Raw genomic sequence first — 115,343 nt, 5'->3', positions numbered from 1 at the left:
TTCATTTTTGATTTGCGTGTCGAATATGTGTCGAAGTTTGAAGGCTATTCTTAAAGCATTTTTTTTAATTCCTCCTAGTTCTATTAAAGATTTTAGATTGACTATACGGGTATTTATTTAATCCTAATATTTACTTTCTTTTATACTTTCCATTTTAGAGAGCAAATAAGCTGAGCTAAACTTAAAGAAGTTTATATCTAATTGGCGAAAGTAGAACTCTTAAAAGGATAATCGTGGACTCTATAGGACTATGGATAGGAAAAATATTTTGGAAACTATATTTATTTATCTATATTAAATTTCTTAGGCAATATCACAAGGATCTAGAGAAGCTACGTGAAAGCCTTTCAATACTAATTCGTACTAAATATAGGTTAGAAGCAAATAATATTGATGCTAACGAGAATCTTTTTATTTATAGCATATCAAATTATTTTTTAGAAATTAGGCCTTTGCCAAAAACTCTAAGTAAATATGACATTGAAAGAATGGAAAAAATTCAAGCAGATTTATTAGAAGAAGAAAACTATAAATATATACAAAAATTACGCTATCAAATTGGTTACCTATTTGCAAAGTTACAGATGAATACTTTTGCTTTCTTTAATAATAAAGAAAGGATTCACCTCGAGAAATTAACTTCTATTATTAACTATAAAAAATTAAAGTCATTGGGTGAAGATTTAGTTAATTTGGAGATAAAGGATTATTCAAGAATCAGTAAAATAATTAAGGATATAAATAGTCAATATAAAACTAAATTTTTATGTATAACTTTAAATAGGGAGAACAAATATATTTATCATTTATTTAAATATTCAAATAAATGGCTAATTGTTTTTTTACTATTTTCTATTATTGCTTCTGGGTTTTTTGAATGGGGTTATTTTTCTTATTTTAAGATTCCGATAGCTAATGTTCCCTATGCAATTAATGATGTTATTGGAATAATATTATCTTGGTCAAGCATAATGATTTTAGCTGCTTTTCTTAGTATAGCTTATTTTCTGCTTTTTTATAGGGTTTTTAAAGGTAAAAAACCCGAAGAGTTGATGCAATTGCATGGCTCTATTATAAAATGGTTTTTCTTTCCTCCTGTAATGTATTTCTACTTTATTATAACAATGTTCTGTTTCTCTTTTTGGTATTTAACCTCAGCAAATATCGCACTGTCTGATTATGAGATATTAGTAGCTTTTTCAGTTTCATGGTTGATATTTACTCAATGGGTTTTTTATTATTATACTATTCGGATTAAGGTACCTATATTTATTAATTTTTTAATCACATATATCCCTATATTTTGCTTATATTTTTTTCTACTTGGAAACTGTAGTGCAAAATTAGCTTCTATACAGCAAAATAAAAATATATATATCCAAGCTGATAAGGAAAATAGTATAGTCCATGGAAAAGTTATTAAAGTTATATCAAAAGGTTATTACGTTCTTGATGAATATAATAAAATAATATTTTACCTTTTTGATTATATAAAAAAAATAAATTAGCAAAAGTTGATTGGGCTTTTACCCAACGTTCACCTCAAAATCCTTATTAGTGTGCATGCAGCAATACTTGGCCTGTTTTAAATAAATTTCTTATCTTACGGTTTGGGTAAGTGAAAGTTTGGATATTTTGAGAAGTCAAAAGATGTGTCTAATTCATCTATGCGGGTTTTTATATAAGGAGTGAAGTAAATTGTATTAAAGCTATGATAAATTTGATTATTTGAATTTATGTATTCGACTATTTTATTCATTTGATCTAATCTAAATTTATTTAAATAAGGTTTTATTGCAATATTAAAACGTGAATCGGCACTTGAATAACTATTCGATTTTCCGTAATAAAGAATTAAAAAATCATAAAATTTATTTGACCATTCTTGACTATCTTCAATAAACTCGAGTATCTCTAATTCTTCTTTTTTAAAATCGGCTAGAAGAAAATTTTTAGTATATTCTATAATTAAATTGTTAAGAAATTTATCTGTGCTTTCATTTAGGAACCAGCCTAATCTAATTCCATAACCCTTAGAAGATAATATCTTTTTAAGAATTATTCTTAAGTCATTTGTTAACTGAGAATAAATAAATCCATAGGTTGCCATATATTTTGTAAATAATTCCAAAATCTCATCTTGCATCGAAATTCGACTAAAATAATCGGCATTTTTTAATATATAATCCTTAAGTAAATTTTTATTTCTTTGAGTCATAATTGATAACGCAGAGAAGTTAATTTTTCTGTTTAAATGGCAATTTTCATTTTCTATAAAAAAAGTAACTTTCCATAAACTCTTATATAAATCCAATTCCATATTTTGATTTAAATGAGAGAAAAATTTTGATTCCATGTAATTTTTTAGTACTTGATTATCATTAAGATGACTGGAATTCATAGATAGGTCAGTAACAAAATCATCAAAAATTTTCTTTGTATAAATAGGAGGCTTTATCAAAAGGCCAATTAAGACATTTTCTAGCTGAGAGCGAGTTTCTGACTTAGTTGGTTTAAACAGGTTTTTTTCTAATAAAGAGTGCTCAATCATAACAGGATGAGCTGCAAGATGTCTTAATTTTTGAAGATGTAGCAAGCGCTCAAGATCAACTACCTCAATGAAGTAAGTAGCTTTACAAACCTCGCGGACTAAATTTGCTTCCCATGCTATGCTCCTCTCATCTTCTGAAGATTTTATATATTTCTCTAAAATAGCTTGAGCTTTCGTATCATTATAAATGTGCGTTAATTTTTCAAGTTTAAAAAAAATGTCAGAAATTACTATATTCCATAGAGATACTATGGCTGATCTATAGTGCCCATTTTGGTAAGCTAAATATGACTCGTGAAAATACTCCTTAGTTCTATCATCATATATTTGCTCAATTAAACCTTCTATATCCATATTTCTTTAGTTTAGGTAGGCCTATGTTAAAAATAGCCCAACTTTTATATAATTTCTGATTTAACTATTACTAGAGCTAGAATTTTAACTATATTGTATTCCTTAACAGGTATAGGTTGGCCTCCTCCTGCATATAAATATCTATTAATCTTCAGAAATTTGATTGTGTTACGCGGCATTAAACTAAGATTGGTTTGTTCATAATTATATTAAGTTCATCAAAAATGAACAATATAAAAAAATGAACAACATTCCACTAAAAAATAATATTAGTACGGTGCACCTAAAAGGGTAATGGGTTTCTAAGTCTCATTAAAATCACTGGGACATTTGGGACAAGCGGGACACCCGCATAAACACAGGTTACAACTGTCCCATTTTAAAAAATATCAGTTGGGACAAATGGGACAATTCGTGGCGAAAAAATTTTTTCACTAGCAAACAATATCAACTAGGTGTATTTAAGATCACCACCTTTAAAGTGCTTGACACTCATTCTAATCTGGATCAATAATTTCTACGGACTTTGAGAAAGCCTTAATTACCGTTAATAATTAAGCTTTTAGGATAATATCAAAGAATCCCCAGTCTCTTTTACCGCATTTATGTAATAAAGAGTCAACTGGTTTTCAAACAGCATGGACGCTGGTGGACGGCATTAAGCTGATTGATCATCATTTGACGAGGTTATCCATGTCTAATACTAAACTTTCTCGTTTACAACTCTTAAACGAATTTGAATCTGCACCGAACTCTTCCTTATTTAATCAAAAAACGTTAGCTGCTGTTTTAAGTTGCTCTACTCAACTTTTAGAGCGTAATCGTTGGGCAGGCACTGGCATTCCCTATCTTAAAATCGGCCGCAAGGTTTTATATCGCAAAAGTGATGTTTTAGCTTTTCTAGAGCAGCAACGAGTCTATTGTTCGACTAGTGATGAAGGGCGAAGCCTAGCGCTGGTTAACGAATAAATTCCATAAAAATAGATTTTTGTTCAAGAAGGGGATGATGTCTACGGAAATTGTGCCTTTCATGAACGCTGTTGGAGAAAGAGTCATGAGTCAAAATCAAATTATTAATATCAAAAATAAAGCGGGTAGTTCCTCTGTCATTTGTGAGTACGCTGGTGGCCACTTTAAGTTAACGGAAAAGGGTATCTCTTTCCTTGGCAATGATAAAGATGGTAACCCAATGGCACCACGCTGGATCTGTTCACCGCTCTATGTCATCGCTAAAACTCGAGATGCTAAAAGTGGTGAGTGGGGACGTTTACTGGAATGGCAGGATGATGATGGCATTATCCATCAATGGGCAATGCCATTATCGCTATTACAAGGGGATTCCTCTGAAGTAAGGCGGGAGTTGGCTAACCTTGGCTTATCTATCTCACCGAATAAAATTGCTCGGGATTTGCTAGCTACCTATCTACAAGTGTTTCCAGTGGAGGCGAGGGCACGTTGCGTTGATAAATTAGGTTGGCATGGCGAAACCTTTATCACGGCATCGCAAGCAATAGGCAATTCGTCAGAAAGAATTGTCTTTCAAAATACTAATGCCATTGAATCGGCGATGTCTGTATCAGGTAGCGTTGAGGATTGGCGAAACACTATTGGTGCGCTTTCTGCTGGAAACTCACGCCTGGTTTTTGCTATTTCAACGGCCTTTGCACCAACATTAGCAACGATCGCGGGTGAAGATTCGGGTGGATTTCATTTCCGAGGTGCTTCTTCGTGTGGCAAAAGCACCGCTTTAAAAGTATCAGCTTCTGTTTGGGGCAATCCGCAAGCGTATTGCCGTTTATGGCGCAGCACTGCGAATGGTCTTGAAGGATTAGCTGCACTTCACAATGATGGGTTGTTAATTTTAGACGAATTAAGCCAAATGGATCCCAAAGAAGCAGGAGAAGCGGCTTATTTACTTGCCAATGGTCAAGGAAAAACAAGAGCTACTCGGCAGGGAATAGCAAAGCCCGCTTCTCGTTGGTCACTGTTTTTTCTATCAGCTGGTGAAGAATCCCTCATATCTTTAATGGCAAGAATAGGGCAGCGAACCAATGTTGGCCAGGAAATTCGCTTGGCAGATATTGAAGCAGATGCTGGGTTTAATATGGGCATCTTTGAAAATATTCATAATCAGTTAAGCCCCGCTACAATGGCACTATCCTTAAAGGAATATTCTGGCAAGTATTACGGCGCAGTTGGCCTGGAGTGGTTAAAAAAAGTAGTTACTAATCGCCAAGCTATTGCAAGCAAGATAAATGGTTTAATACAGGAATTTATAAACAAGCTTGCTATAGCAAATGCGACTGGTCAGATTATACGAGTAGCACGACGTTTTGCTTTAGTGGCCATTGCCGGTGAGTTAGCTAGTCATTATGGATTAACCGGTTGGGAAAAAGGCGAATCACTTTCTGCAGCTCAAAAGTGTTTTAACGTTTGGTTAGACGCGTTCGGCAGCGAAGGTAATCGGGAAGACAGAGCAATAATCGCGCAAGTGCGAGCTTTTTTTGAATCACATGGCGCAAGTCGCTTTGATAATGTAAGAACACCAAATAACGAACGTGTTCTAAATCGTGCTGGATTTTATTCAACTGACGATGAAGGCTATCGTGTTTATATGGTCTTAACGGAAGTCTTTAAAAAAGAGTTGTGCCTTGGCTTTGACCCCAGAATGGTTGTTCGCGTACTGATGAATGAAGGCTGGTTAAAACCTGCAGCCGATGGACTGCCTACTCATAAACCAAGAATTAGAGGGGTAGGTACGCCCAGAGTTTATAAATTCACTGATAAAATCTGGGGCGGTGAGTAAATTATTAAATAAAAAAATTGTCCCATAAATTTTAATTCTTGGGACAATTTGGGACAGCGTAAGCCTAGTCTTAATGCGCTGTCCCAAGTGTCCCAGTTGCCCCAGCCGATTTTACATCCTTAAGATATAACCATAACGTGTTACGCGATTTTATTCCCATCTCATCTTGTATCAACAAGCAAGTTCTATAGTTACCATGCTCAGCCAGCAAGCTTGCATACATTTGCTGCGCATACAAATAGCGCCAGCTTTTAGCGCTAGATAGGCGATGTTTGGCTAAAGCGCTGCGCCATCTTAAGCGGATTTCTTCATAGGGCATTATTTTTATGAGGCTATCATGCCTGCCAGTTAACTGATTAAAAAAATCTACAAGCAAGCGTTGAGTTGTTGTTCGATAAGGGATATGTCGGTCGCTCGAGTTAAACGCAATATCTCGAGTAATCCAAAAATGATTATCTTGAACCTGGATGTGCGGTTTTATTGTAATGGCTTCTCGAAAGGTTAAACCAAACTCAGTTTGCAATGCCATAATAATTCGAGCGTATGGATCGGTAATTGATTGCCATATATCTGCTTTAATATTTAACTTACGTTTTTTGCGTTTAATAGGACGTATTAAATTAAGCGCTTTGTTATCAATATTACCAACAGGACACTCACACATGGCCAAGAAGCGACGAATGATTGTCATATAGCGCATGATTGTCACTGGATTAATCTTGCGTTTTTTCCAATAAGAAACTAGTTCGGTAATATGTTGCGTGCTTAGTGCTTGCCAGGTGGGTGGTACTTGCCGAATAGCAAATAAATCATCAATCATTTTATGAATGATATAAGCACGATGCTTGCGATAAAGATATTTACCTCGCCTGTCTAATTTTATTTGCTGATTAGCGAATTGTCTCAATGATTGTGTGCGCATAGTTCACCTGCAAAGGTATTTTAAATAAGTGTTTGCCCTGAATGCTGTTTAGTGTTGGTCGAGCAGCTCACTCGCTGGTGAAACTCGGCAAAGCCGTAAAGCTCGAAGTAGGGGGCAAAGCAATCGTTATAAGGCAAACGATGTGGCCATAACTAAGTTTTTTTGGTGGTCTTTCTCCTAGCAATGTATGTAAAAAGATTAGATAAAACAAAAGCGCTTTATCCGCCATCCATTTCATAGTGAACAATGATTTAGCTCTATCGAACAATAGAGTTCCTTGAAGGTTTCCCGACTAAACGTCCAACCATGAGGTTAGGGAATAAGCATGGTTTTAGTATAAGACGCTTAAGCGTTTCGCCGGATTTCCACCGGCTCATCAGTCATACTTCATTTAGAAAAGTAGCAAAGTGCAGATCTTGAAACAAGGGGTTTGCCAGGGATTTCTTGTCCTATCTTATTTGTCGCGTTAGGACAGAGGGCTTTCTGAGCTAGATAATGACTGGCTTATATTGGTTGAAAAATGCTGCGTCACTGCATATATGTGCAGTGACGCAAGCTAGTCATAAAAATCTAGTTTCTAGGATAGAGCAATTCCCAATCAGGCTCGTAATGAAGGCAATGATAGCATCCATCTTCCATATTTTCAGGGCCTAGGCTTTGACAAAATGAGCATTCGTTTATATCGTCTTCAGTAAAGGCTTTACGGCATTCAAAACAGAAAAATTGGTTATCATATTCAATTAATTTGTTAGATCCACAATAACAGTGGACATCTGAGTGCTCTTCCAACTTATAGACTTTAATTTTTAATATTAATTTGATCCATGAATATTTTTCATTGCACTTTTTGCAAGCACAATGAAGCTCGGAAAATTGATTAACACTTTGACATTTTTCACAAGTGTAAAATAAGTTTATAGACTCATAGCCACATAATTTGCATGAACTTTCATAAATTAATTTATCTTGATACCTTGGCCTTGTTGAGCTGCAGAAACTACAGTTGGAGCATCTGAATAAGCGAGTATTAAATTTATCTTTTTTTAGTAAATTTACCAATTCATTCTTAATATACTCCTTGTAAACAAGTTCCTGATAGGGCTGATACTTTTTTTCTATTTGTTCATATACAGTTTTTATTTTAGAAGTGAAGTTATAGAAATTAAGGTGCCATTTTTTATTTAAATAAAGATTTAGAATATACCAGCCATGCATTTGATCAGAGATGAGTTTTGCATTATCTCTTTCTGATAAATTGTTACTAAAATGAACCCATTTATTTCTTTGATTCTTGATATCATTTAATATCTGTTTATGATCCTTATCTATAGGCGCTGATATTACTTTCTCTAAAACATCGCACATCTCGTCAAAATTTTTGGAGCAAAAATCTCCGATAAGGTATTTTTCTAAATTAGGCTGTCCTTTTATAATTAATGACCAATGCTCCATAATGATACGAGCTTTTAAGAATAACTCTACTCCCGACCAAAAGTGTATATAAGCGTATTTCGGATCCCCATTAATATCTTCAAAGGCTCTTTGTAAAAAATCTAAGGCATTTTCAACAAGATATTTTAATTGCCCTTCATTTTTCATGATGTATTCCATTTAATGAAAAACATATTCAGGATTTAGATGTTCTGAAGTTACTAAGGAAAATTGCTCAATTGATCTTACGACTTATATGACCTAGTAGCACCACTACCAGTTGCTGTAAAGCATCACATAATATGCATCTTCAAATGAGCTTCAACTTAGGCTCGCGCCGAACATTCTCCGAACGCTCTCTCACTATATTTTCCATACACCCTCAACAAGAGCAAAGTAGTTGCTTTTGGCATCTACCAATAAGATAGAGGGAGCGCAAAAATGTTTGCAAGGTTATTCCTCCCTTTTATTTTAAGAGTGTAATCTAATTATAGAAAACTTGATAAAAAAAGCTTAATGGAAGTATTTGGAAATTCCGGATTGTTTAATTTTTTTAACTTATCATATCAAAAATAATTGAATTTGTAGTTATATTTAACTACAATTATGTTGGATAATACTACATATGGTGTTAAAGTCATGACAACGAAAACGGTGCAAGCAAGAGTTGATAGTGATCTCAAAGATGCAGGTGAAGGGATTTTAAAGATGCTTGGTATCACTCCTTCACAGGCAATCAATGCCTTTTACGCACAGATTGTTTTATGTAGAGGTTTACCTTTTGAACTTAAACTGCCAAATAAACTATCTCGTGAAGCAATTGAAGAGTTAGAAAGTGGCGGCGGCAAGACTTTCTCATCCTTTAAGTCAATGATTGACGATTTGGATGAGGATACGCATGCTTGAAATAGTTCGTTCATCACAGTTTAAAAGAGATCTTAAAAAAATTATCAAGCAGCGCAAAGAACTGGGCTTATTACAAGAAATTGTAGAGCTATTACAAAAGTTAGAGCCGTTACCGCCTAAAATTGTGATCATTCTCTTTCAGGTAATTGGAAAGGGTATAGAGAATGCCATATCTCGCCAGATTGGTTACTTATATACAAAATTGATGACCAGCTAAAATTGTTAAGGTTAGCTCGTATAGGTTCACATTCAGAATTATTTCAGTAATTACTTTAAGTTCCCTAATATTTTTTTACCTAGTATCAGTTGTCAAGGATTCCTTGATAACTGAGCATTTGGTTTATATTGCTAGTAAGTTCTAAAACGAAATTGACCGCAACTAAATGTCTTAAGCTGAATTCTAACTATTTTTCTTCTTGTTAATTAGTTAACTATATTGCCAATCTTTGTTATCCCGCAGAAAATCATTTTTCTAAGGGCGCAATATACATACGTTGTATGTGGCGAAAAAACGAACTAAATTTCCCCTTCTTTGCTATTAGGTAATTGACTTAAGGCAGCACGTTCACGTTCTAGTTCAAACCGTAATTCTTCCTCTGTTGGTAAGTAAGGTAGGTACTTAGAAGCAAAGAGTTGTTTGCTGTCAGTTAACACAGAATATTTAGCGACCGCTTCACTTTTTTGGCTGCAGAGAATTAGACCGATGGTAGGATTGTCGTCAGAGCCTTTACGGTGTTGGTCGTAAATTCTGACATAGGTATCCATTTGGCCAACATCTTGATGAGTGAGTTTACCTAATTTTAAATCAATTAATAAAAAGCATTTAAGTTTAAAATTATAAAAAACTAAATCGATGTAGAAATCTTGATCCTCAGTGCTTAATCGTTGTTGACGGGCAACAAAGGCAAAACCTTTTCCTAGTTCTAATAAGAATTGCTGTAAGTTATTAATTAGAGCTTGCTCTATGGTGTTTTCTAAAAGTGGAGCATGAGGTAAGTTGAGAAAATCTAGAATATAGGGATCACGTAAATAGTGTTTTGGATTTGTTTGTAGCTCTTGGATATGTCCTTCAGCTTCAACAATTACCGGTTGTTTATCCTTACTAGACAGCAATCTCTCAAAGTATAATGTACTGATTTGCCTTTCTAATGCACGTGCACTCCAATTTTGTTCTATACACTCTTGTAAATACCAATCTCTAGCTTTTAGGTTTTCTACCCTTAACAACACTCTATAATGCGTCCAGGTCAATTCGGAACGCACTGCGTTCCATTTTGGGTAAGCTAAATAAAATGCACGCATATTTCTTAAATTACGTTCATCAAAGCCTTTGCCAAACTCACCTTTGAGTTGTTTAGAAAGTGATTTTAGTTGCTGTTGTCCGTACTCAGCGCGTTTTTGCCCTTGTTGCTCATGTTCAATAATTAAGCGTCCTACGTTCCAATAGGCTTGAACCATTGTATGGTTAACCGTAGTTTGTAACTGAGATCTTGCTTCATTTAATGTAGTTCGAATTGCAGCAAGTAGTTCTGAATGTTGGTTAGTTAAATCAGTCATTTAATTTTTTCTCTTTAGGTTGCAGGGCAATAATATCAGCCGATTTAACGACTCCCATACACTTTAAAATATAATCGGTAATTAATTGCATTGGTTTTCTCAACCGCTCTACATCGGCAATAATATAACCCGCAGTAACATCACTCGTCATTTTATGATTCAGTAAACGCTTAAGTGCATAGGCTGGAATATCTAAGCTTTCTGCAATAGTAATAAACGTTCTTCTTAAATCGTGTACTGTAAATTGAATGCCTGTTAGTTCGGTGACTTTAGTCATTTGTCTGCGAGGTTCAATAATATGGCCAGCAGCGCCTGCTCCTGGGAATACGTAATTGTTAATGCGACTGTCGTATCGCGCTTGCATTAAATTATATAGAAAATCAGAAAGGGGAAGGGTGTGGTTGTCGCGGTTCTTTGTGTCGTGAATGATTAATGTCTTTGCCTTTAAATCAATTTGATCCCATGTCAACGTGGCTGCTTCTTGACGGCGTAAGCCAGTAAATAGAATTAATAACAGATAATCACGAAGTGTCTTATTTTGGAGTTGCTCTAGGGCATTATACCAAGGGGCTAACTCGTGTGACTTGATAAGGGTTTGGCGTCGTTCTATGCGATACCAAGCGCGAGTTTGTGATAAACGTCTCACTGGGTTTTCGGGAATAAGTGATTTACCTTCAGCGTCTTCATATTGTCCACTTGCAAAATTAAATAAGGCACGTAAAACGCGCATGGCCAAATTAGCGTAGGCTTCACCGTGAGCATCGCCTAATTTTTGGTGGTGTTTAGCAATTTTGTCTTTGGTAATCGAAATCAGGGGTTTATTCATCCAGCTTGAGAAGCCTTTGGTTAGGATTTGTTTGTAATTGATAAGGGTGCTTTGCTTTAAGGACTTTCGGGCTTGGAGGTAATCATTAAATACTTCCTGTAGAGTGATTTCTCGCATCTTAGAGGTTTTCTTTTGCGCAACAGGGTCAAAGCCCATGGCAATTTGGCCAAGGAGCTTTTGAGCTTCTTTACGGGCCATCTCAACGGTTAATTCTGGATAACGTCCTAAGGTGATACGACTCAGTTTATTCTTAATAATCTTTTCGACAAAAAATGCTTTCGTGCCGCCTGAAGTCACTCGCACGCCAAACCCTTTCATATTGTCGTCGTAATAACGTTTTTGTGCGGACTTTCCATTTTGGGTGCTTAAGGGGATGGGCAATTTATCTACAACTGATTTAGTGATCTTCATTTAAATTTTCCTAAGCGTGTCGAATACGTGTCGAAGGCGTGTCGAATATATGTCGAAGAATTGTTTAAAATTTGTTAAAAGAACTTATAACTTATTATAAGGATTGCTCGTTGTAAATAAAAGGTTTTTAAAATAATTTAAAAGAATGTCGAAGTACATAAAATACTCAATTTTGTAACTCGTAATCAATAGGTCAGCGGTTCGATTCCGCTCAACGGCATAGTAAAATCAATAAGTTACGAATTTCAATTTTCATTTTTGTTTTGCGTTTCGAATTTTCAACACAAGATTTTAAATCAAAGTAGATAAAAAAATATATTAAAGTATTTTTAGGTTATTAGGTGTTTCCCATTTCACGGAAACATGAGTGCCTAACAACAAAGTACCTAACCGATTTCGATAATTTTCTAAGTTTCTAAAGCCCTAAGCACACCATTGAATGGGTTTCATACTACGGTGAGTACCTTTAGTAATGACGTAGAAATTTATTAAACGCCTTATATGCGCTAAATTTTGCCAAGCAAACTATAATTATTCTAAGTTAATATGAAGTTTTCCGAGGTTATTGTTATGGTTAGGATTATAGAAAAGAGTAGTGAGTTACAGCATAGGGCACTTAATTCTAAAGAAGCAATTGCAAATTTAGCCTATAAACTGACTGAGGGAACATCCAATGCTTTAATTGCAATTATTGAATTTAAAGAACTTATAGATGGATTATCTGATAATGAATTAAAAAATAAAATTTTAGGGTTAAGCATTAATGTACGAAATGATCAAGTGTCAATAGGTGATATTTTATCAAAAATAGATAAAGGCATGTGCGTGAAAAGGGCAGCACAACAAATAACAAAAATTCTTAATGATCATATAGCTAATGAGATTTTGGAAATTAATTTAGATTCTGCTAGAGATCAAAATAAGTATAATCAGTGTTTGATCTTATATACAATAGTGCGGGATATAGATGAAGGCTTAAAAGCTATAAAAAAATATTTACAGCCTTTATCAAAAGAAGAACTTTTAAAAGTAGTGACTGAGAAAAATCAAGATAAAAATTCCTTGTTACATATTGCTGCAAGAGATCCCAATGATAATAGACGTTTATTAGAGATTCTAAATCTAATTGACCCAAAACATAGATTAGCGGTGATTAAGGAGGTAAATTGTAATGGTGATCCTTTAATTCACCTCTTGGCTGATAAGAGTGATAATTTTGCTTCCCTTAAAGAAGCTTTATCACTTATTCCTCCGGAAGATAGATTACAAGCAATTAATGCAAAGGATCGTCTTAATGGCAACACAATACTTCATAATATGGCCATGCTACGTGAGTCTCCTGAAGGCATAGTATTTACTCTGGAAAGTCTACCAAAAGAAATGAGGTTAAAAGCCCTTCAAACAAAAAATGAGGATGGTCACTCACTATTAGATATTCTTGTTAAAAATTCAAATGAGAGGTCTCTTCAGGCCATTTTAAATATTGTACCAGAAGCTAAAACAGAAATAGATGCATTGACACAGGGTAATAAAGCTAATGCTTCGGAATGTTCAGCATCTTTTATTAATGTTATGGCTAAGAATAATGCAGCCAGCGGAAATCATTCAAATAGTACTCTAGATAAAACGATAAAAGGCGAGGATAAAGAAGAGAAAAAGCGTTGGATTATGCCACAAAGAAAAAAATGGTAGCAAGCGTAGCCTACGCTTGCTTCCTAATTTAGACTTATTATCTTTGACTGATTTAATAAAATATCTGTTTCAACTTTTTCAAGCAAGCCTTCTTTTTTAAAGAAAACTGCTTTGCCTATCATTTTAGACTGGCCATTTTCTTTACTCTTTCCAAAAGCCTCAATTCGGCTGGGTGTCATATACTTATGCATATAATATTTAGAAAGTGTAGCTCCTTCCTCTTGCTTGGCAATTTCTCCCATCGCATTGACAGTTGTATAGTAATGACTATCTATTAAACCTTGGCCATTTATTGTGTGAAACAGAGAAGGTAAATTTCTTTCATACCTTGAAACTTCGCAAGCTGTATTAAAATAATAAATACTTAATTTAACATTTTTCGGAATAAGCATTGGATATTTATTATAGAATTGGCTTAGCGGCTGTAAGACTTGTTGATGCAAGTCGTCATAAACGTTGTATTGAATAGGGCTTTTCGGATGTAAAAGCGCAATACGATGCATTTGAGCATATACAATATTTACTTTATCCTCTGAAAAAATGAAACTACTCTGACTACAATTAATAAGAGCTGTTAAATCTTCATCACTAACACGTTCAATTAGTGGATTAACACCTTTTGCTAATAAATTGTTAATAGCACTATTAATAGTAAATCCTGGCTTACGATTAGCATTAATATCTGCCAATAACAAGGGATCAAACCAGGCACCCATTGTTTTTGCTAGGGCACGAGCAATGGGAAAAGCTAAGTTATTTTGGTTATAAAGAGCATTTATACTGTCAAGACGGATACTTTGCCTGTTTGAGCTACTAGTTACATAGTGAACTCTAGACTCGTCTAGATTTTTTAAATGCTCAATTGTTGAAGCGTGAGCCGTTGCGACATCAGCTGGCAGAATATTCGGAAGCCCAAAACAGCCATCATGATCGATAGCACTAACCCGAATACTCTCAGCCTTACTTTGATTACTATATGATCTAGCTAGAGAAAAAGTTAAATTTTTATTTAATTGCTGGCTAATTGCCCTTGTAGCTTTAAAAAACATCGAACGCCCATTCATTTAAATAAATATATTCTAACAAATAAACTATTAGTTCTACAAATGATCACCTACATTTTAATAACGAACAATAATCTTATCTGGAAAACTGGACGATTTTTGTACTTTTAATTGATAATTTGAGCGGCTAAGGACTATCTAAAAGAGCTTTTAACTGCTGATTACCTTTAGCCAGCGTAGTCTTGCTATATTTGCTCTAATTGCTTGTCAGTTTGGATCCTGAAAAAGCCTATCGGCACCAATTAGAGGAATAATACGATATAAAACTTCCTCCATTACTCTAGGCTCGGCATCTACGATAAGTTTTGCTTTTCTATCTTTCCATGAAAGCGTTTGAATGAGATTCGCAGCAACAACAGAGGGCTCCTTAAGATTATTAACTGGCACTTCAGTACTGCCACCTCGAATGCTGGTGCTTATGGGACAGCAAATAATTAGTCCAGTTGCTTGATTGTATTCTTTTGACGATAACACCAAAGTAGGGCGATACTTGCCTATTTCTTTTCCTTTAGTTGGCTCAAAGTCGAGCCAGATAATGTGATTTCTTTCTGGGATGTATGTTTTTGTCATTATTGCTCAACTTCTTTAGGGTTAAGTGTAGCAAGCAAATCGGCATGGGCAGTTTCTGCAGATAATCCCTTGATAAGATCAGCTTCTTTAAAGGGAAAGTGTTTTCTTTTTGTTGATTTAACTACCGTAAAGCCTTCTTCAGTAATTTCAACATCAACCTCAGTTCCCTCTTTAAAGTGAGGTATTTCACGCATTGGGCCACTGATACGTAAGGCTAAACCATTACCCCATTTTTGAATTTTTGTATGTATTTTCATTTTTACGCCTAATGTATCAACAATGTAGATATTAACAAGTATACACAACATATCACTAATTCTGCAACCGCAGCTAAATAAAGTCTATTTAAAGAAAGTTCTAACCGTTGATTGTCCTTAATTAATTTAAATAACTTAACGTTAATCGTAAAAATTACTGGGACATTTGGGACATTTGGGACAAGCGGGACATCCACATAAACACAGGTTAAAAGCTGTCCCATTTTAAAAAATATCAACTGGGACAAATGGGGAGGGGAAAAAAGGAAAATAAATGTCCATCTAGGTTAAAATTAGATAAGTGAGCCCTTCTACTAGAAAACATCATAGTTTATCGTTTTCTGGTTTTGAACAATTATGAGTTTGTGCATAAAGGCATTGATTTGCCATAATTTATTTTGAGTCTATCCTTAAATAAGGTAGCTAACAATCAAGTTAACCATATTTAGGGAAAGGAGATGAAAAATGGATCATTTACATCAAGATCAAAAGCGAGGGCAAATTAAACCCAATCCAATGGGAGATTGGCATGATACACCTGAGCATGAGCAAGTAGAACATTACTCAGCAGAAAATTTACATCACAAACAATTCAGCCAAAAGCCTTGGTATAAACGGGCTAAACAGCGATTTATTGAGTTATTTCACGACAGCCGTGATAAAGTAAGTGATACTCAGCATACTATTAAAGACTATTCTAATACAGCCGTAGAAAAATTTGTTGCAAGGCCTATGCCTTATTTATTAGCAACTAGTGCTATAGGATTTTTGCTATCTTCTATGTTGCACCAAAAAAAGGATAAAAAGGCTCATTTACATCAAGAATCGATGAAAGATCGTTTAATGAAAAATTTACCCCACAAGTATTTCGGTCAAAAACCTTTACTTAGCCGCATTAAAGACCAAGTTAATGAATCATTTTATGGTAGCCGTGATAAAATCAGTGAGGCTCAAGATACTATTAAAGACTATTCTGACACCGCCCTACAGAAAGTTAGTGAAAAGCCGCTTCCTTTCTTATTAATGGCTAGCGGTTTAGGATTTTTGCTATCTTCTGTGTTTCGACAAAAAGAAATAAAAGTAGTCCATGTATATCAAGAACAAGACCACAACCGCATGAAACAAAATACGATGGAAGACAAGCATAATGTTCCTCATCAAGAGCATGCAGGTCGCTATTCAATAGAAAATTTACCTAATAATTTGCAATTTGGCAGAAGACCTGTGCCTTATTTATTAATAGCTGGTACTGTAGGGTTCTTGCTATCCTCTATGTTTTATCGTAAGTAAAAATCAATTAAACTAAAAAAGATTAATTAAGAAAAATTAGTAAAACAAGATGAAGTGAAATTTACTTCATCTTGTTTATATTTATTTTAAATTGGAGGGTGTATGAAAGAAAAATAACCACCCCAACACCCAGATCAACAACCAGGCATTGAAAGCACTAAACTCATTTTTCAAGTACATTATTAAAAGTGATTCTAATTTTGTTGAAGATTTAGAAGAATTATGTAATAAAATTACACAAGAAATTGTATTAATCTCGAATGAAATTGAAGTTAAACTACAAAGAATATTATTTGAAAGTTACTATTTGATGATAGAGATGGAATCGAAACATTACAAGGACTTTCAGTTTTATTAAGGTTCTGACGTTTACCTTTCCAAGCAGTAAGTAATATTTACCTCTTTTTATAAAAATTAGGTATTAATTTGCTTTTCGAACTATTCGGAAATACCGGATAGTATATGGTATTCGTTTTCTAAAGGGACAAAACATTTATAATCATAGGTGTACTTAACTACAATTAAATTAATTAAAATAAATTTGCACGTTAACTATGACTACGAAAATTGTTCAAGTAAGAGTTGATAGCAACCTTAGAGAGGAAGCAGAAAATATTTTAAAGATGTTAGGTATAAATCCTTCTCAAGCAATTAATGCATTTTATGCTCAAATTGTATTGTATGGAGGTATGCCTTTTGAATTAAAGTTACCTAATAAAATATCTCGCGAAGCAATTGAAGAATTAGAACATGGTAGTGGAAAAGTGGAAAAAGGTTTCTGTCCTTTAAGTCAATGATTGACGATGCAGATGATGTATATGCTTAAATTTAATTAGCAGCTAAAATTATTAAATTAACAATTTTAGGTTAACTAAAATGCCAGAACAAGTAGTTATAAAATTAGAGCTTCTTTAATAAGAAGCTCATGTAAAAATTAGTTCAATTATAATTTTAATTATTAAAGAGTATATAAACTCCGCTCCCTTGATTGCTCCAGCTGTGCATTTTCAATTAATTCACTTAATTTTCGGTGAACATCTTTAGCTGGCTGTAAGTCACTTAACAAGAATTTTTCTTGCGTTAAAGGATTAGTTCGATAACCCTTTTTATCTACTTTTAAATTAAGCAAGGTATCTAAATCAAATAAGTCACCTTCTAACCTAACGGGTTTATTAACAAGTTTCTGAGTATATGAATCTTTAAATTGCTCTAATTGTTTTTCATCAACATTAAGTTCTGCTAATAAAGATGTATTTGACTCTCGTTTTTTAATTAGTTCAAGAAAAGCTTTTAATGAAGAGCTAAATTCATTATTGACTAAAACAGTTGGTAAGAATTCGAGTTCTAAATTTACGCCACGCTGAATCCGAGATACGTATTCATATTGAGAATTGGCCATAGTGATGAATGCATCATTACCTAATTTCTTTAAATAAGAAAGGGGGTCGCTCTTACCTTGTTTATATGAGGCCAGCATGATTTCTTTAGCCGCATAAGTATTGTTAAGATATAAATGACGAGTAGTAGGATCCAAATCGAAAAATGTTTGTAATGGGTTTGAATAATTTATTTTCTGGAAGAAATGAATAAGTTCAAATGAATTATAGTGATTATCTATTATTAGTTGACGGTTTTGTGGGTCTATAGAAAAGAAAGTTATAAATGGATCTCTATGACCTAGCTTTAATAAAGACTTCATTACTTCAAAGCAATTATAATAGTTATTTATAAGCAAATTATTCTGCTCAGGGGTAAGAGCTATAAATTTATTAAATGCATTTTGATACCCTAATTTCGCAAAGCCTTTTATAACTTCTAGAGAGTTATAATAATTATTAAGAATATTAGTTAATTTAGGTGTCTCCATTGAAAGCAGTAATGCCAGGGCATCTTGATAACCGATTTTTATCAATCCTTTTAAGCATTCACCTGCATTGTAAGCATTTTCTAATAAAATATTTAAATAAGTGGGTTCTATATTTTTTAAAGTAGTAAGCGGCGATTTATATCCTAATAGATTAAAAATTTTTACTAATTCTTTAATGTTACTTGCTTTTTTTACAAGCGTTACCAATTGGTCTTCTTCCCAATTTTGCAAGTCTTGTAAAGCATCTGCATGGCCATATTGCTTGCAAGAGGTTATTAATTTAGCAAAATCAGAAGCATTATTTATGATAGCTAATTTTACTTTTTCAGAATTAAATCTATCTAAAGAAATATTACTTTTTAATAAAATTGCGCGAGCATATGTGCGGTATAATTCAGAGTCTTTGGCTTTATCAGAACAAATGCTCCAAAAAGTCTCACGCGTTGATTGTGACATATTAACTACTGCATTAGGGTCATCTAAAGAATAGCGATGCCCATCGATTTCTAATAGGTTAGTAGAGCGAGTTTCGTTAAATGTTATAGATGAGCCATTAGAAAAGACCACACTTGTTTGTCTAGAACTATTAAAAAATCTTGTATCGCTTAGTAGTTTTAATATGTCAGCCGTATTAGTAGCCATAATCAACTTCTCCAATTTGTTAAATTCTAATTATTCGAGCTGCGGATTTTATCTTAGTTATGTCTGGTGAGAATAGAATAATAGATGATTTTAATTTATTTATTGATGGTGTCATAAAAAACGAAAGCCTCCTAAGAGGTTCTGCGCTTAGGAAAAAAGCCCAAAGGGAGATAGTAGGCTACGCTTGCTTTTTTATTTTATTGATATTTCTAGCTACTTTAGTCATTAAGTCCTTTTTCTATCATACTTATCCTCGATAAAGCATCTTCATAACTGAGTTGTTGCTTAGCAATATCTATATCTAACGTGGCTCTTTGGGCTGCATTTTTACCATAGAACTCTAAAAGTATATCCCTTGCTTTTGCCCCAATTAGAAAATAGGGGCAATTATTGCTAAGGGTAATATTATTTATCAGTTTAAATAATTCAATATCATTCTTTGAAACATTATTCCATTTGCTTTTTGATGAATTTATCATAAATAATTTCTGCTGTTTCCTGGTTTCTCTCGTCAGATGAGCTTAATAAATCGGCATAGACTAAAATAAACGGCACAATATTTTGTTCGTAAGTTTTGGTATCGAAATTCCAAAATTTTTTAAGTAGTTCAATGTTGCCATTAATGTTTCGTTTTAGCCGACATTTATATTGTAATAAGGGCAGCTCATCATCTGCATAGAGGGTAATAGTCTCTGGTTTTAAATAATTAGTTAATTTAGCCGCTGCTATTTCACCGCCCCAAAGAAAATTAAAATCCATAGGGTTTACTTCTTTTAACAAAGCCAGGTTATCCGTCGAGAATTTTTGCATTATTAATTTAGGGCGTAATCTTTCTGTATATCCGATACACCATTTATTTAACAAAACTTCTTTATTAATTAGCCGCTTTTCATCATGATTTTTTGTGATTAGATAACCATTCTTTTCTAACATTAAAAAAGTCTTACCTATACTTCCAAGCGCAACGTCGCTCATTTTTGCTATTTCGCGGTAGGTACGATCTGATGCACTTTTAATTGTTAATAAGGTAAAAATAATTTTTATACTGGCAACACTAAGAGAGAAATGTTGTGTATCCGCTATAGTTGATTTTTGAGGTGTTTCACCTTTAATAGAGATAAAGATAGGTGCTGTGTTGATAAACATATTGCCTGATAAATCAATATATTCAATATTTGCCTCTTGTAGTTTCTCAGCAAGTACTTTGTTAACGTGGTTAGTAATTAATATGCTTTTTTTATTTAAGTGCTGCAGATAGTGGGTGATTACACCAATATTAGATTTATCGATGTTGCCAATTATCTCAGGCTTAAAGGTAAGATTATTTTGTTGAATACGGATATTGAGCTGATTTGATCTTTTATCATACTTGCATTCAACGCCTAACTTGTTCTTAATTGTAGACAACAATTTTTCCGTATCCATAACTATCGCCCCTGCTTGCTTGTTCATAATTATAGTACGTTCAATAAAAATGAACAACTAGGAAAAATGAACAAAATTGGCTTGTAAGCAATGAAAAATTAATTTATAGGCTCTGATTTAAATTTATTTTCATAATTAATTTTTATTTAAATTCTTTTAAAGCAAATTCAGTTGTCAAGGGTTCCTTGATAACTGAATTAATTTACAGAGTTCCAAAATGGAGCGTACTGAAATCTAAAAAGGTTATCTACGATAATTCAATGATTAATAATATGCTATTAATGTATTCCTAAGTTGATCTTCTATATTCCTATCGTACTTATCGAATACGCAAGTTAAGATTCCAATTTTCTTACATCCCGCAGAAAAATCATTTTCTAAGGGCGCAATATACAGACTTTGTTTGTGGCGAAAAAATATACTTACTTCCTAACTAAAATTTGGCAAGATGGCCTTAAATGAAATTTATATTTTAAGTTATAATGAGGATATGAAACCATTAATAGAAACGAATCCTTATTTAAAAAATAAAGAGTATCGAGGACTTACTAATGCTCGGTCTGTAAGGACTTCTAGCGGAGTTGAGGGAATTATAGTAAAACCCCTCTCAACTTGGAAGGCAGCGCACGCAGTCACTGTTAAGGTGTTTAGCTTATGTTCTCTATGTTTGTCCTGTTATTATCAACTAACAAGGCAGACTCCTTGGGTTTGATGGTTTTGCCTTTTTTCAGTACCAGTAATTTATTTATTTCAACGCCTATAAATAATATCTGTGAAGAAAAATAAAACCAGATTAAAATGATAATCAAAGAGCTGGCGGCGCCAAATACTGAGGCCCGGCCGCTGTTGTTAATATAGTAACTAACAATAAATTTTCCTAAGGTAAATAAAATAGCTGTAATAAAAGCCCCTATCCCTACGTCCTTCCAGTCAAGAATAACATCCGGTAATACCTTAAACAGCATGGCAAAAAGTAAGGTCATGATGAGAAAAGAAATGATATAGTCTAAGATCATGAAAATGTATACACTGCCACCGAACATCTGGATGAGAAAGCTACTCATCGCAGCAAGGGCGACACTTAACACCATTGAGACTAATAGAAGAAGGGCAATCCCCAAAACCATGCTAAAAGACAGGAAACGGTCTTTAATTATATTAAGCCATCCTCTACCAGGTTTAGGCATTACTCCCCAAATTTTATTTAATCCATTTTGAAGTTCAGCAAAAACCCTGGTGGTACCAAAAATCAAGAAAAAAATCCCAATGATCTGAGGTATCTTGCTTTTATCGGCCTGTTGGCTATTTTCTATCATGGTTTGAATTTGCAAAGCGGCTTTTGTCCCTGCCAAGCCAGAAATATGATCTAAAATACGGCCCTGTGCTGCAGCTTCTCCCAGGAAGAAACTGATGAGAACAATGCAGATAAGCAGGATTGGCGCAAGTGAAAAAATAGTATAGAAGGCCAATGCCGCAGATAAACTGGAAACCCTGTCTATACGCCAAAATTTAACTAACTCTTTAATTGATTGCCAAACGTTTCCAATGTCCATATTATAATTCCATAGTGAATGACAAAAACGTTAGACCACTTTATCAGATTTGCGAATTATTTATAGTCATGCAAGGCGACTAGCTGCAGCAGGCCCTTCGGGAAATATTAGTAACGCTTTTTATATTACTGTTATCCCGAGCATTCTACCTTGCCTCTACTATTTTAATTGAAACTAAACTGCACTTTGATTATGACTACAGAAATTGTCCAAGTAAGGTTGATAGCAATCTTAAAGAAGAGGCAGAGAATATTTGAAAGATGTTAGATATAACGCCTTCTCAAGCAATCAATGCATTCTATGCTCAAGTTGTTTTATGTAGAGGTATGCCTTTTGAATTAAAGTTACCTAATAAAATATCTCGCGAAGCAATTGAAGAGTTAGAAAATGGTGGTGGAAGAAGGTTTCTATCATTTAAGTCAATGAGTGACGATTCAGATGATGGACATGCTTAAACCCAATCAACTTCTTTCAGCAGGCGAGGAATCACTTACCGGTCTAATGGCGAAAGCAGGGCAGAGAACAGATGCAGGACAAGAGATTCGGCTAGCTGATATTGAAGCAGATGCAGGTGTAGGTTTACGTTGTCAAGGAAAGTTGTTCATCTGAGGTTGAGGCATCGCTAGTTGCTTGGCTACTAAAAAATGTGTATCTATTATCAGCATTGCTTTGTAACGAAGCCATTTTATTTAAAATAAGTTGTTCTATTTCTTTATGACCCATAATATGGGCAACCTCATGAGGCAAAATAGGCAAACTATCGTTTGAATCAAGTACTTGCCCTTTGTTGGTTATAAATTCTTTAGCTCTGGTTAATATATCTGGGCCTAACTTTTCAGCAGTCGTTATTAATTCTTTACTGCTTGATTGCCATGCTTTAAAACAACAAGCATCGGATGCCAGCAGATAGGAAACAATGTCTGTATGACCATTTTTGGCTGCAGTATAAAGCGGGGTCACACCTTTTTGAGTAGGCTGGTTTACATTCGCGCCCAAACTTACCAATGTCTTAACTGCTTCTAAGTGACCATTTAGTGCTGCAATATAAAGCGGGGACGTACCAAATTGATTAAGTATATCTACTGTTGCACCTAGACTTACTAATGTCTTAATTGCTTCCGCGTGACCAGCTGTTGCTGCACAGTGAAGTGGAGTTACACCAAATTGACTAGATATGTCTACTGTCGCACCCAGACTTACTAATGTCTTAATTGCTTCTACGTGACCCTTGTATGCCGCACAGTGAAGTGGAGTATTATTGTTAGCACAGGCCTTATTCACATTTGCTTCGCCCAACTTTACTAATACTTCAATTGCTTCCACCTGACCATATAGTGCTGCAAGGTAAAGGGGAGTCGCACCATTTTTGTTAGGCTCGTCTACTTTTACTTTCGCACCTAAACTTAGTAATGCCTTAATTGCTGCTCCGTAACCCATTTGTGCTGCAATATGAAGGGGAGTATAGTTATCATAAGCAACTTTATTTACGTCTGCTTTGCCAAATTTTACTAGTGCAATAATTGCTCCCACGTGACCCTTTTGTGCTGCAAGATAAAGTGGAGTTGTACCATTTTTATTAGGCTCGTCTACTTTTACTTTCGTACCTAAGCTTAATAATTCCTTAATTACAGCTAGGTGACCATTTTGTGCTGCAGCATGAAGGGGAGTCTGATTCATCGCACCACAGGCCTTATTCACATCCGCACCTAATTCTACCAATGCCCTAACTGCTTCTACGTGACCATTTTGCGCTGCAATATAAAGCGGGGTCGCCCCATTCTGATTAGGTATGTCTACTGTTGCACCCAGACTTACTAATGTCTTAATTGCTTCCACGTGGCCATTGTGTACTGCAGCATGAAGGGAAGTAGATCCATCCTCAGCCGCCTTATTTACATCTGCTTTGCCTAATTTTACCAATTTCGTAATTACTGCTCCGTGACCATTTAATGCCGCAGCATAAAGCGGAGTCGCACTACTTTTATTAGGTTTGTCTACGTTCACCCCAGCAATTATAATCGCCTCAACTGCTGCTTCGTGACCATTTTGTGCCGCAACGTAAAGTGAGGTAGCACCAGTTTCAGTGCACTCATCTACCTTTGCTCCTGCACTTATCAGTGCCTTAATTGCTGCCACGTTACCATAATATGCCGCAAGATAAAGCGGTCTTGTACCATTTTTATTAGGTTTATCTACTTCCGCGCCTAATTTTTTTAGTTGAGTAATGATTTGTGCTTTGTTTGCTAAAGCTGCTATATGCATTGGTGTATGATCGTCCTTATTGAATGCATTAAGAAGTCCCAAATACTGCAAACTCACAACAGCTTGACTATTACCTTTTTCTAACTGCTCATCAAGTTGGCTTCGCCTATTGCGCATAAAGGTCTGCATAAACTGCTGGGCAGGGGTGTTTGGTTTGAGCCTTTTTAGCAATAGTTGTGCTAAAGAAGAAGCGGCATTATTGGGTTTATAGGAAAGTAACCCCATCAGATCATCTTGTTGGTTTTGTTGCTCTTTTATTGGCGCCCTCCACTGACAAATCCGCTCCAAACGCCATTTTAACTCATCCATAAGTTTGTCTTTCACTTTAGCGTGTTTAGGATTTGGTTTTTCAAGGTATTCAAGGAGACTGCAATCAGGCCACGATTCATTGATCGTCTTTAAATATGTGTGAAAGAGATAATGTCTGACGTTGTTGTCTGTCAGAAGTTTGTCTATGGCCCCTGGTTTATTAAGCAAGACTTCCTCGATAGGATGCAAGGGTTGTTTTCCTTTTTTCTTTTTGCCAATTGGCGTGGTTTGAGTTGGGATCTGCGCGGCTTGAATTGAGGCTTGGCTGTTTACAGTGACTTTCTGTTCGGTTACTTTATTTTCAGGCTCTTTAAACCGTGCTTCAATGGCTTTGGCCTGCTCTTCTTGGCCGCGCTCTTTAAGGTATTGTGCATGCGCTAACCACTCCTCTTTAGAGGAATGAGTGGACAGGCTTTGGGTATGAGTTTTTGAATGATTGTTTTTTTCAACAAAGTCTTTAAGGGGGTCGCGGATGAAGTGGATGCCTCTAACCGGTGGCTGATAAATGGATAAAGACACTTCAGCACGCGTGGTTGCCACAAAAAACTCATTGAATAAGGTGCTGTGCCGAATGCTGCCGTCACTGGTTTTCGCCACTGTAGTTGGCTGGTTTTGTAACATAAAATTCTCACCAATGATGGGATTGGCGGCTTTAAAGCCGTCTTGCTCTAAAAACCGATACAACAACACGTGTTTGGCTTGCAATCCTTTCACACTGGTTGGGGTATAGACACGCTCACGGCCAAATAAGTCTATCGCTTCTGTTAGGAATTCTTCACTAGTAATGACGATGAAGTGCACATTGTCTCTATCATTCATTAGGGGCGTAAGCTCGTCTTTTTTATCTAACCAATGCACAGTGCCATGTTGAGTGAGTGCCTGATTTGCACCCACGTAAGCCAATTCATTTTTATCCAAAAACGACGCCCCGCCGATGGCTTGGTATTTAAACTGCAGCACCGCATTAGAAACTTCAATCACTTCTTTCGGACAGCGGTAAGAGGCTTGCAACACGGCGTGGGTGGTGACATCTTTTTGATACTTTTCCCAAAAAATAGAGCGAATAAATGGCAGCGTGGTTTCGCTACCGAACAAACGTTGATGGTCACCCACACAAAAAATAAGATTATCTGCTTGAACATCGTTCTGAGACAAAGGTTTTCGGTGCACCAAGGATTTAATTTGCTGACGCGATAAATCTTGGGTTTCATCTGCCCCAATAAAGTCATAGTGCTCGGTTAGTTCAATAGGATGAAACGCCAAATCGACCTCTTGGTTGTCAGCTAATTTTTTTAGATAACTTTGATACACATGCCACAGCCAAGCACGCGTCTTCTCATCTGAAAACAAGGAAAATTTACTGCTCACTAGACTATTATAGGTTTCAAAGGAGTCATAAGCAGACATGGTGTAGAATTCTTGATAAATAAGCGGTGCTTCACTTACCTCAACCGGCAACGCCGATTTCTCACGGGCATTTAATTTAAGTTGCGTGGCAGCGTAATGGTTGTACCACTGGATAAAGTCGCCTTCACCTTTAAAATTGGCTGCCCCATGGTTAAGGGTATAGATTTCTTCTGGGGTTTTAAACTCAACGCAGTTTGGATTAATCGTTGTGCCCTTAAACTCGACTTCACATATAGAAGCCCATTCCTGACGCAGCTGGTGCACTAAATGAGTTGACTTGGCAATCACTAAAATACGCGGTGGCTCGCCACGCTCTTCACACCAATGCATGATGTTTTGCTTGATAATCGCTAACAAGACACTCGTTTTTCCAGAGCCCGGTGCGCCACTGATGATTAAGGGCAGGGACGTTTTGCCTTTGATTCTAACTTCTTCTTGCCCCTCATCTAATAAGATAAACTGCTTGTTACAAAATTCTACCCGGCTTGACAGTACAAAGTCTGTCTCCTCAACCTCTTCCTTCTCTGAGTTAGTATTATTGTTGTTATCGGTAATATCCTGATTGAGGGCTGCAGTAAGTGCACGTCGCTCCTCATCGTCTAAGGGAGTAAGGTGGGGATATTCATGATTGGGTAAGATGTCGGTCACGACCCAGACTTGACCTTCTTTACTTTCGATAGGGCAAAGGGCAATGCGACTTTTCTTATTATGCCTAATGGTATAGATTTTCTGCTCACCTAATGGGCCTCGTAATTTCTCGAAATTTAGGCCGTGTCTATTTGAATTTTCCATGAAAATGGCTAAAGTTTGTTTATAGGATGCAAATTCGTCTTCCCCGAACTTCTTTTCCAAACTAGCTCGTATTAATATCTTCTTGGTCATGAATAGATTAATTTGTTCAATATAGTATTAAATTGTATCATAATTGATCAATAAAAATCAATATTTCAGCGCTAATATAAGCAGGTCAACTAGGTGTTAAGTTAAGCTTCATTTATGAGGAATATCGCAGAAACAGTAGACTATATTATTGAAGCATAATATATAACCATTTTTCATGGATTAAGGTTTTGGCTAATTTGGAATCAGATAAAGTTACAAATTTTGAAAACAAACGCTTACTCCCTTTCTTCTCCGAGCCATTTCAGGATATCGGCCAATAAAATTAATATTGAAGTTGTGGCAAAGAAAATACTATAAGTAAAAGGAACGGTCTGATAGAAACGTAAAATCTGTAACCATTCTGGCTTATTTGTTGGAATCCACAAAATAGGAATCATAAATCCTAGTAGAGTAATGTAAGTTGTAGAAATGAAGCGGAGAAAAAGTCGTGGCATTTCTCGATCGCCAACACTATAAACCACTGCTGAGAGAATAAGTATTCCTGAGATAATATTGATAATAATGCTTGAACGATGATCAAGAAAACGAAATAAATCTTCTTCTAAATGGACTGGAAGAACAGAATCATTAAATACTTGCAATATAATATTGCCTACAAGTATTATTATACACAGTATAAACGGTATAATGATTTTTCTGTTTTCCAGAAACAATGAATAACCGTCAAGAAAAAACCAGATAATTGGCCAGAGAATAATTCCTGCTAAATAAATTAAAATACCGATCATTATTAAATCACCTAAATGAGAAGTAGTTGATTTTGTTACAATAGTATCTACGCTTGTAACCAATTCTTAATTTTTTCATGTTCTGTCAATTCCAGTAGTGCTGGGGCATGGCCTGCATTTTCTATTTCTATCAAGTCTGTATGTGGATGAATTTCTTGCATTTTGGTGATATGTTCAGATAACAAAATATCAGAATGGCGCCCATGGATGATGAGTACAGGACATGAGACTTGGCGCCATATATGCCATAAATCAATATCGAAAAAAATCCCTTCTAAGGTCTTGTGGGGATGCAGCACTAGTTCCCACAAAAATTGTGTAGGTGTCTTATTGTGTGAAATATTGGGATCACATTTAGCAATGTATTTGCCGTCAGAGCGACGTGTAATACTGTGCTCTGTAAAGTCAATCCATTGAGACTCGCTCAAATCACCAAAGCCTGCATAGATTTTTTGGTAATATTGTTTTGCTTCCTCTTTGCTGGAAAATGTAGTATGTGTATCAGCATATTTGGATAAGCGTCGTAGGCCATGAAGTGGAACTTGTGGGCCAACATCGTTTAGCACCAAACGGCGAATGGGTGAGTTGGGCAAAGCTGCCATCATCATGCCAATTAACCCGCCCATTGAAGTACCAATCCAGTCAATTTCTGTAGCTGATGATCTAGCGATAAGAGCGGTCATATCGGCGATGTATTGTTCAAAATTGTAGTGCTGAGGGTTTTTGAACCAATCGCTATCGCCACGACCGGCAATATCAGGGCAAAATATGTGGCGTCCCTGTAGACTTAGAAAATTGGCCAGTGCGTCAAAGTCGTGTCGATTACGAAGAAGTCCGTGGACACAAATTAAAGTAGGTTTAGCTGGGATAGGTTGCCCCCATTCCGTGTATACAACCCGATGGAAACCGTCGGCTGATGTCCCCAAAAAATAGTTGGTTTTCATATATGGATTACCTCCTTGTAACCCATTTAGGATACGCTATTAGTAGTATAATTGATAGGGCAGTTTTATTGTTCAGGCCAGATAGAATCAGGTAATTGTTCATCTAACGCTTTCCCGGCAGCACAATCTTTTGAAAAATATCTATCACGACGCTTTAAGTAAACGCGGGTGTAATAATCTAGCGCGTTCTCTTTAGCAATCTGAGCAGGAACACCAAGTAACTTTGCTGTAAGAAAATTCCTCTGTATTGCTTGGCATTCAGTTTTCGCTTCATCATACTCTCCTCGTACATGCATACTTTCATGCGTTAATATGTTTAAGCTAATAAGCTCTTCCAACGTTGCTTGCTTAGGATGACTAATATAGTCCTTTAATAATTTGCATCTAGGGTACTGTATGACAATATATCCTTTTTTAATATCTGCATGGCCTGCCACACCTATCTCTTCATCAAATATTGTATCAAACAGCGTGTTACAATGAACAATAGCTGATGGATTTTGTGATAACTGTCGCGCTACATTAGTTAGGTGACGTTGAAAGTGCCAATGAGATAAAGGGGGCCACGAGCATAACAAAGCAAGAACAAATAATAGCGCAAGATATCCCTTAGAAACGGGCATTGACACATCTGTTTCGAATCCTAGAAATTTGCCTATAGGACTTTTTAATTCCCGATAAATTAACCACCAAAAAAATAAGGCAAGTAATGTCCATATCATAGCTAGCGCTTAAGAAAATTTAAATTTAAAAAATACTTTTATCTGACATTAACAATACAATCAACATCTAACGTCGCTCACAATAGCAGGCATAGATCAGGCCTTGGCCGACAAACAAGTCTTAATAAAACATCAACACTCAATTATAAATAAACCTTACAGAAAAATTTAGTCCAATCAAATGCAATATCGAAGAGCCTTCGTGAGTGCATCTTATTTTTTTACGGCAAACGTATGGGATAAATCTAATACTTTATTTCGAGCGATGAAGCCCTTTTGGTGAATAGGTATCAAAAACAATAAATTTTTTTCCATCTTTTTCAACTGTTTTCCCAAATAGACGCTGTTTGCCGCTTACTTTTGCCTCCCATGTATCAGATCCTAAATATTTAATTCCAGATTGGCCAAAATTCACGACAAATTTCACCATCCAATGCTGCTTTTTTTAACTTTTTATATAAAACAAAATTTGTTTTTAAGTTTATTAAAATCTGAAATATCTTTTTTAACAACAGGAAAAAAACTTGAATTATCTTTAGCAATAAAATTCCCTCTAATCTGCGCACCAACTTTGCCATCTGGAAAAGTTGGAACATCTTTAACTTCAATACTTTCTTCTTCTTTTGACTCCTTAGTAACTCTTTCTTCCTTTATTTCTTCTTGATCAGTCTTTTGCAATAATTGCAATTTAACTTAAATCGTGACTAGTTTGGACTATCAAATTTCTAAGAATCACAAAATTTAAGTTTGCAATAGTTTGATGAGGAGCAGTTTTGGTGGCAGTTGGTTTGCAATAGAGATTAATTTTTCACCTATTTTAGGTACTAGCCCATAATTGCTTGTAATCAATTGAGAGACTAATAAACTCATCATCGACCCTACTATTAAACTTTAGATGCGTTTACTGTGAACAATCTGCTAAATTTGAATAACTTTAATACTTTCTTAACAATTTTTGTTTAAAATGTACAAATATCACCTTATAGGTTTACAGTATGCCGCATGTTGTAATTATTGGAGCAGGTCCTGCCGGGTTGTATTTCGCAAGTAATCTTGAGCAAAAAGGGATAAAAGATATAGCTATTTATGACTTAAGGGCTGGCGATTATGTAAGACCCGGTGCCCTTAATATTGGTATATTTCAACAAGCTGAATCGGGAATACAAGCTCCTCTCCATTTTAATAAAGCGACTAGTCACATTAGAGATATTGAAAAATGTCTGTACAGACATGTTGTATCTAAAAATATTACCGTAGAGAAAAAACAATTTATGCGTTTTTCGGAAGAGCCAAAAGGAATTTATGTTGCTTATAAAAATGAGCAGCAGAAACTCGTTGAAGAGTTTGTTTCTTGTGATTATGTTTTTGACTGCACAGGATCTAAGCGAGCATTAGCGCATGAAGTTAATAAGAAGTGTGAAATAAAAGGCATGCCTAGGCCATTTGAAATTTCTGTTGTTTCGAAAGAGGTAATCGTAAAAAAATATCTTATAGCTTATCTAAAAATAGATAATAATATTGCTGCACAAGCAAGAAGTGTGACACCTGATCAAAAAAACAATTTAACAGGAAAGACACATTTAGAATATATACAAGCTATAGAAAAATTACGTCTATTTGGCTGGACAGAATTCACTCTCCCAGATTGCCATCATACTCATTTCAAAGAAAATAAAAATTGTTTTTATATTGATTGTCCTAGTGATTTGTTACCCGAACACCAGAGTGCCTGGATGGAAACAGTTTTAAGTATCTTAACTAACAAAACAGCTATTCAATATGAGCCTATGGAATCAAAGAAAGGACGCTCTAAACCCAATTTTACTACCTTTGTTGTTAATCCAAAAAAACTAAATTGTTTTACTTATCAGGAGGAAGGCTTACCACATATTAGCATCTTAGGAGATGGTCAGATTGAGCCTAATTTCGTTTTAGGTCATGGGATTAAAGGGACGTTCGAGCGTATTGACTTGTTAATGAACTACATAACAATCGCTGATGATGGAAAAATAGCTAATTACGATGCTAGCACTTACAACCTTGATGTCAATAATGCTCTTAAAGCACATGGACAAGAAATTTTTAATTATTATCTAATACGAAAGCTACATTTTCGCAAAGGTGTCTATGAAGCAAAAATTCGTTATGAGGCGGCTATTACAGAAACTACAAATCCAGCAGAAAGGGACCTTTTCCGTGAGAGATTAAGAGAAATTAATGCGCGTATTGCTTTTTATGAGGCTTTAAAACCATTAGAGGGAGGTAATGCGCCGAGCAATCTTGATGCTGCTTTGAAGGAGTTTACTGATGCTAAAAATACAATAGTTCAATCCTTAAAAATGTTAACGGAATTTGAGCTAGCAGAAGCAACTGAGAAGTTACAGCGTTTCATCATTTTTTTTAGAACAATTGGCAATCGAATCAGTCAAAAAGCCTATTATTCTCTTGCAATTAAAATTTATGAAGAAGCATTAAGTATTTATTCGGTTATGAATATGAGGGCTGATGTAGAGAAGTTAAACCTGTATTCAGAGCTTATTCTTTGTTATCGCAAATTAGGGCAATTAGAAGAAGTTTTTGCTAAATTTAAAGAAGCCTCTTCTTGCTTAGATCTAGCCAATAATGATGCTAAGAAAAAGATATTATTTCATTTTGTTAAGGCAGTAGAAGAAAACGTAAGTAAACTTAATTCAGACAGCCAACGATTAGACATCTTATCTCGCTTTGCTAGCTTAACTAAGACACATCTTACGTTTATTGCAGAGCATCTTAAAGATAGTTTAAAGGTCGAATTAAAACGGTTAGATGATTGTATGGCTAGTTTTAAACATCATGAAATGGAACTAGGCGTTGTGATTAACATTTAAGAACTGTATAGAATAAATAAACTTGTAGCAAGTGTAGCAACTGTCTTAAATTTTTAATTTAAAACAGTTGGTTCTGTTCACAAGCCAAATTTGTTTTTTTTTGATCATGGCATTCATAGACGATCCTAGGGTAAGATGACTAGGTTCCATTAGCATCTTTATGATAAGTCAACATTGAAGTTAGGTACATTTATGTAACAGGGCTTTTTATTTTATATGTACTTCCAGCTTCCCATCTAACCCTATCCATGCACGTTTCATTAGTTCGGTGTTAAACGCAATGCCAATTTCCCCATGAGTATTAACTGAAATTACACCTACCTCGGCATCTTTAAAGAATTTTAGTCTTTGATGAATTACTTCATCGCAGGCTTCTTGTAAACTTTTATTTTGTAATTCGGTAATGAATGATACCGCACTAGCTACTGTTGCCCGGATTAAATGTTCACCAGTTCCCGTACCAGAAACGGCGCAAGTCTTATTATTAGCATAACAACCTGAGCCTATAACGCAACTGTCTCCAATTCGACCGGGCAAGCTATTAGGCGTCCCGCCAGTTGAAGTAGCTGAGGCTATGTTTCCTTTTTTATCTAATGCCACAGCACCGACTGTTCCATGTAATTTCTTTTGTAACAGCTTTTGAATGTGTTTTAAGTCACGACTTTCCTGAAAAGCTGCAAATTGGTAGTCTGTGATGAAATAAGAATCAGTTTCTAGAGTAATATTCTCATCTTTAGCTAAATCAAGTGCGCCATAGCCTGAGAGAAAAACATGATCAGTTCTATCGATAATAATACGGGCTAGGCTAATAGGATTTTTTACATTACATACCATAGAGACAGCGCCAGCCCTTAGGGTTTTACCGCACATAATTGCCGCATCCATTTCGGCTTCCCCTCGGGCATTTAGGGCAGAGCCTCGGCCAGCATTAAAAAGAGGATTATCCTCAAGTGAGACTACAGCTGCCTCAACCGCATCCATCGCACTACCACCTTTTTTGAGTACTTGATACCCTTGTTCAATTGCACGGATTAAGCCCTCTTTATATTCTTCGGCGTGCTCTTCGACAAAAGGATCTTTATCTTCTGCGCCTCCATGTATAGCAATAGCTATCTTATTCATACTATTCCTTGGTTTGTATTCAAGAACTACAAATTTAACTATACTTATACAAATCCTTAAGAAAAAAGGCCAAGGCTCTAATCAAAATATAGCAAACTTTATAGGGAGATAAACAATGGTCACGATGGTTGGAACACAAACAGAATTTAGAGATGCACTTTATGAGCTTTGTGAATTAGATTATGACGCGATAGAAGCCTATGAGGCTGCAATCAATCTCCTTGAAAAGGAAGGGCATATTAAGAAAATGGAAGAATTCAAAGAAGATCATCAACGCCATGTTGAAGAAATTTCTAATTTATTGCGTAAGCATCAAGCCAAAGTGCCAGATGGCCCAAGTCCTAAGAGTTTTCTAACCCAAGGCAAGGTGGTGTTAGTCAATCTTATGGGTGATAGAGCGATTCTTCAAGCAATGTTAACAAATGAGCAAGATACCAATACTGCTTATGAACGCTTAAATAAGTATAAAGATAAATGGAAAGATGCCGTTACTATTTTAAAGCGCGGCCTTAGCGATGAAAAAAAACATAAACGATGGATTCAATTAACTTTAAATGGGTATAAAGAGCATGATATGTAGTAAGCTAAGCCTCAATCTCTAAATTTGTAGATAATTTGCTACAGGACTGATAGTTAAACAAAGTGATTATTTACAGGATCTCATTATGAATACAAACAAGAACCCCTCTGTAAAGATTAACCCTAACGTTAAGACAGCGATTATTTATTCTCTAGATGATTTATTTGCTTATACTGTTGAAATTAAAGAAGCAGATAGAAGCTACTATATTGCTGACGGCCAAGACCCAATATCATTTGGTAATATGAAAGATGCAAGAGAGGCTGCTATAAAAGAAGGCGCAATAGAAGCCTATTTAGCGTTAAGTAAAACGTATGATAAAACTGGTATAAATAATCTAGATCAAACTCACCAAGAGAGGTTTGATTATAGCCCTATAAAGTTAGATAACGTAGATGAGTAGCTATTAGCTTCGATTCCGCTCAACGGCATATTAAAATCAATCACTAACAAATTTAATGTTTTGCATGTCGAAGTTTAAAATACTAAAATTGGACTAGTTGTTCCTTCCTTATTTTATTTAACAAGCGAGCCTTGGCGCATCCTTCTTTAATTAATGAAGGAAATCCTCTATTTCATTTGCGCCAGATGTTAAAAAAGATTTATTTTAAATAGGTGAATACAGATTATATTTTTAAGTATATTTTTATAATAAAGACTTAAGTGATGATAAATTATCTTTATTTACGGGCTTAAGGAAAGCAAAGGGAATTATATGATCCAGGATGTGATAATTATTGGAGGCGGGCTTTCTGGGCTTAGTGCTGCAATAGAATGCCTAGAGAAAGAGAAAACTGTTCTTATTTTGGAAGCACGTGAGGTGCTCGGTGGAAGAACGTCCTCATGGCAGGAAAATGGTATGACTGTAGAGTCAGGCTTACATCGAGTTATTGGTACCTATACTCATTTCCCACAACTATTAAAAAAAGCAGGTTTAAAATATAATAAAATTGTAATCTGGGAAGATGAAATAGAATTTCGAATTCCGGAAGGTCTTTCTGCCGTGTATGGCTTTGCTCCAATTTTTCGTTTTAAGCAAACACTTAAGTCTGCTTTAGGAAACAATCACTATTTAAATTGGAAAGATAAGATTAAATTTTCAATTTTTATGCTTGTAGGTTTTATAAGGTATTGGTTTAAGCTTGGTCATTTAGATGCTATAACCATTCTAGATTATGCAAAAAAACATCGCCTTTCTGATAAATGTATACAGCGCTTATTAGTACCGCTAACCGAAGGAATATTCTTCCTACCGCCTCAGGATTATTCTGCGTACGCTTTTTTTGGTCTATTTTCGCCGGTTGCTCTACGTTGGCCTTGGATTCGAGCTGGCGCATTTACCGGTGGAATGAGTGACATTCTGATAGAGCCTTTAGCAAAGAAAATAGAAGAAAAAGGCGGTATCATAAAAAGAGGCACGCCAGTAGAAAAAATTCTAGTTGAAAATGGGAAGATTGTAGGAGTAGTACAAGGTCAAGAAGAAATTAGGGCAAAAAATGTTATTCTAGCCACTTCTTTATTACCCGCTAAAGAAATTATTAGTCAATCACTTCTCAATTATCCTTTTTTTAGAAAGGTTCTTGAGCTACCAACGCTGCCTACAGTTACGATTCAATTAGAGCTGGAGAAGCCAGCAATGAGCGTTGATCATGCCACGTTTGCACCGGGCACGTTGCTCTCTTCTTTCTCGGAGCAATCAAGAACAACATTCTCTTCCACAACAGGCAGATTATCTATTATCCTTGCGCAAACGGAAGAATCAATAAAAAAAACACCTGATGAATTATTAGCTGCGGTGCTTGAGGACATGAAAAAAATTAATCTTAACGTAAGCCACGTTAAAAATTTTCATGTCACCTATCAACAGGCTGATTTTTATCGTATGGCTCCTCACGTCGAGCAGCTTAAGCCATCTCAAAAAACCCCTATTGAAGGTTTTGCCTTGGCAGGTGATTATACTAAACAGAAGTACTTTACAACCATGGAGGGAGCTGTTTATTCTGGTAAATTAGCAGTCAAAGCCTTAAAATTATAAAGTAACGTTAAGATATAGAGATTTTTTTCACAGCTAGCTAATTAAAATTAATAGTGATACAGATAGGTAGCGTCATGACTGTAGGTATTATTGCAAGCCCATAAGTTAACCAAATCCAATTAAAATTCATGGTTAATACTATTAGTAAGACAGCAAGGGTACTAAAGAAAAATAAACCACTTAACAATACTTTAGTTGGGTAATGACTTGCCAATTTCTCGAGTATTACTAAATTGGCAAGAAAGCACATAAGTGATACAAAAGATAAAAGTAATGAAAAAGTATGTAAAGAAATAGTCCAAGTATTCTCAATATACAGAGGAACGACTCGACGATATAGTTCTTGCACTGAAAAGAAAATTAAAAAGTTAATTAAACAGATTCTTCTTAATTTAGGCTTTGAAAAATTGATTTAATTGAGATTATTGACTTGGCAAAATTAATTTTTAACGTTGCTTGATGTAGCGCAGTATTAAGGCCAAGTTGGTAAAAAGTAAGTATGGCTATTTTTAAAAAGAAGAAATGTAATAACTAAACTAGACACAATTTATTATTATTGATACTATCATATCAGCTAGGAAGAAAGTCTATTTTTTTATTCTCTCCAATTCGTTGTTTTATTTATTACTCGACGTCCTGAAGGTTCAAAGTTTAAGTCTACTTTTTCGCTATGCAAAGCCTGCAAAGGCACATTTTAAATAAATTCAGGATATTATTATGTCTAATACAAAAATTGGCACTGTAAAATGGTTTGATGAATCAAAAGGTTTTGGCTTTATTGAACAAGCATCTGGACCAGATGTATTTGCTCACTTTAAATCAATCGTTAGTTCAGGTTTTAAAACCCTGGCAGAAGGTCAAAAAGTAGAGTTCGTTTTATCGCAGGGTCCTAAGGGACTACAAGCAGAAAATATAGTAGCCCTTTAAAGATGGGTTAGAAGCTAAATCCGTATTACGTTTCAGTAATACGGATTCTTATGGCCAATTACATTTGATATGAACTCACCCAGTCATCAATTTGTGTATCAATCTGCTTAATACATTTTAGAGATTTAGAATGCTTAAGTTTAGAGAAAAACTTAATATTATTATGACTTGATGCTGAAGATATCTTATCTTCCAGAAAAGGTAACTGATTTCTAAGTTCTTTTAAAATCTCTTTTAGATAGCCGAAAGATAATTTTCCTGTTGCAAAACGCTTATCAAAGTCTTCTATGATATTTTTTACAATTTCGTATTGATCAGCCAGAGTGAATAATGATTCCCTTATAGTCTGGTATTCTTTTTGAACATCTATTGCAGTATAGGCTTCGATTATTTTTTGATAATAGTCTTCTTCTTTCTCTGGCTGCAATGTAATCTGACATATATCTGCTAACTTTTGTATTTCTGTTTGCGTAGTTACAAAAAAATATTTACTATCTTTATTTAAATTTGCTTTGCCAATTTTTTCTAAAATAGCAGGTATAACCTGATTTAAATCTTGATCTTCAGTTAAAAAACATCGTTGCCCGACAATGATTTTTTGTGCTTTTAATTCTCTTTGTAATTGAATATAGCCTTTTTGTTCCCTTTTATCTGTGTCGATAAACCATACTTCGTCAAATAGCTTCAATGTGGAAATAAAGGCCTGGGCATATCTTTTTTGATTTTCTGTTGCAGTAGGCAAAGAAATAGTTGTTCCTAATTTTTTATCAAAAACTTTTTCTGCTGAAATTGTATTAGTTGGATGCAAATAGGAATTAATAAGATCAAAAGTAGGTGTTAAAAAGCTTAAAAAATTTAAATTATCTGGTTGAAGAGTTTTAATTGCTTCATTTTTTATAAGATGGTTATAAGGTTTTTCTTCAACAGGTTGCTCTTTATGTCTATCCTCTTTAGTTCCATGTAAACAATGTAAAAATTCATCGACAGAGAATAAAGCAATTTTTCTAAATGGCCTTGGCAATAAATTGGAGCAGGAAGATTGTAATTTTTCAAAGTATTGAATTGTTTGTTCAATTAAAGGCCGATTTGCTGGCTCATCATTAGCCATACGAGAATAACAATATTTATAAAGTTTATAGTAAAGCTGATTGTCTTTAATGTGAGACAAGTGATAATTATTTAAATCTAATAAATGAAGAAAGGTTTTACCAAGAGCGTAAATATCAGTTGCTTCATTATAGTGTGTTTTAAAAAGTAATTCGGGCGCTACATATCCCATAGTATAGATTTCTTTCTCGAGCTTTTTGGTGACAAAAAGGCTTTTCTTTCTTGAACCACCTAAGTCAATAATAGTTGCTTTATTTTTTTCAAAAGAATAGAAAATATTCTTTGGTTTTAGATCCTTATGTATTATGTTTTTATTTTTGAGTTTCTTATATTCTTTGGATACTTGTAGGATGATTTCAATCCATTTACTAATAGGTAAATTATAATTGCCTCGTGCTAATTCATCTAGAGGAATGCCATCAGCTAGTTTCATTAAGAGATTAGCCTGGCGAGGGGACCACCACGTTGCAGCGCCATTTCTATTTTGTCTTTGTTGATATTTAACAAAGGAATTTTCTTTATGCATAGGCAGTGTTCGTTCAAGATATCCTAAAGCTAAATCAACTTTCTGCAATAATACGTATTCATTGTGTTTTTTATCAACTACAGTTAGCTTTAAAATTGCCCATTCACCGGACTTAAGATTTTGTACTAGCTTTACATAACCAAATCCCCCTGAACCGACATGCTTATTTTGTTTGGCACCATAATAAATAGCATAATAATTTTTATTAAAAACAATGATATCGTAAGGTGTATTTAATTCAGCTTTTTTAAATCGCTGGGCAAAAGGTTTCTTTTTAAAAATCTTATGAGACTTGTTTTTAATAATTTCAATATCTTTAATAGCTTGAGCAATTTGTTGATTAGTTAATAGTTTATTATCAGGGGAGAGGTCTTCTAAATTTACTTTAAGTGGAATATAAGGAAGGGTAATTTCATCAATCCTTGATGATGGCATTATAGCACTCCTGTAGGGGTTAATTTTAATTAGCTTTCATTAACTATAGGCCAGTTTTAAGGTCATGAATAATAAGGACTATTCATTTAACTATTAAAATACAGTACAGAGCAAGTATAGCCCTGTCGCGCCGCGAAGCACTATTAGCTATATTGGCTGTATTAAATCTATATTGGTTAAATAATGAGTTAAAAGTATTGAATAAATCAATCTGATCCTATAAGTTTCTATTAATCTCAATTAAAAACTAAGAGGTTATTATTATGTCAACTTATTTTGATCCTATTATGCAACAAGAGACAATACTTGATGAAAACACCATTGTTTACTTAGTAAAAATTGGTGATAATAAATTCTGCATTAAAGCAATTTCATCAGGATTAGAACTTCTTCCCAGTGACCCAACCACGCATGCCACGGAATATTGGCCTGTTCCTATAGAGTCTTTAATTAATCAAGCAAATAGTCAGTTGCTTTTTGAAAAAGATAAATTAACTGATAAACCACTAACTAAAGAACAAGTAATAGAACTTTTTAAATTTAATCCAAATGAAACACAGCCAAAAAAATTTAGTACTTCTATCAAAGAAGAGTTAATTAATAATTGGGCAAGAGACGTAACCCAGGACGAACTTATGAATGCGGCACGCAACTCTAATCTCTTATTTTTTCGCCCCATTGTTCTTCAGCGACATGCTGAGAATAGCCCTACTCAACAAGTGGATGCTGATTCGATACCATCTTCTCTTCTTATGCTTTTAGTACCTCGTATCGTTAATAACCAGCAAGATCAAATAGCATTGCTACTATTTAATATATTTTTAGTCCAGGCGAATCAAACCCAAGAGCCTGAACCAGAAAATGAAGAGAGGCATACAAATAATATGTAATATTAACAAAAAATTTAAATACTATCTTTAATAATAAAGTCGAGCTTTTTGCTCGACATCTCTAGCTACTATTAAGTTCTCATGTACTTATTAACATCAGTTAAGTCTATAAGATATCTAAAGACTGCTGAATTGCTGTAGGTATAATATTTACTTCTTGCCAAAAGATAGGGAATAGTAGGCGGCTTTTTTTACCTTTGTATTTTATAAAAAAGGATTTTACTGAGAAAATATAGTTTAGCGGTATTAGGTACTGTTAAGCGGATTTTAGGAGCAAGGTCTTCTTCTGTCATAAAAATTGAATAATTGGTGTGAAATTTATAATTAGTTTGTTAATTAATCTCTGTTAAATTAACTACTCTTGCTAAAACGAGTAGACTGAATCTTTATTTTTTTGCGATCTGGGCCAGGTTCTTCTTGCGCTGTAGGGGATATTTTATTTTTAATAGGCAAAATGGGTGTTTCTTGTTGGTAAAAGGAGTAACGTTTTTTTAATGGCTTAGACATTACGGCGGGGCTGTCTTGTGGTGTAAGTTGTTTAATTAGCTCGGCTACTTCATTATGTCCCATAATTTCTGCAATATTCTCAGGTTTTACTTTAATGGGTTGTGCCATTTTCCAATTTTGAACAAAATTATAGGCTCTTTGCCGTATATCATTATTATAAGAGTCAACAAATTCTATTAATTGTTCTTTACTAAAATTACAGGCATAAGTGCAGTCAGCTTGATAGCTTAATAAGGCTTTAACAACGTCAAAATGGCCCTGCTGAGCAGCAATAAACAGGGGCGTTTTACCACTATGATCTGGTTGATTTACTTGAGCGCCTAAGTTAGCTAACGTGGTGACTGTATTAAGATGGCCATCATAAACAGCAGTAGCGAGTGGTGTCATACCCATTTCATCCGCTTGATTTAAATCAGCGCCGTGTTTGGCTAAATCATTAATCAGTTCAAAATGATTATACTGAGCTGCAGTATAAACTAGATTAATAGGGTCTGCTTTGCGTTTAGCAATATCTTTGTTGATGGGATGCTCTTGCTTAAATTGCAGCAATCTTTTTTCTAAATAATTACTTCTTATATCCAAATTGGTAAGTACTATTTTTGCATTAAAGGTAATATAATCATCATTATTGGTCCCTGAAAAGCCCCTTATAATGTTTGCTGCTATTGTTTTAGTATCAAACGTATAATTAGAATCAGGATCCTGATTAATATCTCGATAAGCCCAACCTTGGTCTGGTTTATAAACTAATGCAACAACATGCTTTCGATTGCTTAATAAAAGCCCAATAGGTTGGTCTGATATCTTTTCTGAAGATTGCTCTAGCAAGTCAGCTAGCTGCTCTAGATAATTTTCAACTTCTAACTGATTAAAAATTAAAGGCTCTGAATATAATGTTCTTAATCCCCCGCGCTCTTTTATATCATTAGATGAAGTAAGGGTGGAAATAAGGTCAAGCTGAGTCTGACTTAAGTAGCGCTCTTGATTAAATAAAAATGCCCAATTTTCTGGCTCATAAAATAAGATTAAGCTGTCATAAAAATAACGTATATCAAGTAAATCTTCATCCTCTTTGGTGTGTTCTTGCTTATCTTTTTCCTGCGCTTTTAAAATAGCTTCATATAAAGTTAGAGTTGGTGTCGTTATAATGCGCTGAATTCGCTCTTCAAAGCGTTGTTGCTCTGCTTTACCTAAAAGACTGGCTTCCAGCCAGCGGACTGCAAAACCGTAGCATAATCCTCCAAAGCCATCGTGATAGCCTAAAGCCTGATATAGATTAAAAATGGCTTGATGAGAATACATAATACTATTTTATTAAATAATATCCTATTTGTTAATTATATGTTTCTTTAGATTAATTTATAATTAAGAAGGGCAGTTTTTTGGCGGAATATGATGTTTGAGCAATATTGTTATACGCTATTGACTTAATTAAATTAAGCACTGCCAGTTAAGAGTTAAGAGCCTGTTTTATTCCATAAACAATTAAACATTATTAGATGTAATTCTTATAAATAACTCGAATTGATTAAGGAGGTTATCTTTATTGAGATACTAAAAATCATATAATGATATCGGCAAGAATAAATTTATAGTTTAAAAGGCTTGACCATGACGTTACGTTATACCCTAACCTTGGCAACAAGGAGGCAAAGACTATGAGAAAATGGTATGCAAAAGAGCTAGCGAGCCTTGCGCAAGTGTCAGTACGTACGCTGCATCATTATGACAAGATTGGCTTACTTAAACCTAGTTTGCGCCAAAATAATAATTATCGTTTGTACTCCGAAGCAGATTTATTAAAACTTCAACAGATTATTGCGCTTAAGTTTTTTGGTTTTGAGTTATCTCAAATCAAACAATTGCTTACCAGAAATGATAACGTGTTGCAGAATCTTGCCATGCAATCAAGGTTTTTGCGGGAAAAAGCTGAGTCATTATTGGAGGCAAGTTCTATATTAGATCGCATATCTCATGATTGTAGTAATAATAAATCCGTTCCATGGAAAAAAGTTATTGAACTAATTGAGGTATATAAAATGACACAACAACTTGAAGATGCCTGGGTTAAAGAAATATTTACGCCTGCTGAATTGAAAGAATATGCAAAATTCGAAACTAATATGACATCTAATACTACACCCGAACAAAAAGAAATGTTTGAAAAGAATTGGTTTAATCTCGTTAAAGAATTTAAAGATAACTTACATAAAGATCCAAATTCCAAGATTGGTATTGATTTAGGAAAAAAATTAATGGATTGGGTGAATAATTTATATGGCAAAAAATATGCTCATCTTCGAACTAAAAAATTTGAAAAGGGTTTTGCTCAAGGGAAAGGCTTAGAACAACATGGATTAACCCTAGATATTGTGGATTGGATGGATAAAGCTATAGATGCCTATTGGAAAGAGCGTATTTATAATGTTCTTGATAAAGTTGGAAAAATTCCTTCATCTCAAGTATTACAAACATGGAATGACTTAATGGATGAGATATATGGAGAAGCCAGAACAGTAGCTATTCCAGATATTGTTTTGCAAGATGAGAGAATCAGTCAAGCAGCAAAAGAATGGCTAAAAGCTAACTTTAATCTATAAAACATTTAAACCACGGCCTTTTGTTTTAAAGTGTCGTGGTTATTCACTAAAGGTGGGCTTTTAAAAGCAAATAGATTGTTTTTTCAATAAACTAAAATTCTTACACTAATCTAATAAATATGGTATATGGATTTAATTCTTCCTGGATTTAACAGGTATTTTCTTATTTAAATCAATTAAAACAAAGGCTTAAAAATGAATCATAGATAGAAAGTATATTCAGTATAGCCTTTATACTACTTAGGCTAATAATTAGGGGTTCATTATTGAAATTTAGAGATTGAGATACTTTAATATCTCTTCTTTATTGTTGTCTATACTATGAATTTCTTTAAGTTTGCCCATAGCTTTAAAGCAAATATGATCGACTAAAATCTAACGGAAATTTGATGAACGAGCGTTAATCAAGTTAATTCCTTATTTTACTTAGTTTTTAAGGGTAATCTATACTAGGTTTAGTGGTAGATAATAAATTCCCTTATACGCTTAATAGAATTTAGTCTTTAATGGAGATCATAATTATGACAAGGAGGCCATTATGCGAGTTTCATCTATTGAATCCTCAGTAAATACGACTTATAAGTGGTTAGACGAATTTAAAGAATTTGGCCATTTCCGTGATGAATCACAATGTTACTCAATATTACGTATTGTATTACATAGTTTACGTGATAGATTACCACCTGATCTTGCTGCTCACTTAGCTGCTCAGTTTCCAATGATTTTAAAGGGTGTATATTATGATGGTTGGGATCCATCTAAACCCATTTCTCGAGCTGAAACTCTGGAAGAATTTATTGAGCCAATATCCAGAGAAATGGGTAACCTAAATGTTGATATTAGACAAGCTGTCCAAGATTGCATGAAGTTCATTTATAGCAAACTTGATGGCAATATTGCTGAGAAGGTTATGAATGCATTACCTATTAAGCTTCGTAAATCTTTTTTAAATTAAAAATCTCTTGCTTAATACCATAGTATTGGCCGGAAAATACTATGGTAACAGCAATGATTTCTATATTTAAATAATTTACTTGCTAGTATTCCTACGTGCATATAGCTTGCAAAGGAGAGGGATTTAGGGAGAAATAGGGGAGAAGAGTTAGAGCTTGAGCACTTTGAAATTTTTTATAATTAGCCTACCAAAGTCATTATATTGATTATTTATTTTTCATTTTATTCTTAATAAAGTCTTAATGTTAATTATATATAATTAATGTATTAAAATTAACAATCTAATTTAAATTTAGTTTAGAAAGGTTATATGAAAATTCTATTTGAAGTTCTTCGTGGCGAGAAAGATAAAGAACTTCGTGAATTTGAAGTCGAAGAGGGACTATTTGAGCAGATTAAGAAGATCACTACTGCTAATGGAAGTCCTGCAGATGCGGAAATTCATCGCAAGGATAGGTGGCATATTGTTCTAAACGGCCAACATTATGAATTAAACCCTAAAAATTTTAAAGGCTTCGACCCTTACGAAGAGATTACTAAGTTATTGAAACGGCAAAGTAAAAAGACTCTTCAAAAGGATGAAAAGGCTAAAGAAAATGATCGAGCAGGCCAATCTGAATATCCAATTGTATTTTCAGAAGCAGAAGTCGAGCACATTCCAATAATTCAAATTTCGTTAGACGCTAAAAAAGCATCAGAAACTCCTGGCACTGCTGCATATATTATTAAAAATTTTCTAGAAAAACCCTATCCTCAATTTGCAGCGTTGTCCAAATTAGCGAGAAATTATATACATTTAAAAGGTGTTGACGCTTTAAGAGGTTTTCCAGCCAAACTAAAAGTATTTAATCTAGCAGTATTTACTAAGGCTGTTACAGCTCTAGTTCCAAAACTTGATTTTTCATTCTGTCAAGGATCAGCCGATGAACAGCATGAAAAGCTTTTAAAAAAAATTAAAGAGATAGAAAAACAGCAGAAGTATGTAGCAGAGATACTTAGTTTTATCGGCACTGCTAAATACATGTACGATGACCTAGCGTCTAATTACAGATTTAAACACGATTTATTAGGCAGATTAGGTCAAAAACCTGCGGAATTTGAGGAAGACTTTCAAAAGATAGTTGGTGCTTTAAATAACTTTAAAGTAATTCTAGAAGCTCAAATTGATGAAATCCAGTCAAAATTGGAAAAAATAGAAGAAGAAAGAAAAGAAGAGGAACTAGAAAATTCTATTATTGTTAGGACTTGGTATGCTTCGGCCAATGATGATGAAGGGGGCCATGAAATCTTGGGCATTCCAACAGATGGCCATACCACTGTCGAATTATATAAAAATAAGGACGAACGTATTTATTTAGGTTTTTATGTTCGCCCAAGAACAGAGCGGACAACTGTAGACAACATATTTAAGGCGGTAAAATTACCAACACCTAATGTAGGCCAAGGCTATTTTGTCGATCTTGCGTATGATCAATCACTTGTCGGTAAGACCAAAAATCACAAATTTCGCCGCTGTGAAACGGTAGTGATAAAATGTAATTTTGAAGATGGCCTTGACTTTGATGCTGCTTATAAATGGGCAGAAGAAATCAAAAAAAAGTACACTAAAATTGTCACAAGTGAGAGTGGAACACAAATTCAGGTTATTATCGATGATTATCAATTTTATAGTAATAATTGTGCTTCATTCGGCGCAGGAGCATTGAAGCAAGCAAAAGCCGATGACATCCTTCGCTACTTTGGCAAGACGATTTTCAATATTGATACCCCAACAGGTGTCCGTGAATACGCAGAGCGCCTAGCAGCCCTACTAGCGAGAAAGCGTCTTGAATTGGAAGAAAAGAAAATTATAGCTGGCAGTGAACCGATAAAGAAGAAATATAGCCGTTATATTCAGCTCGCAAATGAAAAACTGAAGCTAATTAATACTATTGATGAACAGCTGCAACCGGCTTTAGAAAGTCTAATTAACCAATTATCTGGCGTAGCAGCAGACGTATCTAGATTGAGTGAAGAAGAAGTTGATGATTATGTCCAGCGCCTATCCATCGATTTGCATCTAATAGTTAATCAATTGTTGCAAAAAAATGATATTGCTTGTGCTGAAGTGGTCGACGTTCTTAAACATTTAATGGAGTTAATGCCAGTTCAGGAAAAAATATTAATTAAAGTAATCAGTACCTTTATACAAATAAACTTAAGTCCCTATAACGCAGCTTTTGCTAAGAAAAATCAACCTGGAGTTTTTAATAAAATATATATTTCAATGGCTGGTGAAGTTTATCGTATTGTCCATTCTGAAAAGAATCTATTTGATAAAACAATTGAAATCAGAACCGCACTCCTTCAATTAAATAAATCCTATGCAAAAGCAATTAAACTTTATAGAAAAGAGAGAGAAAAATATAACGAAGGTGATCAGAAACTTAAGAATTTGGAAGCAGATTTTGATGAGTTAAAAAAATATTATCGGGCCGCTCAAAAACAATTAGTAAACGCATTGGGAGAGTTGCGTTGTGAGCTCTATTTCAGGCCTGGAATTGGTAAGACTAACCGTCATTTAAGTATATTACAGGAGTTGTTTTTATTAGATAAAAAAGTTACGCTTGATTATCAATTGTCATTCCCAATTTTGATACAGAATGCAAAAAATCAACTTATGTGGGCCCATGACGAAGCACTCGAACATCTCAAGGACGATGATAAATCGATGATTCTTATGAAGGCAAGTGACCCGACTGTTACAGCTCCAAAACCCAATATATTGGCGTTTTGGAATTGGCCAAAACGACATCAACATTTTGAATTTGAAAATAAAGCTAAAATTTATCAGATTGTAAATAATGATCAGTTAAGTTGGAAAGCTAAACTCCAACGGATTAATGATTTAGTTTCTGATCATAAACCCAGCGTATTAAAATTTTGGCGTCGAGATGAGCGCCAACGCTATGATAGTATGAGAGCGCAAGCATCTTTTATTTGCTTGTTAGAGGCCTTTGCAGAGGGCAAATTATCAGAAGCTTATTTTGTAGTAGAAATTGAAAAAATTATTCCTGCGATGGAAAAGAGCAGGCGTTCATTGCTTGAGCAATTCAAGAATGACTTTCTAGTAGCTTATCAAGGGCTCGTTGCTAAAGAAAAGACAGATAACCCTAATTCAAAAGCTCAAAAACCGTATACCTATAAAGATATGCTTGGAGAATTATTAAAAACCACTGCAAGTACTAGCCTACATGGCGATATGTTTGAGGATTTAGGTACTGCGTTATATGCAGGTCATCACTATGGCAGATTAAATCCAGTTCCAAAGCCTAAAGTTAGTCAGCCCCCTGAGCTGCCAACACCTGAAGAGCAAGTTGCAATTGAAGTTGGCTTATGGAGACATATGAGTTAAAATTTGCCTTATAATGTACATAATTTCTAAATTATAGCTTTATCTTAAATTTTGCATACTTCGGTGCGCATCCCACTTTAAGTAAATATAGCCCTGAGATAGAGTACGAAAAAATCTAGGTATAGTTCTAGCTAAAGTGGTATCTTGAATTTGTTTCTAAAACCATCTTATAAACTAGCCTCTAAGCTATCAATAAGCTATTCTCGAATCATGATAAACGGATTATAAAAATAAATTTATAAGCTGCTTGTTACTATGAAGGTGTATATCAGTTACCAAGAAAGATTTAAAGGAGAGAAATATGGGAGGAGAGTTAGAGCGTTATCAGCAGGAGCTCGATACAGTATATAAGCCTATTAATGCACGTTTCGTTCATTATCAAAAAGTTATGTTTGAAATAAGAAGTTTATTAAGAGATTATTTTTTCAATGCTAAGCGCCTACAGAAATTAAGAGAGCCTGCTAAAGAAAATGAAATGGTCTTTGATTTCAATCAAATTAAAGGGGCCATGGAAGTGTGCTTAGTTGATGAATCATTCATAGATAATATGATTTCAACTGACTATTCAAGTCTCATAACAGCGTTTGATTCTCAAATTGCTAATTGTGGTTTACCAATAGAAATTCAGAAAGAACAGGGCCTTTACGTTTTTAACCCCCCAAAGGCTTATACGCCTATGGCACAAGTTTTTATGCAGCAATTTACTTATGCTTTAGGTGTTTATCGATTAAGTTTGGGTATTTATGAAATTTATTCCTATATCTTAAGTCATCCCCAAGTACAGCAAATTCACGGTTTCCAAAATTACATTAACTCCGCGCAGAGCTTAAAAGAATTACTCAAAAAAGAAAATGTTGATTTAATTGCTCTGCACCGGCATACCAAAGCACTTAAAAAAGAAATTTTAGGCGAACTTAAAAGTGAGAAAATATATAATGGAATTAATATTTTTGATTCTGATTTAGATAAATTTACTTCGCAATTGTCTGAATTGTTAGAATTCGGCGCAGGTTATTTAGAAAACTGTTATAAAGTATTTCCTAATGATCCCATACTATGGATGCTTCATGATCGCAGCTGGCATAGCTTAATAAAAAATCTTTCAAACCTTCTCTATGCTAACTATTATACCTATTCCACCCTGTATAGCACCTTAGAAATTAAAAAAGAGTTTATTGCCCTAATTAAGAATGAACTTCAACAATTTGATATTATTTCATCAGAAAAAATGGCTTTATTAAAAATAGAATTATTAAGAGAGGCAGCAAAACTTATTAGTGAGTTAAAAATTGACCTACTTGCTAAGCTTGCTGAACAGGGCATTGAGCTTAATGAAGCACCAGCATTTGGTTTGTTTGCTAACTCTTCTTCAAGGCCTAGTATTTACCAATTAATGGCTGACTTTTATAGAGAATCAAGGTATCCATCAGTTGGTGCAAACATGCAAAGCAATATCTAAAAAATAGGCCCTAGCTTATGAGGCTCTGCGGCAGCATAGTGTAGATTCCTGAATAAGCTTAGTGGCCCATTTATTTCATTTTAGGGTAGGTACTCATTTTCTGGTATAATGCTGGAACTGTTGTTATTAAAATATTTTTATAATTATTGATTTAGAAGCTGAATACCTATGAAAAATACAAATTTAATGATCTGTGATGCAACCATTCATCCAGGTGAGAGCGCTAATTTAGCTTTGCCACTACCAGAGTATTATTCGTGTACAAATTTCTATATGCCTATTAAGGTTATTCATGGCAAGCAAGCTGGCCCTTGCTTATTAATTTTTGCTGGCGTTAATGGGAATGAACTAAATGGTATTGAAATTATTAATCGTCTTCTTAGAGCTGATCAATTAAAATCAATTCGAGGTACATTAATCGCAGTGCCTGTATTAAATGTTTTTGGTTTGATTAATAATTCTAGTTCTCTTCCTTATGAAACTAATTTAGAGCAATGTTTTCCAGGTGATAGTGAAGGTTCTTATGGTGAACGTATAGCTGAAGTATTTACGCGAGAAATATTAACAAAAGCTTCCTATTGCATTGAAATTATAACAGGCCAAATTAATCATGATTTATTACCTCAGATTTATTGCGATTTAGATCAACCAGAAAGTAAAAAGCTGGCTAGGCAATTTCTAGCGCCAGTTATTAATCATGTTAAAAAAGACCATTCGTTACGCAAAACGGCTGATGATTTGAATATATCTCTTTTAGTATACAAAGCAGGTGAAGCTAGACGGTTTGATGAGTCTGCTATCAATCTTGGTATTAAAGGTATCAAAAACATCATGGAATCTTTAAATATGATTGATGCAGAAGAGCTAGAAGATTTCAATAATTTAAAACCCGTCTTTTCACAAGAGCAAGATTGGATTCGTGCGCATCGAAGCGGTGTATTAGTGGTTGAAGTGGAATTAGGGCAATTTATTAAAAAAAGACAAATCATTGGTCGAATAATTGATCCTTTTTGTGCAGATACAGGGGAGTCTGTTAAAGCCAATCAAGATGGGGTCATTGTTGGCATAAATCGTAATCCCTTAATTCATGAAGGCCAAAGCATTTTTAAAATAGCCTTCTTTATTGACAATAATCATGCTGAAATGACTTTAGAAGCTTGGGCTGAGCAACAAGAGGCTGTAAACAGTGAGCTTGCATAAACCAACAGCCAAGGCCATTTTAGTCTGGCTAATATGTGTCTTCTTTTATTTATATGAATTTTTGCTGCGTACAATCTTAGGTACCTTTCAGCAGCCTATCATGAATGAATTAGAGCTAAGCCAAGTGCAATTTGCTTTATTAAGTTCAACATCCTATTCATTAATTTATGGCCTTATGCAAATACCTATAGGCATAATTGTAGATCGATTTGGTTTAAAAAAGACCCTGTTTATGGCGGCCTTACTTTGTGCCGTTTCTAACTTGGGATTCGGCTTTGCTACTACTTATCACATGGCTATCGTTAGTCGTGTGATTATGGGGTTAGGATCATCATTTGGTTTTATTTGTTTATTGGTTGCAGTTTACGATTGGATGCCAAAACCTAACATTGCTTTTTTTATTGGTTTGTCACAGTTCTTTGGCACCTTAGGTCCAATGATTGCCGGTGGGCCTTTAAATACGCTTGCTGGCGCCGGGATGGTTAGTTGGCGTGAGCTATTTATTATATTAGCGGGAGTAGGGGCTTTTCTTTCTTTGGCAATTCTACTTTTTGTAGAAAAGAATAAACAACATTCTGGTCATTTTATTATTTTATCTCGGCCAAAAGCTACCTTAAATAATCTTTATACTTTGATTAAGGAGCCGCAAATTTGGTGCATTATATTATGTGGTAGCTTCAACTATTTCAGCCTAGAATATTTATCCGAAAATGAAGGAAAGAATTTTTTAATGCATCGCGGTTTTTCCTCTAATTTTTCATCTTATATGATCACGTTATCTTGGCTAGGTTTTGCCATTGGCTGTCCTATTTTTGGTTATCTCTCAGACAAAATTAAACGGCGGAAGCCCTTTCTCTTATTTAGCGCATTAACTTCTTTTATAGCGTTGACAAGCATAATATATTTACCTGCTTATTTACCTGCTTTAGAAGAAATAATCGCTGTATGTTTTTTTGCTCTTGGCTTAGGCGTAGGTGCAGCAAGTATTGGTATAGTCGTTATTGGAGAGCAATGTAAAACTCATTATCTAGCTGCTGGTTTAGGGTTTAACAACGGAATGATAATGCTTTTAGTTTCGGTAAATGCGCCTCTTATGGGAAGTATTTTGCTGTGGCAATCTCATCAAATGTCCTTGCTAACTGCCTATCATTATTCTTTTAGTCTGTTAGTTTTAATGCCTCTTATTAGCGTATTTATTACTTTATTTGGTATTCGTGAAACTTTTGCAAAGCTTGTAAAGGAAAATACTATTTTAAATGTCAGAGCAAACCAATCAGCAATATAAAGATTTGCAGATTGGCAAGCTTTTTAAGCTCTTAAATTTATAATACTAAATTTATGTAGATTTTAGCTGGCTCTTTAATTCTATTTATTTTAGATTATCAATCTAACAAAAGCCTAAACCTTTAGGTAATAAATGAATTTACTCGAACCCATAATTTGGGGGCTAGTGTTAAGTGCTGATTCGTTTTCGGTAGCAGTGGCCTTGGGTTTTAGACCGCATAAATTAAGTGATTCTCTAAAATTTGCATGTTCATCAGGTGGCGCTGAGGTCATAGCAATACTCTTAGGCGCAATAGCTGGGAAAAAAATTCTTGCTCAATTTAGCTCAATTAGCCACTGGGTTGCTTTCTTATTACTTTTTGCTGTTGCAGCTCATATGTTTTATGAGGGTATTAAAGAGTTAAGAAGTGGAAAGCTGGATTTAAACTTAAAATTTCATAGCTTTATAAAAATCTTAATTGTTTCCATTGCAACTAGTATTGATGCACTGGCTGTTGGGGTTAGTCTAGCGGTCTCTAATAAGCCTCTATTGCCTTATTTAATTCCTATTGGCGGTTGGGCATTTATATCCACAATAGTTGGTATGGCGATCGCAAAGCAAGTACCTAAAAAATTATCAGCAATCTTTAGTATTATTGGCGCATTTATTATCTTTATTCTCGCTTTTACAATAACTGAATAATATTTACAATACAGATAAACTAACGCTCTCTTAGCGCCTCATGTTTGGCTTTAATGAGTGGCTTCATTAAATATTGCAGAATTGTTTTTTCTCCTGTCTTAATGTGTACAGTTGCTGTCATTCCTGGCAAAATATAAAGTTTACGTGACTTACCCAAATAATTTCGGTTAGTTCTTACATTAACTAAAAAATAATATTGTTGTTTTTCAGCGGCAGAGCCTTGTTCTGTAATAGCGTCGGCACTAACGTATTCAACGTTTCCTGGCAATTCGCCATAAATAGAATAATCATAAGCTGTAATTTTTACAGTAGCATTTTGGCCTACTTGTACAAATCCTATATCTTTAGGGCTTATTTTCGTTTGAACTAAAAGGTTATCTTCAAATGGAACAATTTCCATAATCACGTCCCCTGGTTTAATAACTCCACCTATGGTAACAACATTTAGTTTTTTTACGATTCCCTTAACAGGTGAGATAATTTCTGTACGTACCATCTTATCTTTAAGTGAGTTCAGCTGTTCAATTACAATAGCTAATTCAGCTTTATGACTGTTTAAATCTGTAAGTGCTTGCTCGCGAAATGTATCTTTTAAAGTTCGCATTTTAATTTTAAGTTCATTGGCCGCACGTACGCTTCGAAGATATTCAAGTTTTGAGGCATACCCTTTTTTCAGCAGAGGTCCATACATTTTAACTTCTTGTTCAATAAGATCATGGCTATGCTGCAATAAGTTTAATTGCTCCTGAAGAGCACTTCTCCGTTCGTTAAAGAGTCTAGCCTCTCGTTTCATTAATTCTGGATAGTTTTTCAAAATTTTAGGAAAAGTTATCTTATCTTGATTTGCAACCTCAGCGCTAAATCGGGCCACTATCGCTGAAAGAGCGAGGTATTTTTCATAAGCCTGAGAGTAATCTGCTTTAAAGCGCGTATTATCTAAGAGCATAAGTACCTTCCCTTTTTCTACAAGATCACCCTCTTTAACCATAATTTGAACGACAATTCCGCCATCTAGACTCTGTATACTTTTAACTTGTGAAGAAGGAATTACTTTTCCTTCCCCAATGGTTATCTCTTCAATCTTGGCAAAATAAGACCAGATAAGTAGGATAAAAAAGAGGATAATGAAAGTAATTAAAACACCATGCGCTAAGGGCGCAGATCGATTTAGTAATGCTGATTTGCTATCAGAGATAAACTCTTCATCTGTTCCTATAAGAGTTTCTTTTTTAGACTTATTGGAATTTTTTATCTCTTTCATAATGCCTGTTTTTTAGTTTGATTTCTATTGATTGCTGCTAAGACTTGCTCCTTAGGCCCGTCAAGAACAATACGCCCATTATCAAGAATAATAAGCCGGTTTACTAATCGCAACATGGTTAATTTATGCGTAATTAAGATCAACGTTTTGGCTTGTAAATAAGGAAGCATATGATTTATAAGCGCTTGTTCTGAAAGATCATCCATAGCACTAGTAGGCTCATCCATTAAGATAATAGGAGGATCAGCAACTAAACCACGAGTAATACTAATAAGTTGCCGTTGTCCGCCAGATAAGCCTTCTCCACGTTCGCCAATATTAAGGTTGAAGCCTTCGGGATGTTTATTAATAAATTTTATGGCGCCAGATACTTCGCTGGCACGAATAATCGCATTGTCACTTGACCAAGGCATAGACAGAGCAATGTTATCGCGCAAGCTACCGGAAAATAAAATAGTTTCTTGAGGAATATAGCCGATACTTTTGCGAATTTCTGCAGGATCAAGCTGATTGATATCCATACCATCGATATATATTGCTCCCTTTTGAGGTTGATAAAGCTTCAATAGCAACTTATGGATAGTTGTTTTGCCAGAGCCAATATGACCTAACAAACCGATTCGCTCGCCTGGCGTTATTTTGAAACTAATATTATTTAAAGCAGGCCTAGATTGATCAGGGTAAGAGAAGGTCACATCTCTAAATTCTATATCTCCCTTAAGAATTGGGCGAGATATAAAAGTTTGAGCTTCATCTAATTCCGAAGGCTCGGCCATTAATTTGTTTATATCTTGTAAAGCTGTTCTGGCTTGTTGAAAACGAGTAATGATATTAGCAAACTGTCCTAAAGGACCTACTGCCCGGCCTGATAAGATGCTGCAAGCAATTAATCCACCTAAAGAAAGTGTACCTGCTTCTATCTGATAAACACCAACAACAATAGTGGCAATAATAACAAATTGCTGTATAAAATAAGTTACATTAACCATAGAGCCTGATAAAAAGCGTGATTTTAAATTCAAGCGTGAGCTAACTGCGACGATATTTTCCCATTTAAATTGGGCAACACCTTGTGCATTAAGACTCTTTATAGTTTCAAGGCCGCCTAAGTTTTCAAACAAGATACCGTTTTTTTTTGCTGCGGCGTAATTAGCTTCTTTAACAACTTTATGGAGGTTTTTTTGAATAATTAAAGCAAGGCAGATAAGTATGGGAATTGCGATGATACTAACTAGAGCTACTGGAAAGGATAAATAAGCAATAAAAGCAATAAAAATAATTACGAAAGGAATATCAATCAAGGTTGTCAGTGTTGAAGAGGTAATAAAATCACGTATAGATTCAAATTCCCTTAAAGTATTAACTAATTCTCCCGTTGATTTTGGTTTTTTAATTAATTGTAAATTTAAAATTTGATTAAATAACTTACTAGCAATAACAATATCGGCCTTTTTGCCAGTAATATCTATTAGATACATTCTCATAAAGCGAAATATTAGATCAAATAATAAAAGTATTACCATTCCAATAGTCAGAACCCATAAAGTAATCATTGCGTTATTAGGGACGACCCTGTCGTAAACATTCATTGTGAATAAAGGAACGGCAAGAGTGAGGATATTTATGAGCATCGCTCCAAATAAAACATCATAATAAGTAGAGCGATAATCCCACAAAGTTCCCCAAAACCAAGACTTGCTTTGTTTAGTAGCGGTTTCTTGATCATATGTCGTAAGTGGCTGAATTAAAATTGCAAAGCCTGTGTAAACTTTTTCGAGCTCGGCTAGAGAAATGGTTTGCAAATGCTCATGAAATTCAGAGGAATAAATTTCAGCCTGAGTATCAGTATACTTCATAAGTATGCAAGCCTTATCATCTTTAAGTAATAGAACGACCGGTAAAACTAAAGGTGATATTTTAAGGAGTTTTTGCTCTGTTATTTTAGCCATAAATCCATGACGCTCAGCAGCTCGCACAAATAATTGTGGTGTAAGTCGATTATTAACTAAAGGCAAACCTGCTATTAAGTTTATACTTGACGTAGGTTTATGATGCAGCTCACATAATTTAAGCAGGACTGTTAATAAATGATCATCCTTATTATCCATATTTTTCTCACACTAATTTAGTGTAATCTCATACTCAGCTCGTCAAATCTATCCATAGTATAGCGGATAAAGAGTTAACAGGTTATTTAAACGAGGTAAACGCAATAAATCTAATTGAATTATCGAAAAGTACTAATGAGAATTTTTATAAGCATTAAGTTTCCTTTTATTATGTATCTTAACTAATTCAATATAATTTACTTATTATCTAAGGTAGATTTTGTACCTTTTGCAGGGAAGGAACTTATGTAATTTTTTCTTTAAATTGCTTAAATTTCTTATTCTTAAGATGTGGGATAATCTTTTAAACGCGTTCAGATATGAGCTATCTAAATTTACTTTTGTAAAAAAAATTAACTTTTGATGAAAATTTAAACAATAATGACTATATTTATATCATATGCTTTTTATATCACTTTAACTGAGCATAGTATTCCGGTATGGATTCCAAAATTCCCATTTCTACGCAAGGAAGGCTAAATGTCTAAATGAGGCCTAGTTTTTGCTAAGTCCATTTAAGTGAAAATTTATCGTATTAAGGGATAAGATTAAGTTGCACTTTTAGTGCGTAACCTGCCTCGGCTGGGAAAATTGGGCTTGGGCTTTAATATTGTCGAGTTGATTTTAGTGATTGGATGCCATAAATCTCTCATCAAGAAAGGAGAAGTCGAGATGGCAACGATTATTGGCACCTCAACTGATGATACCTTAAATGGCACTTCTGGAAACGATATTCTTAATGGTGGTGAGGGAGATGATAACCTTTTAGGTGGTGAGGGGGATGATAACCTTGTAGGTGGTGAGGGGGATGATAACCTTTTAGGTGGTGAAGGAGATGATAACCTTGTAGGTGGTGAAGGAGATGATACCCTTGTAGGTGGCGCAGGGGATGATAACCTTGTAGGTGGTGAAGGAGATGATAACCTTGTAGGTGGTGAGGGAGATGATAACCTTTTAGGTGGTGAGGGAGATGATAACCTTGTAGGTGGTGAAGGAGATGATAACCTTGTAGGTGGTGAGGGAGATGATAACCTTTTAGGTGGTGAGGGGGATGATAACCTTGTAGGTGGTGAAGGAGATGATATCCTTTTAGGTGGTGAAGGAGATGATATCCTTTTAGGTGGTGAGGGGGATGATACTGTTATTTACTCAGGTTTTAGTATATTAGATCAAGATGTTTATGATGGTGGAGCTGGATTTGACACCCTCGTTTTTAAGCTTACTACTCTTCAGTATCAACAGATACAAGCAGAGATTGAAGCGTTAAATACATGGATTGCCAATAACTCAAATTCAAATTCTTTAAGCTCAGGATATGATGCGAATCCTTATTTTACATTTAGTACTATTCAATTATCCGTAAGAAATTTTGAAGCGGTGTCCGTTGATATTATTGACGCGGACGATGGTGATGGAAATGGAGGACCAGGAACTGATGAACCACCAGCTGATGGTGGAGGAACTACTGAACCACCAGCTGATGGTGGAGGAACTACTGAACCACCAGCTGATGGTGGAGGAACTACTGAACCGCCAGCTGATGGTGGAGGAACTACTGAACCGCCAGCTGATGGTGGCGCAGGAACTGATGAACCGCCAGCAGAGGATGGCGGAAGTGGAACAGCCCCTACTGAACCTCCAGCTGAAGATACTGATGTAGTAGCAGCACCAGAGCCTAGTACTGAAGCTCCAGCTGAAGATACTGATGTAGTAGCAGCACCAGAGCCTAGTGCTGAAGCTCCAGCTGAAGATACTGATGTAGTAGCAGCACCAGAGCCTAGTGCTGAAGCTCCAGCTGAAGATACTGATGTAGTAGCAGCACCAGAGCCTAGTACTGAAGCTCCAGCTGAAGATACTGATGTAGTAGCAGCACCAGAGCCTAGTGCTGAAGCTCCAGCTGAAAGTACTGATGCAGTAGCAGTGTCAACTACTACCAGCAGCGATACCGAAACTGTAGCTTCTGTATATGACGCTGCCTTTATTTCCGATAGTTATGTAGATACTAGCAGTAGTTTGCTTATTGATAATATTCAGCTCTAAATATGTATTGCTCCTGGATGTTTAAGATAATTAAAAATTCAGGAGCATGATTTGAAATAAAGTAAAACTGCTTACTTTATCTAAAAGTTAATTAAAATATATTTTACTAAGGTATTTCGTTTACGTTTATAGGTAAAGGAATAAAACTCAAGCATGAACTATATTTTAAGTTCTAGCGCTGGTGTTGAAAAAATAATTCTTTATCTCCATAGTGTGAGGCTAATAAATTACTTTCAAGCATTAGAGTGCCAATATAATATTCTGTACCGCGGTATTTTCCATAGACTTCATATAAAGGGCCTATAGGTATTTGCGAAAAGGATATTCTAAAGTCTTCGCGAGAATTTTCAGGAATTAGATTGCTTACTGTACTACTTGGCTTGAAATAAATTTGCTCAGGAAATACAGGAATGCCCTCAAATCTACCCTCACTTGTCCATGCGGCTAAATGCCAAAGCGGTAAATCATTGGCAGGATCACGCGTCCATTCAAAAATTTTCTCGATTGCTTTTAACGTCCAGCTTGTTGGGTGAGATATATGATTTGAAAAATCCTTAGCAAAGTAATTCCAATTTTCTTGTTGTCCCTCAAGTGAGTTCATAACTTGTAAGTTTACGGAGGGATTTTGTGATATTAAAAATTTTATAGCCATACCGGGTATATAGGTATTTTCTGCCGGCGCAACAGCCAGCGAAAGACGCGCCAGACCAATACCTCCTTTTTGATAAATACCTGTAAAAGGATGATTAGGTGAAGGAATAAATGTAACTTTTCCTACCGAGCCATTAGCATGAATGATTTTTACTCGTCCTTTTGGTAGCTCATCACTAATATGATCAAAAGTAGCGCTTAGATTAAATAATCCTTTCAGTTTTTCGAATACTTCTTTAAAACTATTGCCATTTAGTTCAGGTAAGGGATTAATTTCATGGCTTTTGATAACTGCATCCCATAATAAATCTTGTTTTTGCTGGGCAGATAAATCTTGATAATTATTAGGTAGCTGTGCAAATACACTAAAATTGCTAGAAAAATATAAAAGTCCACTAATAAATAAAGTCCCAAAGCGGCCCATCAAACTCTCCTTAGTAATAAAATTCATTTTTTTTATTGGGTAGAGTTTCTATGTTATTGAAATCATTACAAAATAGGCATAAAACCGACTATTTTAGCTAGTAAAAATTTTGTATTGAAATTCATCCCAATCTGCAAATGATATTTGAATTAAATAATTAAATAAACACATTAAACATAATAAGTTAAAACTCTTTCTAAATAGGTATTTTATAAGTTAGGAGGTGATAGATTACGCAAATTGTTTACCTTGATATATAATTTATTAACTCGGTAGTCTACAATTTAATTAATTTTATTAAAGTTTTTTTTAAAGATACCGAAATAGATGAGTGTATAACTATTACACTGAGTACTATTTTAAACTTTAGCAAGGATGCCATTATGAAAAAATTACTAATCGCGTTTGTTGTTATTTCATCTTCTTTAACATTAACTGGTTGCGGCTGTGCTCTATTTGGTTGTGCACCTGCTGCTGATTACAGCGCTAGTACAACTTATGTTAAATAGTTTTAATTGATACTTAAATGTTAGCGTAGCCTAAGCAGAGGCCAGTAGGCTAAAGCTTAGGTTTCGCTTCGTTAATGAATATTGAAAAAACTGAAATGTGATTTCGATTTAATCAAAATCATTATTAGAGTAATCCAACACCTGAAAATTAGACTCATTTTCCAACAAACTTTGGGGAACTTGCCCGGTAAAATGATTATTATCAAGACGTAAAACCTGAAGATTAAACATATTTCCTAGTTCGTTTGGTAAAGAACCAGTGAAATTATTATTTTCAATTCGCAATGTTTTTAAATTATAGAGAGAAGTGATTTCACTTGGTAGGGTACCATTTAGTTTGTTGTGTCCAAAATAGATGTGTTGTAAATTCTTTAATTGTCCTATTGCAGAGCTTAAGTTACCAGAAATAAGATTATTGAATAAATAGAGCTCCTTTAAACTCGTAAGCTCAAAGAGGGTTTCCGGAATACTTCCAGTAAGGTTATTGTCATCAAGCCTTAATATTTCTAATTTATCTAATTTACCAATTGTTGCTGGTATTTCTCCTGACAATTGATTCGCATGCAAATCAAGCCAGCTAAGGTTCTCAATATTGCCTATTGAATCAGGTATTTTTCCTGCTAATTTATTCGCTTTTAACCAAATATTTTCAAGCTTTTTACATTGTCCAATAGAATCAGGAATAAACCCACCAATCTTATTAAAACTTAAGTAAAGCGTTTTTAACTCAGTTAAATTACATAAGGTATCCGATAGTTTTCCTTCAAGATTATTATCATATAATTGAATTTCAATGACCTGCCCTTGTTCATTACAAATGATACCATGCCATTGACAATAGGAAGTTTTCTCTGAGAGCCAATTATCCTGACGTATCCAGTTTGGGCCTTTAGTTGAATGATAGAATTTTTTAAGTTCTAACCTTTGTTTTGGATCATCTAAACTATTTTCTGTCCCCGCCATAAGTATGGGTGGGTTAATAAATAGCACTAGCGTTCCTAATGTAATTATTATGCTAGTAATAGGCTTAAAGACATGGAGCGTAAAATCCAGACTGGATTGAATAATCTTAGACATAAAGTATTCTCAAGAAAATAGACTGCTTACTCGCACTCTATCCAAATTTTTTACATTATAACTTCTTTTTTTCTTTCTTTAATGATTACTTTTAAAAATTTGTAATCTTTCTAAGATTTAGGTGATATAAATTTATGCTCCTTTAATAAAAATTTACAGCCTCTAACTAAAAAATAAGCTCTAACGTTGTCTAAATAGATAGGTTCTCCTTCTTCAACTTCGGCTATGTTGGTTTGTTTGATTTCCGACCCATCAATGATAATAACCATGCCTGAACCTATACATTCTGCTTCATTGCTATGACGAATAAGTACGGCACTGTCTTCACCTAGGCCTATCCCTAATTTTTCAGGGTTTAATAAGATGGCATGAGCTAGACGGCTAAATCGTCCTCTTTTGATAAAATGAGTATCAACGATACATTCCGGCAATAAACTAAACCCTGAAGAGATATCTAACTTTTGATGTAGTAGGGCTTCTGTCTGTCCCCCTGAAGCTATCATCACGGATGGTATAACCATAGCACCTGAACTTGTTCCGGCTACGATGAAATTTTTAGTACGATAGTATTTTTCTTTAATTGTCTTAATGAGGGTTGTACCGCCTAAAAGGGTTGCATGATAAAATTGATCGCCACCTGTAAAAAAAACAACCCCTGCGCTTTTTGCTTTTTGTAAATTTCTTTCAACCTCAGCATCTTCACGTTTTTCAATAAAAATGAAATCAATTGTTTTACACCCTATCTTTCTAAAGGCGTTTGCATAATTTTTTTTTGTTTCGTCATGTAAATCCTTTCCCGAAGTAATGAATAAGATTTTTTTAGAAGGACATTCATTTAATATTTCTTTAAATATCTCATAAGGATTAAAACCGTATTCGTCTTTTTTGATGTCAGGTCCTTCATCATCTCTCTGTTCGGCTCCGCCAATTAATAGTATTATCCCTTTGGGTTTCATATAATTCGTTCCATTAAACTTTTAAAATAAAAATGTAATAACTGACTTAGAGCCATTTCACTTTATTAAAATTAAGTATAGTATGTTTATAGCGCTCTCATCTCCCTGGCTTAGCAGAATTTCTTCTTGAGTTTTTCTGTTAAGCTATAAAATATATTATTAGGTCAGTTTCTTAAGGGTTTGTAGTCAGAAAGCTAGCAATATAGATAGCTATTGTAAACTTGCCAGGTAAGGGCTGTTATTATGATCTCAGAGCAATGCAATAAATCGATGGCTAATGTATCAATACCTCCTATTTTATATGGTACTGCCTGGAAGGAGGAGAAAACGAAAGAACTAGTTTTGCAAGCGCTTAATTTAGGATTTAAAGGCATTGATACGGCTAATCAACGTAAGCATTATTTTGAGGAGGGTGTTGGCTTAGCCATTCAGGAATTTTTACACACTAGCCAAAAAAAACGTAATCACTTATTTATCCAAACAAAATTCACGCCAGCAGATGGTCAGGATCACCGAAAACCTTATAACGAAACTGATTCTTTGTCAGAGCAAGTTAGGCAGTCTTTTGCAAGTTCTCTAGACCATCTTAAGACAGATTATATTGATTCTTATATTTTACATGGTCCTACATCATATCAGGGAATAAACAAGGCTGATTTAGAAATTTGGCAAGCTATGGAAGAATTAGTCTATACGGGAAAAGTCAAGTTTTTAGGTATTTCCAATGTCAATATTGAGCAGCTAAAGGAGCTATACGAAAGCGTTGCGATTAAACCAACTTTTATCCAAAACCGCTGTTTTGCTATTACTAGGTGGGATCAAGATATCAGGTTATTTAGTAGTCAAAATAAGATAACTTATCAAGGATTTTCTTTGCTTACTGCTAATCATCGTTATCTTTTAGACTCCTACACGCAATCATTAGCTGAAAAATATAATAAAACTATCCCACAGATTATCTTTCGCTTTGCATTACAAATTGGCATACTGCCTCTAACGGGAACAACAAACGCTAAGCATATGAAGGATGATTTAAATATTAATAACTTTGAGCTTTCTGAAGATGAGATGCAAACTATAGAAAATATAGCTATGGCTTCATCATAAAGAAAAGAGTCGAATTTCTGTTAATTCTACTGCTTTTTCTCTTGTATGAAATTTAATATATCTTTAGGTGTTTTCGCAAGATAGCTAGGTTGATATTGCATAAGTGTTTCTTCGGAGTTAAATCCCCAAGAAACAGCTATTGAATTAATATTGGCCTTTTGCGCTGCTTCAATATCCCTTGTTTCATCACCAATATAGAATGTCTTTAATAAAGGCATTTGATGCGCTTTAATTATTTTTCTTAACAGATTTTTTTTACCGAAGTAGCTTGATTCTGCATGAATGAAGCTAAATAAATGCTGAATTTTATAATGATTAAGCCAGATAAGCACATTTTCTTCTGAGTTTGAAGTTAATATTCCTAATGTGCAATTTAATTGCTGTAATTTAGTTAATATGTCTGGTAGATCTGCAAAAATCGGTAAAGAATAAATATCTTTACTTAAGCTTTCTCTTGCTTTACGCAGTATTTTAGGTAATTTATAAATAGGAATGTTAAGGTAGGCAATAAGTTCACGGGAGCTTAGACTTCTTAATTTATCTACTTCTGCTTGGTTTATTTCGCGAAAATTTAATTCGTTAGCTAAAAGACTAAATTTCTGTATAACAGCAAAAAAGCTATCTGCTAACGTGCCATCAAAGTCGAATATTAGATTAAATTTATTATCTATAAGCATTATTTATTTGTTGCCTTGAAATTAGGTAAGCTTCAGAATATAGTTGCTAAAATATCTGACAGATTGTTATAAAGCAACCATTCTTTTTTTATATTATACTAGAGGTTTTTCGTTTAGGTAACGGTAATTCTGATGTTGTAATCTCAATAAGTTTTGTTAGCCAAAGTTGAATAACATATCAAGTTACTACTAACGTACAATTAATCTTTAACTCCTATTTGTACTAAATTTTTTTAGAACTACAAAGCCTATTAATCCTGAAAAGAAAGAGCCTAAAACGACACCAATCTTAACTAAAGGCATCAAATTTAAATTATTATATGGATAGGCTAGAGAGCCAATAAACAAACTCATAGTAAAGCCTACGCCACAAATCAGCGCTATGCCATAAACCTGTGTAAGGCTAACATTGTCCTTCTTAAGGAGATGCTTAAATTTAACAAAATAACCTAAAGACAAGAAAATACCAAATTGTTTGCCAAGGAATAATCCTAATCCTATTCCTAAAACAATAGGATGCATGAACATGGCTAGGTTAAGTCCTATAAAGGTGACTCCTGCGTTAGCAAATGCAAAAAGAGGAAGAATTAAAAAGACAACCCAAAGATGTAAACCATTTTCTAGGCGTGTAAGCATAGAACGTTTTCCCTCATCAGGAATGGTCATAGCAACTACAATGCCTGCGAGGGTTGCATGTACCCCTGACTTTAATACGGCAATCCATAAGGCCACTCCAAAAAGCATAAAAAGAGAAATACGACGACATTTAAAATAATTTAAGCTTATTAAAATTAAGGTAAAGAAAAAAGCCAGCATAAGGGAAAGTAATGACAGTTTATGAGTGTAAAATAAAGCAATGATCACAATAGCTGCAATGTCATCAAAAATGGCAATTGCGGTTAAGAGAATTTTTAGTGAAAAAGGCACGCGTGAACCTAGAAGAGAAACAATGCCAAGTGTAAAAGCAATATCAGTTGCAGTAGGAATTGCCCATCCTCGAATATAAATTGGATCGTGAGCATTAAAAAAAATAAAAATAAGAGCGGGGATAAGCAAACCACTTAAAGCAGTAATTGCGGGAACCAGAAGGTTGGTTCTGTCGCTTAAAATGCCTCGATTAATTTCTCTCTTAATTTCAAGACCAATAAGCATAAAATAAATTGCCATTAAGCCATCATTAATCCAGTGTATGAGCGGCTTTTTAATAAAAAGATCTCCTACAGAAACACTAGCATTAATTTGCAAAAATTTTTCGTAAATTATATTAAAAGGAGAGTTAGCAATAATAATTGCAAGCACAGCCGCAATAAATAATAAAATACCACCTAAGGTTTCTAAATTGTGAAAAGAATTAGGTTTGCTCATATAGTGCTAAATCCATTAATTTATTAATTTTAGGAACTGAACATTACTTTAATGCCAATCCAAAGTACAAAATTAAGGCATCCTTGGATTTATTCAATAGGCAGTTCTGTCATAATCCAAGTATTTTCTTTTAATGTAAATCTTTTTCTGGAGCCTTTGAGAAAATCCTCTGTATTAATTTCTAGAATCTCCCACGCATGAGGAATAATTTTAATGATTCCAAATGATGACGGTATCTCTTTTGAAAGATTATCTTGAGAAGAATGCGATAAATAGAAATTCTGCCAGTATTTAGGTAAATAGTTTCTCCAGTAAAGAGTAGCCATAGCTAAATTATTCGCACTTGTTTGTAATAAAACGGAGCCTTCAACTATTATTTGGCCAACTTCTAAATTTAATAGACACACAGCAACATTGGAATTTTTTTCAAGATCATTCCATTTTCTAGAACCAGTTTTTGTCAAAAAAATTAGCGATCCTTTGTCAGTAAAATCATATAAATCCATTGTTCTAACATGAGGATATCCATTGTCTACAGTAGCGACCTGACAAAAAAGTTTAGAGTTAGGGAAATCAAACCAGCTTTGTAACAGGTATCTAATATTTTGAACAAGCATTTTTCATTACATAATTTTATTGAAGGTAAAGTTAGTCCAAATATAATCGAATTTTTTCCCAACTCGGAAGCTGAGTTAATATCATTATATCTGTTTGTGCGCAAACATTAATGACTACTGTACGATCAAAAAGCGGCATTATTACATTGAGCAAGGCAACATATACAAATGAATATGGGTTGTAATTTACAAATATCGAGTTAATTTTAACTCACTAACGTTACGTAAATTAGGTGTGATCTCTTCCGTTGCGTGAGATTCTAAAGCTTTAACTTCAATTAAAGCTTTACTGAATTCATGTTTTGGAATTAATTTCATACAGATAATTGCATCTTGAACCCACCTTTCATTAGTGAATTCTTTACAAGTTTTAATAATAGGTGCAATAATTTTAAACAGTGGGTTGTTACTGTACGTGCTAGATCCTAAAAGAGTAAAACGACCAGACTCTGATTTAATCATTTTATCAACTTGAGTTAATCTTCTATCTATCCAAAGTAGCTTTGCAAGAGGGCTATGCAAATCAGGTAGCTTCTCTCCTAGGACTTTGAGTGCTTTTACCTCTTGTCTTCTTCCTCCCCTTTGTACATACCCATCAACCGTCTGTAACATATCGTTAATTAAAGAGTCAAAGTTAGTGGCCTCCAATGTTGTTAAGTGATTACCGATAGAATCTAAATAATTTTTCGCGGCACTAAGAACAATATTTCTCCATTCCTGGCTTACTTTAGCTAATGATACCCAATCAGGCTTAGGTATAAAAAGAAGTATTTCTTTTTTAATGTCTATAGGTAACAGGTTAATAAATGCTGAATCTTGAGGCTCTATCTTAATAATCCTTGAAAGCAATGGGATATAAAGCGCCAACCAACTTAATAATGGATTTTGTTTTAGCTTATCTAAAGGTAAATTTTGTAAACTAGAGGTTTTTTTGTTGTGTGGCATAGTTGTAATTACAGAACAATAGGATGGCATATTGTATAATATAAGATCATTAAATACAAATTAATTTAAATTTTAATTTTAACGAAAGCCAAAATTGCAATAAAGATTGACTATATAAATTCAATTGGCAGCAAACAGAGTCACAAAACCCCTATGTCGGATTCGCATTTAATCTAAAACGCCAACATTATTTAGATAAAAAAAATAGTTTTCTTAAAAGTATCTAAACTTAAGTTATTTTAATAAGATTCTGAGAAATACCCGTGTGTTCCCTGGGCAACAACCGCTTCTGCATGTCTATTTAACGCATGAATGTAGGCGGCAGTACGCATATCTAAGTGATGAACCTTCATTAATTCATAAATGTTGAGAAACTCCTTGCACATGATGGCATGCAAGCGCGTATATACCTCCTCTTGAGTCCAGTAATAGCCTGATTTATTTTGAACCCACTCAAAATAGCTAACCGTGACTCCACCTGCATTGGCTAGAATATCCGGAACAACTAATGTATTTTTTCCCTTTAAAATTATATCTGCTTCAATGGTTGTGGGGCCATTTGCAACTTCAACAATGATAGGAGCTTTTATCTTTGTTGCGTTGTTTTTTGTTATCTGATTTTCAAGCGCTGCCGGAATTAAAATGTCAACATCAAGCTCTAATAATTCTTCATTCGATAAGTTGGTTGCTTCAACCATCTGGCAAATTGAATCTTCACAGTAGACAGCTTGAAGTTGCTTAAAGTTGTTTTTAGTATGAATGATACTTGGAATATCAAATCCTTGTGCTCGGTATATACCTCCTCTAGAGTCGCTGATTGCTACAATTTTATAACCATCTTGATAAAGTAAGTTCGCTACAGGCTGCGCGGCATTTCCAAAGCCTTGAATGGCTACCCGCATTTTTTTAGGTCGCCATTTATTGATTTTTTCTAATTCCTTAATGCAATAATAAGCGCCCCGGCCTGTTGCTTCTTCACGGCCCTGGCTTCCTCCTAGCGGTAAAGGTTTACCGGTAATGACTGCCGGTGTAACTTGGCGAACAATTTTAGAGTATTCATCCATCATCCACCCCATAATCATGGCATTGGTGTAAACATCAGGGGCAGGAATATCTAGATCAGGGCCAATAAAATCAGCTATAAGGGTAATATAGCTTCGACTTAACCGCTCTAACTCAAGTCGTGATAACTGTTTAGGATTAACGATAACACCACCTTTCGCACCACCAAAAGGAACGCCTACTACAGCACATTTGATGGTCATCCAGAAAGCTAAGGTTTTTACCTCAGCAAGGCTAACTGCCGGGTGGAATCGAATACCTCCTTTAGTAGGGCCACGTATATCATTATGGTGTACTCGGTAGCCTGTGAACATTTTCAATCGACCGTCATCCATTCGTACAGGTATAGATACTTCCAAGCAAGCTTTTGCATGCTTAAGCTTCTTAACTGCTTCAGGATCTAGGTTGGCAAAAGTAGCTGCACTATCCAGTCGTAATAACGCTTCTGTGTATAACGTATCATTTATCATGTATTGTCCTTAATGCTTCATCTAACTACTATACTTATAAATAAACCTGGTTTCATTAGTGCGAGAAGATTGGTCATCTTAAGCTCATTTGTGAAATTTACAATTTAGACTGCAACATTCTTTTAAACCAACGTTCGCCACACCAGATGGTAGCGCCAAGATAAGGTATTCCTCCTACTACCCACATCATAAGCCCTGCTAGTTGCTGGCTTTGCAAGGAGCGCAATGGACCGTATAATGAATTGTGAGCAAATGTTAATAATGCCCCTAAAAATCCAGTATGCATGAGCGTGAATAGTAAAGCTAGAAGTGCGCGCGGCATAGTATGTTGATTACTATGTAATACAGACCACCAAAATAAGCCTGCAGTTAATAAGAAACAAAAATGCTCAGCAATATGCCACCAGGGATTATTAAGAGCAAGTAAGTAGAACTTAGGGGCATGCCAAAACCAAATGACTAGACCATGTAATGAGGCTGCCCAAATTGGATAACGTACAATTTTAAAAACCGGCGCTAACAAAGGTAGGATGAAGCGACCAGTGGCAGCTACTAACTGGGGTAAGGGTTGTGCAAGTGCATACAAGGGTGTAATAACGACCATCATTAACATATGTTGTGCCATATGAGCAGCAGTATTTGTCTCTGATAGCTCATCTAGACCGCCAAAAATAGTAAATATAGTAATTAGTATTGCTCCCTGAAAGATAAGAAAGCGCCGCCACTTGGGCCACACTCGCCATGTACCCATCAAATAAGCCAACCCTAATAAAGCTAAGCACAGAGCACTGACTAGCGTTGGTAATTGCTCCTTACTTAGAGCAGCAAAAGGATTATGAGCAATAGCGTAATTCGGTATTAATATTATGAAAGCTAATAATAAGATTCGAGAAATCATGCCAGGAGTCCTTATAAGCATGGTCGAAAAAATAGCACCATTAATCCTATGCTTAACGTTGCAAATGCTGCAGTTAAAAAGCCTCCAACAGCCACCCAAAGAATAAATGATGTTGCATTACTCTTTGATTTCGATGATTGAAGGGTACGCCAATAGCTTAAAGCTAAATAAAGTAATAATACTGTTGTTATCAGGGTACAAAATAATAAGATAGCATTTATCCATGTAAAAGTAGCTCCTACATCAGGAGGCGCTACCGCACAAGCAACAGATAAGGCACCGTAGACAAAGATAAACCATATACTCCAAATGACTAGCCCAATGATGAGTGAAAAGGGATGTTTCTGTAATAACATTAACCTTTCCCCCAAGCTATAGGTAATAGAACGATGGCAGTATAAGTAATCCAAAAAGTAATTAAGGTATATAACCACCAACCTTCAACTACAACCACTTCATAAAGTGCTTTTTTATTGATATACCCATAGGCTACGCGAGCAGCAAGTAATATCGTAATAAGGGTAGCTAAACTACTATGAATAAGTTGATAGGCAAGCATTACTGTTATGACTGCATCGTGCGCTGTTTGAGTAGGTAGAAGTTTTGCGGTAAGTAATACCCAAAGTAAAATAGAAGCGTGAATCAGTCCAATTAGGCTCAGTCCCCATAATTTAATTTGAAGGTAATTAACGTTGAAACGACGAACCTGTCGAATTAAATAAGTAAATCCCATAGTTGCCGCGGTTAACAGTAAACCGCTAATAAAGAAGGCGCTGTTCTCTAAAGACACTTGGTTGGGTATTTTCCATTGTGGTGCTGCAGTCCATAAGTACAACCAGCCAAATAACAGTGACATATACAAAGCACCATTGGCAAGTAGACTTGTATTCATGCCCCATAAACCAGGACCATTAAGGGTTCGTGAGTGTAGAGGAGGATCTTTAGGTAAAGTTTTTGCATCCGGCGCTGCTTTTGGGTGAGTGCCATTTTCCCAAGTCCAGCGGAGTAAAAACAGAAAACAAATCAGTAAACTAAATATAGCAAAATTGTAGTTACGTGAAATAAGGGTGATACATACGGCTCCTATTGTAAGTGCTGTAAGGAAAGGTAACCACGAATTGCCAGGTAAATGAATGATTTCGCTGATTTTTCCTGTAATAGGATCAGTTCCCCAGGTCTCTCGCCTACCATGACTTGTAACCGATAAGGCATGCCTTCCCTCAGCAATTGTTTTAGGGAGATTTGGACAATCCCAGAGCGGGTGACGTGTTGGGCAGTTCGGCAAACTTATAAAATTATAAGGATTAGGAGGAGTCGCTGTAGCCCACTCCAAGGTATCGGCATGCCATGGATTGATTTTTGCAGACTGACCAATATAAAAGTGTAAAAAGAAATCAATTAAAATAGTTGCAATGCCGATTGCCATGACAAATGATCCAACTGAAGAAATGAGATTAGGCACATCCCAGCCTAAACCCGCATCGTAGGTATAAATTCGTCGTGGCATGCCTAGAAGACCAGTCCAGTGCATAATTAAAAATGTTACATTGAAACCAACAAACGTTAGCCAAAAGCCCCAAGTACCGAGCTTATCAGATGGCATGCGGCCAGAGAAATGTGGCAACCAATAATAAAGGCCAGCAATGAGGGGAAAAAATACACCGCCAACGATAACATAATGTAGGTGTGCGACGACAAAGTGTGTATCGTGTACCTGCCAGTCAAAAGGGACTAAGGCTAGCATAACACCTGTTAATCCGCCGATAACAAAGATAAATAGAAAACCAATAGTCCAGAGCATCGGTAGGCGGTAAATGGGCCGGCCGCTAAGAAGCGTTGCTAGCCAAGAAAATAATTGAATACCTGTAGGGATCGCAACTAACATACTAGCTACTGAAAAAAATGCTTGTGCCAATTGAGGAATACCCACAGTAAACATATGGTGCACCCATAGGCCAAAGCTAATAAAGCCTGTTACAATAACGGAGAGAACAATCCAACGATAACCAACAATGGCGCGTTGGGCAAAAACAGGAATGAGAGTAGAAATGATTCCGGCCGCTGGTAGAAAGATAATATAAACTTCAGGGTGGCCAAATAACCAAAATAAATGTTGCCATAGTATTGGATCGCCTCCCCTTGCTACATCGAAAAAAGGCATACCAGCTGCTCTCTCAAGCTCAAGTAAAATACTGCCTAAAATAAGTGGTGGAAACCCAAAGACAATCATAAGCGCCATAACTAAAATATACCAGCAGTATAAAGGCATCTGATGCAGAGCCATCTGTGCTGTCCGAGCTCGAATAATAGATACAAACAATTCAACACCTGCACTAACAGCAGAGATTTCTACGAAAGTAATTCCAATTAACCAAAAGTCAACATTCGGCCCCGGAGAATAAACTGCGTTAGTTAGAGGCGTATACATAAACCAGCCTGTGTCTGGTGCTAGTCCAAGTATGAGGCTAAAGACTAAAATAATACCGCCAAATAAATAACAAAAATATCCAAATGCACTTAGTCTTGGAAAGACTAGATCGCGGGCGCCTAACATTTTAGGTACTAAGTAAAGAGCCATACCTTCCATCATGGGTACAGCAAATAGAAACATCATGACTGTTCCATGCATAGTAAAAAGCTGGTTATAAATCTCTGGTGTCACTAGAGCTTGTTTAGGAAGAGCAAGTTGGGCTCTTAATATCATCGCAAGTAAACCACCGAATAGAAAAAATAATCCTCCCGTCATCATAAAACGAATACCAATCGTTGTATGATTTACGATAGTCAATGCGCGCCATCCCCGCGGATTACCCCAGATTTTATTAAATTCATCATGAAGAGAAGATGGATTATTAACTGATGCTTCATTCATTAAAATTTTTCTTCCCTGTTTTTAGCATTGGCTCTTTTAGAGTAGGGCCAGCTTGTTTGCTATCTATCCAGGCTAGGAAATCCTGAGAATGATGAGCATAGACATTAAGTAACATTTTTGCATGAAATTTTCCACAAAATTCGGCACATTGAGCTCGAAAATAGCCTAGCTTTGTTACCTTTAGACGCATTATATTTGTATAGCCAGGAATTGCATCAATTTTTCCATTAATGCGTGGAATCCAAAAGGAATGAATCACATCTTCGCTTTTAACATGCATATCAATAGCGCGTCCTATAGGGAGGTGTAATTCATTGATAAGTTTTATCCCTTCCTTGGGATAGTGGATTTCCCACCACCATTGATGACCTATGACTTCAATCTTTAATGGCAACTCGCCTTGTGTTGGAAGGGGAAGCATACGGTGTCCTACGGGAATACCAAAGATAAGTAAGACTATGATACTAATAGAAGGTAGCAAGATACCGCCGCAAATGATTAAAGAGTGTTGGGAGGTAAATTGTTGAGGCTTAGGACGCATAGCGTATAGCCATAGGCTAACAATTCCTATTACAACTAAAGAGGAGTAAATTAGCATCCCCCACCAAAGGTGGGCAACTTCTTTTGCGGCCGGGCCAGCAGGATTAAGGGCTGATTGTGGTCCGCTACAGCCGGCTAACAAAAAAAGAATGAATAATAAGCTTGATCCAGATAATCTATTAATAGTTAAAAAGAAATAATGATGGAGATTTCTAGAATGCCAGGACCAATTATTAGTCGTATGTCTATTGCAGGTCATCCGATTCATCCTATGTTGATTCATTTTCCTGTTGCAGCACTGATTGGCTTGATTGGTACAGATAGTGCGTATATTTACACGCATGATTTTTTCTGGGCAAGGGCAGGTATTTGGCTTGCTGGTATAGGGGCATTGGGTGGTGCTATCTCGGGTTTGGCGGGCTTGATTGATTTGATAATTGTGGCGCGTATTCGAAATATGATCACCGCCTGGTGCCATGCTATTTTTGCAGTGGTAATGTTGTCTTTGGCTTCGCTTAACTGGTTGTTTCGTTTTAATCATCCTACTTATTTGTTGCCTTGGGGCATCTATATGACATTTCTGACAGCCTTTTTGATTTCTCTGACTAGTTTTTTCGGCGGGCGATTGGTTTATGAATATGGTGTAGGTGTAGATTTGAATACGAATTTGTAACAAATAATGCCAGATAAACATAGGGTTCTTAAACATAAGGCTTGGCCAAAACGAGCCAAAGGATAGCTGTAATTAAGATAGCAGACATCACGCCCAAAGCTAGGCAAACTAACTGACTAGGTTCTTCTGGTGTTTTCTCAAGTTTAAGAATTAACCAACCGTTAAGAACATGGCAGATAACTAAACCACTCACTAATGTGAGCTTCATGATAAGCCATGGTGCTATTAGCTTCATCCTTAAAAAGATAAACGTTCCTGATAGAATTGCCAGAAGTGCAGTAGGCGTTAAAATATGGGTAAAAATTTTGCGTGGAACATCCATGTAAGATGTATGCACTTTATCTTTACCAGGAATAGTTGCTATAAGTCCTGGAAGATAGAGAAGAAAACCGCACCAGCCAAGTAGTGTTGCTATATGAAGTATTAGTATCCAAAGCATAACAATCCTTTTATGTTCCCTTCTCCTACAGTTGAAAACTTAAATACTTACTTATTATCAGTTTTTTTTAATAATTCTATTATTTCTATGGGTATAGGAAAAACAATGGTAGAAGAATTACCTCCGGCTGCAAGGCCCGCTAGTGTCTGTAGGTAGCGTAATTGCAAAGCTTGTGGTGCTCTTGCTAGCACTTCTGCTGCCTGTAATAGTTTCTCCGAAGCTTGTAATTCACCTTCTGCATGAATGACCTTAGCTCGTCTGTCTCGTTCTGCTTCGGCTTGCTTGGCGATGGCTCGGATCATACTTTCGTCAAGATCAACATGCTTAATTTCTACGTTAGATACCTTAATACCCCAGCCATCGGTTTGTTCATCTAAAATTCTTTGTACATCGCTATTTAGCCGCTCTCTTTCTGCTAGCATTTCATCTAATTCGTGTTGACCTAATACAGAACGTAATGTGGTTTGTGCAAGTTGGCTCGTTGCTTCAAAATAATTTTCTACTTGAATAATAGCCTTTTGAGGATCGATGACACGAAAATACAAAACAGCATTCACTCGTACTGAAATATTATCTCTTGAGATAACATCTTGACTAGGTACATCCATAACGACAGTACGTAGATCTACGCGGACTACCTGCTGGATTACAGGAATCACTATAATGAGCCCTGGCCCCTTAATACGCCAAAAACGCCCTAGCATAAATACAACAGCGCGCTCATATTCTCTTAATACTCGGAACATGGAGGTTAATAGAAGAAAGATAATTATAAGAAAGCTAAAAAGATAGGTCATTTCTCATCTCCTTGAATGGCTTCTACCTCTAGCCGTAAGTTATTTACAGCGATTACTCTTATTGGTTGATCTGCGCTAATTGGTTTTTTAGAGTAAGCACTCCAAATCTCACCACGAATAACAACTTGCCCTTGTAGATCAATAGTACTTAGTGATCGCCCTGCTGCACCAATTAGTGTTATAGTGCCATGCTGTAGAGGCTCTTTTCGTGATTTAACAACCATAGTCAATATTATTACAAAAATGAGAATATTAACAGTTGCCATTGCACCAATAACCGACCAGGCAATCTGATAACCTACATGTTCAGTATCAATTAGCAAGATTGAGCCAACAATAAAAGACGCTGTTCCTCCTAGTCCTAATATTCCAAAACTAGGGGCAAAAGCTTCAGCAACAATAAAGGCAATGCCTAAAATGATTAAAGCTAAGCCTGCATAGTTAATGGGCAACAGTTGCAAAGCGTATAGAGCGATTAAAATCGCTACAGCACCAATAACGCCTGGAGCAAGCATACCTGGGTTAACTAATTCAAAAAAGATACCATAGATACCTAGTAATAATAATAAATAAGCAATGGTAGGATCGGTAATTACTAACAGAAATTGCATTCGCCAATCTGGTTTAATGCTCTCTACTTGGGCATTCGTTAAGTCTAATTTAATCTCTCGCCCATTTTGCTTGACTGTTAAGCCATTTAGTTGCGCTAATAAATCATTTCTGTCTTTGGCAATAAAATTAATGACTCGGGCTTCAAGTGCCTCTGGTGCAGTTAAGGTAGCTGCATCCATCACTGCTTTCTCTGCAAAGTCAAGGTTACGGCCACGCAACTGTGCTAATGTACGAATGTAGGCAATAGCGTCATTAGTAACTTTTTTATCCATAGCGGTTTTTTGTTTATTTTTCTCTTCATTTAATCCACCAGTTAAACTAACAGGGCTTGCTGCGCCTAAGTGTGTGCCAGGAGCCATAGCTGCTATAGTACTGGCGTAGAGTAAGAATGTGCCTGCACTTGCAGCACGTGCACCAGCAGGGGCCACATAAGTAACGACAGGAACACGTGAAACAAGAATGGACTGTACAATCTGACGCATTGATTTATCTAGGCCGCCTGGCGTATCGAGCTGAATAAGAATGAGCTCAGCCTCTTGTGCCTTCTCAATACCGCGAATTAGATAATCAGCAGTAGCTGGACTTATACTGCCTTGAATAGATAGTTCAACAATTTTTTTTGCAATAGCATTTTGAGTAAACAGCAATAGAATAATTACTAGTGCCTCTCGTAGATAGAATACGAGTGATACTCGTTGAGAAATTAGCATAAGACATCCTGTTCTTGAGGTGCAAAATTACATTTATGTGATTTTATAATTATTTCTCAATTTTAGAGAAACGCAAAAAATATTATTATCAAGTGTCATGCCAGGTGGTACTACTGCGATGGCGACAATAAATTAATAAAAAGAGCTAGAGAGCCTAGCTTTAATAGGCTTTCTCTTGATTAACCCTCATTTATAAATCAAAATAGAGTTTACATAATTGTACATTTAAATTTTGTAGAAGAATGATCATCTTTAGAGGGTATATCGTTTTGCTCTCTATTAACTTCATTTATAAATGTTCTGCCTGCTGTTTTTAATCTTAAGGAAGTTGAAACCTTAGGTAAAGATTGCGAAGTTGCTACTGATGATTCCAGTATGTCGATACCACTATTTAAAAAGTGAATGGTACGAATCTCTCTATTTACAAAAGACTGTAAATCATGCTGATAATAATCAAGCGGCTCTTTTTCAACAGCAGAGACTTTGAAGTAAAATGAAGAATTAAATTTTTTAACTTCAACATGAGTCTCTTCAAATAGCGCTTTCATCGCTTTAGTAAAAAAAGGAATACAAAAAGCGTTATCATTGAAGCTACGATAAAATGGGCAAGCAAAAGCCTCCTCACCAATTTGAAAAATGACTTTTCCATCAATCTTTTTGCAGAAATGCTTGCTTGCATAAAGAGATAAAGTAATTGTGGATATTTTTAAGCTATCTTTCTCTATAAGCTCGTTAGCAAGATGTTTTCTAGCTTGTAAATAAGTGTTAATAGTCTTAAAGAGTTCAGCTGGAATTTTATTTTGATCAGCAAGAGTATAAGGATTTTTGAAAGTCGCTTCTTTCATGGCTTGATAAGTGGGTTCATCAATAAAAATTCTAAGGGAGATAGGTGTAAGCCCATCTTTTAAGCGACCTACATATTCAGAAACTAAATTATTAGTATAGGAAAGAATACCGGGAAGCTCAGTTACCTTATTTAAAGAACGAGTTTTGCCGATTGCTTTGTATTTTACTTCAATAGCATATCTTAAAGGGTCATTGATTTGGTTTTCACTATTAAAAACTTGTGGATGAATAATGCCTCGCAATCCACCACTACCTACAAAGTAATCAGTATTGGGATATTGGCTTTTTAATTCATTAAAGTCTTTAATTTCTTGATACTGAATCTTAATTCCAATGGCTACGGCATACTTTCTTAACGTTATTTCTAGATCACTAATCAACACTTTAGCAGGAATGTTATCTAGGATTTCTCCAAAACCCTGACTTCTATCCATATTAGCAAAGGAGCGATGATCAATATACATGGCATGATTGCGTAAAGGCGTCTCATATTTTTCAAACATTAGAATATCTACATATGGACATTGCAATTTTAATTGAATTGCTCCTAAAAGCCCAATAGGGCCTGCGCCAATAAAAATTATATCTGCATCCAAATTCATCTCCGAAATAAAAAGATAATATTAACAATTAATGTAATCTAATTAAACTGTTAGAAAAGCTTTATTATATTTTTATAAATTTTAAGACATTGTTAATTGCAGATTTAATAAAGAGTTATTTAATCTATTCTATTATTTACCTAATAGCTTATTAAATAAGATGAAGCTCATGAAAAATAATTCATTAATCAATTCATGAGCTTTAGCTAAAGTAGTGATGTTATTTAGTTACATAATTAACTGTACGATCTGGAAGATTAAACTTAAGGCCAATCATAAATAGGTTAACGTTAGGTTTATAACGGCCTCTTAGGTAGTCGCCTGAAAGAGGTTCTATTTGGTTTAGAGTTAAATTTTCATATTGTGTGAATTGGTAGGTTAATACTAAATCAGTATTTTTACAAATGTGACCTTCGGTACCTACTTTCAATGCCCACCCTGTTAGCCATTGTTTATCTTTTTTACTAACACCAACATTGCCCGCTGTATTATTAAAATTAATAGCAAATTCACTGGTTTCAATACCAGGTCCTACAAAAAGGCGCATAAAAGGGTTAATTTGATATTCAGGTAGAATAAACAATCCAAAGCCATATCTTAACTTTTCTGTTGCTCGAACATCCTCAGAAAAAAACCAATTATTAATAGTATAATTTGATTTGCCGGCATAAAAGTCTGCATTTCCTTCTAGAGCAATGCCTATTTGATTTAGCAATATAAATTCATAACCAGCAGTTAATTGACCATGAAAATTAGTATAGGTATTGTAAAAATTAGAAGAAGTAGGTTGAGGCTCATCTAAGGGATAGGTAAGATTTTTTTCTAGATTTACATCGTTAATACCCAGATTTACACCGGCATACCAATTAGCTTGGGCTGTAAAGGATAGAGAAATCGCACTTAAGGTGAAAATAATTTTTTTATTCATAACAAACTCTTACCTATAAAATACTTGGAATAGTGATTACATTGGAGGTTACGGCTTTTCTGCTACTTTTTAGAGTAATAGAAACATTAACTTTTCGTGGTGTTCTAATATTACTTACAATAAATCGATTATGAGCCGCATCTAATGCGAGTGTCGCGCCAGGCAGGCCATTTAATCTATAACTTAGACTTGTGTTTGGGGTAAAGCCTGTATAGTAAATAAATGCTTCGCGCGGATTCATAGGATTTCTATCCGCTTGGGTTAAGTGCAGAGCTAAGGTCGAAATACTGAAATTGTTAGCAGATATACTAAAGAATGATTGATTAGAAGCAATAATCATAAGTCGGGCTGTTGTCGTTGCAACATCGGGTATGCGGATGGTTGCAATCCCTGTATTGGGTACTTTCGCGGCGATTAAATAAGGATAACTATTCCCTCCATCAATAGATAAAACAATATTGACAAAGTCAACATTGATTGGCGGCTCATTGGTATCTGCTACTTGCCAGGTAACAACTTGTGTTGTATCGCCAGTTAATTGAATACCAGGTGCACTAGGATACGTTATTAAAAAAGGGCCTGCATCAGCGTTAATTGTTACGCTAGTATCTCTATAAGCATTACAAGAGCCGCCTAGGGTATTGTTGCGAACAGATACCCGAAAGTGCATTATACGTGATACAGCAGGCAGGACTTCCCAAGTAAAGGGGCCATTATTAGCCAAAGCGCTTAAATTGGGGAAGAAGCGGACCGGGCTTAAATTGGGTGGCAGGCTTCTAAAATTAGGCCCCTCTGTTGATTCAATACGAGGGGGCTGTGGTGAAACTTCATTATCCATTTGCTCCCAAGTATAAGTTAAAGTGGTGCCGCTATTACTTCTGGCTGATGCATTTAATGCAAAGGGCGTACTTGCTGGGACAACTATAGCAGATAAAGGACGAATACTTGGCGCAGGAGGAATAGGCGTTTTAACTGCACAGGTATGGCTAGGGCTAGAAATGAAATGACCTATTTCCTGTAAATTAATACCATGAAAATAACTATCAGAACGCATTTGCACATTAGGTGGACAAATGCCAGCGTAAGCCATGATCGTGCTACCGCTTCCAGGCTCAACTGCGGTAGGATCATTTCTATTACAATCATTATTTTGCGTATGGTTAGCGCCGAATTGATGGCCCATCTCATGGGCTACATAGTCTACATCAAAGGGATCACCGATAGGTGAGTTAAACGTGGTAGCACCCATCGCTTTTGCTTCTAAAGTACAAACACTGCGAAGCGCAGCAAGGCCGTTATTAGCACTTGAAGCGTCAACGACATGACCGATATCGTAATTAGCTGAACCAATGACTGCATCAAGGTTACTTTGGTTTTCTTCTAATAAAGCATCCGTATCGCCTGAAGTGTAAGGTTGAGCTGCCGGATTGGCATAGATAATTTTGATATTATCAGGAATAAGCTCCATTGTTACAGCAATGTCTCGCTCATAAATACCATTAATACGATTTAAGGTAGTCACTTCAGCCGCTAAAGCTGCTGGAACTGATCCACCATAGAAGGCTGTATATTGAGCAGTGGCTGCTAAAGCGAGTCGATACTTTCTTAACTCACAACTTGCAAATCTGGCGAAGCGGTTAGAATTATTGAAGCTGATTAGAGAGGATTGCCCAGAAACATTACATTTGTTAGTTCTCGTATTAATAAGATCTTTTTTGTAATAAACAACATAGTCTTGAATATCGCCAGGATAGAGAGGATCAATGAAAATTGCGCTTTTATTGGGAACCAAAATCATGGCGTGAAAACCTAACGGTGTTAAATCGAATTTCGCCAGTTCACTAGGATTATTAACGCTATAGCCATCAAATGTTTTAATTTCAGGAAATTGCGCTGCCAATTGAGGATGCATTGTACTATTGACCACCACTTGATACACATGAATTGTGCCATCTGGATGCGGTAAGTTTATTAAAGTAGCGGGCTCTTTCGTTATGTTATCTCGGTGTGGTACAGAGGCTAGCTCGTTATAAAGACCCTTTGTGTCAATCTCCACAATACGATATTGATTAGAACTAAAATGAAACCGACTACTCGTTAAGGAAAAATTCTTTATTTCACGCGTTACAGGATAAATTACTTTATTAGGTGGTTGCTCTGCGGCAAATAAATTAGAAAAAGATAACAGCAGCAATACGCTGGTTGGCGTCCTTGTCATTGTTTTTACAATCCTTACATATAATTCAAAATATCAGGGACATATCCTAAATTTAATTAATTTTAATTTCAATGGAAAATTGCGAAAAAGACTAGGGTCTGTTAACCATGCATTTTTAAATGTCTAAAGCGCTATGTTTTGTAGCATGGCTGGGGTTATTACATATACAATTAACCTTAGTACTAATTGATGATTAGAATTCCGCTTACGAAGTAACGCAGAGTTTATGAGATGACACAGAATTTGCAGGGATGATTTATGATCATTTTGTTATCACGGGCTCGCAAATTTATCATGAAACGAGCCGCATAAGATAGATCTTATAGATCACTTATCAATAGACTCTTATCTTTTATATGAAAAAAGAATAAAGAGCTTAAGTCGATTAGCCGCTTCACTACTCATTTGTGCAGTGTAATTTATAAGCCCACTACAGTGACATAATTGAAAGCATTTATAAATAGTGTAACTTTTAAGCTTTATTTATCACTTATACTCAGAAGACTGGGTATTAATTTCTTCTTCACTTGGCGTTAGAGTTGGTTTATCGTTTTTTTCTGTTGAGCCGTCATTAAAAAATGTAGTTTTTGTTTGATATTTTTCTAGTCTTCTTTGTTTATCTAATTCAACTTTTTCGTCAAATAAGGGCAGAACATCTGGATATTGTGCAGATACGTGCTCTCGGAGATGTTGTTGCACTACAAAATTAGCTAAACGAATCATGCTCAGTTTTTGAGGATTGCTCCAATCTAATTCAGCTAATTCTATTTTACCCAATTCTTTTTTACCATATTCCTTTTTATCTGACTCAGCCGGCTTGCTTCTTGGACTATGATGACTGTAGATGTGTAGTATAGTTTTAGCTAACTCTACTTGACATTCTTTTAAGAAATTTTCATTTTCAATTTTGTTTAATTCAGTTGCAATTCCAACAAGGATTGTTGCTATCTCATCGAAAAGAAGCTCACTACGCTCTTTGTTTCCTAGGGAAGTAAAGTGAGATTTTTGTAATGTAACATCAAAATTTGCTCTCAACTTTTTTATATCTTCTAATAGGGTTCTTTCATGTCCTTTTTTAACCTCCTTAGAACTTGATCCCGCTAGCAATTTAACGTCTTCTTCTATTTTTTGCTTATAAAGTGTAATCTCATTTATGGTTTTCTGTTTGTATGCGTTTAGAGGGGCACTAATATCAGGATAATTAACAAAAAAGGTTTGTAACAATATCTCCTTCGGTAAATCTCGATTTCCTTTCATGGCCGTAGACATGAGTTTATAAGCAAAAGCGCCTTTTATTTTATCCACCAAAAATTCCAATTCAGTGTCTGAAAATTCCTTTTTTCTATCTTGATAAAAACGCTGCCACTCTGGAGTTTGTTCAATCAGCTTAAAAAAATCTTCGATAAAAGATTTTGCAAATATTTTGCTTTTCTCATCCATAACAGCCTGAACAGTCGCTAGCCGCTGTAAAGTATATTCCCCAAATTCTTTATTTTCAAAAAATCTATCCATTCCTTCTTGAATTATTTGCTCTGAGGAGGGAGGAGGAGGGGGGGAATTTTTTTCTTTTGGTTTTTCCTTAGTAGCGCTTTCATTTGTATTTTCCTCGACTGGTGGATTATAAATTTTTGCATCAGAAAACAAGCGTCCACTAGAGCCTATACCTCGTATATCTGATTTCCCTTGAAACGCTTCAAGGAAATTGCGACTATTAATCTCAGCTACCACTTGTAGGTATTCCACGACAAATTTGGCTTGCTCCCTGACAGCCATTTCTACTTCTTGAGGCAGATTATTAGAAGATTCTTGCTTTGTCTCCATAGTAACACCCTAAATTTGTACTAATTTTATACATTATAGCAAATTATTAGTTAAATCCTCGCCCTAAATTAGAAGGCCTTGTTTATTAAATTTCTTTACTGCATTTATTAACCTTCTGTTATATCAATAAAACCGGTGGCATAATATGCATACATTATTGATACGATGTTTAATTTAAAGGCAGTATGCGTGGTTAAGAAATTAATAATTTTTTCTTTATTCTTAGTATGCGTTACCGTCAATGCAAAGCCCTTTATAGATGAAGAAGTCTTAAAAGCAATGCGAGCAGTGCATTTAGAGCAGCAAGGCATCTATCAATCATTAATTATCTTTTTTAAATCTAATTATAGAAAGGACGTCTTTGTCCAAGTTATGCGAAGAGATTCTACTTTATTACTAATGCCTCTTGATTTTATGCCAGTCGTTGTAGTGACCTTTTTACCGACAGATAAAATTTATAAGAAATTGATTTCTTTTCCTGGCACGCTTTATATTGCTCTTAATAAACCGGCCGATGAAAAGGTAGAAATTAGCTCGCATTCCATTAAACCTAAAGTGCCTTTTCGTTATCCAGGTATTGATTTATGGTGGGAACATGGGTTTGATGGACATAAAGGTGTGTTAGGCTTAATCGATTCAGGAATTGCTCCTGATCATCCAGCATTATCAACAAAAAAAATTATTATTAATAAGACAGCTACTTCTCACTATATCGATTATCCCTTTGGAGTCCGTACCGCGCATGGCACAGGCGTCGCTTGCATTTATGCCGGGTTACCGCCTGAAAGTACCCAATATTTACAGGGCGTTGCTTATAAAACGCCTGTCATTTTATCTACTTTGGCGGGTGAAGGAACAGCGCATAAGCATCATTTTGGGCTTACTTATTCCAGTTTAAATTGGCTTTTAGCATCGAAATATCGGCCTTCAGTCATTAATTATAGCTTTGGCAATGGTAGCGTTACCTGTCCCTTTTGTCCTGACTGGAGTGGTTTAAGCAAGATTGTGGATTATATTGTCAATCAGAAAAAAATATTATGGGTAACTTCGGCTGGAAATAATGGCTATATTAAGCAGAAAGGACGCCCGCCTTTTGTTTCGACGATGACAGTACCTGCCGAAAGTTACAATGCGCTGACTGTTGCTAACATGAATATGTATAGCAATACTAACGCCACCAATCGGAAATTTGATAGACAAAGTCATGCTATTTATTACACTAGCAGTCGTGGGCCTACTCTTATAGGGCGAAAAAAACCTGATATTGCAGCGCCAGGCAATGATACATGGACTTGTGCGCCTGATCCTAAGAAATATCAGTTAAATTACCTAAAATCAATGCATTATAAGAATGGTTATCGTTTCATGGGAGGAACAAGTTCAGCAGCACCTCACGTAGGTGGGGCAGTGCTTTTGTTAAATGATGCTGGTATTACCAATCCCATGGCTATTAAGGCTTTATTAATTAATAGTGCAGATACCTGGACAGATAGTAATAAGCCAGGCCCCGATGATCCGAACTTTGCCTATCAAGGTGGTCATCGGCAAGTGATTGGCTCTGAATGGAATCCAACTTACGGTTGGGGCTATATGAATTTGCAGACTGCCTTTTATCAACGAAAATTTATTATTGAAGATAAATTATCACTTAACAAACCGCTAGTAGAATATCGCATAAGAATGCATTATCAAGATAAGGTTACTTTAGTTCACGAGCGTCGAGTTGGCTTTAATAATAAGGGCCGTTTATGGCAATTAAGTCATTTAGATTTAGAAATTTTGGATGCTTCGAATGGTAAATTGCTTGCGAAAGATGGCAGCTCTATTGATAATGTGCATCAAGTATCTCTTTGTAATTCTCTCAATTTAAGTCGTTGCTTTCAACTTGCGCCTAGAGAAGTGATAGTGAGGGTTAGATTACAAAGCTCAAGAATTGATGGTAGTACTGAAGAGTCTTTTGCCCTAGCATTACCGGTAAAAATTACTACTACTGTGAAATGAAAGCCAAGTATCTTAGTAAGGAGAAAATAGTTTGGAACTTGATATTATCACCTATGAAGAATTGCTAAATCCTACCTTCAATGCAAAGAGAATAGAAAAGCCCCTATTAGATAAGGGAATTTTAGGTATCAGTCATGTTCCTCAGTTCGAGCTTAAATATAAAGAGTATATTAAAGTAGCCAGGCAATTTTCTCTTCTGAGTGAGTCTATTAAAAAACGATATGCGCCTAATTTAGATTCTGGCTTAACAGAAGGTTATGAAGTAGGAGCTGAATGGTTTAAAAATGAGGATGGCAAATGGCAAATTGACGCACATAAAGCGTCTTATTACGCCTGTGTGCCAGATAATTCTTTAAATAAGTGGCCAACTGAAATAAATTTAAAAAAGGCCTACCTTGAGCTTGGTGAATTAATCTTTGTAACAGGAAAGAAGCTATTAAATAAAATTGGCCTAAATGAGGAGATGGCTGGCTTAAATCATGATTCACTGCAAGGCTATGGCAGAATGCTTCATTATCAAAGAGCAAAAGGTTTAGCAGAGAAAGATGATAATTGGTGTGGCGCCCATCATGACCATGGTTTATTTACCGGATTAACGCCAGCATCCTATTTTCAAGATGATAAAGAAGTTGAAGAGCCAAAAGAAGCTGGTCTTTACATTATTCCTCATAATAGCCAACGTTTTGAGAAAGTAGAATTACCTCATAAATTTATTTTGTTATTTCAAGTGGGTGAATTTGCTCAGCTTCTCTCTCATGATCGTTTCACAGCAACCAAGCATATGGTTAAGAAGGCACCTGCAGGAATAGAACGCTTTACTTATGCTTTATTTTATTCGCCTGACGAAAAGATGTTAATTAAATCGAATTCCATATTAGCAAAAGATTTACGATACAGTAAAAATCAAACAGCTGAAGGTTGCCTTCGTTATAAAGACTGGGCCGAAGCTTCTCTTAAACTCTATCAAGCTAATTAATTACTAACCTTGAGCAACATAAAAACGAGAATGACTATAAAACCACATCAATATTGCTGATACGAGCAAAAGAAATCCACCTATTAAAATTAATCCAAAGGTGCCTATAATTGGTAAAAGATTAGCGCTAAGGCCAGTTGTTGCCCAAGCCATAGCCATTAGAGCGCCCGAAAGTCCCATAACCCATCCTTGGGCTGATTTATCAACACTATCTGAGAAGGCTGTCAATAGGGCTGTATAAGCAATCATATCAAAAGCACTAATTGGAAAGGCCAAAAGCCAAATTTCCCACTCTTTCGTGCTAAATACCGTTAATACGAGACCTATTCCAACAGTAAAAAGACAAATAATGGCAATGGTGTTAACTTGCCAGATACGCAGCATTAAGCGCATGCCTACTGTTAATGAAACAACGAAACACAGGCCAATAAACGCATTAAAAGCGCCTAACTGCCAATTTAAATAGTGATAATCATTGTGTAATAACACTAAAATAAATTGGAAATAAATACTAAAACCTAATTGCATCAGTAAGAAAATGATCATGAGCCAGCGAACGCCTTTATGCTTAAGCCCCTCGATGAAAATATAAATAGGCCGCAGTAAGTTCAATGGTTTTTGATTAGGGCTGGTATAAGTTTCTTGAAAGCCATATTGAATCCAAATCGCTGCAATTAAGGCAAGTGTTGCAGAAATAAAAAAAGGGGTCGCGAAATTAAAATAGTGAGAGAGCGAACTATCGGAAAATACCCCTCCAATTAAAGGCCCTGCAACATTCGCAACGCTAAGCGCTAAGGTCATAATACTCATATTAGCTGCCTTATTATCAACAGTACTAATATCTGCAATGGCGGCTTGGGCAATAGGTTGACTGCCGGCCATTAATCCTGAAAAAGCGCGTCCTAACATTAATAGGAAAATACTGGTAAATAAAACGCTTAATCCCATCAACAAAAAACTAATAAAAAGGCCTAACATACAAATTAAGATAACTTTCTTTCTACCCCAATTGTCTGATAGATCACCCATAAAAGAAGCACCAAAAAACATACAGAAAGGATAAAGCATATAGCCTAATCCTAAATAAAAATGGCGCATGTTAATAGATAAATGAGAGGAAAATACCGTATTGGGATTAGTAAACATCGCTGTCATGATAGGATAAACTAGCCCAAATCCCATCCCGTCGACTACGATGGCTAATAGACAGGGCAGAATCGTATAATTAGTATTTTTCATAGGCTATTGGAATAAAAGAAACATTTCATTAATTTAATAACAATAAACTATTTTTCTCTTTAATAAAGCACTTTAATAAAGAAAAATTGTCGCACTCTTGTTGGTTAATTATTAATCCTACGAAGTAAAGGCTCATGAATCAGATCCATTTTGGAAAGAGCTTTATACTACTGTTGATAGAGTAATTGACTTTCTTGAGAAGGAAGCTAAGTTTAAAGCAGCTCATCCCAAAATACAGGAATTAAAAAGCAAAATTACAGCGCATCTAAACTCTCTTGATAAAGAAAAAGATACAAAACACGAGCACAAAAAAGCAGTTTTAAACACCGCTTTAGACGTTCTTCATGGAGAGAAAGATTTGACGGCATTACATAGCTCTATAAATTCAAACAAAGAATATAATCAATCTGCTTTCTTTCGCAGTAGTAAAACTGAAGAGTTAGTAAAAGAGGTTCTAGATTTTCATGAGTCAACAAAACCTTAATGTAACTTAAATTTATTTTACAAAGATAAAATCTATCTAAAACATAATACAGAATGTGTGTTAATTTACATAAAGTTGTTAATTTACCAATATCTTGCGAGTTAGAGCCATTAAGTCAGTCCAAATATAAGGGAAATTAGATATTTGCAGAATCTGAAATCTAGTCATATCACTGGATCTTGTGGATAAGCCGGTGTTGTTGCTTAAGTAATGAGGCAATATCTCTAAATAACCAACATCACTCCAAATAACTAATGTCATTCCCGCGCAGGCGGGAATCCATCTAAAAATTGACCTCTGTGCTAATTGATGAATAGATCCCCGCCTGCGCGGGGATGACGTAGGATTGCGGGGGATGACGTAGGATTGCGGGGGATGACGTAGGATTGCGGGGGATGATACAGAATTCTCAAGATGACATAGGATCACTTTTGGTTATCATTAGCTCACAAACTTATTGACGCAACAATACTTTGCGAGGATGACATAAGGCCAATTTGGCTATCATTAGTTTTTTAATTATTTGTGCAACAACATTGGACAAGCTGCAGGAGTTGGGCATAAAGAGGGAACAGCTTATTTGTTGGCAGGAAGAGAGAACAGTTTATGGTCGGCACGGAAGATGAAGAGTATTTAATCTTTTTTTAATTTTGCCCTGCCCTGATTTATTTTAACCGCCTACGACGTTCTGCGACTTGTTCGCAGAATCCAAAATTGAAGCTTGTCATACGATTAGAAATTAAGTTGTTTTAAAATTTGTGCAACTTTCTCAACCCTTTCTTTTCGATCTCCCCAAAGCTCAATAAAATAAGGGGCCTTATTAGCAGGCATAACTTGATATCTATGCTTGAAATAAATTTCTTTAAAAAAATTATCAACTTCAGTTCGATATGATTTATCAATAGGACGAATCCCGTCATCTTCAATATCAACTAAATGTTTTTCATTAATTGAAATAAAAATTAAAAGATCAATAAATTTAAGTGATTCTCGAGTAGGGGCAATGAGGCTTTCTATAAATCTTATGTCAAGATCAGTTTGTTTATACGTTTCGGTATAGAGTGAATAGGCAATATAGTCTACCGGACAACGGTCAAAGATGACATTACAGGAAGTATCATGATATTGTTTAACGCGACTTAAATTATAATAAAATTGGATACCGTTACAAAAGCGTGTTGATTCTTTGCCAAATTTAATATTGTAATTATCCCGTAGAGCTCGATAAGGCTCCATTTCAAGATGATAATCTGGATAAGCTTCTACAAAGTCTTGTACAAAGGTACTCTTGCCTAATGAATGTGATCCAGACACGGCGATACGCATAATTTCTTACTTTATAGTGGTCTGTCTCTAATTATAGCAAGTGAAAGCAAATTTAATGTTTACCTATTTTAAGGCTCTTATTAAATAGATGATTTAAATTCTAGCAATTTTTAAATTAAATTAGATTACAAGATCGTAGAGCGCAACTACGGTGATTTTTTCCTTTGCGATTAAATTGAAAAGATATCTGATTAAGCTCTTCGGTTTTTGCTAATAAAAGCTCAATTGGCTCGTTTGCCATTATCATTTCTTCAATTTCTTTCATCATTATCTCAGGTGTTTCTTCTAACTCAGCTTTAGCTTGTGCCACCTGATAATCTTGTGTGGGTTCGGGAGGGGAGGGCTCTTTCATTTTTGCTTGATGATTAAATTGAGAAGATTTTTGCTTAAGCTCTTCCACTTTTGCCATTAAACGTTCAAAATTCTCGCCTTTTAACATCAATCTTTCAATATTTTTCTTTATCATTTCTTGTAATGCTTCTAGCTCAGCTTGAGCTTGTAGTAATCGGAAATCTTGTGTGTATTTGGAAAGCTCTGCGGCTATTAAGGCAGGGGCAATGCGCCACATAAATAGATGACGGTAAAGATAAAACAGTTGTTCTTTATTTAATTGTATATCACAGGCAAGACCATAAAAACCAGAAGATGTTTTTTGACCATATAAATAATAACCTTCTTTCTCAAAACCATGGCATGTACCCGTTTTTAAACTTTCTAAAGATGAGAGAATATCTTGTTTAATTCTTTCAAGAAATTTTTTAGTGAAAAAATTACTTTGACTCATTGATTGATTAGGAATTGACCAAGTGGTGTTAGATAAGTTACTACCAGTGGCCAGCACATAACATTTCATCAATTTTCTTCCTAAGTAATTGTTTTATGCAAAAATATCATGAATAGGTCTCTTAGAGTAATGACACTTATCATTTTTTTGTGGAATTTGAATGTCTTCTAAATAAATAACCGAAAGGGAAAACATAGGGATCAGGCCACAAACCTAATTAAATCTAAATGCAATTAGATTTAAGCTTTAGTATGCTTGCAATCAGTAAGAAATTTTAAATGTTCCTATGCAAACTAAAATTGTTGTTAGATCTTATGAGAAAGCTGATGCGCCAATGCTCGCTGCCATTTACTATAACACTATTCATCAAGTAAATAGCCAAGATTATTCGCCAGAGCAAATCAATGCTTGGGCGCCGACTTCTTCACTACATGCTGAGCGCTGGCAGCTTAAATGGAAAAAGCTAGTTCCCCTAGTTGCGGTTTTGAACGAGGAAATTATCGGCTTTGCTGAGTTTGAATCCACAGGCCACATTGATTGTTTTTATGTGCATCACAATTATCAAGGGCAAGGCGCTGGTAAAGCATTGATGAGTGCAATTGAGAATAAAGCCAAACAAGAGCAAATTCCGCGCTTATATGCTGAGGTAAGCATTACGGCAAAACCTTTTTTTGAAAAGTGTGGTTTTGTGGTTGTTAAACAACAAAAGGTCCTGATTCGTGGTTATGAGTTAACCAATTATCAAATGGAAAAGCGACTAAGTTTTGATAAGGTGACCATCACAGACCTTAATGACGAACGTATACCTAGTATAATTGATGCATTTAATCAATCGAATTGGACTTTAAAACCCGCCTCACTATTTAAACGATATCTCCAAGAGCAACAGCAACAAAAACGTCTGATTTGGCTTGCCTATTATGGTGATCATTTTGCAGGTTACATTACCTTAAAATGGCACTCTAATTATCCTTTCTTTCAAGAAAATCAGATTCCTGAGATTATGGATTTAAATGTATTACCTAAATTCAGAACATTAGGGATTGGCTCTTTGCTTTTAAGTAGTGCTGAGAAAGAAAGTGCTACAAGAAGTAGTCATGTGGGTATTGGCGTTGGCCTTTATTCTGATTATGGCGCTGCTCAGCAGTTGTATATTAAGCGAGATTACATACCAGACGGTCGTGGTATTACTTATCATTATAAAGCCATTTTACCTGGCAATAGTTATCCTGTTGATGATGATTTGATTCTTTGGTTTACAAAAAAGTTAAGGTGAAAGACGTTTTTTATACCAAATATCATTACATTTTTTATAGGCAAAAACGTCTGATAATTCATCGGTTCGATAACTGTAAAATACAACATGGTTGAATAAAAGTTTAAAGCCACAGTAAAAAGGACTCATTGGAATTGATTTTTGGTAATATTCTTGTTCAAGCTTACATCTTTTTTCTTCTAATAAAGTTTTGCTTGCAATAGGTTGTCCAGAAGTAGGTGCATAACTGTGAAAACGAATTTGAGCAGAAGTGGGATAAGTTTGCCAGTAAGTTTGATTGGTTTCGTCGGATAAAGCTTCAATTGAGCCTTTAAATATCGCTTCACGTTGAAATAATTCAAACCAAAAAACGATTGAAGCAATAGGGTTTTCAGTAAGTTCAATGACTTTCTTCGTTGTTTTTTGAGTGAAGAATAAAAGACTTTGTTCATCAATTTCGCGAATAGCAATAACACGCCCGTGAGGAGTAGCTTTTTTATCTGCTGTACAAAGAATGGCTTGCTGGGGGTTAGGTGCACCTGCTTGTTGTTCTTCTTCTAGCCATTGATTAAGTAACTTAATTGGCGATGACATAAGGTGTTTATAATTTTAATTTGAAAAAGTCATTCTACCAATAAAGTAGAGCCATAAAAATAAGATCTTCGTAAATACCATCCACATAGACACCCTTTTTATGAATTCCTTCAATTTCGAAACCAAATTTTTTATAAAGGGAAAGAGCTGTTTGATTATGCTCACGAACGGTTAACTCAATTCGGGTTAAACCTTTTTCTTTCGCTTTCTCTAAGGCGGTTTTTATTAATTGGCTGCCAATTCCCATGCCGCGATAAGGTGCTAAGAGCCCAATGCCTAACACGCCGCGATGAGCAAAAATCGGCCTATCTAAACCAGTGATATCACACCAGCCAATAATTTTTCCCTGTGAAACAGCAACGACTTGCGGCCAATTTTCCTCAAGATTTTTTAAAACGAAATCTATTGTAGTGTGGATAGGGGGTGCTTCTAAAAAAGCTAAATATTTGCGTTCACGGGCAACACTGTCTACAGCTAACCAGAAATCGTTAATATGTTTTTTTTGAATAGGAATTATTTGATAATCCATAATATACAACCTTTAGTTAGTAGGATCTAATCCTGCCTAATATAGCAAATAACTGCATTAACGGATGGCTTTTGATAATCAAAGTTTAGCTTTATCCCTTAATAACCAAAGCTCATGGTTTTTTATATGTTCATAAATTGGTTTAAAACCAGCTTTGCGATAACAAGCAATAGCTTGCTGATTCTTTAAATCAGGTGTAACTAAAACAGCTTCAAACTTAGGAAAAATAAATTCCTCGATGAATAGTGATAAAGCTTGTGAGCCTAGGCCTTTATTAAGTGCTGAGGGCTCACCAATATACATATCAATTGCTGCTAAGCTAGTTGGTAACTTCGCTAAATAATTATCCTTGATAAACCGATGAGCATTATAATATTGAATGTAACCAATGTCTTGGTGATTGAATTCAATGATATAAGCATACAGGGGCTCCTGGTGATTATTGATCTCTTTATACCCGTTTACATAAGTCGCGTATTTTTCTTCAATCAGGGCTAAATTCCAATGAATATCGCTATCCCACCAAGTTCTAACATGAGGTGTTTGTAGCCATTTTAACAACAGAGGAAAATCATAATTTTTAAGGGCTCTGAAAGAAATTATCATCAATAAAAAATTACCATGCAATAATAGCTATAATAAAAAATTTTATTAAACCTAATATTATTGAGCAAGTGTATTTAAGAATGCTTCTAGTCTATTTGCTAATTTAGTCGTTATTTTTAAGAAATTACGATCAAAATCTCTTAAAGTTGTCTTGCTACCTACAATATCAGTTACACCTTTTATTGCTATCATAGGTACTTTCATTAACATGCTAACCCAAGCAACACCGGCTGCTTCCATTTCTTTAGCGTTACAGCGGTATTTTAAAAGCATCATCATATCGGTTTTGTTGTTGTCAAAAGAGTCTCCACTACATACAATGCCTTCTTGGATGTCTAGTTTATCCATAATCCGACTTAAAGGAGCAGAAGAATAGCCTCCTCTACCGTAGGCAGCATAGCCTACTACTAAAATCCTACGATCATAAAAATAAATTTTTTTACTTGCATAAATATCTCCTATGTTTGCACCATTTTCTTTTATACCGCCTGCTGTTCCTATACTAATTACAAGATCAGGGTGAAAAGACTTAATACCAACATAGGTGGTTAATGTAGCCGCTTGAGTCCCTATATTTTGAACTTTATACATTGGATCTTGCCCATTGATAAGTAAAAAAATTTCTAAATGTTTAAATTTTCCAAAATAACTTTTTATAGGTAATTGAGTAAAAGGGCGAGAAAAAGGTTTTAATTTTAGCGTTTTGATAATAGGCGCAGCTTCTGCGTCCATGGCAACCACAAGTAAAATTCGCTGATATTTATGGTTCTTTAGTGCTTCAAATTGATAGCTCCTTTGCTCAGCTGAAAGTGGTGCAAAAGTTGTAAAAAACGTTAAAAATACGATTATTTTAAATTTCATTTTCTCTATCATCATTAGTATCTTTATTTAAGGATAGGGCATGTAAACTAATTAATTTATTTTACTTGGCTATAATTTGGTTATGGTTCAGTAATAGAGATAGAAAATAGGCAATGGATTTTATTAAGCGTACAATTGCTCTTGCTCAGGAAAATGTTGAACATGGCGGAAGACCGTTTGCCTGTTTAATCATTCGTCATGGGAAAGTCCTTGCTGAAGCGCCAAATACTGTTGCCCAAACACATGATCCTACGGCTCATGCTGAAATTAACGCGATTCGTATTGCGACAGCAAAATTAGGTTGTGAACATTTATATGATTGTGAATTTTATATATTGGCTCATCCATGCCCTATGTGTTTAGCTGCTATGTATTATTGCAGCCCCAAAAAGGTCATTTTTATCACAACAAGAGAAGAGTATAAAACTTTTTATAAAGATGATCGCAAATATTTTACTCTTGAGAATTTTTATGAGGAAATTAATAAGCCTTGGGCTGAACGAACAATGCCCATGGAACATCAACCTAATCCAGATGCGATACGAGTCTATCAACTGCATCAAGAAAAAGCGAGAAGTAAGTCGGGTTAAGCTTATATTGCTACTTTAAAATAGTAGACTCCAGCAGTTTAGCTCGCCACTTTCTGCAATGACACTAAGGACTAAATTCTTAAGAACTTTAGCAATAGACAGTGATTCTTATTGTAACAAAAATGAAAAAATTGTATAAAAATTAATTAAAAAGTGTATAATTTAAAATATTATAATTTGTAAAAAGTTATTTTATGCCAGATTTTAAAGTAGTAGCCAGCGATAAACATGGCAATTTTTTCCTTAAATTCCCTCCACCACCTGTAGTTAATAACATAAGCAGCAAAATCGATTTTTATGGCCAGCCTTTAACTCAATTACAAGCATTTAGGTTTTATGGGAATTTGCCTGATAATAATATATTAAACAATAAGCTCATTAATATCTTGGGTAAAAATTTATTACGTTTAGAAAAGCAGAAGCTTGAGAGAGGTAATAATCCGAAGAAATCTCAAGAGCAAAGAGAGGACGATGTTGAGTTTTATGCCCGTATGGAGCGCGAAAGCAATGCCTTTACCATCAGTGTATTAGATGTTTTATCTGAATTAGAGCAAACGCGATCTAATTCAAAGGATCAATTAAGAATAAATGTTGTTAGTACAGATCTTACAGAAAAGATAAGGCAATTATATGAAAAAAGAATAGCAAGAATAGAGAAAGAAGTTACGGATTGGGAGCTTAGCTCTACTAGTGGTGCATTTGCAAGGCAAATTAAGCTTAATCGATTAAAACAGTTACAAGCGCGAATAGAACAGAATAGAGATGATATATTAGAAAAACTGAGGGAACCTGAAAAACGCTTGCAATCCCTCTACCGCAATATTATGGACGACTTTGCCCATGAACAACGCGATATTAGTGTTTATCAACATACGGCAGATAGAGCGCTTGACTATGCGAATCAAAGTTTAACGGAAGCGTATCAGGATGCAGCCTATGCCATGGAATCTCATATCTTTAGTCCAGTTAGGCCGTCAAATGAACAATTATGGCAAAATTTAGATAATAATGAAGTTTTTGTTCTTGATAGTCGTGATTTTCCCGGTATGAAAAAGGAAGATGCGTTGCTAAGCGCTGCTTTGATTGATTATACGGTTAAGCCTTCAAAAGAAAATAAACCACTAGCGCTGATTAAAAAAAGACGTCAAGAAATTAAAGCTCAGAGTAAAAAAGTCAAAGAACTACAAAATCAGCAATCAAGCCAGCCAACAAAAGAACAGAAAACAGAGGCTCCTAATAAGAACGGTGTACGGCCTGTTAATGAGATTTTAATTGAATTTGAAAAAAATAATCAAGTCCATTCTGAAGAAATATCAGTGGAACAAAATCCGTTAGAAGCCTTACAAAAAGAAGATGCAGGTTTTTGCCAAGGCAAAGACAAAAAAGTCCTTTCTAAATTGCAAAACCCAGGCCAAGTGAAGCTTTATAATTCCTCTGATTTATTCTCAGCGATTGGTTTAGCTTGCGTGGATTTTGGTAAATACTTTGAACATCAAATGGCCTCTAAACACCCGGCAATGACCGGCGCATTTTTTGTGGCTGCATCAGCGACTTTTGGCGCGGCAGGTTTGGGTGCTGCGGGTAGTCATTATATGCTTGCAGGCTTGCACTATATAACTAAGGCGCTAACAATTAACGGTAAATTAGGTGTCAGTCCTGCCGAACTTGATTCAGCCATTAAAGCCATCAGTGCAGAGTGGTTGAAGCTTACGCATAGCGAAGGTCTGATAGAAACATTAATTATGGATGGCTTTGGCCTGCCTAAGATTAATTATGTAATTTTCGATACTATTATTAATGAATTTGAACACAAAGATACCCTTTATCAACTAGCACGGCGCTTTGCTCAGCAGGATTTAGAACACTATACAGGCCAAGAACAGGTAGAAAAAATTGCTATACAAACAGCCCAAGTGGCAGCCATGTTTGCGGCAGCTATTGTCTTTGGCGTGGGTGTTTATAAGTTGGCTCATTTAGTTGGCCATGGTCTGGGGGTAGAAATTGCTAAAGATTCAGCAAGTGCTGTCGGAAAAATTATCAATGTACCGACTGAAGTGTTTACCGATTTATTTGTACATCAAAGTGTGGTGAATGAAATTTTAGCCGTTGCGTCTGCAGTTTTAACGATTAAAACCGCAGGTTTATTTTTAGGCAAGGGCTTATTGCTTTTAAATCACCTAAAACAAGAAAAATTATTAGAGATTACGCCTGATGAAGATGAAGCAGCTATCCTAATGATTAAGCTTAAAGACTTATTTGAAACTGATTCGGATAGCTATCAAGCCTTAAGAGCTACAATAACTGATGATGAACTAAGATTTTATGGCTTTCACTTTAAATCCTTGATGGCTAAAAGCGATGAAGTAGCGGCGTTTTTTGGTGATAATTTCTTACAGGCAATGGGTATCACCAAGCCTCCAGTATCGCGCATAAAGATAGTGGGTAATAAGCTTAAAGCTTTTATGGTTGATGGTGTGTGGGACAAAGTAGTAAAACCATTAGCAATTATTATTGGCGTCCCTCTTACATTATTCTTAGTGCCGTTACTCGTTAAAGATTCTCGAAGGCCAATAGCTAACGCTTATATTAACGCCGGATTAGGAATAATTAAAATAGTAATGATGTTTGGTGCGGCGCTTAAAACAATTTTTATAGCCCCTTATGGCACAATTCAACGTCTGTGTATGGCAAGTTCCGATGCCCTATTTAATTCAGTGGCCTTGTTTAATTATGGTTTTCAAAAAGGGAGGGAGCTCGTAAAAACTCCTGTGTTAGGGGAAGTGGTTGGGTTTGTATTAGGAACAGGTACTTTAGTGGCTGGAGGAGCTGCTAAAATTTTGTTAGCCGCAGCAAGTTTAACACTTAAAGTACTCAATTTTATAGGCAAAGTAGTTAAAGGCATAGCTACTGTAGCAGCTGTTTTGCTAAGCCCCGTAGTTGGTCTTTTTGTAACAGCAGGTGCATTATTGTATTTTGGAGCAATGAAATTTAAAGGTGAAGATATCACTTTAAAAGAAACACTTAAATCGTTTTGGGCTAAAGGGGTTTTGGGGTTTATCCAAGGGCCAAGCAAAATAGCCAATTGGATTTCAAGTAAGTTGACAGAACCCTTGTTTAATAAAATGGCTTCTGCTTCTGCTGCCATTGATAACAAAACTCGAAGTGTTATAGGGGCTCCGGAAATTTATAAAGCTAAAGATAAAGTAACAATAAAAATAGGTTCTTTATTTGATAGAGGGAAAGAGGTAGTAGGCAATATTCTCTATCAAATTAAAAATCAAACCATCAGGAGATTAGAACAATATCTCCAAAAAATTAATAAGGAGGAGGTGCAAAAGGTAGAGGTGCAAGAGGTGGATGTGCAAAGTGCTGTTTTACCTAAAAAAAGTACAAAATTGCATCAATTGCTTGCAGTAAAAGGAATAGCCTACCAAGTCACAACTGAAAAAAATTCTTCTGGGAATAATAAAGAGTCCGCTGAACCTAGGAAACAACCAGGACCTCCTAACGAAGTGGAGCAGTACCCTCCCGGTACAAGATATCTTAGCTCTTAGCTGTATTAGTCCGATGTGATCTGACTGATCAAGTCTGAGCTACTATAGCCTTCTTAGTTCTGCGTTTTTGCAGTAGAGTCTGTTTATCCCATATTTTTGCTTCTCTTTTAAATGACCTGGGATCTATAACAGTGCTTTACATTGGGTGTAAAATTTTTAAATTAAGCTTGCAATAAAAAACACAATACATTCACAATCCCTTAAGATCTATAAAAGACATTAACCTTTCTATAGTATGTAGGCTTTCCATTTTATGGGATTACGTTCGTGCCGATATAAAAGAAACTTTGCCTCTTTATATCGAAAATTAATTTAATCAACTTGATAAACCTGACCTGTTTGTGCGCCTTCTACGCTTTTTGAAAATGCTTTAGCCACAGTTGCTGCTGGAACAGGTAGAAACCCTCTAAAAAAATCACCATAGCTATCCATTGACTCGACTAAAACAGTAGGGCTTATAACATTAATTCTTAATCCCCTAGGAAGTTCTATTGCAGCTGCTTTAACAAAGCTATCAATAGCGCCATTAACTAAAGAGGCTGAAACGCCAAACTTAATTGGATCACGATTTAAAATGCCGCTCGTTAAAGTAAATGAACCACCATCGGTCACATAATCAATTCCGGCCATCACCAAATTGACTTGTCCCATTAGTTTATTATTTAAGCCTAAAGCCCAGTTTTCATGGGTAAATTCTTTTAACGGACCAAAGTGAACTTGACCTGTTGTGGAAATAACAGCATCAACTTTGCCTACTTGACGATACATCATTTTAACTGATTCAATGTTGCTAATATCAACTTGAATATCCCCCTTGTTTCTGGCAGCTATGATCACTTCATGACGAGATAAAAACTCATTTGCCACTGCTTGCCCTAAAGTGCCTGTACCGCCAATAATTAATATGCGCATGTATTTTCCTAAATAATTTATTGAGCTTTTGTCTAACGATAAGCCTGTAAGAATTTAATGGATTTTAAACCTAATTTAGGAAGTCTTCCACTAGTAATTATTTATATAGAAAAACTAAATCAAATATGAAAATAAAGTTTAAGATAAGACATATCCTTAATCGTAAAGCGTTCAAATTTATCTGGATAAACGCCAATTAAAAAGTCACTAAGGCCATAGGAAAAAGATTCTTCTTCTAGAAAAATACTTTTTTTCTGATTGACAAAAGGTAGAAGGAGTAAGTCGCCATGATATTGTATTTCTACAATCACATCAATTTGATCATAGGTTAAAATAAGATTAATACTATCGGTAGCTAAACTACTATGATGGAGATGCTGAATAATAGCCTCAGTTGTTAGAGCAATTCTTTCCATAATTTGTTTATCAATTTTCCATCGTTTACCCTGTTCTAGAATGAATCTACTTAGTTTTTTATCAGACATATCCTCTGTAAAATTTAACACGGCTTGTTTGCGAATACGCAGCCGGAAAATTAAGTGCAAAGATAAAGCAATAATTACAGATAAAGTTAAAGATGTGTAGGTAATTGACTGAAAAATAGGTGGTAAGGAGGCATAAAAATTTGGATGTATTTCTCGGCTTAAACCGAATAAGAATGCGAGGCCTATGACATAAGTCATACGGGTATCGATATTTCTTGAAGACATTATTTCGATACCACCAACAATCATAAAACTGCCAGTAAACATTAAGGTAGGTCCTACTACAGACATGGGCATAATAAGCAGCAATAAGGCAATTGGTGGAAATAAAGCCATTAAAATTAAAAGTACACTTGCTGCAAAAGCAATATAGCGACTTGTCGCACCAGTTGCGCTAGAAACACCTACTAAACTTGGACCTGTACTAATGCCGGGAATTCCACATATACCAGCTGTGATAGCGCCTAAGCCATCAGCAAATACGCCTCCTTTGATAGACCTCAAATCCGGCGTTTTCCATGAAGTATCATTGATTTTTTGACATGTAGTAATAACTCCAATGGTTCTTAACGCTGCAGCAATACTTGCAATAAAAAAAGGTAAAATTAATGAGAAAGAAAAATTATAGGAGATAAAAGTTAGATCCGGCCATGAAAGGAAAGGAATACTATTAAATCTCACATTCGTTATATCAATCGCACCTAATAAATAAGCTACAAAAAAACCGACGACCAAGCCAACAAAAGAACAAATAAGTTTTATAAGCCCGCGCCACCAGATACTAAGGCCCACCATTGTTCCTAAGGTAATAAGGCCGATGATAATATGTTTTCCTAGGGAAACATGATAGTGTCTTTGGCTTAATTCTAAAAATTGGTTTAATCCTTCTAAACCTAATTCAATACCGACAATACTAATAATAAACCCGGAAATACCTGGTGGAAAAAGAGCACGTAATTGATAGATAAAGCGGGAAAAAATAACTTCCATGAAACCTGAGAAAATAGTCATCCCAAGTACTAAAGGCAAGCCGCCAACTGAAGCAGCAAGCAAGGACGCTTTAAGATAAATAGCTGAAACGACAGGCGCTGCTAAGTAACCCGATCCAATAGGTGGCTTAAGAGCCTGAATACTAGTAGCAATAGCTAAAGCAATCATACCCATTCTTACGGCATTTAAAGAGATATTATCAGGTAAGTGAGCTGCTCTTACGACAATGACGATTAAGACAAGATACACCGACATTAATATAACATGCTGTAGTGCTAATAAAAATAATTTTACCAAAGGGGGTTTATCATTGACTCCATAAATTAATTCATCATTATCCATTAGTGATGACCCACCTTATTAATTAGACAAAAGGTTTATTATATTTATTATTTAACGATAAGTTTTAAAATTTGTACCGATTAAGAAATATACTTTTTAGCGGTACTAAAATTATAGTGTGCCATTTTCTTTTTGATTAGATAATTACTTTAGTAAAATTTTGCAAAATAGCCAATGATATTAATTTTTCTCAAATTTTAAAATAAATTATCTAATTGTAATATTCTAGTTCAATATTAGATAACAGTTGTTGCAAATTATAAAATGTCGTTTAATATTATCTTAATTAGAGAAGCGTAACTTATAAAGTATTAATCTCTTACGCTAGCCTAACTGTATTTATCTAATTCATTAAATATGAGTAAATAGAGATTAGAAGTTAATGATAATCTCATTACTAAAAGATTATTGGATTAAAAGGTTTTAATCTATTGAGAATAGGGAAATTATCCATGTTAAAACTCAATTATTTTAAGTCGATTGCGACTATCTTACTTTTCTTCGTTACATTTAATTTGTATGCACAAGACATTAATTTGGCACTTAATGCTCGTGTATGGGCTAGCACAGAAGGATTGCCAGCAAAAAATGCTGTCGATGGTAATCCAAATACGCGCTGGGGATCAATTATAGGTATTGATCCTTCATGGCTTGCTGTTGATTTAGGAAAAGCCTATCCATTAAATAGGATAGAGATTGACTGGGAAGCAGCCAATGCGGAAATATATGAAGTCCAAGGCTCTAATGATGCTAATACTTGGACGGTTTTAGCCAGAAGGACAGGAGGTGTATTTGGGAATCGTACAGATACAGTTAATGTCTGTGGTACTTATCGATATGTACGAATTTATGGTATTAAACGTAGTGTAGGAAATCAGTGGGGTTATTCTATTTGGGAGTTAAAAATATACGGCACTGATCCTAATCCTGACCCGCCAGATGGTAATGATGACTTTGTACCTTTGTTTTCAAGTAATACAGCCCTTGAGCCTAGTACGGTAATAGAAACACCTACAGCTTTAATTACTCGCTTTGCCGATCGGGCTCGTGATAGGCATGCTCGTGAAGATCAATACCGCGCTTATGATCATTACCTACCATTCTATTGGGAGCATCGTACTATTCAAGTAGAAATGATAGACGAGGTCGCTAAAGGGGGTAATAGAATTGTTGTGAACGTAAAAACTTTATGGCCACTTAGTGCACCCGAGTTTAGGGCTTTTTATCGAGGTATTAATACTGTTGCTGAGTATTTTCATAACGTTTCAATGAGAACGACCAGTGGCGATAGATTAAATTATCAAACAATCATCACTTCTAATCCTAAAGAAGGTCGCGGACTGAGAATCGGTGATCGGATGGAAATAGAAATTAGCCAATTTCTTGCTAATCCGCCTCGTGGTCGCGCCAATTATTATGGTACTGCCTTTTTATATATTGTTGGGCAAGGATTAGTTCCTTGGGAAGCGCGGGGCGTGTTTGGTGATCCTCGTACTGAACGGGAAGATTCCTATCCTATTCCTGTTGAAGCTTGGTTAGGTGGAAAGACCACTATTCATCATCAGTATACAAATGAACCGAAAGATTTGTTTAAGCAGATGGCTACTAATACATCTAATATTAACGGTCAACCTTTTATGTTAGGACGTCGCGTTCATCATACTGACATGATAACTGGGGCGCATACAGAGCCAGGTAATCCGGGTTTTCCCGAGCTAGCAAATAAAGTCGGTACAAATTACATTAATCGCTCTTGTGTGGGTTGTCATGTTAACAATGGTCGAGGGCTTCCTCCTGCTGTAGGTACAATTCTGAATAATTATATGTTTATAGTGTCAGATGCCAACGGTAACCCTCATCCAACATTAGGCTATTTTTTACAGCCATTTTCCACTACAGGCACGCCTGAAGGTACCGTAAGAATTCAGAGTTGGACAGAAACCAATGGATTACGCCGACCTAATTATCAGTTTAGTGTTGTACCTCCACGGTTTTCACCACGTATAACTCCTCAACTTGTGGGTGTGGGCCTATTAGAAGCTATTCCTGAAAGTGCCATCGTTGAAATAGCTAATAACACCAATAAAGGGAATGGTGTTGCGGGACGTATTCATATTATTCGAGAAGCGGCTACTGGGCTTCCTCGTGTTGGACGTTTTGGTTGGAAAGCAGGAAATGCCACTGTAAAAGAGCAAATTGCCACCGCGTTACGTAATGATATGGGTGTTACGAGCTCAATTATTCCTACGCCAGATTGTGGCCCGCAGCAGACGAACTGTGGCCCGACAGGTGCTGAAATTAGTGATACCTATTTAAATCAGTTAACTGATTATGTACTTCTCTTAGGTGTTCGAGCGCAACGTAATTATAATAATGCAGCTGTTAAGCAAGGTAAGGAAGTCTTTAGTCAAATTGGTTGCGCGGCGTGTCACGTACCAACTTTCACTACTAGCCCCTACCATCCCAAAGCTGAGCTGAGAAATCAAGTCATTCACCCTTATACTGATTTGTTAGTACATGATATGGGTCCTGACTTAGCCGATACTCTCCCTGAAATAAATAATGTAAAACCATCCGAATGGAGAACACCTCCCTTATGGAATATTGGTTTGACTGCTGAGGTAAGTGGTGGCGAAGCTTATCTACATGACGGTCGTGCACGTACCTTAAATGAAGCCATTTTATGGCATGGCGGTGAAGGTTCTGCAAGCCGAACAGCTTATCAAAATCTGTCTTCTGGACTACGTAGTGCTTTAATTGAATTTTTAAAGTCTCTCTAATCTTGCAAAGAGTATGTTTGCTTGGCAGACATACTCTTCATTCCAAAAACAACTAACAAAAGATTGCTTCAGAATTAAACTGTCATATAATGAGCATTCAAGCACCTGCCATATTAGTATTTCATGAAAAGAATTCTTTTATCACTTTTAATTTTAGTTTTATCTTCTCAAATAGTATTTGCTTATCCTGTTGGTCATGCCTTTCCGCCTTTTAAAATAGCAGGAAATCTTTATTATGTAGGTATGGATGATTTAGCAAGTTATTTAATAGTGACTAGAGAAGGCAACATTTTAATAAATAGCGATCTTGAAGCTAATATTCCTATGATTAAAGCTAATATTAAAAAGCTTGGATTTGACTATCGTGATACTAAAATTCTTCTCATTAGTCATGCCCATCTAGATCATGCTGCAGGTAGTAAGCTTATTAAGCAGGAAACCAACGCTAAATATATGGTAATGGCTGCAGATGTTGCTAATGTTGAATCCGGGGGAAGAGCAGATTTTTTCTATGCTAATGATAAGAGTATGTATTTTCCAGCAACCAAGGTTGATAAAATTTTACATGATGGTGAGCAAGTTAGGCTTGGAGATACTGTATTAACTGCTCATTTAACGCCAGGACATACTAAAGGTTGTACAACTTGGACAATGCAGGTAGAGGATAAGGGAAAACAATATCAAGTAGTGATTGTAGGAAGCTTAAATGTGAATCCTGGTTATCCATTAATTAACAATAAAACTTATCCGACTATTGCTTCCGATTATAAGCAGGCCATTGAAGTCTTAAAAAACTTACCTTGTGATATTTTTCTTGGCGCTCATGCGATGTATTTTGATCTTGGTAAAAAATATGCGCTTTTAAATAAAAGTGATATTAATCCTTTTATTGATACAATGGGTTATAAAAAGCATATTGAGCAGAAGGAGAAAGAATTTAGTTTAAAGCTTAAAGAGCAACAAAATAAGTTATAAATTAAGTAATTTATATTCCTGCTTCATTTTTGCAGCAATTCATTAACTATTAAGGAATATTAATTAAATTAATCACTTACCTTATAAGTTACTTTACAGCCTACTTGCTTAAGTTAAATATAACTTGCCAGTTAATTAATCATTTATTATATTACTTGCTTTTTTTGTTAAAGAGTTAGGTAATGAGGCAAGATTTAATAAAATTAATAGCACATTTATCTGATAGAGATAAAGTAAAAATAGATACACTCCATCCAAAATTAAAGGCTTTACTTTTTTCAGATCATCCAGAACGCTATTTGCTAAATATTGGTTTAGATTTAGAAGCGTATAAGCAAACAAATCTTATACCTGAGCCTGTAAAAATATTTTTGTTAGAAAACATACTTAATTCAACATCGGCTGAAGACGCATTAAAAATTATCCATCATTTATTGAAACTAGAATTTCAAGCGGATAGTGCCGATCCTATTCGAAGTGGTAGTAGATTAATTGGGCTATTAATGCGCTCTTTTATTGCTAAGGAAGAAACCAAGGATGCAACTTCTAATTTTAATTATGATCGCGCATTAGAACATACAAAATTTCAAGAAAATTATAATGCTTGTGGTAAGGATAAAAAATTAAAGAACTATGTTGATGTGATACCTGATAATGTCAAGCGAATGTGGCTTATTATGCAAAAAACTGCTGAAGTTGAGCTCAGAGGTGAATATGCTAATTTTGCTACAAAATCAATGGTTTCAACGCCTCCTTTTCATTATTCTCTAATGTTACCAGCAAAAACCCTACAAGAAGCGAACGCCAATAAACTTGAAACGCCTAAAGTAGCAACACCAGAAGAAGGAGAGCAAACAATTAAAGAACTCACTAAAGGCGTTACTTTGCCCGATTGGATATATGAAAGTAGGAACAAAAAGGAAGACGAAGAGAAAATCGCCGCCTTTCTAAATGAGTTAAAGGCCTATATCAAAAAGACTAACTGGGATGTAGCAAGTTTTAGCATATTTAAAGGTGGCGTGATTAATGAGGGTCAGCGTTTACCTCATCGGGTTGATAAAATTCTTGAAACTATCAAACAATTTGAGCAAAGTAAATTAGACGCAGTCAGTGCGTATGATGAGATAGTGGGGCATGCCGAAGAGGCTCTAATAGCCCCAAGACGCGGACGATACAAAACGACAACCAATTTTTATCAAAAAATAGCAAATCATGACTGGTTAGCTACTCGAGAGGAATCTAGAGATAGGCAGTTAACTTTATAAGAATGAATTTGTCATTTCCGCGTAAGCAGGAATCTATTCCATATTTATCATGCTATCCTACAGAAAATTTCGTCGTTTCAGAGAGGCATTATTGCGTAGATAATGAATGTCTTTCCCGCGCAGGCGCACTACTGTCCGGTTAAAGCATAGGTAGGTTGGGCTAAGCGTAGCGCAGCCCAACAGTGTCAATCATAAAGCGTATAGCAGCTTCATAATTTTGTTGGGCTGCACTTCGTTTAGCCCAACCTACCCTGCTTTCTTTTTTATCTAAACAGTAGTGCGCGAAGTCGGGAATCCATTTAAAAATTAATCTCAGTGCTAATTGATGAATAGATCCTCACCTGCGAGAATGACAAATAGAGACAAGCAAGAAATCATTCTTGTAGGGAATGCCAATAAGTTTTGCGTGTTTTCATAATCTATTAAATGCGCCAATATATATTATCTAATTAGCGCATTTAAAGAGGACTAAACAGCTAATCCTTATTTAAAAACCATGGCCATGATGGTTAGGAGCACTATATCCACCACCATGCCCGTGGTGAGTGCCACTTGATCCGCCATGTCCATGATGGTTACCACTCCCGAAAATACCATGACTATGGTAATTAGACGAACTAGAACCAACATGCCCATGATGATTAGAGGAAATACCATGGCCGTGGTAATTTGAGCCAAAAGAATCATGATGTCTATGAGTAGTTCCAACATCAACGACAGGGGTACTAAAGAAACTAGATCGGTACCATGGGGAACTGTAAGCTGTCGTGTAAGATCGCCCTGGGAACCGGCATGCATTGCTAAAGAGAAATGGCAGTAAGCAAACCGCACCAATCGACAATAGAACAAAAGGTAATGCAATAGGTATTATAGGTGAAGCAACTGCCGCTGAAGAAAGCAGAGCTGTAGTAGGGGCCGCAGCGGCTGCAGCAGCTGCTGATTTTATACTTAATGCAGCAATAACACCTACAGCAACAACGGCTGTTCCTGCAAGTGCAAGTAAACATTTTAATTGGAAACTGGAATTATTTTTTGCTAAGTTTTTTATTTTTAATGCCATTGTTTATTTCCTTTTCTTTTTATTAAAATGACATCTTCGTTTTCTTAGCGAATCGAGTCAATATATTTTACTTATTTATTGAAATATAAGTTTATTTTTGACTAATTTGGATTAAATATCTATTTTTTTAAAATATGAACTACCTTGAAGCCATTTTACTAATTAATTTTCTAATATTAGAAGAGTGATAGAATTTTTCTCATGTTGTAGTTTTAAGTTTATTCAACAATGGATCTTACTCTCTTGTTAAGAGATACAAATTAAATAGCTATCTCTATTCTAAGAGAATTTCTAAAAGCATAGATGGCATTAGTTAGTAAGTTAACTGACTTAAAATAAAATCCGTACGTTCTTTAATTGACATTTTAGGTATTTCGATAAGTTGATACCCACAGGCTGTAAAGCCTGATTTAATTGCTCTGTAGGTCATTACTGCTTCATTAAAATCTTGTTGTCTTTCTTTATCTTGACAATAGATCTCAGGCCACGGAGGAAAGAGGAAAGCCCTAAGATTGTATCGATACAACTGTATTGCCTCTAATATTTCCTGACTTATATTATTACGATTACAAAATGCTTGTGAATAACTAAATACATCAGGAATACCGCGATCAAAAAAAAGGGGAGCGCTATCAGTTAAGTGTTTCTTATAATCGGCAATAGAGTGTTGTAACATCAATTGAGAAAACGCAAGTCTATTTCCCATATGTGTCGCATGTCCGCCTATAGCCTGTTGCTGCTTTATAATTGCTCGAGCAGCCTCAGGAATAACTAGATAACCGCGATATTTTAGTTCTTTTAGCACCGAGGTTTTCCCAGCGCCAGGGCCACCAGTTAATAAATAGAAATTTGATTTATGAATCGTGTTAGGCATCTTATCTAAAACTCTTGAAGGTTAAATTAATCTTGCTTCTTATGGCATATATAAATATATTTAAAGTTTTATTATGACATATAGAACATACAAGGCGCAGCTTGCGCATGAAACCATAATTAAATATATAAAAGATGTTGTAAGTGAAAAGACAGTTATCCAAGTCGTTAATAAACTGAGCTTTGCTACCTTAACCAAGACAAGTATTAATGGTCATAGTCATCTTATAGATGCTATTCACTTAAGCTCGGTCATGACTGATGTAAAAGTTAGCGAAAAAATAAATTTTTTAATTGATACAATTTTAAAGAGAGCACAGTCAGTGGGAAAAGAAGCTGTTCTTTTCCTTCTGAAGACACCTTGTAGCAGTGGCTATACACCACTTAATTCGCTATTAAATCAAGCAAATAAGGAAAATTTAGATAAATTTCTTACAGCCATTCATTATTTTGTTGATAAAAGGCATTTAGCTTACCAGGATTATCAAGATTTATTGTTTTTTAAAAGCCAACAGGGCATGACCGCTTTTCACATTCTGCTACGTAGAGAAAATAGAGAAATTTTTCAAGCTTATCTTGATGAAATTCATGATGGTATTCATCAAGGAAGAGTAAGTGTACTTGAGTATGTTAATTTTTTTCTTTTACTAAGTCAGCCTTCTACAATATTGCATTATGCCAATTTAATTCATTCGTCTAATTCTGATCTCTTGATAGAAGAACTGAATTATTTAATTGAACAGGAATGGTTAACAACAGAAAAATTCTGTGAGTTTATAATGGCGCGGGATGCAAATGGTTTTACTCTATTACATTCTATCACCAAAGAAAATAACGGCGCAATCTTAAAGTCACTTTTAACTCAATTAAAGAAGGCTGCTGAAAGTCAAAGGTTAAAGACTGAAAAATTAGCTGATATCCTGTTAGCAAAAACACCGCGTGGCTTTTCCATCATTCATCTAGCAGTATCTAATAAACATGAGGTGGCAATAGAGATATTGGCGTTCTTAAATGAATGTGTCCAATCAAAATTAATTACAAAAAGAGATTTCCAATCACTGTATATGCAGCGCAATCAAACTGGATTTACATTTTTTGCAAGCGCTATTAAAACAGATAAATTAAAAATCGTAAAATTATTCATAAGTACAATACAACAAGCTGTTGCAAATCATTGGTTATCATTTAGCTTATGCCGTAAACTATTTTTTCAGGCAAGCAATATAGGCACTACTCCTTTACATATTGCTTTAGAGCATGGAAATTCAGAAGTTATAAAAGAGTATTTTTTAGCTTTAAAAGAAGGTCTCTCTAAAGGTTATTTTAAAGAAATAGATATTGAATTATTATTTCAAAAGTCAGCTAATAATAGTCATACTCCTTTATATGAAGTGGTTCAAAGTAATTCGCTTCCAAGGGTAAAATTATTATTAGAACAGTTAAAAAGTCTTTGTTCCACTAAAACTTATTTAACTATTTTAAATCAAAAGGTAGAGGGTGAATTGGTGCGGTGTCAAGGTATAAAAGGGGCTGAAAAGATTAATGCTCTTCTTAAAAGAGAGAGGGAAGATCAACCAGACTATCAATCATCTTCATCATCTACTTACTCTTCTGACAGATTCTTCAAACCTAAGTTATACAAAACAAATCTTATTCAAAAAGCAATAACAGATATCACGCCGGAAAATCTTACTAAAGTGGAAGACCATTCGGGCTTAAGCGTCAGTAAAGGCGGTGTTAGATAAAATACAGTTGCTGGTCTAGAGGGGAGTCAATTAGATTAAGCATAGAGATTATTGTACTGCTCATTTATAAATTTATATTTTAAAGTATAATCCTGTGAGTTCCAATAGCCCTAAGGCCTTATCTTAAATGATAATACGAGAGATAGATAATCCTGGTAAAGGTAATTGTGCATTTTATGCTTTTGCAATCGGCCTAATTGATATCATTAAGCGTGAAGTCGCTAGGGGAGAAGTTAGTGTAACTTTCCAAAAATTGCAAAGTTTAAGTATAGACGCACTTAGTCTTTCCGCTGATGCTTTTTCTATTAAATTAGATGACATTAATACCTTTGATTACAGTAAGCAGTCAATTCAATTATTAAATAAAATGCAGTACTGTTTTAGGCATATTATTTATAGTCATCGTAAAAATGAGCTTCTTGCTAGACCCTTAAATTCTCCTAATGAATTTCCGCCTACAGTATTCATAGATTTTATGGAAATGGTTCACTGTTTTGCCAAAAGTGAGCCCTCGGCGGCTCATTACAATGGTCTCATTTATTCCCCTGCCGCACGTGAGTATGCCATAGAAGTCGCGAGTAAAATTAAAGTGCTAAGACAGCGAATGGAACGTCTAAGTAGATGGTATCCTGAAAATGCACAAGACAAAAATTATAATGACGCTAGAAGAAGGTATTTGTTTAATAGTTTTGATGAGCCTATTAATCGCCTGATCTTGGAAGCTTTTAAGGAAGATGTTTATGTTAAAGATGAATCTACTCTAAGGATTAATAGTAATTCTTGTATTGTAGAGGCAATGGAAGATATCACTGTTAATTACCGTTGGGGCACGCACCGTGATTTAGATGATCTAGCTAATATATTTGAATTTAATTTCAATACCATTAACTATGGTAGAAATCATTATTTATATGGCTCTGCCAATACTGCCGATCGGCCCTCTATAACTTTAAATAACAGAAATAATGGCCACTGGACTACAAACCTAACATTTTTAGGCCATTTTAAGGGAAAGCGATATGATGTTTTTACTAAAGACAGCATACTGACTAAAGATGAAATAAAAAATATTCTATTAACTTATACTACAGGCTGGAAAGCCTTAATTACTACCAGACATCATTTACAAAAAGCTAAAGAGCTTATTAAAGATTGTAATAACGAGACGCAAAATATTTTAGATATTCTTTATAAATTAAATCAATACAGCAATGAGACAGAATTTGCTAGTAATAGCTCTTTTAAAAAACGCATGGATTATATATTAGAGAGAGCGAAATATAGTTTTTCAGTAAATGAACAAACTAACAAAGATTTAGCTCAAAACATACTAATCATATAGCAGAATTTATTGTTACAATCTTATGAGGGCTGAAATTTAGAGCTTTCTTGCAAAGTCTCTTCAAAATCTTCTAATTTGTAATGGCATTCATTTAGTCTAACCTCAATAGTAAGGGAGTCATTATCTGAGGTGAGGAAATGATGATGCTCTATTCTCTTTTTATCAAGGTTAATATTTTGTGACTGATAATCATAAGCTTGAGCGGCTTTCTGTAGCATCTTAACTTCTTTTTCAGTGCCTGATAGTAAAAGCTGCCCTTCTTCGCTAAACTGGCGTTTCTCACCGCCAATAAAGGCTAATTTAGTGACATTAATTTCTAATTCACCTGCTCCAAGCTTTTCAAGTTCTGCACGTACCTCTATAAAAAAATCATCCAATACGCTTAATATTTCATCATAAAAATCAGTAACCTCTGCTTCAAAACCAGACCAATGATATAAGCCACAAAAAGGTACTTCCTCATCATCATGGTAACAAGTGCCTTGAATAACAAAGGCAATGCAAGTACTGATGCCTTTAGTAATTAAAACATCACTTTCTTTATTGGTTAAAGCAAAACCGTCCATTTCAACTTCAATAAAGTTACTAGCAATTTTTCTTTTCTTTTCTTTCATATATCTCTTAAATTTAAGTCTTTATTTATTAATTAAGTTATTGTTTTTAATTAAAAATAAATAATTAACGCCAACCATCTGATATGTTGGCGCTATATTTGTTTATCGCCAGCAACGTAGAAATCCCCGAGCATTAACCCAGCAATCAGGTCGACCTGGAACAGGTGTAGCATAAGGGCCTGGATGATTGGGAACGCACCGACCAAAGTAGGTCATATGGTAACCAAAGCCACATCCTTGGGCCGCATAACTTGGAGAGGCAGCAAATATATCTAGAATTAAAATAATACCCACGATAAAGGTGCCTATAAACTTAGATAAATAATTAGAATAGCCTTCCATATCAATCCTCCCTTTAAAGTATTATTCAACTTAATTATAGAGTTAATTTAATAAATATTGCATAAAAAACAAGCAAAGAAGAAAAAATAGATAAAAGTGATGGTATTTCAAAATTAAGAAAGAAAAAGTAATTAATTGAGAATTATAGTAATTAATGTTTTATATCGATAGTGACAATAAAAAATGCATTAGTCATAAGATTTATGTAAGATTTTTTTTAAAAATTAATTTTTTTTAAGATTTATTTAAGAAAGCCATGTTATAACACTATCACTTTGAATAATAAAAAGAAGAATTAAGACTATGAGACGTTCTTTATCAGAATTAATTTGTGATGATTTAGAGGAATTGGCTTATTTTGGTTCAGAGGTGGTCGCAAGTGAGGAAGCAATTCGATTCTTAATGACCATGTATAGAACCAAAAATGCCCTAGGAGATGTAGACTTAGTACATAAGACTCAATTTCTAAGTGTACTTAAAAGTATCTTGCAAGCTAATGAAGCATATATTAAAAGTGAACGCAATCCAGCTATTTTCAATAATAAAGCCAGCCGCTTTAAGCAGTATCAATTTTTAATTGAAGTAGGTAATCGTAGTCAATCTCAACAGCGACAACCTGATACAGTGCATTATTGTGCCGTTGATTTATTCATTATATCAGGAGAGAGGCCAGTTGCTTTTGTTGCTGATCATTATAGAGGGCATGATGGTTACTATTATGAATTTCAGCAGGTAGCTCGCGAGCTTAATATCTTTTTTATTATAGCTGGAAACAGTGTTTATCAAGCAGATAGGGTACATTGTCCTATCTTTTCTCTATACCACCTCCTATTAACATTTCGAGATAATGATTTTATAAGCAATTTTTTACTTAATATAGCAAAAAACAATACCCGATCTGATCATGTTTTAATTAACTGGAATAAACTACCGCCAGATTATTTGCTTTTATCGCAAAGCGTAAGTATGTTATGGAAATATATTGATACAGTTAAAGTAAACGAGCAGACTAGCGATGCATTACCAAGTAAAGTGTTAGCGCAAGCATTCTTTGATAGGAAATTAAGTATTGGATTGTATGCGGATCGACATGAACAGGGAAAAATTCGTAATAGAAATATTAAATTAACTGCGAGCAAGATGGCAGGCGAGGCGGTGATCATTCTAGAACAAAATAGGGGAGAGTTTAGTAGTGAATCGGTACTTATTAATATCTGTTATAGAGCTCGTTATCCTTTAGTACACAAAGTACTAATGGAAGCTTTAACGATTTCGAATGAATATTCACAAATGTTAGATAACTCTGTAAACGCTGATAGCAAGCCTCATCCCTTATTTGAATTAACTTTCTTTTATGCTGGCGTCGTAGAAAATTGTTTAAAAAATAAAAATTTTGCTAGTATTCTAAATAATCGTTCAGTTTTAATAGCTTTGCAATTAAATTGGATTAATCTAACTGAGTTATTTAATACCCTGACACAGCTTAATAAAGAACGCAAAGTAAATCAGGAAAATTGCAATATTATTTTTAATAATTTAAATGGTTTTACAAAAATTATAGAACGCTTGCTTATTGATCATGCTAACCCTTGTAAAGGCCTTTTAAAATTATTGATATCTCCTCGAATGAAGGCGTTCTTTAAAGATGAGTCATTAAGTGATTTATTTAAGAAAGGATTAATTTCAGTAGAAAGCATTGAACTCATCCAGCCTTATCAAATTGATAGAAATTATTACGATCGTTTAAAAAATGACAGTGATAAAATAGCTTATCTACATGATGTCTTTTTTGTACAGCCAAACGATGTTTCCAATTCCAATCTTTCTCAAGATTATGAAGATTTTTCAATATTTGATGTACCTGAACCTACGGTAGTTTCTGAAGTAAAGTCATTAGAAAAACCAGACTTAAATATTGCTTTACTAGCACACTCTATGGGTAAATCACTCTTTAATAATACGCAAGCAGGCGTAATTGAGGAGAATAATGATGATTCTAGATTGCAGTTAGTTACTTCCATACATAATTAATTTAAATTAGCTTGGGCTTAATTTGAATTAATCTTTAGTCATTCGTGTCTTAGTAAACTGATTTGGGGACTGATGTCCCTGGGTTTTCCTAACTTAATGTATGAGCGAGATGAATACTATTTAAATTTAGCAGGATAAATCTTAGGTTCTCTTATTTAGAAATTTTGTCCTTTCGCTTTGGCTATCATTTAATATAAAGCTTTCTTTCTTCTTAAATACAACTGTTTTGTTACGTCCTGAGTTTTTAGCTTGATAAAGGGCATGATCAGCACAAGCAATGAGAGTATGTATGTCTTTACCATCTTGAGGATACATTGCTATGCCAATAGAGATAGTAATCTGGCTTAACGCATTACCACCGTAACGTAAATGAATTTTACTAATAGCTTTATGTAATTGTTCGGCGCGAACCAATGCTGTTTTGGGTTTAATTTCTGGAATAAAAAGAATAAATTCTTCTCCGCCATATCGGCAAGCAATATCATACTTACGGGCAAAATTACTTAAAACTTTAGCAAAAGATTGAATCACTAAATCACCCGCTTCATGACCAAATCTATCATTAAATTGCTTAAAGTGATCAATATCTATCATTAAAATGGCACATGCAGAGAATTTTCGCCCACAGCGGCTAAGCTCACGCTCTAATGTTTCCTCTAAGTAGCGACGATTATAAAGTCCTGTAAGTGTATCTCGAAACGATTGGTTACGTAACGTTTCTCGCAATTTAATATTAGAAAGGCCTAAAGCAATTTGTTCAGCTATCGTGTTAGCTAAAATTTCTTGGTTTTCATTATACTTATCCTGAGAAAGTTGCTTCCATTCCAAATAAAGCAAGCCTAAAATATCACTTTGAGCAAATAATGGAATACATGTATAAGCCTGATTATTATTTGTTTTGCAATGAGCACAGGTTAATTCTTTTTCTGTATCATGTACCTTATAAAGTGCTCCACGCCGTAATCCCATACATTCTTCAGGTTTAATAAACTTTTCTTCAAAAAAAGGATCGTTCCAACTAATCATGGATTCCAAGTAATTACGAGATGGATGCATGATATAAAAGATTCCTGCAGCATGAGGAAAAATCTTTGTTAAATAACTAGCGATTAATTTGTAAGACTCTTCGATATACATGCAGGTTTGCAAGCTTGAGCTTAATTCCTTTAACTGCTGCATTTCTTTATTACGATGACTTAATTCTTCTAAAGCAGATTCAAGTTCTTTATTGACTTCCATAAGGTTTCGGGTGATTTCTATTTGGGCAGAATTTTGTTGATTGCCTTGTTCTAGCTTAGAATGTAACTGAATATTTTCCATTGCCACAGAAGTACTATCTGCTAGAGCCTTTAATAAATAAAGTTGTTCCTTAGTAGGTTTATAATATTCTGACCAGTAAGTGCCAATGGCACCTATAGGTGATTGAGATCGGATAGGTGTCATTGCTAAGCTTTTTACAAAAGTTGACCGATAAGCTTCGGCGGGTACTCTAGGATCAGCATAAATATCCTCAATGACAATTTGTTCTTGATTCATCATGACCCAGCCGCTCACACATATACTCATCGGAAAACGTTTTCCTTTCCATAAAGGTTCAATAGCATCTTCATCTGCATAATAACACTGTCCATTATCGCGAAGCACAAAAGTAGCACCATCAGATTCAGCAAGCTGGCGAGCAGCTTTACGTACAATAAACATAATTGTTTCAAGGTCTCTTGCTAAAGACAATTGTTGTATAACCTTTAATAATACTTCAATAGAGCTAGTTTGAGGCGTCGTTTTTGGGCTTATAGAATAACCAGCATTTGACGTATAAAAGTTTCTCGTTTCCATGACCAATCTGCTCCCTTTTTATACTTAAAGTATAGTAATAATCTTGTGAGAGTTCTGCATTACACGCAAAGGTAATAATTAATTTTAATAAAAATCAACTGCTTATATTTAAAGCAGACTTATGAAGAAGCTGTTGCAAGGTTATTACCTTTTGGAATGAAATATAACTAGCAGGTAATTTTGTCTAGCTATACGGCGCAATTTATTGATAACTATTTATCTGTATACATTTTACCATTAGGCGAAAATTAAAAGATAGATAACGTTTTATTGGGATTTTCTTAAAAATAAAAGTATAGCGCCTAAAATTGCAATTATTGCCAATAAAACTAAAGAAAGTTTAACCATAATAGCAGCTAATAAACCACCTAAAATACCTGATAAAGATTCTGCTAACACTTGCAATGATTGATTATTTCCCATAACCCTACCTTGCTCTTCGCTAGGACTTGAGATAGACAATAAGGTAGCACAAGCAGGCAAGCAAATTGCTAGAGCCATGGAAGTTAAAAATAAAGTAATCCATAAAAATTTTTCTTGATTAGGTATAACAATCAAAACCATAAAAAAACCCGTAAGAAGCGCAGAAGCAATAGTCATACTTCTGGGCGAATAACGTCTAGCTAAAAAGCCAGTTAATCCTAAATTAGCAAGTATAATTGGAACAGAAACCCAGGCAATAAATTGAGAAAGTTGGCCTACCTGCATATGAAATTTATCAACTAAATACATGGGATAACAGCGAAAGAAGCCAAAAATTGATAGGTATAATAAGAAATTAATGAGAAATAAGAATCGCAAGTTTTTCTCAGTAAAAACTGTAGTAAAATTGGTTAATAATTCAGAGTAATTAATTTTTTCTTTATTTCTTTGAGAGACTAAGGTTTCTTTAAAAGAGAAAATAATAAAAACTAATAAAATGATCAAACTAATACAACATAGTTCAAATGGTGTGCTGTAATTAAACCAGGGAACTAGTTTTGGGTTTGCAAGGCTTCCACCCACTAATGGACCAATAATGTAAGCCAGACTAGCACTCAAATAAATATAACCAAACAGTGTATTGCGTTCAGTTTCGCTGGCTATATCAGCAATAGCGCCTTGTGACACGACAATATTTCCTTCGCTAAGTCCTGCCAAAAATAAGCCAATCATTAATAATGTTAGATTTTGCAAATACAATGAACCGGTAATTAGAAAATAGAAAATTGTAGTTAATCCAATAGATATTATTAGTAATTTCCTTCGTCCATAAAAATCAGAAAGCATACCTAGTAGGGGCGCGCCTAAAAACTGTCCTAAAGGATACAGTGCTAATAAAATTCCTAATAAGATTGTACGGTAGTGCATAGGACTGTTTGCAGAAACAAAGCCATGAGCATGGAGAATCATGGGCGTAAAGACCGTTATCATTAGGCTGTAGCCAACAAAGCCGAAAAAAATAACAAAATAAAGAGGCAGAACTGCTAATAATGAATTTCTTTTTGTAGGTAAAGTATCCAGAGAGTTCATAGTTTTTCTATAAATTTGAGTTTTTTATTTTAATACTTTAATCATAGTAAACTACATCTTATAAAATTTAGAAGAAATTTCACCGCATAAGATTATAAGATCACTCTTTTAATATTAATGAATATCTAAAAGACTTATTTCACTTAAATCGCTGCTTGAGAAAAGAGCCAGTTATAAGCAATGTCGTTATCGTGAGTAGACTTAACTAGCTGGTTGCGCTGGCTTATTTTAATATTAAATTAATTAT

At 35.2% G+C, this 115,343-nt stretch carries 97 protein-coding genes; 39 read left to right on the top strand and 58 right to left on the bottom strand.

Annotated elements, in window-relative coordinates; genetic code table 11:
• Window positions 1-233: 233 nt before the first annotated feature.
• Window positions 234-1,508, top strand: a complete 1,275-nt coding sequence (locus ACQUW5_RS06245; protein WP_444990360.1) for a hypothetical protein — start codon at window positions 234-236, stop codon at window positions 1,506-1,508.
• 95 nt (window positions 1,509-1,603) lie between these two features.
• Here the strand turns inward: ACQUW5_RS06245 and ACQUW5_RS06240 are convergent, their stop codons facing one another.
• A complete protein-coding gene (locus ACQUW5_RS06240) occupies window positions 1,604-2,905 on the bottom strand; it encodes a hypothetical protein (RefSeq protein ID WP_444990359.1) in 1,302 nt (433 codons plus the stop codon).
• Between the two features lie 693 nt (window positions 2,906-3,598).
• On the opposite strand from ACQUW5_RS06240, the gene ACQUW5_RS06235 reads away from it, so the two are divergent.
• Window positions 3,599-3,874 (top strand): helix-turn-helix domain-containing protein, encoded by a 276-nt coding sequence (locus tag ACQUW5_RS06235; RefSeq protein ID WP_444990358.1) that lies wholly within the window; start codon window positions 3,599-3,601, stop codon window positions 3,872-3,874.
• A gap of 85 nt (window positions 3,875-3,959) precedes the next feature.
• Window positions 3,960-5,711 carry a DUF927 domain-containing protein gene (locus ACQUW5_RS06230; protein ID WP_444990493.1) on the top strand — a complete coding sequence of 584 codons (1,752 nt, stop codon included), beginning with the start codon at window positions 3,960-3,962 and terminating at the stop codon, window positions 5,709-5,711.
• A gap of 70 nt (window positions 5,712-5,781) precedes the next feature.
• Here the strand turns inward: ACQUW5_RS06230 and ACQUW5_RS06225 are convergent, their stop codons facing one another.
• Window positions 5,782-6,633 carry a site-specific integrase gene (locus ACQUW5_RS06225; protein ID WP_444990357.1) on the bottom strand — a complete coding sequence of 284 codons (852 nt, stop codon included), beginning with the start codon at window positions 6,631-6,633 and terminating at the stop codon, window positions 5,782-5,784.
• Window positions 6,634-7,203: 570 nt separating this feature from the next.
• On the bottom strand, window positions 7,204-8,232 hold the full coding sequence (locus ACQUW5_RS06220) for a hypothetical protein (RefSeq protein ID WP_444990356.1): 1,029 nt from the start codon (window positions 8,230-8,232) through the stop codon (window positions 7,204-7,206).
• 471 nt (window positions 8,233-8,703) lie between these two features.
• On the opposite strand from ACQUW5_RS06220, the gene ACQUW5_RS06215 reads away from it, so the two are divergent.
• From ACQUW5_RS06215 to ACQUW5_RS06205, 3 genes are read left to right on the top strand one after another with little or no spacing between them, the layout of a single operon-like run.
• Window positions 8,704-8,970, top strand: a complete 267-nt coding sequence (locus ACQUW5_RS06215; protein ID WP_444990355.1) for a type II toxin-antitoxin system RelB/DinJ family antitoxin — start codon at window positions 8,704-8,706, stop codon at window positions 8,968-8,970.
• Window positions 8,963-9,187 carry a type II toxin-antitoxin system RelE/ParE family toxin gene (locus ACQUW5_RS06210; protein WP_444990354.1) on the top strand — a complete coding sequence of 75 codons (225 nt, stop codon included), beginning with the start codon at window positions 8,963-8,965 and terminating at the stop codon, window positions 9,185-9,187. Before ACQUW5_RS06215 ends, ACQUW5_RS06210 begins: the two co-directional genes overlap by 8 nt.
• Entirely contained in the window at window positions 9,142-9,237 is a 96-nt protein-coding gene (locus tag ACQUW5_RS06205; RefSeq protein ID WP_444990492.1) for a type II toxin-antitoxin system mRNA interferase toxin, RelE/StbE family, read from the top strand. The genes ACQUW5_RS06210 and ACQUW5_RS06205 overlap by 46 nt, the downstream gene beginning before the upstream one ends.
• Window positions 9,238-9,486: 249 nt before the next feature.
• Here ACQUW5_RS06205 and ACQUW5_RS06200 read toward each other — a convergent pair whose 3' ends face one another.
• Complete coding sequence (locus tag ACQUW5_RS06200; protein ID WP_444990353.1) at window positions 9,487-10,527, bottom strand: PDDEXK nuclease domain-containing protein; 1,041 nt, start codon at window positions 10,525-10,527, stop codon at window positions 9,487-9,489.
• Entirely contained in the window at window positions 10,520-11,764 is a 1,245-nt protein-coding gene (locus tag ACQUW5_RS06195) for a tyrosine-type recombinase/integrase (RefSeq protein ID WP_444990352.1), read from the bottom strand. Before ACQUW5_RS06195 ends, ACQUW5_RS06200 begins: the two co-directional genes overlap by 8 nt.
• A gap of 570 nt (window positions 11,765-12,334) precedes the next feature.
• Between ACQUW5_RS06195 and ACQUW5_RS06190 the strand changes: the two genes are divergently transcribed.
• Window positions 12,335-13,456 (top strand): hypothetical protein, encoded by a 1,122-nt coding sequence (locus ACQUW5_RS06190; RefSeq protein ID WP_444990351.1) that lies wholly within the window; start codon window positions 12,335-12,337, stop codon window positions 13,454-13,456.
• A gap of 23 nt (window positions 13,457-13,479) precedes the next feature.
• On the opposite strand, the gene ACQUW5_RS06185 is transcribed toward ACQUW5_RS06190, so the two are convergent.
• From ACQUW5_RS06185 to ACQUW5_RS06175, 3 genes are all read right to left on the bottom strand, one after another.
• Window positions 13,480-14,505: a hypothetical protein gene (locus ACQUW5_RS06185; protein ID WP_444990350.1), complete on the bottom strand. Its 1,026-nt coding sequence runs from the start codon at window positions 14,503-14,505 to the stop codon at window positions 13,480-13,482.
• 222 nt (window positions 14,506-14,727) lie between these two features.
• On the bottom strand, window positions 14,728-15,090 hold the full coding sequence (locus ACQUW5_RS06180; RefSeq protein ID WP_444990349.1) for a type II toxin-antitoxin system PemK/MazF family toxin: 363 nt from the start codon (window positions 15,088-15,090) through the stop codon (window positions 14,728-14,730).
• Window positions 15,090-15,347, bottom strand: coding sequence for an AbrB/MazE/SpoVT family DNA-binding domain-containing protein (locus ACQUW5_RS06175; RefSeq protein WP_444990348.1), 258 nt, complete (start codon window positions 15,345-15,347; stop codon window positions 15,090-15,092). Before ACQUW5_RS06175 ends, ACQUW5_RS06180 begins: the two co-directional genes overlap by 1 nt.
• A 465-nt stretch (window positions 15,348-15,812) precedes the next feature.
• On the opposite strand from ACQUW5_RS06175, the gene ACQUW5_RS06170 reads away from it, so the two are divergent.
• Window positions 15,813-16,637, top strand: coding sequence for a hypothetical protein (locus ACQUW5_RS06170; RefSeq protein ID WP_444990347.1), 825 nt, complete (start codon window positions 15,813-15,815; stop codon window positions 16,635-16,637).
• Between the two features lie 554 nt (window positions 16,638-17,191).
• A complete protein-coding gene (locus ACQUW5_RS06165) occupies window positions 17,192-17,434 on the top strand; it encodes a type II toxin-antitoxin system RelB/DinJ family antitoxin (RefSeq protein ID WP_444990346.1) in 243 nt (80 codons plus the stop codon).
• A gap of 161 nt (window positions 17,435-17,595) precedes the next feature.
• Here ACQUW5_RS06165 and ACQUW5_RS06160 read toward each other — a convergent pair whose 3' ends face one another.
• From ACQUW5_RS06160 to ACQUW5_RS06145, 4 genes are all read right to left on the bottom strand, one after another.
• Window positions 17,596-19,146: a hypothetical protein gene (locus ACQUW5_RS06160; protein WP_444990345.1), complete on the bottom strand. Its 1,551-nt coding sequence runs from the start codon at window positions 19,144-19,146 to the stop codon at window positions 17,596-17,598.
• Window positions 19,147-19,364: 218 nt separating this feature from the next.
• Window positions 19,365-19,625 carry a hypothetical protein gene (locus tag ACQUW5_RS06155; RefSeq protein ID WP_444990344.1) on the bottom strand — a complete coding sequence of 87 codons (261 nt, stop codon included), beginning with the start codon at window positions 19,623-19,625 and terminating at the stop codon, window positions 19,365-19,367.
• Window positions 19,594-20,571: a type IV toxin-antitoxin system AbiEi family antitoxin gene (locus ACQUW5_RS06150; protein WP_444990343.1), complete on the bottom strand. Its 978-nt coding sequence runs from the start codon at window positions 20,569-20,571 to the stop codon at window positions 19,594-19,596. Before ACQUW5_RS06150 ends, ACQUW5_RS06155 begins: the two co-directional genes overlap by 32 nt.
• 647 nt (window positions 20,572-21,218) lie before the next feature.
• On the bottom strand, window positions 21,219-22,124 hold the full coding sequence (locus ACQUW5_RS06145; RefSeq protein WP_444990342.1) for a YihY/virulence factor BrkB family protein: 906 nt from the start codon (window positions 22,122-22,124) through the stop codon (window positions 21,219-21,221).
• 260 nt (window positions 22,125-22,384) lie between these two features.
• Here ACQUW5_RS06145 and ACQUW5_RS06140 point away from each other — a divergent pair, with 260 nt between their 5' ends.
• Both ACQUW5_RS06140 and ACQUW5_RS06135 read left to right on the top strand, forming a co-directional pair.
• Window positions 22,385-22,579 carry a type II toxin-antitoxin system RelB/DinJ family antitoxin gene (locus ACQUW5_RS06140; RefSeq protein WP_444990341.1) on the top strand — a complete coding sequence of 65 codons (195 nt, stop codon included), beginning with the start codon at window positions 22,385-22,387 and terminating at the stop codon, window positions 22,577-22,579.
• Window positions 22,572-22,733: a hypothetical protein gene (locus ACQUW5_RS06135; RefSeq protein WP_444990500.1), complete on the top strand. Its 162-nt coding sequence runs from the start codon at window positions 22,572-22,574 to the stop codon at window positions 22,731-22,733. The genes ACQUW5_RS06140 and ACQUW5_RS06135 overlap by 8 nt, the downstream gene beginning before the upstream one ends.
• Here ACQUW5_RS06135 and ACQUW5_RS06130 read toward each other — a convergent pair.
• From ACQUW5_RS06130 to ACQUW5_RS06105, 6 genes are all read right to left on the bottom strand, one after another.
• Window positions 22,704-26,894 carry an ankyrin repeat domain-containing protein gene (locus ACQUW5_RS06130; protein WP_444990491.1) on the bottom strand — a complete coding sequence of 1,397 codons (4,191 nt, stop codon included), beginning with the start codon at window positions 26,892-26,894 and terminating at the stop codon, window positions 22,704-22,706. The two genes, ACQUW5_RS06135 and ACQUW5_RS06130, sit on opposite strands and share 30 nt — an antisense overlap.
• A gap of 326 nt (window positions 26,895-27,220) precedes the next feature.
• Window positions 27,221-27,733 (bottom strand): hypothetical protein, encoded by a 513-nt coding sequence (locus tag ACQUW5_RS06125; RefSeq protein WP_444990340.1) that lies wholly within the window; start codon window positions 27,731-27,733, stop codon window positions 27,221-27,223.
• A gap of 47 nt (window positions 27,734-27,780) precedes the next feature.
• Window positions 27,781-28,677 carry an alpha/beta fold hydrolase gene (locus tag ACQUW5_RS06120; RefSeq protein ID WP_444990339.1) on the bottom strand — a complete coding sequence of 299 codons (897 nt, stop codon included), beginning with the start codon at window positions 28,675-28,677 and terminating at the stop codon, window positions 27,781-27,783.
• 65 nt (window positions 28,678-28,742) lie between these two features.
• Entirely contained in the window at window positions 28,743-29,399 is a 657-nt protein-coding gene (locus ACQUW5_RS06115) for a hypothetical protein (RefSeq protein ID WP_444990338.1), read from the bottom strand.
• A gap of 253 nt (window positions 29,400-29,652) precedes the next feature.
• Window positions 29,653-29,829 (bottom strand): hypothetical protein, encoded by a 177-nt coding sequence (locus ACQUW5_RS06110; RefSeq protein WP_444990337.1) that lies wholly within the window; start codon window positions 29,827-29,829, stop codon window positions 29,653-29,655.
• Window positions 29,830-29,852: 23 nt separating this feature from the next.
• Window positions 29,853-30,077 (bottom strand): hypothetical protein, encoded by a 225-nt coding sequence (locus tag ACQUW5_RS06105; protein ID WP_444990336.1) that lies wholly within the window; start codon window positions 30,075-30,077, stop codon window positions 29,853-29,855.
• Window positions 30,078-30,394: 317 nt separating this feature from the next.
• On the opposite strand from ACQUW5_RS06105, the gene ACQUW5_RS06100 reads away from it, so the two are divergent.
• A complete protein-coding gene (locus tag ACQUW5_RS06100) occupies window positions 30,395-32,266 on the top strand; it encodes a hypothetical protein (protein WP_444990335.1) in 1,872 nt (623 codons plus the stop codon).
• A gap of 207 nt (window positions 32,267-32,473) precedes the next feature.
• Here the strand turns inward: ACQUW5_RS06100 and ACQUW5_RS06095 are convergent, their stop codons facing one another.
• Window positions 32,474-33,388, bottom strand: a complete 915-nt coding sequence (locus tag ACQUW5_RS06095) for an isoaspartyl peptidase/L-asparaginase family protein (protein WP_444990334.1) — start codon at window positions 33,386-33,388, stop codon at window positions 32,474-32,476.
• A 115-nt stretch (window positions 33,389-33,503) separates the two neighbouring features.
• Here ACQUW5_RS06095 and ACQUW5_RS06090 point away from each other — a divergent pair, with 115 nt between their 5' ends.
• From ACQUW5_RS06090 to ACQUW5_RS06080, 3 genes are all read left to right on the top strand, one after another.
• Window positions 33,504-33,968 (top strand): ferritin-like domain-containing protein, encoded by a 465-nt coding sequence (locus tag ACQUW5_RS06090; protein ID WP_444990333.1) that lies wholly within the window; start codon window positions 33,504-33,506, stop codon window positions 33,966-33,968.
• 85 nt (window positions 33,969-34,053) lie between these two features.
• Complete coding sequence (locus ACQUW5_RS06085; protein ID WP_444990332.1) at window positions 34,054-34,371, top strand: hypothetical protein; 318 nt, start codon at window positions 34,054-34,056, stop codon at window positions 34,369-34,371.
• Window positions 34,372-34,683: 312 nt separating this feature from the next.
• Entirely contained in the window at window positions 34,684-36,003 is a 1,320-nt protein-coding gene (locus ACQUW5_RS06080) for a hydroxysqualene dehydroxylase (protein WP_444990331.1), read from the top strand.
• Between the two features lie 37 nt (window positions 36,004-36,040).
• On the opposite strand, the gene ACQUW5_RS06075 is transcribed toward ACQUW5_RS06080, so the two are convergent.
• Window positions 36,041-36,352, bottom strand: coding sequence for a hypothetical protein (locus tag ACQUW5_RS06075; RefSeq protein ID WP_444990330.1), 312 nt, complete (start codon window positions 36,350-36,352; stop codon window positions 36,041-36,043).
• A 368-nt stretch (window positions 36,353-36,720) separates the two neighbouring features.
• Here ACQUW5_RS06075 and ACQUW5_RS06070 point away from each other — a divergent pair, with 368 nt between their 5' ends.
• Window positions 36,721-36,930: a cold-shock protein gene (locus ACQUW5_RS06070; RefSeq protein WP_444990329.1), complete on the top strand. Its 210-nt coding sequence runs from the start codon at window positions 36,721-36,723 to the stop codon at window positions 36,928-36,930.
• A gap of 58 nt (window positions 36,931-36,988) precedes the next feature.
• Here the strand turns inward: ACQUW5_RS06070 and ACQUW5_RS06065 are convergent, their stop codons facing one another.
• Window positions 36,989-38,998 carry a protein kinase domain-containing protein gene (locus ACQUW5_RS06065; protein WP_444990328.1) on the bottom strand — a complete coding sequence of 670 codons (2,010 nt, stop codon included), beginning with the start codon at window positions 38,996-38,998 and terminating at the stop codon, window positions 36,989-36,991.
• 263 nt (window positions 38,999-39,261) lie between these two features.
• On the opposite strand from ACQUW5_RS06065, the gene ACQUW5_RS06060 reads away from it, so the two are divergent.
• On the top strand, window positions 39,262-39,888 hold the full coding sequence (locus ACQUW5_RS06060; RefSeq protein ID WP_444990327.1) for a hypothetical protein: 627 nt from the start codon (window positions 39,262-39,264) through the stop codon (window positions 39,886-39,888).
• A gap of 351 nt (window positions 39,889-40,239) precedes the next feature.
• Here the strand turns inward: ACQUW5_RS06060 and ACQUW5_RS06055 are convergent, their stop codons facing one another.
• Window positions 40,240-41,697 (bottom strand): ankyrin repeat domain-containing protein, encoded by a 1,458-nt coding sequence (locus ACQUW5_RS06055; protein WP_444990326.1) that lies wholly within the window; start codon window positions 41,695-41,697, stop codon window positions 40,240-40,242.
• A gap of 356 nt (window positions 41,698-42,053) precedes the next feature.
• On the opposite strand from ACQUW5_RS06055, the gene ACQUW5_RS06050 reads away from it, so the two are divergent.
• From ACQUW5_RS06050 to ACQUW5_RS06020, 7 genes are all read left to right on the top strand, one after another.
• Window positions 42,054-42,995 carry a MerR family transcriptional regulator gene (locus ACQUW5_RS06050; RefSeq protein ID WP_444990325.1) on the top strand — a complete coding sequence of 314 codons (942 nt, stop codon included), beginning with the start codon at window positions 42,054-42,056 and terminating at the stop codon, window positions 42,993-42,995.
• Between the two features lie 538 nt (window positions 42,996-43,533).
• A complete protein-coding gene (locus tag ACQUW5_RS06045) occupies window positions 43,534-43,950 on the top strand; it encodes a DUF2267 domain-containing protein (protein WP_444990324.1) in 417 nt (138 codons plus the stop codon).
• 309 nt (window positions 43,951-44,259) lie between these two features.
• The gene (locus tag ACQUW5_RS06040) at window positions 44,260-47,343 is read left to right on the top strand and encodes a hypothetical protein (RefSeq protein WP_444990323.1); all 3,084 of its coding nucleotides are present in this window, start codon (window positions 44,260-44,262) and stop codon (window positions 47,341-47,343) included.
• 301 nt (window positions 47,344-47,644) lie between these two features.
• A complete protein-coding gene (locus tag ACQUW5_RS06035; RefSeq protein ID WP_444990322.1) occupies window positions 47,645-48,802 on the top strand; it encodes a hypothetical protein in 1,158 nt (385 codons plus the stop codon).
• A 168-nt stretch (window positions 48,803-48,970) separates the two neighbouring features.
• Window positions 48,971-50,002, top strand: a complete 1,032-nt coding sequence (locus tag ACQUW5_RS06030; protein WP_444990321.1) for a succinylglutamate desuccinylase/aspartoacylase family protein — start codon at window positions 48,971-48,973, stop codon at window positions 50,000-50,002.
• The gene (locus tag ACQUW5_RS06025) at window positions 49,989-51,287 is read left to right on the top strand and encodes an MFS transporter (protein ID WP_444990320.1); all 1,299 of its coding nucleotides are present in this window, start codon (window positions 49,989-49,991) and stop codon (window positions 51,285-51,287) included. Before ACQUW5_RS06030 ends, ACQUW5_RS06025 begins: the two co-directional genes overlap by 14 nt.
• Before the next feature lie 132 nt (window positions 51,288-51,419).
• Window positions 51,420-51,968, top strand: a complete 549-nt coding sequence (locus ACQUW5_RS06020; RefSeq protein ID WP_444990319.1) for a manganese efflux pump MntP — start codon at window positions 51,420-51,422, stop codon at window positions 51,966-51,968.
• Window positions 51,969-51,987: 19 nt separating this feature from the next.
• Here ACQUW5_RS06020 and ACQUW5_RS06015 read toward each other — a convergent pair whose 3' ends face one another.
• Both ACQUW5_RS06015 and ACQUW5_RS06010 read right to left on the bottom strand, forming a co-directional pair.
• Window positions 51,988-53,229, bottom strand: a complete 1,242-nt coding sequence (locus tag ACQUW5_RS06015; RefSeq protein WP_444990318.1) for an HlyD family type I secretion periplasmic adaptor subunit — start codon at window positions 53,227-53,229, stop codon at window positions 51,988-51,990.
• The gene (locus ACQUW5_RS06010) at window positions 53,226-55,337 is read right to left on the bottom strand and encodes a type I secretion system permease/ATPase (RefSeq protein ID WP_444990317.1); all 2,112 of its coding nucleotides are present in this window, start codon (window positions 55,335-55,337) and stop codon (window positions 53,226-53,228) included. The genes ACQUW5_RS06015 and ACQUW5_RS06010 overlap by 4 nt, the downstream gene beginning before the upstream one ends.
• Window positions 55,338-56,009: 672 nt before the next feature.
• Here ACQUW5_RS06010 and ACQUW5_RS06005 point away from each other — a divergent pair.
• Window positions 56,010-57,377 carry a calcium-binding protein gene (locus ACQUW5_RS06005; protein ID WP_444990316.1) on the top strand — a complete coding sequence of 456 codons (1,368 nt, stop codon included), beginning with the start codon at window positions 56,010-56,012 and terminating at the stop codon, window positions 57,375-57,377.
• 172 nt (window positions 57,378-57,549) lie between these two features.
• On the opposite strand, the gene ACQUW5_RS06000 is transcribed toward ACQUW5_RS06005, so the two are convergent.
• Entirely contained in the window at window positions 57,550-58,452 is a 903-nt protein-coding gene (locus ACQUW5_RS06000) for a hypothetical protein (RefSeq protein WP_444990315.1), read from the bottom strand.
• A 383-nt stretch (window positions 58,453-58,835) separates the two neighbouring features.
• On the opposite strand from ACQUW5_RS06000, the gene ACQUW5_RS05995 reads away from it, so the two are divergent.
• Window positions 58,836-58,961 carry a hypothetical protein gene (locus ACQUW5_RS05995; RefSeq protein WP_444990314.1) on the top strand — a complete coding sequence of 42 codons (126 nt, stop codon included), beginning with the start codon at window positions 58,836-58,838 and terminating at the stop codon, window positions 58,959-58,961.
• Between the two features lie 108 nt (window positions 58,962-59,069).
• Here ACQUW5_RS05995 and ACQUW5_RS05990 read toward each other — a convergent pair whose 3' ends face one another.
• Together ACQUW5_RS05990 and ACQUW5_RS05985 are read right to left on the bottom strand one after the other, a co-directional pair.
• Complete coding sequence (locus ACQUW5_RS05990) at window positions 59,070-60,038, bottom strand: leucine-rich repeat domain-containing protein (RefSeq protein WP_444990313.1); 969 nt, start codon at window positions 60,036-60,038, stop codon at window positions 59,070-59,072.
• 110 nt (window positions 60,039-60,148) lie between these two features.
• Window positions 60,149-60,994, bottom strand: coding sequence for a cyanophycinase (locus ACQUW5_RS05985; RefSeq protein WP_444990312.1), 846 nt, complete (start codon window positions 60,992-60,994; stop codon window positions 60,149-60,151).
• Between the two features lie 243 nt (window positions 60,995-61,237).
• On the opposite strand from ACQUW5_RS05985, the gene ACQUW5_RS05980 reads away from it, so the two are divergent.
• Window positions 61,238-62,101: an aldo/keto reductase family protein gene (locus ACQUW5_RS05980; RefSeq protein ID WP_444990310.1), complete on the top strand. Its 864-nt coding sequence runs from the start codon at window positions 61,238-61,240 to the stop codon at window positions 62,099-62,101.
• Between the two features lie 26 nt (window positions 62,102-62,127).
• Here ACQUW5_RS05980 and ACQUW5_RS05975 read toward each other — a convergent pair whose 3' ends face one another.
• The 9 genes from ACQUW5_RS05975 to coxB all read right to left on the bottom strand — a co-directional run bounded on the left by ACQUW5_RS05975 (window position 62,128) and on the right by coxB (window position 71,806).
• Window positions 62,128-62,778 carry an HAD hydrolase-like protein gene (locus ACQUW5_RS05975; protein ID WP_444990309.1) on the bottom strand — a complete coding sequence of 217 codons (651 nt, stop codon included), beginning with the start codon at window positions 62,776-62,778 and terminating at the stop codon, window positions 62,128-62,130.
• Window positions 62,779-62,985: 207 nt separating this feature from the next.
• On the bottom strand, window positions 62,986-64,143 hold the full coding sequence (gene nhaA / locus ACQUW5_RS05970) for a Na+/H+ antiporter NhaA (RefSeq protein ID WP_444990308.1): 1,158 nt from the start codon (window positions 64,141-64,143) through the stop codon (window positions 62,986-62,988).
• A gap of 89 nt (window positions 64,144-64,232) precedes the next feature.
• Window positions 64,233-64,760: a pyridoxamine 5'-phosphate oxidase family protein gene (locus ACQUW5_RS05965; RefSeq protein ID WP_444990307.1), complete on the bottom strand. Its 528-nt coding sequence runs from the start codon at window positions 64,758-64,760 to the stop codon at window positions 64,233-64,235.
• Between the two features lie 186 nt (window positions 64,761-64,946).
• The gene (locus ACQUW5_RS05960; RefSeq protein WP_444990306.1) at window positions 64,947-65,705 is read right to left on the bottom strand and encodes an F-box protein; all 759 of its coding nucleotides are present in this window, start codon (window positions 65,703-65,705) and stop codon (window positions 64,947-64,949) included.
• Between the two features lie 239 nt (window positions 65,706-65,944).
• Complete coding sequence (locus tag ACQUW5_RS05955; protein ID WP_444990490.1) at window positions 65,945-67,234, bottom strand: Glu/Leu/Phe/Val family dehydrogenase; 1,290 nt, start codon at window positions 67,232-67,234, stop codon at window positions 65,945-65,947.
• Between the two features lie 100 nt (window positions 67,235-67,334).
• The gene (locus tag ACQUW5_RS05950; RefSeq protein ID WP_444990305.1) at window positions 67,335-68,135 is read right to left on the bottom strand and encodes a cytochrome c oxidase assembly protein; all 801 of its coding nucleotides are present in this window, start codon (window positions 68,133-68,135) and stop codon (window positions 67,335-67,337) included.
• An 11-nt stretch (window positions 68,136-68,146) separates the two neighbouring features.
• Complete coding sequence (locus ACQUW5_RS05945; protein WP_444990304.1) at window positions 68,147-68,491, bottom strand: hypothetical protein; 345 nt, start codon at window positions 68,489-68,491, stop codon at window positions 68,147-68,149.
• Entirely contained in the window at window positions 68,491-71,007 is a 2,517-nt protein-coding gene (ctaD, locus tag ACQUW5_RS05940) for a cytochrome c oxidase subunit I (protein ID WP_444990303.1), read from the bottom strand. Before ctaD ends, ACQUW5_RS05945 begins: the two co-directional genes overlap by 1 nt.
• Complete coding sequence (gene coxB, locus ACQUW5_RS05935; protein WP_444990302.1) at window positions 71,000-71,806, bottom strand: cytochrome c oxidase subunit II; 807 nt, start codon at window positions 71,804-71,806, stop codon at window positions 71,000-71,002. The genes ctaD and coxB overlap by 8 nt, the downstream gene beginning before the upstream one ends.
• Between coxB and ACQUW5_RS05930 the strand changes: the two genes are divergently transcribed.
• Window positions 71,789-72,220, top strand: coding sequence for a DUF2231 domain-containing protein (locus ACQUW5_RS05930; protein WP_444990301.1), 432 nt, complete (start codon window positions 71,789-71,791; stop codon window positions 72,218-72,220). The two genes, coxB and ACQUW5_RS05930, sit on opposite strands and share 18 nt — an antisense overlap.
• 28 nt (window positions 72,221-72,248) lie before the next feature.
• Here ACQUW5_RS05930 and ACQUW5_RS05925 read toward each other — a convergent pair whose 3' ends face one another.
• From ACQUW5_RS05925 to ACQUW5_RS05895, 7 genes are all read right to left on the bottom strand, one after another.
• Window positions 72,249-72,659 (bottom strand): CopD family protein, encoded by a 411-nt coding sequence (locus ACQUW5_RS05925; RefSeq protein ID WP_444990300.1) that lies wholly within the window; start codon window positions 72,657-72,659, stop codon window positions 72,249-72,251.
• A gap of 47 nt (window positions 72,660-72,706) precedes the next feature.
• A complete protein-coding gene (locus ACQUW5_RS05920) occupies window positions 72,707-73,456 on the bottom strand; it encodes a slipin family protein (protein WP_444990299.1) in 750 nt (249 codons plus the stop codon).
• Window positions 73,453-74,778: an NfeD family protein gene (locus tag ACQUW5_RS05915; RefSeq protein ID WP_444990298.1), complete on the bottom strand. Its 1,326-nt coding sequence runs from the start codon at window positions 74,776-74,778 to the stop codon at window positions 73,453-73,455. Before ACQUW5_RS05915 ends, ACQUW5_RS05920 begins: the two co-directional genes overlap by 4 nt.
• A gap of 209 nt (window positions 74,779-74,987) precedes the next feature.
• Window positions 74,988-76,220, bottom strand: coding sequence for a hypothetical protein (locus ACQUW5_RS05910; RefSeq protein WP_444990297.1), 1,233 nt, complete (start codon window positions 76,218-76,220; stop codon window positions 74,988-74,990).
• A gap of 226 nt (window positions 76,221-76,446) precedes the next feature.
• Window positions 76,447-77,154: an outer membrane beta-barrel protein gene (locus tag ACQUW5_RS05905; RefSeq protein ID WP_444990296.1), complete on the bottom strand. Its 708-nt coding sequence runs from the start codon at window positions 77,152-77,154 to the stop codon at window positions 76,447-76,449.
• 13 nt (window positions 77,155-77,167) lie between these two features.
• Window positions 77,168-79,372 carry a reprolysin-like metallopeptidase gene (locus ACQUW5_RS05900; protein WP_444990295.1) on the bottom strand — a complete coding sequence of 735 codons (2,205 nt, stop codon included), beginning with the start codon at window positions 79,370-79,372 and terminating at the stop codon, window positions 77,168-77,170.
• 486 nt (window positions 79,373-79,858) lie between these two features.
• Window positions 79,859-81,193: a hypothetical protein gene (locus ACQUW5_RS05895; RefSeq protein ID WP_444990294.1), complete on the bottom strand. Its 1,335-nt coding sequence runs from the start codon at window positions 81,191-81,193 to the stop codon at window positions 79,859-79,861.
• A 189-nt stretch (window positions 81,194-81,382) separates the two neighbouring features.
• On the opposite strand from ACQUW5_RS05895, the gene ACQUW5_RS05890 reads away from it, so the two are divergent.
• Together ACQUW5_RS05890 and ACQUW5_RS05885 are read left to right on the top strand one after the other, a co-directional pair.
• The gene (locus ACQUW5_RS05890) at window positions 81,383-83,194 is read left to right on the top strand and encodes a S8 family peptidase (RefSeq protein ID WP_444990293.1); all 1,812 of its coding nucleotides are present in this window, start codon (window positions 81,383-81,385) and stop codon (window positions 83,192-83,194) included.
• 31 nt (window positions 83,195-83,225) lie between these two features.
• A complete protein-coding gene (locus ACQUW5_RS05885; RefSeq protein WP_444990292.1) occupies window positions 83,226-84,170 on the top strand; it encodes a hypothetical protein in 945 nt (314 codons plus the stop codon).
• 3 nt (window positions 84,171-84,173) lie between these two features.
• Here the strand turns inward: ACQUW5_RS05885 and ACQUW5_RS05880 are convergent, their stop codons facing one another.
• The 3 genes from ACQUW5_RS05880 to ACQUW5_RS05870 all read right to left on the bottom strand — a co-directional run bounded on the left by ACQUW5_RS05880 (window position 84,174) and on the right by ACQUW5_RS05870 (window position 88,072).
• On the bottom strand, window positions 84,174-85,409 hold the full coding sequence (locus tag ACQUW5_RS05880; RefSeq protein WP_444990291.1) for an MFS transporter: 1,236 nt from the start codon (window positions 85,407-85,409) through the stop codon (window positions 84,174-84,176).
• A 1,216-nt stretch (window positions 85,410-86,625) separates the two neighbouring features.
• Window positions 86,626-87,219 (bottom strand): AAA family ATPase, encoded by a 594-nt coding sequence (locus tag ACQUW5_RS05875; RefSeq protein ID WP_444990290.1) that lies wholly within the window; start codon window positions 87,217-87,219, stop codon window positions 86,626-86,628.
• Window positions 87,220-87,334: 115 nt separating this feature from the next.
• Window positions 87,335-88,072, bottom strand: a complete 738-nt coding sequence (locus tag ACQUW5_RS05870; RefSeq protein WP_444990289.1) for a hypothetical protein — start codon at window positions 88,070-88,072, stop codon at window positions 87,335-87,337.
• Window positions 88,073-88,289: 217 nt separating this feature from the next.
• On the opposite strand from ACQUW5_RS05870, the gene ACQUW5_RS05865 reads away from it, so the two are divergent.
• The gene (locus tag ACQUW5_RS05865; RefSeq protein ID WP_444990288.1) at window positions 88,290-89,279 is read left to right on the top strand and encodes a GNAT family N-acetyltransferase; all 990 of its coding nucleotides are present in this window, start codon (window positions 88,290-88,292) and stop codon (window positions 89,277-89,279) included.
• Here the strand turns inward: ACQUW5_RS05865 and ACQUW5_RS05860 are convergent.
• From ACQUW5_RS05860 to ACQUW5_RS05845, 4 genes are all read right to left on the bottom strand, one after another.
• A complete protein-coding gene (locus ACQUW5_RS05860; protein WP_444990287.1) occupies window positions 89,271-89,852 on the bottom strand; it encodes a pyridoxine/pyridoxamine 5'-phosphate oxidase in 582 nt (193 codons plus the stop codon). The two genes, ACQUW5_RS05865 and ACQUW5_RS05860, sit on opposite strands and share 9 nt — an antisense overlap.
• A gap of 34 nt (window positions 89,853-89,886) precedes the next feature.
• Window positions 89,887-90,381, bottom strand: coding sequence for a GNAT family N-acetyltransferase (locus ACQUW5_RS05855; RefSeq protein WP_444990286.1), 495 nt, complete (start codon window positions 90,379-90,381; stop codon window positions 89,887-89,889).
• Between the two features lie 78 nt (window positions 90,382-90,459).
• Window positions 90,460-90,987 carry a GNAT family N-acetyltransferase gene (locus ACQUW5_RS05850; protein WP_444990284.1) on the bottom strand — a complete coding sequence of 176 codons (528 nt, stop codon included), beginning with the start codon at window positions 90,985-90,987 and terminating at the stop codon, window positions 90,460-90,462.
• A gap of 57 nt (window positions 90,988-91,044) precedes the next feature.
• A complete protein-coding gene (locus ACQUW5_RS05845; protein WP_444990283.1) occupies window positions 91,045-91,848 on the bottom strand; it encodes a phosphorylase family protein in 804 nt (267 codons plus the stop codon).
• A 113-nt stretch (window positions 91,849-91,961) separates the two neighbouring features.
• Here ACQUW5_RS05845 and ACQUW5_RS05840 point away from each other — a divergent pair, with 113 nt between their 5' ends.
• Window positions 91,962-92,438: a nucleoside deaminase gene (locus ACQUW5_RS05840; protein ID WP_444990282.1), complete on the top strand. Its 477-nt coding sequence runs from the start codon at window positions 91,962-91,964 to the stop codon at window positions 92,436-92,438.
• Between the two features lie 194 nt (window positions 92,439-92,632).
• Window positions 92,633-95,992: a hypothetical protein gene (locus tag ACQUW5_RS05835; protein ID WP_444990281.1), complete on the top strand. Its 3,360-nt coding sequence runs from the start codon at window positions 92,633-92,635 to the stop codon at window positions 95,990-95,992.
• Between the two features lie 312 nt (window positions 95,993-96,304).
• Here ACQUW5_RS05835 and ACQUW5_RS05830 read toward each other — a convergent pair whose 3' ends face one another.
• Together ACQUW5_RS05830 and ACQUW5_RS05825 are read right to left on the bottom strand one after the other, a co-directional pair.
• Complete coding sequence (locus tag ACQUW5_RS05830) at window positions 96,305-96,904, bottom strand: short chain dehydrogenase (RefSeq protein ID WP_444990280.1); 600 nt, start codon at window positions 96,902-96,904, stop codon at window positions 96,305-96,307.
• Between the two features lie 119 nt (window positions 96,905-97,023).
• Window positions 97,024-98,721, bottom strand: coding sequence for a uracil-xanthine permease family protein (locus ACQUW5_RS05825; RefSeq protein ID WP_444990279.1), 1,698 nt, complete (start codon window positions 98,719-98,721; stop codon window positions 97,024-97,026).
• 452 nt (window positions 98,722-99,173) lie between these two features.
• On the opposite strand from ACQUW5_RS05825, the gene ACQUW5_RS05820 reads away from it, so the two are divergent.
• The 3 genes from ACQUW5_RS05820 to ACQUW5_RS05810 all read left to right on the top strand — a co-directional run bounded on the left by ACQUW5_RS05820 (window position 99,174) and on the right by ACQUW5_RS05810 (window position 103,741).
• A complete protein-coding gene (locus tag ACQUW5_RS05820; protein ID WP_444990278.1) occupies window positions 99,174-101,501 on the top strand; it encodes a di-heme oxidoredictase family protein in 2,328 nt (775 codons plus the stop codon).
• A 123-nt stretch (window positions 101,502-101,624) separates the two neighbouring features.
• Window positions 101,625-102,476, top strand: a complete 852-nt coding sequence (bla, locus tag ACQUW5_RS05815; RefSeq protein ID WP_444990277.1) for a subclass B3 metallo-beta-lactamase — start codon at window positions 101,625-101,627, stop codon at window positions 102,474-102,476.
• Between the two features lie 182 nt (window positions 102,477-102,658).
• The gene (locus ACQUW5_RS05810; protein WP_444990276.1) at window positions 102,659-103,741 is read left to right on the top strand and encodes a hypothetical protein; all 1,083 of its coding nucleotides are present in this window, start codon (window positions 102,659-102,661) and stop codon (window positions 103,739-103,741) included.
• 487 nt (window positions 103,742-104,228) lie between these two features.
• Here ACQUW5_RS05810 and ACQUW5_RS05805 read toward each other — a convergent pair whose 3' ends face one another.
• Entirely contained in the window at window positions 104,229-104,801 is a 573-nt protein-coding gene (locus tag ACQUW5_RS05805; RefSeq protein WP_444990275.1) for a hypothetical protein, read from the bottom strand.
• A 313-nt stretch (window positions 104,802-105,114) separates the two neighbouring features.
• Window positions 105,115-105,675 carry an AAA family ATPase gene (locus tag ACQUW5_RS05800; RefSeq protein ID WP_444990274.1) on the bottom strand — a complete coding sequence of 187 codons (561 nt, stop codon included), beginning with the start codon at window positions 105,673-105,675 and terminating at the stop codon, window positions 105,115-105,117.
• A 73-nt stretch (window positions 105,676-105,748) separates the two neighbouring features.
• Between ACQUW5_RS05800 and ACQUW5_RS05795 the strand changes: the two genes are divergently transcribed.
• Window positions 105,749-107,419, top strand: coding sequence for an ankyrin repeat domain-containing protein (locus ACQUW5_RS05795; protein WP_444990273.1), 1,671 nt, complete (start codon window positions 105,749-105,751; stop codon window positions 107,417-107,419).
• 127 nt (window positions 107,420-107,546) lie between these two features.
• Window positions 107,547-108,761: a hypothetical protein gene (locus ACQUW5_RS05790; protein WP_444990272.1), complete on the top strand. Its 1,215-nt coding sequence runs from the start codon at window positions 107,547-107,549 to the stop codon at window positions 108,759-108,761.
• Window positions 108,762-108,781: 20 nt separating this feature from the next.
• Here the strand turns inward: ACQUW5_RS05790 and ACQUW5_RS05785 are convergent, their stop codons facing one another.
• Both ACQUW5_RS05785 and ACQUW5_RS05780 read right to left on the bottom strand, forming a co-directional pair.
• Window positions 108,782-109,375 (bottom strand): hypothetical protein, encoded by a 594-nt coding sequence (locus tag ACQUW5_RS05785; RefSeq protein WP_444990271.1) that lies wholly within the window; start codon window positions 109,373-109,375, stop codon window positions 108,782-108,784.
• Window positions 109,376-109,477: 102 nt separating this feature from the next.
• Window positions 109,478-109,717 carry a GCG_CRPN prefix-to-repeats domain-containing protein gene (locus ACQUW5_RS05780; protein ID WP_444990270.1) on the bottom strand — a complete coding sequence of 80 codons (240 nt, stop codon included), beginning with the start codon at window positions 109,715-109,717 and terminating at the stop codon, window positions 109,478-109,480.
• A 303-nt stretch (window positions 109,718-110,020) separates the two neighbouring features.
• Here ACQUW5_RS05780 and ACQUW5_RS05775 point away from each other — a divergent pair, with 303 nt between their 5' ends.
• Complete coding sequence (locus ACQUW5_RS05775) at window positions 110,021-111,748, top strand: hypothetical protein (protein WP_444990269.1); 1,728 nt, start codon at window positions 110,021-110,023, stop codon at window positions 111,746-111,748.
• A gap of 141 nt (window positions 111,749-111,889) precedes the next feature.
• Here the strand turns inward: ACQUW5_RS05775 and ACQUW5_RS05770 are convergent, their stop codons facing one another.
• The gene (locus ACQUW5_RS05770) at window positions 111,890-113,584 is read right to left on the bottom strand and encodes a diguanylate cyclase (protein ID WP_444990268.1); all 1,695 of its coding nucleotides are present in this window, start codon (window positions 113,582-113,584) and stop codon (window positions 111,890-111,892) included.
• A gap of 267 nt (window positions 113,585-113,851) precedes the next feature.
• Entirely contained in the window at window positions 113,852-115,096 is a 1,245-nt protein-coding gene (locus ACQUW5_RS05765) for an MFS transporter (protein WP_444990267.1), read from the bottom strand.
• Window positions 115,097-115,343 lie beyond the last annotated feature (247 nt).

It is taken from the genome of Legionella pelazae (assembly GCF_052527395.1).
The sequence above is the reverse complement of the archived record's forward strand: the minus strand, read 5'-3'. Positions and strand labels throughout refer to the sequence as shown.

Coding starts and splice junctions, on each gene's coding strand:
- ACQUW5_RS06240 (WP_444990359.1), bottom strand. CDS start 2,905: ATGGATATAGAAGGTTTAATTGAGCAAATATATGATGATAGAACTAAG.
- ACQUW5_RS06235 (WP_444990358.1), top strand. CDS start 3,599: ATGTCTAATACTAAACTTTCTCGTTTACAACTCTTAAACGAATTTGAA.
- ACQUW5_RS06230 (WP_444990493.1), top strand. CDS start 3,960: ATGAGTCAAAATCAAATTATTAATATCAAAAATAAAGCGGGTAGTTCC.
- ACQUW5_RS06225 (WP_444990357.1), bottom strand. CDS start 6,633: ATGCGCACACAATCATTGAGACAATTCGCTAATCAGCAAATAAAATTA.
- ACQUW5_RS06220 (WP_444990356.1), bottom strand. CDS start 8,232: ATGAAAAATGAAGGGCAATTAAAATATCTTGTTGAAAATGCCTTAGAT.
- ACQUW5_RS06215 (WP_444990355.1), top strand. CDS start 8,704: ATGACAACGAAAACGGTGCAAGCAAGAGTTGATAGTGATCTCAAAGAT.
- ACQUW5_RS06210 (WP_444990354.1), top strand. CDS start 8,963: ATGCTTGAAATAGTTCGTTCATCACAGTTTAAAAGAGATCTTAAAAAA.
- ACQUW5_RS06200 (WP_444990353.1), bottom strand. CDS start 10,527: ATGACTGATTTAACTAACCAACATTCAGAACTACTTGCTGCAATTCGA.
- ACQUW5_RS06195 (WP_444990352.1), bottom strand. CDS start 11,764: ATGAAGATCACTAAATCAGTTGTAGATAAATTGCCCATCCCCTTAAGC.
- ACQUW5_RS06190 (WP_444990351.1), top strand. CDS start 12,335: ATGGTTAGGATTATAGAAAAGAGTAGTGAGTTACAGCATAGGGCACTT.
- ACQUW5_RS06185 (WP_444990350.1), bottom strand. CDS start 14,505: ATGTTTTTTAAAGCTACAAGGGCAATTAGCCAGCAATTAAATAAAAAT.
- ACQUW5_RS06180 (WP_444990349.1), bottom strand. CDS start 15,090: ATGACAAAAACATACATCCCAGAAAGAAATCACATTATCTGGCTCGAC.
- ACQUW5_RS06175 (WP_444990348.1), bottom strand. CDS start 15,347: ATGAAAATACATACAAAAATTCAAAAATGGGGTAATGGTTTAGCCTTA.
- ACQUW5_RS06170 (WP_444990347.1), top strand. CDS start 15,813: ATGGATCATTTACATCAAGATCAAAAGCGAGGGCAAATTAAACCCAAT.
- ACQUW5_RS06165 (WP_444990346.1), top strand. CDS start 17,192: ATGACTACGAAAATTGTTCAAGTAAGAGTTGATAGCAACCTTAGAGAG.
- ACQUW5_RS06160 (WP_444990345.1), bottom strand. CDS start 19,146: ATGGCTACTAATACGGCTGACATATTAAAACTACTAAGCGATACAAGA.
- ACQUW5_RS06155 (WP_444990344.1), bottom strand. CDS start 19,625: ATGATAAATTCATCAAAAAGCAAATGGAATAATGTTTCAAAGAATGAT.
- ACQUW5_RS06150 (WP_444990343.1), bottom strand. CDS start 20,571: ATGGATACGGAAAAATTGTTGTCTACAATTAAGAACAAGTTAGGCGTT.
- ACQUW5_RS06145 (WP_444990342.1), bottom strand. CDS start 22,124: ATGGACATTGGAAACGTTTGGCAATCAATTAAAGAGTTAGTTAAATTT.
- ACQUW5_RS06140 (WP_444990341.1), top strand. CDS start 22,385: ATGTTAGATATAACGCCTTCTCAAGCAATCAATGCATTCTATGCTCAA.
- ACQUW5_RS06135 (WP_444990500.1), top strand. CDS start 22,572: ATGCTTAAACCCAATCAACTTCTTTCAGCAGGCGAGGAATCACTTACC.
- ACQUW5_RS06130 (WP_444990491.1), bottom strand. CDS start 26,894: ATGGAAAATTCAAATAGACACGGCCTAAATTTCGAGAAATTACGAGGC.
- ACQUW5_RS06125 (WP_444990340.1), bottom strand. CDS start 27,733: ATGATCGGTATTTTAATTTATTTAGCAGGAATTATTCTCTGGCCAATT.
- ACQUW5_RS06120 (WP_444990339.1), bottom strand. CDS start 28,677: ATGAAAACCAACTATTTTTTGGGGACATCAGCCGACGGTTTCCATCGG.
- ACQUW5_RS06115 (WP_444990338.1), bottom strand. CDS start 29,399: ATGATATGGACATTACTTGCCTTATTTTTTTGGTGGTTAATTTATCGG.
- ACQUW5_RS06110 (WP_444990337.1), bottom strand. CDS start 29,829: ATGGTGAAATTTGTCGTGAATTTTGGCCAATCTGGAATTAAATATTTA.
- ACQUW5_RS06100 (WP_444990335.1), top strand. CDS start 30,395: ATGCCGCATGTTGTAATTATTGGAGCAGGTCCTGCCGGGTTGTATTTC.
- ACQUW5_RS06095 (WP_444990334.1), bottom strand. CDS start 33,388: ATGAATAAGATAGCTATTGCTATACATGGAGGCGCAGAAGATAAAGAT.
- ACQUW5_RS06090 (WP_444990333.1), top strand. CDS start 33,504: ATGGTCACGATGGTTGGAACACAAACAGAATTTAGAGATGCACTTTAT.
- ACQUW5_RS06085 (WP_444990332.1), top strand. CDS start 34,054: ATGAATACAAACAAGAACCCCTCTGTAAAGATTAACCCTAACGTTAAG.
- ACQUW5_RS06080 (WP_444990331.1), top strand. CDS start 34,684: ATGATCCAGGATGTGATAATTATTGGAGGCGGGCTTTCTGGGCTTAGT.
- ACQUW5_RS06070 (WP_444990329.1), top strand. CDS start 36,721: ATGTCTAATACAAAAATTGGCACTGTAAAATGGTTTGATGAATCAAAA.
- ACQUW5_RS06065 (WP_444990328.1), bottom strand. CDS start 38,998: ATGCCATCATCAAGGATTGATGAAATTACCCTTCCTTATATTCCACTT.
- ACQUW5_RS06060 (WP_444990327.1), top strand. CDS start 39,262: ATGTCAACTTATTTTGATCCTATTATGCAACAAGAGACAATACTTGAT.
- ACQUW5_RS06055 (WP_444990326.1), bottom strand. CDS start 41,697: ATGTATTCTCATCAAGCCATTTTTAATCTATATCAGGCTTTAGGCTAT.
- ACQUW5_RS06050 (WP_444990325.1), top strand. CDS start 42,054: ATGAGAAAATGGTATGCAAAAGAGCTAGCGAGCCTTGCGCAAGTGTCA.
- ACQUW5_RS06045 (WP_444990324.1), top strand. CDS start 43,534: ATGCGAGTTTCATCTATTGAATCCTCAGTAAATACGACTTATAAGTGG.
- ACQUW5_RS06040 (WP_444990323.1), top strand. CDS start 44,260: ATGAAAATTCTATTTGAAGTTCTTCGTGGCGAGAAAGATAAAGAACTT.
- ACQUW5_RS06035 (WP_444990322.1), top strand. CDS start 47,645: ATGGGAGGAGAGTTAGAGCGTTATCAGCAGGAGCTCGATACAGTATAT.
- ACQUW5_RS06030 (WP_444990321.1), top strand. CDS start 48,971: ATGAAAAATACAAATTTAATGATCTGTGATGCAACCATTCATCCAGGT.
- ACQUW5_RS06020 (WP_444990319.1), top strand. CDS start 51,420: ATGAATTTACTCGAACCCATAATTTGGGGGCTAGTGTTAAGTGCTGAT.
- ACQUW5_RS06015 (WP_444990318.1), bottom strand. CDS start 53,229: ATGAAAGAGATAAAAAATTCCAATAAGTCTAAAAAAGAAACTCTTATA.
- ACQUW5_RS06010 (WP_444990317.1), bottom strand. CDS start 55,337: ATGGATAATAAGGATGATCATTTATTAACAGTCCTGCTTAAATTATGT.
- ACQUW5_RS06005 (WP_444990316.1), top strand. CDS start 56,010: ATGGCAACGATTATTGGCACCTCAACTGATGATACCTTAAATGGCACT.
- ACQUW5_RS06000 (WP_444990315.1), bottom strand. CDS start 58,452: ATGGGCCGCTTTGGGACTTTATTTATTAGTGGACTTTTATATTTTTCT.
- ACQUW5_RS05995 (WP_444990314.1), top strand. CDS start 58,836: ATGAAAAAATTACTAATCGCGTTTGTTGTTATTTCATCTTCTTTAACA.
- ACQUW5_RS05990 (WP_444990313.1), bottom strand. CDS start 60,038: ATGTCTAAGATTATTCAATCCAGTCTGGATTTTACGCTCCATGTCTTT.
- ACQUW5_RS05985 (WP_444990312.1), bottom strand. CDS start 60,994: ATGAAACCCAAAGGGATAATACTATTAATTGGCGGAGCCGAACAGAGA.
- ACQUW5_RS05980 (WP_444990310.1), top strand. CDS start 61,238: ATGATCTCAGAGCAATGCAATAAATCGATGGCTAATGTATCAATACCT.
- ACQUW5_RS05975 (WP_444990309.1), bottom strand. CDS start 62,778: ATGCTTATAGATAATAAATTTAATCTAATATTCGACTTTGATGGCACG.
- nhaA (WP_444990308.1), bottom strand. CDS start 64,143: ATGAGCAAACCTAATTCTTTTCACAATTTAGAAACCTTAGGTGGTATT.
- ACQUW5_RS05965 (WP_444990307.1), bottom strand. CDS start 64,760: ATGCTTGTTCAAAATATTAGATACCTGTTACAAAGCTGGTTTGATTTC.
- ACQUW5_RS05960 (WP_444990306.1), bottom strand. CDS start 65,705: ATGCCACACAACAAAAAAACCTCTAGTTTACAAAATTTACCTTTAGAT.
- ACQUW5_RS05950 (WP_444990305.1), bottom strand. CDS start 68,135: ATGATTTCTCGAATCTTATTATTAGCTTTCATAATATTAATACCGAAT.
- ACQUW5_RS05945 (WP_444990304.1), bottom strand. CDS start 68,491: ATGTTATTACAGAAACATCCCTTTTCACTCATCATTGGGCTAGTCATT.
- ctaD (WP_444990303.1), bottom strand. CDS start 71,007: ATGAATGAAGCATCAGTTAATAATCCATCTTCTCTTCATGATGAATTT.
- ACQUW5_RS05930 (WP_444990301.1), top strand. CDS start 71,789: ATGTCTATTGCAGGTCATCCGATTCATCCTATGTTGATTCATTTTCCT.
- coxB (WP_444990302.1), bottom strand. CDS start 71,806: ATGACCTGCAATAGACATACGACTAATAATTGGTCCTGGCATTCTAGA.
- ACQUW5_RS05925 (WP_444990300.1), bottom strand. CDS start 72,659: ATGCTTTGGATACTAATACTTCATATAGCAACACTACTTGGCTGGTGC.
- ACQUW5_RS05920 (WP_444990299.1), bottom strand. CDS start 73,456: ATGACCTATCTTTTTAGCTTTCTTATAATTATCTTTCTTCTATTAACC.
- ACQUW5_RS05915 (WP_444990298.1), bottom strand. CDS start 74,778: ATGCTAATTTCTCAACGAGTATCACTCGTATTCTATCTACGAGAGGCA.
- ACQUW5_RS05905 (WP_444990296.1), bottom strand. CDS start 77,154: ATGAATAAAAAAATTATTTTCACCTTAAGTGCGATTTCTCTATCCTTT.
- ACQUW5_RS05900 (WP_444990295.1), bottom strand. CDS start 79,372: ATGACAAGGACGCCAACCAGCGTATTGCTGCTGTTATCTTTTTCTAAT.
- ACQUW5_RS05895 (WP_444990294.1), bottom strand. CDS start 81,193: ATGGAGACAAAGCAAGAATCTTCTAATAATCTGCCTCAAGAAGTAGAA.
- ACQUW5_RS05880 (WP_444990291.1), bottom strand. CDS start 85,409: ATGAAAAATACTAATTATACGATTCTGCCCTGTCTATTAGCCATCGTA.
- ACQUW5_RS05875 (WP_444990290.1), bottom strand. CDS start 87,219: ATGCGTATCGCCGTGTCTGGATCACATTCATTAGGCAAGAGTACCTTT.
- ACQUW5_RS05870 (WP_444990289.1), bottom strand. CDS start 88,072: ATGAAATGTTATGTGCTGGCCACTGGTAGTAACTTATCTAACACCACT.
- ACQUW5_RS05865 (WP_444990288.1), top strand. CDS start 88,290: ATGCAAACTAAAATTGTTGTTAGATCTTATGAGAAAGCTGATGCGCCA.
- ACQUW5_RS05860 (WP_444990287.1), bottom strand. CDS start 89,852: ATGTCATCGCCAATTAAGTTACTTAATCAATGGCTAGAAGAAGAACAA.
- ACQUW5_RS05855 (WP_444990286.1), bottom strand. CDS start 90,381: ATGGATTATCAAATAATTCCTATTCAAAAAAAACATATTAACGATTTC.
- ACQUW5_RS05850 (WP_444990284.1), bottom strand. CDS start 90,987: ATGATAATTTCTTTCAGAGCCCTTAAAAATTATGATTTTCCTCTGTTG.
- ACQUW5_RS05845 (WP_444990283.1), bottom strand. CDS start 91,848: ATGAAATTTAAAATAATCGTATTTTTAACGTTTTTTACAACTTTTGCA.
- ACQUW5_RS05840 (WP_444990282.1), top strand. CDS start 91,962: ATGGATTTTATTAAGCGTACAATTGCTCTTGCTCAGGAAAATGTTGAA.
- ACQUW5_RS05835 (WP_444990281.1), top strand. CDS start 92,633: ATGCCAGATTTTAAAGTAGTAGCCAGCGATAAACATGGCAATTTTTTC.
- ACQUW5_RS05830 (WP_444990280.1), bottom strand. CDS start 96,904: ATGCGCATATTAATTATTGGCGGTACAGGCACTTTAGGGCAAGCAGTG.
- ACQUW5_RS05825 (WP_444990279.1), bottom strand. CDS start 98,721: ATGGATAATGATGAATTAATTTATGGAGTCAATGATAAACCCCCTTTG.
- ACQUW5_RS05820 (WP_444990278.1), top strand. CDS start 99,174: ATGTTAAAACTCAATTATTTTAAGTCGATTGCGACTATCTTACTTTTC.
- bla (WP_444990277.1), top strand. CDS start 101,625: ATGAAAAGAATTCTTTTATCACTTTTAATTTTAGTTTTATCTTCTCAA.
- ACQUW5_RS05810 (WP_444990276.1), top strand. CDS start 102,659: ATGAGGCAAGATTTAATAAAATTAATAGCACATTTATCTGATAGAGAT.
- ACQUW5_RS05805 (WP_444990275.1), bottom strand. CDS start 104,801: ATGGCATTAAAAATAAAAAACTTAGCAAAAAATAATTCCAGTTTCCAA.
- ACQUW5_RS05800 (WP_444990274.1), bottom strand. CDS start 105,675: ATGCCTAACACGATTCATAAATCAAATTTCTATTTATTAACTGGTGGC.
- ACQUW5_RS05795 (WP_444990273.1), top strand. CDS start 105,749: ATGACATATAGAACATACAAGGCGCAGCTTGCGCATGAAACCATAATT.
- ACQUW5_RS05790 (WP_444990272.1), top strand. CDS start 107,547: ATGATAATACGAGAGATAGATAATCCTGGTAAAGGTAATTGTGCATTT.
- ACQUW5_RS05785 (WP_444990271.1), bottom strand. CDS start 109,375: ATGAAAGAAAAGAAAAGAAAAATTGCTAGTAACTTTATTGAAGTTGAA.
- ACQUW5_RS05780 (WP_444990270.1), bottom strand. CDS start 109,717: ATGGAAGGCTATTCTAATTATTTATCTAAGTTTATAGGCACCTTTATC.
- ACQUW5_RS05775 (WP_444990269.1), top strand. CDS start 110,021: ATGAGACGTTCTTTATCAGAATTAATTTGTGATGATTTAGAGGAATTG.
- ACQUW5_RS05770 (WP_444990268.1), bottom strand. CDS start 113,584: ATGGAAACGAGAAACTTTTATACGTCAAATGCTGGTTATTCTATAAGC.
- ACQUW5_RS05765 (WP_444990267.1), bottom strand. CDS start 115,096: ATGAACTCTCTGGATACTTTACCTACAAAAAGAAATTCATTATTAGCA.